Origin of the sequence: Neobacillus sp. D3-1R (assembly GCF_052180215.1) — a bacterium.
Taxonomy (GTDB): Bacteria; Bacillota; Bacilli; order Bacillales; family Cytobacillaceae; genus Pseudoneobacillus.
Genome location: NZ_CP197471.1, coordinates 2,478,195 through 2,593,537, shown reverse-complemented (window position 1 = coordinate 2,593,537; position 115,343 = coordinate 2,478,195). Strand labels below are relative to the sequence as shown.

111 protein-coding genes (2 of these 111 cut by a window edge) are annotated in these 115,343 nt (G+C 34.1%); 86 read left to right on the top strand and 25 right to left on the bottom strand.

Going from position 1 to position 115,343, the window contains the following annotated elements:
• The 4 genes from ACSBPO_RS13285 to ACSBPO_RS13270 all read left to right on the top strand — a co-directional run.
• On the top strand, positions 1-340 hold the final stretch of the coding sequence (locus tag ACSBPO_RS13285; RefSeq protein ID WP_442594009.1) for an agmatinase family protein. The gene continues 653 nt to the left of window position 1, outside the view; the window shows 340 of its 993 coding nt (coding positions 654-993); the start codon falls outside the window, past its left edge; the stop codon is at positions 338-340.
• A gap of 108 nt (positions 341-448) precedes the next feature.
• The gene (locus ACSBPO_RS13280) at positions 449-583 is read left to right on the top strand and encodes a hypothetical protein (RefSeq protein ID WP_442594007.1); all 135 of its coding nucleotides are present in this window, start codon (positions 449-451) and stop codon (positions 581-583) included.
• Between the two features lie 250 nt (positions 584-833).
• Positions 834-2,027 (top strand): DHH family phosphoesterase, encoded by a 1,194-nt coding sequence (locus ACSBPO_RS13275; protein ID WP_442594005.1) that lies wholly within the window; start codon positions 834-836, stop codon positions 2,025-2,027.
• A gap of 75 nt (positions 2,028-2,102) precedes the next feature.
• A complete protein-coding gene (locus tag ACSBPO_RS13270; protein WP_442594003.1) occupies positions 2,103-3,275 on the top strand; it encodes a D-alanyl-D-alanine carboxypeptidase family protein in 1,173 nt (390 codons plus the stop codon).
• A gap of 9 nt (positions 3,276-3,284) precedes the next feature.
• On the opposite strand, the gene modB is transcribed toward ACSBPO_RS13270, so the two are convergent.
• Both modB and ACSBPO_RS13260 read right to left on the bottom strand, forming a co-directional pair.
• On the bottom strand, positions 3,285-3,947 hold the full coding sequence (gene modB / locus ACSBPO_RS13265) for a molybdate ABC transporter permease subunit (RefSeq protein WP_442594001.1): 663 nt from the start codon (positions 3,945-3,947) through the stop codon (positions 3,285-3,287).
• Positions 3,948-4,100: 153 nt separating this feature from the next.
• Positions 4,101-4,343 carry a YkuS family protein gene (locus ACSBPO_RS13260; RefSeq protein ID WP_442593999.1) on the bottom strand — a complete coding sequence of 81 codons (243 nt, stop codon included), beginning with the start codon at positions 4,341-4,343 and terminating at the stop codon, positions 4,101-4,103.
• Between the two features lie 115 nt (positions 4,344-4,458).
• On the opposite strand from ACSBPO_RS13260, the gene ACSBPO_RS13255 reads away from it, so the two are divergent.
• Positions 4,459-4,599, top strand: coding sequence for a YuzL family protein (locus ACSBPO_RS13255; protein WP_442593997.1), 141 nt, complete (start codon positions 4,459-4,461; stop codon positions 4,597-4,599).
• A gap of 41 nt (positions 4,600-4,640) precedes the next feature.
• Here the strand turns inward: ACSBPO_RS13255 and ACSBPO_RS13250 are convergent, their stop codons facing one another.
• Complete coding sequence (locus ACSBPO_RS13250; RefSeq protein ID WP_442593995.1) at positions 4,641-6,260, bottom strand: ABC-F family ATP-binding cassette domain-containing protein; 1,620 nt, start codon at positions 6,258-6,260, stop codon at positions 4,641-4,643.
• Positions 6,261-6,438: 178 nt separating this feature from the next.
• Here ACSBPO_RS13250 and ACSBPO_RS13245 point away from each other — a divergent pair, with 178 nt between their 5' ends.
• Positions 6,439-8,793 (top strand): penicillin acylase family protein, encoded by a 2,355-nt coding sequence (locus ACSBPO_RS13245; RefSeq protein ID WP_442593993.1) that lies wholly within the window; start codon positions 6,439-6,441, stop codon positions 8,791-8,793.
• A gap of 541 nt (positions 8,794-9,334) precedes the next feature.
• Here ACSBPO_RS13245 and ACSBPO_RS13240 read toward each other — a convergent pair.
• A complete protein-coding gene (locus ACSBPO_RS13240; protein WP_442593991.1) occupies positions 9,335-9,934 on the bottom strand; it encodes an SCO family protein in 600 nt (199 codons plus the stop codon).
• A 627-nt stretch (positions 9,935-10,561) separates the two neighbouring features.
• Between ACSBPO_RS13240 and ACSBPO_RS13235 the strand changes: the two genes are divergently transcribed.
• From ACSBPO_RS13235 to ACSBPO_RS13225, 3 genes are all read left to right on the top strand, one after another.
• The gene (locus tag ACSBPO_RS13235) at positions 10,562-12,493 is read left to right on the top strand and encodes an endonuclease MutS2 (protein WP_442593989.1); all 1,932 of its coding nucleotides are present in this window, start codon (positions 10,562-10,564) and stop codon (positions 12,491-12,493) included.
• Between the two features lie 190 nt (positions 12,494-12,683).
• A complete protein-coding gene (locus ACSBPO_RS13230) occupies positions 12,684-13,511 on the top strand; it encodes a formate/nitrite transporter family protein (protein ID WP_442593987.1) in 828 nt (275 codons plus the stop codon).
• A 478-nt stretch (positions 13,512-13,989) separates the two neighbouring features.
• Positions 13,990-15,177, top strand: a complete 1,188-nt coding sequence (locus tag ACSBPO_RS13225) for an MFS transporter (RefSeq protein WP_442593985.1) — start codon at positions 13,990-13,992, stop codon at positions 15,175-15,177.
• A 10-nt stretch (positions 15,178-15,187) separates the two neighbouring features.
• On the opposite strand, the gene ACSBPO_RS13220 is transcribed toward ACSBPO_RS13225, so the two are convergent.
• Positions 15,188-15,313 (bottom strand): hypothetical protein, encoded by a 126-nt coding sequence (locus ACSBPO_RS13220; RefSeq protein ID WP_442593983.1) that lies wholly within the window; start codon positions 15,311-15,313, stop codon positions 15,188-15,190.
• A 113-nt stretch (positions 15,314-15,426) separates the two neighbouring features.
• Here ACSBPO_RS13220 and ACSBPO_RS13215 point away from each other — a divergent pair, with 113 nt between their 5' ends.
• Positions 15,427-15,573, top strand: a complete 147-nt coding sequence (locus ACSBPO_RS13215) for a cold-inducible protein YdjO-related protein (protein ID WP_442593981.1) — start codon at positions 15,427-15,429, stop codon at positions 15,571-15,573.
• Between the two features lie 25 nt (positions 15,574-15,598).
• Here ACSBPO_RS13215 and ACSBPO_RS13210 read toward each other — a convergent pair whose 3' ends face one another.
• Together ACSBPO_RS13210 and yhfH are read right to left on the bottom strand one after the other, a co-directional pair.
• Positions 15,599-15,784: a hypothetical protein gene (locus tag ACSBPO_RS13210; protein WP_442593979.1), complete on the bottom strand. Its 186-nt coding sequence runs from the start codon at positions 15,782-15,784 to the stop codon at positions 15,599-15,601.
• Positions 15,785-16,488: 704 nt separating this feature from the next.
• A complete protein-coding gene (gene yhfH / locus ACSBPO_RS13205; RefSeq protein WP_442593977.1) occupies positions 16,489-16,623 on the bottom strand; it encodes a protein YhfH in 135 nt (44 codons plus the stop codon).
• Positions 16,624-16,886: 263 nt separating this feature from the next.
• Between yhfH and ACSBPO_RS13200 the strand changes: the two genes are divergently transcribed.
• The 4 genes from ACSBPO_RS13200 to ACSBPO_RS13185 all read left to right on the top strand — a co-directional run bounded on the left by ACSBPO_RS13200 (position 16,887) and on the right by ACSBPO_RS13185 (position 23,701).
• Entirely contained in the window at positions 16,887-19,430 is a 2,544-nt protein-coding gene (locus ACSBPO_RS13200) for a PAS domain S-box protein (RefSeq protein ID WP_442593975.1), read from the top strand.
• 121 nt (positions 19,431-19,551) lie between these two features.
• Positions 19,552-21,645 (top strand): formate dehydrogenase subunit alpha, encoded by a 2,094-nt coding sequence (fdhF, locus tag ACSBPO_RS13195; protein WP_442593973.1) that lies wholly within the window; start codon positions 19,552-19,554, stop codon positions 21,643-21,645.
• A 421-nt stretch (positions 21,646-22,066) separates the two neighbouring features.
• Positions 22,067-22,606 carry a sigma-70 family RNA polymerase sigma factor gene (locus ACSBPO_RS13190; protein ID WP_442593971.1) on the top strand — a complete coding sequence of 180 codons (540 nt, stop codon included), beginning with the start codon at positions 22,067-22,069 and terminating at the stop codon, positions 22,604-22,606.
• 3 nt (positions 22,607-22,609) lie between these two features.
• A complete protein-coding gene (locus ACSBPO_RS13185) occupies positions 22,610-23,701 on the top strand; it encodes a hypothetical protein (protein ID WP_442593969.1) in 1,092 nt (363 codons plus the stop codon).
• A gap of 102 nt (positions 23,702-23,803) precedes the next feature.
• Here the strand turns inward: ACSBPO_RS13185 and ACSBPO_RS13180 are convergent, their stop codons facing one another.
• The 3 genes from ACSBPO_RS13180 to ACSBPO_RS13170 form a co-directional block, all read right to left on the bottom strand.
• Entirely contained in the window at positions 23,804-23,986 is a 183-nt protein-coding gene (locus ACSBPO_RS13180) for a hypothetical protein (RefSeq protein WP_442593967.1), read from the bottom strand.
• 154 nt (positions 23,987-24,140) lie between these two features.
• Entirely contained in the window at positions 24,141-25,427 is a 1,287-nt protein-coding gene (locus ACSBPO_RS13175; RefSeq protein WP_442593965.1) for an MFS transporter, read from the bottom strand.
• Positions 25,428-25,656: 229 nt separating this feature from the next.
• Complete coding sequence (locus ACSBPO_RS13170) at positions 25,657-26,433, bottom strand: hypothetical protein (RefSeq protein WP_442593963.1); 777 nt, start codon at positions 26,431-26,433, stop codon at positions 25,657-25,659.
• A gap of 357 nt (positions 26,434-26,790) precedes the next feature.
• Here ACSBPO_RS13170 and ACSBPO_RS13165 point away from each other — a divergent pair, with 357 nt between their 5' ends.
• From ACSBPO_RS13165 to ACSBPO_RS13150, 4 genes are all read left to right on the top strand, one after another.
• Complete coding sequence (locus ACSBPO_RS13165; RefSeq protein ID WP_442593961.1) at positions 26,791-27,276, top strand: hypothetical protein; 486 nt, start codon at positions 26,791-26,793, stop codon at positions 27,274-27,276.
• A gap of 98 nt (positions 27,277-27,374) precedes the next feature.
• On the top strand, positions 27,375-28,391 hold the full coding sequence (gene ltaE / locus ACSBPO_RS13160) for a low-specificity L-threonine aldolase (RefSeq protein ID WP_442593959.1): 1,017 nt from the start codon (positions 27,375-27,377) through the stop codon (positions 28,389-28,391).
• Between the two features lie 82 nt (positions 28,392-28,473).
• Positions 28,474-28,626 carry a hypothetical protein gene (locus tag ACSBPO_RS13155; RefSeq protein WP_442593957.1) on the top strand — a complete coding sequence of 51 codons (153 nt, stop codon included), beginning with the start codon at positions 28,474-28,476 and terminating at the stop codon, positions 28,624-28,626.
• Between the two features lie 189 nt (positions 28,627-28,815).
• Positions 28,816-30,393 carry a DUF342 domain-containing protein gene (locus ACSBPO_RS13150; RefSeq protein WP_442593955.1) on the top strand — a complete coding sequence of 526 codons (1,578 nt, stop codon included), beginning with the start codon at positions 28,816-28,818 and terminating at the stop codon, positions 30,391-30,393.
• A gap of 57 nt (positions 30,394-30,450) precedes the next feature.
• Here the strand turns inward: ACSBPO_RS13150 and ACSBPO_RS13145 are convergent, their stop codons facing one another.
• Entirely contained in the window at positions 30,451-31,230 is a 780-nt protein-coding gene (locus ACSBPO_RS13145) for a GNAT family N-acetyltransferase (protein WP_442593953.1), read from the bottom strand.
• A 179-nt stretch (positions 31,231-31,409) separates the two neighbouring features.
• Between ACSBPO_RS13145 and ACSBPO_RS13140 the strand changes: the two genes are divergently transcribed.
• Positions 31,410-32,303 carry a hypothetical protein gene (locus ACSBPO_RS13140; protein WP_442593951.1) on the top strand — a complete coding sequence of 298 codons (894 nt, stop codon included), beginning with the start codon at positions 31,410-31,412 and terminating at the stop codon, positions 32,301-32,303.
• Between the two features lie 3 nt (positions 32,304-32,306).
• Here ACSBPO_RS13140 and ACSBPO_RS13135 read toward each other — a convergent pair whose 3' ends face one another.
• Together ACSBPO_RS13135 and ACSBPO_RS13130 are read right to left on the bottom strand one after the other, a co-directional pair.
• Positions 32,307-32,993: an LrgB family protein gene (locus ACSBPO_RS13135; RefSeq protein WP_442593949.1), complete on the bottom strand. Its 687-nt coding sequence runs from the start codon at positions 32,991-32,993 to the stop codon at positions 32,307-32,309.
• Positions 32,965-33,369, bottom strand: a complete 405-nt coding sequence (locus ACSBPO_RS13130; RefSeq protein WP_442593947.1) for a CidA/LrgA family protein — start codon at positions 33,367-33,369, stop codon at positions 32,965-32,967. Before ACSBPO_RS13130 ends, ACSBPO_RS13135 begins: the two co-directional genes overlap by 29 nt.
• Positions 33,370-33,724: 355 nt before the next feature.
• Between ACSBPO_RS13130 and ACSBPO_RS13125 the strand changes: the two genes are divergently transcribed.
• From ACSBPO_RS13125 to ACSBPO_RS13110, 4 genes are all read left to right on the top strand, one after another.
• The gene (locus tag ACSBPO_RS13125) at positions 33,725-34,840 is read left to right on the top strand and encodes a Na+/H+ antiporter NhaC family protein (protein WP_442593945.1); all 1,116 of its coding nucleotides are present in this window, start codon (positions 33,725-33,727) and stop codon (positions 34,838-34,840) included.
• Positions 34,841-34,931: 91 nt separating this feature from the next.
• Positions 34,932-35,336 carry a GNAT family N-acetyltransferase gene (locus tag ACSBPO_RS13120; protein ID WP_442593943.1) on the top strand — a complete coding sequence of 135 codons (405 nt, stop codon included), beginning with the start codon at positions 34,932-34,934 and terminating at the stop codon, positions 35,334-35,336.
• Between the two features lie 29 nt (positions 35,337-35,365).
• Positions 35,366-36,190: an aminoglycoside phosphotransferase family protein gene (locus ACSBPO_RS13115; protein WP_442593941.1), complete on the top strand. Its 825-nt coding sequence runs from the start codon at positions 35,366-35,368 to the stop codon at positions 36,188-36,190.
• 154 nt (positions 36,191-36,344) lie between these two features.
• Positions 36,345-36,581 (top strand): hypothetical protein, encoded by a 237-nt coding sequence (locus ACSBPO_RS13110; protein WP_442593939.1) that lies wholly within the window; start codon positions 36,345-36,347, stop codon positions 36,579-36,581.
• Between the two features lie 210 nt (positions 36,582-36,791).
• On the opposite strand, the gene ACSBPO_RS13105 is transcribed toward ACSBPO_RS13110, so the two are convergent.
• Positions 36,792-36,968: a hypothetical protein gene (locus ACSBPO_RS13105; RefSeq protein WP_442593937.1), complete on the bottom strand. Its 177-nt coding sequence runs from the start codon at positions 36,966-36,968 to the stop codon at positions 36,792-36,794.
• A 222-nt stretch (positions 36,969-37,190) separates the two neighbouring features.
• On the opposite strand from ACSBPO_RS13105, the gene ACSBPO_RS13100 reads away from it, so the two are divergent.
• The 12 genes from ACSBPO_RS13100 to ACSBPO_RS13045 all read left to right on the top strand — a co-directional run bounded on the left by ACSBPO_RS13100 (position 37,191) and on the right by ACSBPO_RS13045 (position 50,086).
• A complete protein-coding gene (locus ACSBPO_RS13100; RefSeq protein WP_442593935.1) occupies positions 37,191-37,604 on the top strand; it encodes a hypothetical protein in 414 nt (137 codons plus the stop codon).
• A 166-nt stretch (positions 37,605-37,770) separates the two neighbouring features.
• Positions 37,771-39,792: a prolyl oligopeptidase family serine peptidase gene (locus tag ACSBPO_RS13095; protein ID WP_442593933.1), complete on the top strand. Its 2,022-nt coding sequence runs from the start codon at positions 37,771-37,773 to the stop codon at positions 39,790-39,792.
• 110 nt (positions 39,793-39,902) lie between these two features.
• Entirely contained in the window at positions 39,903-40,271 is a 369-nt protein-coding gene (locus ACSBPO_RS13090; RefSeq protein WP_442593931.1) for a VOC family protein, read from the top strand.
• Positions 40,272-40,411: 140 nt separating this feature from the next.
• The gene (locus ACSBPO_RS13085) at positions 40,412-40,822 is read left to right on the top strand and encodes a hypothetical protein (RefSeq protein WP_442593929.1); all 411 of its coding nucleotides are present in this window, start codon (positions 40,412-40,414) and stop codon (positions 40,820-40,822) included.
• A 126-nt stretch (positions 40,823-40,948) separates the two neighbouring features.
• Positions 40,949-41,143, top strand: a complete 195-nt coding sequence (locus ACSBPO_RS13080; protein WP_442593927.1) for a hypothetical protein — start codon at positions 40,949-40,951, stop codon at positions 41,141-41,143.
• Between the two features lie 26 nt (positions 41,144-41,169).
• Positions 41,170-42,387, top strand: coding sequence for an alanyl-tRNA editing protein (locus ACSBPO_RS13075; protein WP_442593925.1), 1,218 nt, complete (start codon positions 41,170-41,172; stop codon positions 42,385-42,387).
• A gap of 166 nt (positions 42,388-42,553) precedes the next feature.
• A complete protein-coding gene (locus ACSBPO_RS13070) occupies positions 42,554-43,378 on the top strand; it encodes an alpha/beta fold hydrolase (protein ID WP_442593923.1) in 825 nt (274 codons plus the stop codon).
• 29 nt (positions 43,379-43,407) lie between these two features.
• Positions 43,408-44,922, top strand: a complete 1,515-nt coding sequence (locus tag ACSBPO_RS13065; RefSeq protein WP_442593921.1) for a carboxypeptidase M32 — start codon at positions 43,408-43,410, stop codon at positions 44,920-44,922.
• Positions 44,923-45,102: 180 nt separating this feature from the next.
• Positions 45,103-45,729 carry a TetR/AcrR family transcriptional regulator gene (locus ACSBPO_RS13060; protein ID WP_442593919.1) on the top strand — a complete coding sequence of 209 codons (627 nt, stop codon included), beginning with the start codon at positions 45,103-45,105 and terminating at the stop codon, positions 45,727-45,729.
• A 175-nt stretch (positions 45,730-45,904) separates the two neighbouring features.
• Positions 45,905-47,041: a diguanylate cyclase domain-containing protein gene (locus tag ACSBPO_RS13055; RefSeq protein WP_442593917.1), complete on the top strand. Its 1,137-nt coding sequence runs from the start codon at positions 45,905-45,907 to the stop codon at positions 47,039-47,041.
• A gap of 255 nt (positions 47,042-47,296) precedes the next feature.
• The gene (locus ACSBPO_RS13050; protein ID WP_442593915.1) at positions 47,297-49,552 is read left to right on the top strand and encodes a DEAD/DEAH box helicase; all 2,256 of its coding nucleotides are present in this window, start codon (positions 47,297-47,299) and stop codon (positions 49,550-49,552) included.
• A gap of 30 nt (positions 49,553-49,582) precedes the next feature.
• Positions 49,583-50,086, top strand: coding sequence for a mismatch-specific DNA-glycosylase (locus tag ACSBPO_RS13045; protein ID WP_442593913.1), 504 nt, complete (start codon positions 49,583-49,585; stop codon positions 50,084-50,086).
• Positions 50,087-50,115: 29 nt separating this feature from the next.
• On the opposite strand, the gene ACSBPO_RS13040 is transcribed toward ACSBPO_RS13045, so the two are convergent.
• Entirely contained in the window at positions 50,116-50,268 is a 153-nt protein-coding gene (locus ACSBPO_RS13040; protein WP_442593911.1) for a hypothetical protein, read from the bottom strand.
• A gap of 145 nt (positions 50,269-50,413) precedes the next feature.
• On the opposite strand from ACSBPO_RS13040, the gene ACSBPO_RS13035 reads away from it, so the two are divergent.
• The 10 genes from ACSBPO_RS13035 to ACSBPO_RS12990 all read left to right on the top strand — a co-directional run bounded on the left by ACSBPO_RS13035 (position 50,414) and on the right by ACSBPO_RS12990 (position 60,248).
• Positions 50,414-50,605: a YbxH family protein gene (locus tag ACSBPO_RS13035; protein ID WP_442593909.1), complete on the top strand. Its 192-nt coding sequence runs from the start codon at positions 50,414-50,416 to the stop codon at positions 50,603-50,605.
• Between the two features lie 146 nt (positions 50,606-50,751).
• On the top strand, positions 50,752-51,564 hold the full coding sequence (locus ACSBPO_RS13030) for an Fpg/Nei family DNA glycosylase (protein ID WP_442593907.1): 813 nt from the start codon (positions 50,752-50,754) through the stop codon (positions 51,562-51,564).
• Between the two features lie 207 nt (positions 51,565-51,771).
• Positions 51,772-51,906 (top strand): BA3454 family stress response protein, encoded by a 135-nt coding sequence (locus ACSBPO_RS13025; protein WP_442593906.1) that lies wholly within the window; start codon positions 51,772-51,774, stop codon positions 51,904-51,906.
• Positions 51,907-52,120: 214 nt separating this feature from the next.
• Positions 52,121-52,756: a helix-turn-helix transcriptional regulator gene (locus tag ACSBPO_RS13020; RefSeq protein ID WP_442600365.1), complete on the top strand. Its 636-nt coding sequence runs from the start codon at positions 52,121-52,123 to the stop codon at positions 52,754-52,756.
• Between the two features lie 23 nt (positions 52,757-52,779).
• Positions 52,780-53,592, top strand: a complete 813-nt coding sequence (locus ACSBPO_RS13015; RefSeq protein WP_442593904.1) for a pyruvate, water dikinase regulatory protein — start codon at positions 52,780-52,782, stop codon at positions 53,590-53,592.
• A 3-nt stretch (positions 53,593-53,595) separates the two neighbouring features.
• Positions 53,596-56,268 carry a pyruvate, phosphate dikinase gene (ppdK, locus tag ACSBPO_RS13010; RefSeq protein WP_442593902.1) on the top strand — a complete coding sequence of 891 codons (2,673 nt, stop codon included), beginning with the start codon at positions 53,596-53,598 and terminating at the stop codon, positions 56,266-56,268.
• 197 nt (positions 56,269-56,465) lie between these two features.
• Positions 56,466-57,299, top strand: coding sequence for a D-amino-acid transaminase (gene dat / locus ACSBPO_RS13005; protein WP_442593900.1), 834 nt, complete (start codon positions 56,466-56,468; stop codon positions 57,297-57,299).
• Between the two features lie 34 nt (positions 57,300-57,333).
• Positions 57,334-58,278: a dipeptidase gene (locus ACSBPO_RS13000; RefSeq protein ID WP_442593898.1), complete on the top strand. Its 945-nt coding sequence runs from the start codon at positions 57,334-57,336 to the stop codon at positions 58,276-58,278.
• Between the two features lies 1 nt (position 58,279).
• Positions 58,280-59,326, top strand: coding sequence for a DmpA family aminopeptidase (locus ACSBPO_RS12995; RefSeq protein WP_442593896.1), 1,047 nt, complete (start codon positions 58,280-58,282; stop codon positions 59,324-59,326).
• Positions 59,327-59,486: 160 nt separating this feature from the next.
• Positions 59,487-60,248 carry an exodeoxyribonuclease III gene (locus ACSBPO_RS12990; RefSeq protein WP_442593894.1) on the top strand — a complete coding sequence of 254 codons (762 nt, stop codon included), beginning with the start codon at positions 59,487-59,489 and terminating at the stop codon, positions 60,246-60,248.
• A 192-nt stretch (positions 60,249-60,440) separates the two neighbouring features.
• On the opposite strand, the gene ACSBPO_RS12985 is transcribed toward ACSBPO_RS12990, so the two are convergent.
• Positions 60,441-60,686 (bottom strand): transcriptional regulator SplA domain-containing protein, encoded by a 246-nt coding sequence (locus ACSBPO_RS12985; RefSeq protein ID WP_442593892.1) that lies wholly within the window; start codon positions 60,684-60,686, stop codon positions 60,441-60,443.
• A gap of 154 nt (positions 60,687-60,840) precedes the next feature.
• Between ACSBPO_RS12985 and ACSBPO_RS12980 the strand changes: the two genes are divergently transcribed.
• From ACSBPO_RS12980 to ACSBPO_RS12955, 6 genes are all read left to right on the top strand, one after another.
• On the top strand, positions 60,841-63,423 hold the full coding sequence (locus tag ACSBPO_RS12980; protein ID WP_442593890.1) for a DEAD/DEAH box helicase: 2,583 nt from the start codon (positions 60,841-60,843) through the stop codon (positions 63,421-63,423).
• Between the two features lies 1 nt (position 63,424).
• Entirely contained in the window at positions 63,425-64,258 is an 834-nt protein-coding gene (locus ACSBPO_RS12975; protein ID WP_442593888.1) for a deoxyribonuclease IV, read from the top strand.
• Positions 64,259-64,281: 23 nt separating this feature from the next.
• Positions 64,282-65,064 (top strand): GDSL-type esterase/lipase family protein, encoded by a 783-nt coding sequence (locus ACSBPO_RS12970; RefSeq protein WP_442593886.1) that lies wholly within the window; start codon positions 64,282-64,284, stop codon positions 65,062-65,064.
• Positions 65,065-65,075: 11 nt separating this feature from the next.
• On the top strand, positions 65,076-65,987 hold the full coding sequence (locus ACSBPO_RS12965; RefSeq protein WP_442593884.1) for an ABC transporter ATP-binding protein: 912 nt from the start codon (positions 65,076-65,078) through the stop codon (positions 65,985-65,987).
• Positions 65,980-66,960, top strand: a complete 981-nt coding sequence (locus tag ACSBPO_RS12960) for an ABC transporter permease subunit (RefSeq protein ID WP_442593882.1) — start codon at positions 65,980-65,982, stop codon at positions 66,958-66,960. Before ACSBPO_RS12965 ends, ACSBPO_RS12960 begins: the two co-directional genes overlap by 8 nt.
• A 221-nt stretch (positions 66,961-67,181) precedes the next feature.
• On the top strand, positions 67,182-67,526 hold the full coding sequence (locus ACSBPO_RS12955) for a hypothetical protein (protein ID WP_442600364.1): 345 nt from the start codon (positions 67,182-67,184) through the stop codon (positions 67,524-67,526).
• Positions 67,527-67,584: 58 nt separating this feature from the next.
• Here ACSBPO_RS12955 and ACSBPO_RS12950 read toward each other — a convergent pair whose 3' ends face one another.
• From ACSBPO_RS12950 to ACSBPO_RS12940, 3 genes are all read right to left on the bottom strand, one after another.
• A complete protein-coding gene (locus tag ACSBPO_RS12950) occupies positions 67,585-68,511 on the bottom strand; it encodes a VanW family protein (RefSeq protein ID WP_442593880.1) in 927 nt (308 codons plus the stop codon).
• 135 nt (positions 68,512-68,646) lie between these two features.
• On the bottom strand, positions 68,647-69,270 hold the full coding sequence (locus ACSBPO_RS12945; RefSeq protein ID WP_442593878.1) for a ribonuclease H1 domain-containing protein: 624 nt from the start codon (positions 69,268-69,270) through the stop codon (positions 68,647-68,649).
• A gap of 78 nt (positions 69,271-69,348) precedes the next feature.
• A complete protein-coding gene (locus ACSBPO_RS12940) occupies positions 69,349-70,425 on the bottom strand; it encodes a Gfo/Idh/MocA family protein (protein WP_442593876.1) in 1,077 nt (358 codons plus the stop codon).
• Positions 70,426-70,606: 181 nt separating this feature from the next.
• Between ACSBPO_RS12940 and ACSBPO_RS12935 the strand changes: the two genes are divergently transcribed.
• The 5 genes from ACSBPO_RS12935 to ACSBPO_RS12915 all read left to right on the top strand — a co-directional run bounded on the left by ACSBPO_RS12935 (position 70,607) and on the right by ACSBPO_RS12915 (position 75,878).
• The gene (locus tag ACSBPO_RS12935) at positions 70,607-71,557 is read left to right on the top strand and encodes an AAA family ATPase (protein WP_442593874.1); all 951 of its coding nucleotides are present in this window, start codon (positions 70,607-70,609) and stop codon (positions 71,555-71,557) included.
• The gene (locus ACSBPO_RS12930) at positions 71,558-72,757 is read left to right on the top strand and encodes a DUF58 domain-containing protein (protein ID WP_442593872.1); all 1,200 of its coding nucleotides are present in this window, start codon (positions 71,558-71,560) and stop codon (positions 72,755-72,757) included. It begins immediately after the preceding gene.
• Positions 72,758-72,999: 242 nt separating this feature from the next.
• Entirely contained in the window at positions 73,000-73,980 is a 981-nt protein-coding gene (locus ACSBPO_RS12925) for a hypothetical protein (RefSeq protein ID WP_442593870.1), read from the top strand.
• A 505-nt stretch (positions 73,981-74,485) separates the two neighbouring features.
• On the top strand, positions 74,486-75,019 hold the full coding sequence (locus ACSBPO_RS12920) for an RNA polymerase sigma factor (protein ID WP_442593868.1): 534 nt from the start codon (positions 74,486-74,488) through the stop codon (positions 75,017-75,019).
• Positions 75,003-75,878 (top strand): PepSY domain-containing protein, encoded by an 876-nt coding sequence (locus ACSBPO_RS12915; RefSeq protein WP_442593866.1) that lies wholly within the window; start codon positions 75,003-75,005, stop codon positions 75,876-75,878. The genes ACSBPO_RS12920 and ACSBPO_RS12915 overlap by 17 nt, the downstream gene beginning before the upstream one ends.
• 53 nt (positions 75,879-75,931) lie before the next feature.
• Here ACSBPO_RS12915 and ACSBPO_RS12910 read toward each other — a convergent pair whose 3' ends face one another.
• The 3 genes from ACSBPO_RS12910 to ACSBPO_RS12900 are packed head-to-tail and all read right to left on the bottom strand — an operon-like array spanning position 75,932 to position 78,924.
• Positions 75,932-76,819 (bottom strand): glycine betaine ABC transporter substrate-binding protein, encoded by an 888-nt coding sequence (locus ACSBPO_RS12910; RefSeq protein WP_442593864.1) that lies wholly within the window; start codon positions 76,817-76,819, stop codon positions 75,932-75,934.
• A 15-nt stretch (positions 76,820-76,834) separates the two neighbouring features.
• A complete protein-coding gene (locus tag ACSBPO_RS12905) occupies positions 76,835-77,668 on the bottom strand; it encodes an ABC transporter permease (protein WP_442593862.1) in 834 nt (277 codons plus the stop codon).
• A complete protein-coding gene (locus ACSBPO_RS12900; RefSeq protein WP_442593860.1) occupies positions 77,665-78,924 on the bottom strand; it encodes a quaternary amine ABC transporter ATP-binding protein in 1,260 nt (419 codons plus the stop codon). Before ACSBPO_RS12900 ends, ACSBPO_RS12905 begins: the two co-directional genes overlap by 4 nt.
• 248 nt (positions 78,925-79,172) lie before the next feature.
• On the opposite strand from ACSBPO_RS12900, the gene ACSBPO_RS12895 reads away from it, so the two are divergent.
• Positions 79,173-79,715: a GbsR/MarR family transcriptional regulator gene (locus ACSBPO_RS12895; RefSeq protein WP_442593857.1), complete on the top strand. Its 543-nt coding sequence runs from the start codon at positions 79,173-79,175 to the stop codon at positions 79,713-79,715.
• Between the two features lie 136 nt (positions 79,716-79,851).
• On the opposite strand, the gene ACSBPO_RS12890 is transcribed toward ACSBPO_RS12895, so the two are convergent.
• Positions 79,852-80,022 (bottom strand): hypothetical protein, encoded by a 171-nt coding sequence (locus tag ACSBPO_RS12890; RefSeq protein WP_442593855.1) that lies wholly within the window; start codon positions 80,020-80,022, stop codon positions 79,852-79,854.
• Positions 80,023-80,091: 69 nt separating this feature from the next.
• Positions 80,092-81,078 carry a DMT family transporter gene (locus ACSBPO_RS12885; protein ID WP_442593854.1) on the bottom strand — a complete coding sequence of 329 codons (987 nt, stop codon included), beginning with the start codon at positions 81,076-81,078 and terminating at the stop codon, positions 80,092-80,094.
• Positions 81,079-81,212: 134 nt separating this feature from the next.
• On the opposite strand from ACSBPO_RS12885, the gene ACSBPO_RS12880 reads away from it, so the two are divergent.
• The 23 genes from ACSBPO_RS12880 to ACSBPO_RS12770 all read left to right on the top strand — a co-directional run bounded on the left by ACSBPO_RS12880 (position 81,213) and on the right by ACSBPO_RS12770 (position 108,210).
• Positions 81,213-82,583: an aldehyde dehydrogenase gene (locus ACSBPO_RS12880; protein ID WP_442593852.1), complete on the top strand. Its 1,371-nt coding sequence runs from the start codon at positions 81,213-81,215 to the stop codon at positions 82,581-82,583.
• Positions 82,584-82,602: 19 nt separating this feature from the next.
• On the top strand, positions 82,603-83,211 hold the full coding sequence (locus ACSBPO_RS12875; RefSeq protein ID WP_442593850.1) for a branched-chain amino acid aminotransferase: 609 nt from the start codon (positions 82,603-82,605) through the stop codon (positions 83,209-83,211).
• 139 nt (positions 83,212-83,350) lie between these two features.
• Positions 83,351-83,539, top strand: coding sequence for a DUF6954 family protein (locus ACSBPO_RS12870; protein WP_442593848.1), 189 nt, complete (start codon positions 83,351-83,353; stop codon positions 83,537-83,539).
• Positions 83,540-83,656: 117 nt separating this feature from the next.
• Entirely contained in the window at positions 83,657-85,081 is a 1,425-nt protein-coding gene (locus ACSBPO_RS12865; protein WP_442600363.1) for an FAD-binding oxidoreductase, read from the top strand.
• Entirely contained in the window at positions 85,081-85,638 is a 558-nt protein-coding gene (locus ACSBPO_RS12860; RefSeq protein ID WP_442593846.1) for an MFS transporter, read from the top strand. The genes ACSBPO_RS12865 and ACSBPO_RS12860 overlap by 1 nt, the downstream gene beginning before the upstream one ends.
• Before the next feature lie 154 nt (positions 85,639-85,792).
• On the top strand, positions 85,793-87,214 hold the full coding sequence (gene dacB / locus ACSBPO_RS12855) for a D-alanyl-D-alanine carboxypeptidase/D-alanyl-D-alanine endopeptidase (protein WP_442600362.1): 1,422 nt from the start codon (positions 85,793-85,795) through the stop codon (positions 87,212-87,214).
• 47 nt (positions 87,215-87,261) lie between these two features.
• The gene (locus ACSBPO_RS12850) at positions 87,262-88,173 is read left to right on the top strand and encodes a CBASS cGAMP-activated phospholipase (protein WP_442593844.1); all 912 of its coding nucleotides are present in this window, start codon (positions 87,262-87,264) and stop codon (positions 88,171-88,173) included.
• 77 nt (positions 88,174-88,250) lie between these two features.
• Positions 88,251-89,165 carry a LacI family DNA-binding transcriptional regulator gene (locus tag ACSBPO_RS12845; RefSeq protein WP_442593842.1) on the top strand — a complete coding sequence of 305 codons (915 nt, stop codon included), beginning with the start codon at positions 88,251-88,253 and terminating at the stop codon, positions 89,163-89,165.
• A 293-nt stretch (positions 89,166-89,458) separates the two neighbouring features.
• Positions 89,459-90,223, top strand: a complete 765-nt coding sequence (locus ACSBPO_RS12840; protein ID WP_442593840.1) for an alpha/beta hydrolase — start codon at positions 89,459-89,461, stop codon at positions 90,221-90,223.
• 509 nt (positions 90,224-90,732) lie between these two features.
• A complete protein-coding gene (locus ACSBPO_RS12835) occupies positions 90,733-92,493 on the top strand; it encodes a glycoside hydrolase family 13 protein (RefSeq protein ID WP_442593838.1) in 1,761 nt (586 codons plus the stop codon).
• 342 nt (positions 92,494-92,835) lie between these two features.
• Positions 92,836-93,531, top strand: a complete 696-nt coding sequence (locus tag ACSBPO_RS12830; RefSeq protein ID WP_442593836.1) for an N-acetylmannosamine-6-phosphate 2-epimerase — start codon at positions 92,836-92,838, stop codon at positions 93,529-93,531.
• A 12-nt stretch (positions 93,532-93,543) separates the two neighbouring features.
• A complete protein-coding gene (locus tag ACSBPO_RS12825) occupies positions 93,544-94,488 on the top strand; it encodes an ROK family protein (RefSeq protein WP_442593834.1) in 945 nt (314 codons plus the stop codon).
• Between the two features lie 27 nt (positions 94,489-94,515).
• Positions 94,516-95,580, top strand: a complete 1,065-nt coding sequence (locus ACSBPO_RS12820) for a Gfo/Idh/MocA family protein (protein ID WP_442593832.1) — start codon at positions 94,516-94,518, stop codon at positions 95,578-95,580.
• Between the two features lie 67 nt (positions 95,581-95,647).
• Positions 95,648-96,508 carry a MurR/RpiR family transcriptional regulator gene (locus ACSBPO_RS12815; RefSeq protein WP_442593830.1) on the top strand — a complete coding sequence of 287 codons (861 nt, stop codon included), beginning with the start codon at positions 95,648-95,650 and terminating at the stop codon, positions 96,506-96,508.
• 33 nt (positions 96,509-96,541) lie between these two features.
• Positions 96,542-98,362, top strand: a complete 1,821-nt coding sequence (locus tag ACSBPO_RS12810; RefSeq protein WP_442593828.1) for a sensor histidine kinase — start codon at positions 96,542-96,544, stop codon at positions 98,360-98,362.
• Position 98,363: 1 nt separating this feature from the next.
• On the top strand, positions 98,364-99,107 hold the full coding sequence (locus tag ACSBPO_RS12805) for a response regulator transcription factor (RefSeq protein ID WP_442593826.1): 744 nt from the start codon (positions 98,364-98,366) through the stop codon (positions 99,105-99,107).
• A gap of 209 nt (positions 99,108-99,316) precedes the next feature.
• The gene (locus tag ACSBPO_RS12800; protein ID WP_442593824.1) at positions 99,317-101,767 is read left to right on the top strand and encodes a DUF4855 domain-containing protein; all 2,451 of its coding nucleotides are present in this window, start codon (positions 99,317-99,319) and stop codon (positions 101,765-101,767) included.
• Positions 101,768-101,858: 91 nt separating this feature from the next.
• Complete coding sequence (locus ACSBPO_RS12795) at positions 101,859-102,668, top strand: MBL fold metallo-hydrolase (RefSeq protein WP_442593822.1); 810 nt, start codon at positions 101,859-101,861, stop codon at positions 102,666-102,668.
• 21 nt (positions 102,669-102,689) lie between these two features.
• The gene (locus ACSBPO_RS12790; RefSeq protein WP_442593820.1) at positions 102,690-103,769 is read left to right on the top strand and encodes a Gfo/Idh/MocA family protein; all 1,080 of its coding nucleotides are present in this window, start codon (positions 102,690-102,692) and stop codon (positions 103,767-103,769) included.
• 100 nt (positions 103,770-103,869) lie between these two features.
• On the top strand, positions 103,870-104,832 hold the full coding sequence (locus ACSBPO_RS12785) for an ABC transporter permease (protein WP_442593818.1): 963 nt from the start codon (positions 103,870-103,872) through the stop codon (positions 104,830-104,832).
• Between the two features lie 16 nt (positions 104,833-104,848).
• Entirely contained in the window at positions 104,849-105,757 is a 909-nt protein-coding gene (locus tag ACSBPO_RS12780; RefSeq protein ID WP_442593816.1) for a carbohydrate ABC transporter permease, read from the top strand.
• A gap of 89 nt (positions 105,758-105,846) precedes the next feature.
• Positions 105,847-107,517 carry a hypothetical protein gene (locus ACSBPO_RS12775; RefSeq protein WP_442593814.1) on the top strand — a complete coding sequence of 557 codons (1,671 nt, stop codon included), beginning with the start codon at positions 105,847-105,849 and terminating at the stop codon, positions 107,515-107,517.
• Between the two features lie 81 nt (positions 107,518-107,598).
• Entirely contained in the window at positions 107,599-108,210 is a 612-nt protein-coding gene (locus tag ACSBPO_RS12770; protein WP_442593812.1) for a YesL family protein, read from the top strand.
• Between the two features lie 43 nt (positions 108,211-108,253).
• On the opposite strand, the gene ACSBPO_RS12765 is transcribed toward ACSBPO_RS12770, so the two are convergent.
• Complete coding sequence (locus ACSBPO_RS12765; protein ID WP_442593810.1) at positions 108,254-109,105, bottom strand: sugar phosphate isomerase/epimerase family protein; 852 nt, start codon at positions 109,103-109,105, stop codon at positions 108,254-108,256.
• A 139-nt stretch (positions 109,106-109,244) separates the two neighbouring features.
• Between ACSBPO_RS12765 and ACSBPO_RS12760 the strand changes: the two genes are divergently transcribed.
• The 6 genes from ACSBPO_RS12760 to ACSBPO_RS12735 form a co-directional block, all read left to right on the top strand.
• Positions 109,245-110,069: a sugar phosphate isomerase/epimerase family protein gene (locus tag ACSBPO_RS12760; protein WP_442593808.1), complete on the top strand. Its 825-nt coding sequence runs from the start codon at positions 109,245-109,247 to the stop codon at positions 110,067-110,069.
• Complete coding sequence (locus ACSBPO_RS12755; protein WP_442593806.1) at positions 110,066-111,052, top strand: Gfo/Idh/MocA family protein; 987 nt, start codon at positions 110,066-110,068, stop codon at positions 111,050-111,052. The genes ACSBPO_RS12760 and ACSBPO_RS12755 overlap by 4 nt, the downstream gene beginning before the upstream one ends.
• A 14-nt stretch (positions 111,053-111,066) precedes the next feature.
• The gene (locus ACSBPO_RS12750; RefSeq protein WP_442593804.1) at positions 111,067-112,044 is read left to right on the top strand and encodes a Gfo/Idh/MocA family protein; all 978 of its coding nucleotides are present in this window, start codon (positions 111,067-111,069) and stop codon (positions 112,042-112,044) included.
• A 14-nt stretch (positions 112,045-112,058) separates the two neighbouring features.
• Positions 112,059-113,021 (top strand): metallophosphoesterase family protein, encoded by a 963-nt coding sequence (locus tag ACSBPO_RS12745; protein ID WP_442593802.1) that lies wholly within the window; start codon positions 112,059-112,061, stop codon positions 113,019-113,021.
• Positions 113,022-113,081: 60 nt separating this feature from the next.
• The gene (locus tag ACSBPO_RS12740) at positions 113,082-114,050 is read left to right on the top strand and encodes an acetylxylan esterase (protein ID WP_442593800.1); all 969 of its coding nucleotides are present in this window, start codon (positions 113,082-113,084) and stop codon (positions 114,048-114,050) included.
• Positions 114,051-114,276: 226 nt separating this feature from the next.
• On the top strand, positions 114,277-115,343 hold the 5' portion of the coding sequence (locus tag ACSBPO_RS12735; RefSeq protein ID WP_442593798.1) for an NAD(P)/FAD-dependent oxidoreductase. It continues 331 nt past the right edge of the window; only the first 1,067 of its 1,398 coding nucleotides appear in the window; it begins with the start codon at positions 114,277-114,279; the stop codon falls past the right edge of the window.

Here is a 115,343-nt window from a genome sequence, read left to right as displayed (position 1 = left end):
CTATATAACATTAAAGCAAGCAAGGAAAAAGGGGATAATGGAAACTGTTCAAGATGCCTTGTTAGAATTGGAAGCAAAGGTCGATTTTATATACGTAACCATCGATATGGATGTATTAGACATTTCTTATGCTCCAGGAGTACCCGCTTCTACACCGGGTGGCATGAGTACCACCGAACTATTTGAAGCTGTTTACACAGCAGGGACATCTTCTAAAATACGTGCTGTTGATATAGTATGTCTGGATCCAAACCGTGATTTAGCAGTTCAGCCCACTGTAAAAGCAGGTGTTCATACGTTTTTATCATTTGTCTCGGGTTTAATGAACAAACAAGTATAATGAAAAAATATTGAATACTGTAAGTGAATCCAATTTGGATTTACTTACAGTATTTTTTTGCATAAAGTCCTAAAAATAATTCAATCTTAAATGAGAGGAGGTTTTATTATGCCGAATAAGAGAAAAGGTCCATCATTTAAAGAAAGCTATGAATCAGACGGGAAGATGGGTGAAAAATCTAAGAAGAATCAGGAAAAAGGTAAGGAGATTGAATTTTTTAATACGACCCAAAGTAGCGAATAATTTCTATTCAAAACGGGCACTAAGGATAGTGTCTGTTTTTCTTTTTAGATTAAGGCTGTTTTCGTACAAATTGTGGTTTTGGTAAAAATCCCAGAAGCCTGATTTTTACATTTTTTCTTAAAAAGTGAGCAGCTCTTTTCTTGATTTTTACACGAGTTTTATCATTCTACACTAAGAAATCTCTTTTTTTAAATTAGATAAGCAACAAAGTTTTAGAAAAGAGCCTAGATTAATGAACAGGGGTGGAAATATGTATCATTTATTTACACATAACGACCTAGATGGTGTAGGTTGTGGAATCTTAGCAAAATTGGCTTTTGGAGAACAAGTGAATGTCCGTTATAACTCAATATCTAGTCTTGACCACCAAGTAGGACAGTACATAGAAAAATATAATGAGCAACAGAATTCTGATTACTTAATCATCACAGATTTATCAACTAATGAAGAAATTGCTCAAAAATTAAATGAAATGGTTAGTAAAGGCGCCAAGGTACTTTTAATCGATCACCATAAAACGGCCCTTCATTTCAATGACTATTCGTGGGGAATGGTAAAGGTAGAGTATGAACATGGAAAATTAGCATCAGCTACCTCGTTACTATACGATTATTTAAAGCAGCATCAGTTTATAGAGGAAACGAAGTCTGTAAGTGAATTTGTAGAATTAGTTAGGCAGTATGATACTTGGGAATGGGATGTTAACAATAATCAAAAAGCTAAAAGATTAAATGATTTATTTTATATGGTTTCAATTGATGAGTTTGAAGAGAAAATGGTTATGAGGTTACAGGAGCAGGAACATTTTGGCTTTGATGAATTTGAACAGAAACTGCTTGATATGGAAGAAGAAAAGATTGAGAGATATATTCGTAAAAAAAAGAGGGAGTTAATTCAAACATTTATAAATGATCAATGTGTCGGAATTGTTCATGCAGAATCCTATCATTCTGAACTAGGAAATGAACTGGGGAAAGAGAATTCCCATATTGATTATATTGCTATTTTAAACATGGGAGCCAAAAAAATCAGTTATCGAACGGTACATGACCATATAGATGTGTCGAGAGTTGCAGAACAGTATGGCGGTGGTGGTCATGCGAAGGCTTCTGGTTCTACAATGAATAAAGAAGCGTATTCTCTGTTTGTTGAAAAGGTATTCCCACTTGAATCAGTAAGAATGGATGCCTTTAAAAACAAATTTAACATAAAAGGTTCTCCAAAAGGTGTTTTATACGATAATCGTGGTGGAGAAAGGTTTTTTATATCACAGTTAGAAAACGGATCTTGGCAGGTTGAAACAGATCGACATGGAACGGTCAATACTTTTAAATCTTTTGCAGAGGCAGAATACGACATAAAGAGAAATCACACAGCATCATTAGTAAGAGATGAGCTATTTATTGATTACCTACTTGAGGTAAAACAAAGAAGTAAATGTTAAATGTCACCAGTTTAATTTTCCAAAAAAAAATTATGTTAAAATAAGATAATAGAAATCAGTTGATTGGAGAATGACATGAAATATATCAAATTTATTCTTACAATAACACTTGCTTTCTTTTTATCCACAGAACACTTTATGGCCGCTTCAACAGATAACAAGTTAACCATAAATAGTGAAGCTGCAATTTTAATGGATTCTCAATCTGGTGCCGTTTTATATGAAAAAAATGCAAATGAACGATTATATCCTGCAAGCTTAACGAAAATTGCAACAGCCATTTATGCCATTGAAAAAGGGAAGTTATATGAGATTGTAACAGTCGGTGCAAATGCTGTGAATGTAGAAGGAACAAAGGTTTTTTTAAATGAAGGAGAACAAGTTCCACTAAAACACCTTATCCAAGGGATGTTAATCAATTCTGGAAATGATGCCGCTATCGCTATTGCTGAATATCTTGATGGAGATATAGAGCATTTCTCAAATCATATCAATCAATTTCTAAGAGATGAAATTGGTGTAACTAATACAAATTTTACAAATCCAAATGGTCTTTTTGATGAAAATCATTATACCACAGCCTATGACCTGGGAATCATAACCAATTATGCTTTAAAAAATCCAACTTTTAAGGAGATTTTTGGGACAAAGGAATTAAAGTGGCATGGTGAATCTTGGGATACGACATTGCGCACACATAATCGTTTATTAAAAGGAGAGATTCCATTTGAAACAACGATTACTGGCGGAAAAACAGGATATGTGGATCAATCCAAACAAACCCTTGCTACAACAGCTACTAATGGGAAATTAAGCCTAACAGCGATTGTTTTAAAAAATGAAAGTAAAACCGAAATATATTCAGAAACAGTCGAATTACTTCGATATGGGTTTAAGCATTACCAAACTCTCCAGTTAGATTCATCAACCATTTATCAAGAAAATAAAAAACAGTATAGATTGAATCACCCAATCTATATCACTGAATCAGTAACCGGATCGGAGCCCTTTATTGATAAAAATGGACAACTAGTAATTTTAGATGAGTGGGGAAAGACAATACAGACTGTTCCTTTGAAAGAAATAAAAAAAGAGAGCAAACCAACAAAAGTAGCTTCCACAAAACATGATAGTGGGTTTTTATTGTATGCCGGTGGAGGAGGAAGTCTTTTACTTCTCCTAATCGGAATCTTATTTCTAAGAAAAAAGCATTTCCATCAATCAGATAAAATAAAAAGCTATGACTAACATAGCTTTTTATTTTCGACTTAAACTTGTACTTAAAAAAAGCATCAGGAAAGACAAGAGGATCATACATAAAACTAGAAACCAGGCCGTTTTTATATCGCCTGATTCTAGAGCTACGTAAATCGCAGTAGGGGCTGTTTGAGTTTTGCCTGGAATATTTCCCGCAAACATAAGGGTAGCACCAAATTCGCCTAGACTTCTTGCGAAACTTAATATCATTCCAGTAATGATAGATTTATAGGCTAATGGTAAGGAGATCTTTAAAAACACAACCCATTCACTTGCCCCGTCTACGCGGGCGGCTTCTTCAATGTCCTTATCAACGGCTTGAAATCCGGTTTTGACTGATTGATACATCAGGGGAAGAGAAACGATGGAAGCTGTCATAACTGCAGCCCACCATGAAAACATTAAGCTGGTACGAAAAAAGGAGTCAAATAGTTTTCCAATTGTACTATTACCACCAAAAATAATAATTAGAATAAAGCCAGTCACGGTAGGAGGAAGTACTAAAGGAAGCATCAGTACGGTTTCAACCAATACTTTACCTCTAAATGTGCCTTTGCCAATGAAAGTTGCTAAGGATATTCCTATAACTGCAACAAAAATCAAAGAAATAATGGATATTTGTAATGATAATTTAACAGGTGATAATAATTCGAAATATTCCATAATACCATCCATATAAAAATGTTGAGAGTTTATTAAATCTGATAAATAAAATTATATCGAAAAAAGAGCAAAACAAGAAGTAAAAATAATCACATTAAGGAATATGGATGTAAAAGAGAAGGGTCTGTACGCTTTGAACAGACCCTTTTCTTTTTATTGAAGTTTACTTTCAACTTGTTGACATACTTCATCAGCGGATAAACCATTTGCCTCAATAACAGACCCTTTTGTAAAAGTATCATGCATACCCATAACATTAGAGTCTAATCCTGTAACAACACAGCAAGAGCATCCATTTGCATCTGACTCCTGCTTTAGTTCCACTACGTCATATCCTTTTTCACGTAATGCTTGTTGGATGTTTGTAAGGGATTGTTCAACACCTATTTTAGCCATTAAAAACACCTCCTCCAACTTTAAGCTTTCCTATCCTCTAGGTGTTTATTCTTACTTTATCATCGTATAAGAGAGAAAACTTTATGGGACTATAAAAGATATGGAGGTGGCTAAAATGAGCAGTAATAGACGTAAAAAGGATCCTTCTACAATCGGATTAAACTCACCACAGGTTGAAGGCCAAGGAACCACGAACCAAGAAACAGGTAGAACAAAAATGCCTTCATCACGAAAAAAACAAGATAAAAATTTATAGCCATATACACAAAAGGAGCCGACTGTGTCGGCTCCTAAATATTATGCATACATTTCAGCAATTTGCTTTTGTAAGTCAGTGTTTTCTAGATACTCATCATATGACATGACTTTATCTACAATTCCGCTAGGTGTTAATTCGATAATTCTGTTAGCAATTGTTTGAACAAATTGATGGTCATGTGAAGCGAAAATCATAGAACCTTTATAGTTGATTAACCCGTCATTTAAAGCGGTTATGGATTCTAAATCAAGATGGTTAGTAGGCTCATCTAGAAGTAGAACATTTGAACCGCTTAACATCATTTTTGATAACATACAACGGACTTTTTCTCCCCCAGAAAGGACGCTAGCTTTTTTCAACACTTCTTCACCTGAGAATAGCATACGACCTAAGAATCCTCTTAAGAAGCTTTCACTGTCATCTTTAGGTGAGAATTGACGTAACCAATCAACCAGGTTAAGCTCACAGCCTTCAAAGAACTCTGAATTGTCTTTAGGGAAATAAGCTTGAGAAGTTGTAATTCCCCATTTAAAAGTACCGCTATCTGCTTCCATTTCACCCATTAATATTTTAAATAACGTTGTTTTAGCCATTTCATTCTTTCCAACTAAGGCGATTTTGTCATCCTTATTCATAATAAAACTAATGTTATCTAAAACCTTTACACCATCAATCGTTTTTGTTAAGCCGTCAACTCTTAATAAATCATTACCGATTTCACGTTCTAGAGTGAATCCAACATATGGATAACGACGAGAAGATGGTTTAATATCATCTAATGAAATCTTATCCAATAATTTTTTCCTTGATGTTGCTTGTTTTGACTTGGATGCATTTGCACTAAAGCGCGCAATAAAAGCTTGGAGCTCTTTTATTTTTTCTTCTTTTTTCTTATTTGTATCTGAAGCCATTCTTTGAGCAAGTTGACTTGATTCATACCAGAAGTCATAGTTACCTACGTAGATTTGAATTTTGCTGAAATCCAAATCTGCAATATGAGTACAAACTTTATTTAAGAAGTGACGGTCATGGGACACTACAATGACTGTATTTTCAAAGTTAATTAAAAATTCCTCTAACCATTGAATCGCTTTAATATCTAAGTGGTTCGTTGGCTCGTCTAATAAAAGAACGTCAGGTTTACCAAATAGGGCTTGAGCAAGTAATACTTTCACTTTCTCTCCACCTGTAAGGTCAGCCATTAATTTTGTGTGTAAATCTTCAGTGATTCCTAAACCTTTTAATAAAATGGCTGCTTCTGATTCTGCTTCCCAACCATTTAATTCAGCAAATTCACCTTCAAGTTCAGCTGCTTTCATGCCGTCTTCATCAGTGAAATTTTCTTTCATGTAAATAGCATCTTTTTCTTGCATGACCTCATACAATCTCGTATGACCCATAATAACAACTTTTAAAACTTCTAAATCCTCATATTCAAAGTGATTCTGTTTTAGGACGGCCATACGCTCATTTGGTCCTAAAGATACTGTTCCTGTCTGGGCTTCAAGCTCACCAGAAAGGATTTTTAAAAAAGTGGATTTTCCTGCACCATTTGCACCAATTAATCCGTAGCAGTTTCCAGGAGTAAATTTTATATTAACATCCTCAAAAAGCTTGCGATCACCATATCGTAAACCTACGTTTTGTACTGTTATCATTTTTACTTTTTCCTCCATCACAAAATATCCTTAAAATTATAGCATATATAAGCTTGAATTCCTATTTTATCTAACAATGAGTACCATTTTTATAGAAAATAATTTCCGGAAGATTCGAAAAATTAAAAGAGGAAATGGAAAATAAAGGGCGAAATAGTATGATCAAAGGGGTGAAGGAATGGAAGCTGTAATAAGAAATAAAAAGAAAACTAAAAAAGTAATGATTCGTTCTGTTGTAACACTACTGGTATTATTTTATTTAATTGTACTAACTTTTAACATTTATTTAGGTAGATCTTTACCTAAGACAAATGGACAATTAATACTTCCCATTCTCTCAGAGTCAGTAGTGGTAACCCGAGACTCGTATGGTGTTCCTCATATTCAGGCACAAAATGAAAAGGATTTATTCGTGGCACAGGGCTATGTCGAAGCTCAGGACCGCCTATTTCAAATGGATTTAAGCAGAAGGCAAGCTTCAGGCAGACTAAGCGAGGTTATCGGAAAAGCAACAATCGATAGAGATAAATATTTTCGTACCTTAGGGTTAAGAAGGGCTGCAGAAGACTCTTATAATCAATATTCGACAGATGGCAAAAATGTTTTAAATTGGTTTGCTGATGGGGTCAATCTCTATATGGAGGAAATGAAAAAATCTAATAAGTTACCAGTTGAGTTTACATTATTAGGGTATACACCTGAGCCTTGGAGTGCAGTGGATTCTTTAACTATCGGTAAATACATGGCATTCGATTTAGGAGGGCACTGGGAAGATCAAGCATTTAGGCAATATTTATTGCAAAATTTTTCAAAAGAAAAAGCATATGACTTATTTCCAACTTATCCTAAAGATGCACCATATATCATAGGTAAGGATGAGATTGATTTTGGTAAAGCATTTGCCGGAGCAGTGATTCCAGCAGAATTTAATGGCAGTAATAACTGGGTTGTTGCTGGAAGCAAAACTAAATCTGGCAAGCCTCTTCTTGCTGATGATCCGCATTTATCTTTGGGGACGCCCTCTATTTGGTATCAGATGCATTTAGAAGCACCAACAGTAAATGTAAGCGGTGTTATTTTTGCAGGAATTCCTGGTATCATTTTAGGCCACAATGAGTCAATTGCATGGGGAGTTACTAACACTGGGCCTGATGTTCAAGACTTATATATAGAAAAAAGAAACCCTGCTAATCCTAATGAATTTTTATTTAAAGACAACTGGGAAAAAGCCAAAATAATTAAGGAACCAATTAAAGTAAAAGGGGAGTCAGCCATTGACTACCAAGTAATGATTACTAGACACGGCCCAGTAATCTCTGATTTTGCTGGTGAAGTAGGAAAGGACAAGGTGTTATCGTTAAAATGGACAGCTCTAGAGCCGTCTCCAGAATTAGAGGCAGTTTTAAATATGAATAAAGCGAAGGATTGGGAGGGATTTGAAACAGCTTTGCAAAAGTTTCATACACCAACTCAAAATTTTGTATTTGCTTCGATAGATGGAACAATTGCTTATAAAGCAAATGGAAAAATTCCAATTCGAAAAAATGGAGATGGTTTACTTCCTGTACCGGGTTGGACCGGAGAGTATGAGTGGGAAGGATATATTCCTTTTAACGAACTTCCTAAGGTCGTAAATCCTCCTTCTGGCTTTATTTCGACAGCAAATAATAAGGTAATTAATGATCAATATCCATATCATATAAGCCACAATTGGGCACAACCATACAGACAAATGCGTATTCAAGAATTTTTAAATAGTAAAAATGATTTAACCATTGAAGATATGCAGGCATTGCAAATGGATCAATTAAATTTACAAGCAAGAGAATTTGTACCAATTTTACTTCAACATTTACCTGATATAAGGACGGAACAACAAAAAGAAGTAGTAAGAGTATTAAATAATTGGGATTATCAGGACCATGTGGATCAGGCAGCTCCATTAATATTTCATTTTTGGATGAAGAATATAAAGTCTAATCTTTTCAACGATGCGATTCCTGAAGAAATGATGAAATTGTTTGGCGGGCAAAAACAAGCCGTTGATGAATTAATCAGAAGGGCTGCTGCAAATCATGAAGGTCCATGGATAAAGGAAAAAGGCGGATTAAATCAAGTTGTTCAAACTACATTTGATAAAAGTATAAAAGATATTGAAACATTATTTGGTGAAAAAGTGGAGGATTGGAGCTGGGGGGATTATCACCAAGTTCAATTTTTTCATCCGTTATCGTCTGTTAGACCATTAAATTATCTTTTTAATTTTGAAAAAAATATACCTGTTGGGGGAAGTTCAGTAACAGTGCAGGCTGCATCCTATAGGGATGATGGAGTGGTAAATCACGGTGGATCATGGCGATTTGTTATTGACATGTCAAACCCAACAAAGGGATACCATCTAGTTGGTCCTGGTCAATCGGGTCATGTGCTAAGTGAATGGTATCATAACCAAATGGATGATTGGGCAAATGGAAATTATCATCAAACTAATATAAATGAAATAAGTGGCGAAAAGTTAATTTTAAAACCTTAGAATTTGTCAATAGTATTAAATGAAAAATATTCTGTTAAAAATTAATAAACTTCTCAAAATTTTCATATAAATCGGTTATAATATAGCTAGCCGGTTTTATGAGAAGGAGAAGTTAAACATGTCTAAAAAGAAAATGGTTGATTTAGTTAATCGTTTAAAACAATCCGGAATTAAAATAAGTCTTACAAAACCTAAATCGAATTATCATTTGCCGCTATTAGCTAACTCAAAATGTACAGTAAAACATTCATAAAATATAATATATTATACGCCAATAGCAATAAAACGAAAATCGGTCTATTTAATAATAGACCGATTTTTTATTATGGTTTAGGAATTTATAAAATATAAACTTGTGGATAACTTTAGAAGAAGTTTTTCGTAATCCAGCTCCAGCGCCTAGCCCCTCGATGGAGGAAAAAAGAGCATTTCCTCCTTGGTCAAATAACCTCTAGTGTAAGAAGTCGGAGTTCAGACTTCTAACACTAGAGAACATTTGCTTGTCGGGGCTGTTCAAGGCGCTTGCGCTTTTTGTTCTTGATTACAGGTTTTTCATTATTTCATCAAAAACTTCTTTTTTATTAAAATCCTCACCCATAGGGAATTTTTTGATGTATTTATTGTCTTTATCAACTAAAAAAGTAAAGGAGCTATGAACGAAATATCCGTCACCTGGATCGCGATATTGAAATTGAAAAGTATCTGCAATTTGACGAATTCTTTTATGACTCTCTGTCATGTCATTCAAATCACCAGTTAAGAATATCCAGCTGCCATTATTTTTAATTTCAAAGGTTTCCATGTATTTGTTTAATACTTCTTTTGTATCACGATAAGGATCTATGGTCACAGTAATAAATTCAACGTCCTTACCAAAGACGCCTTCTTTTTCAAGGTCATTTTTTAACATACTCATCTTTTGAGTAGTTGTTGGACATATATCTGGGCAATGTGTATAAATGAATTCTACTAATTTCACTTTTGTATGATCATCACCAAAGCGGTAATTTTCTCCGTTTTGATTAATTAGAGTAACATCTTCTGGAATTTGTGCATTAGCATCACGGATAAGGAAGAACGAAATTCCAGCTGCTATTCCAATAAACACCAATAAAAAACTAATAATAACTACTTTCTTCATATTGAAAACCTCCCTATCATTAAGATAAAGAAACTTTTTTAAAAAAGACATGGATAAAATGTGAACAAAATCATTATTCTGTATTTTTGTCCTTTATTCCATATTGCAGAACGATACAGGAAGGTGTGGTTTCTGTGATATCTTTAACGTTTAATAATAAAGCAAAGTCAATCAGAGGCCCATTGACATAATTTTTCATATTATGTATTATTAGGTTAATTCTTTTTATAAAGGAGTATGTTGTATGTTAGGTGTCGTTCTTAACTAAACCGTGAAATTAAATACGGACATTCCGAGCTAAAAAAAGCTTCCGTTGATGGAGGTTTATTTCTTATTGCATTGGAGTGAGGTTAAGAACAGTGTCATAGCAGACAAAATTACTAATTCAATTTTAGCTATGCTTCGTTTAGCATAGCTTTTTATTTTATTTGAATGGGTATAATTGTTAATCATACTAAACAGGGGAAAATCTGTTTATGTGAAGGCCGTAATGACGTTTGTTCATTATGGCCTTTTATTTTTTGTCGTAAAAGGGAAATAGACTGGTCAAAGTTCTTATCTCAACTCGGGTGTCCTATTTAATTGGAGAACGTAAAAATCGTTTTGAAATTAAAAGGAGAATAAACAATGAATAATCAAACGTTTGAAGTACTAGAGTTTAATCGAATTAAAGAAATGATTGCAAGTTACGCATTGACTCAAGAAGGTAAGAACCAAGTTCTACAATTATTTCCTTCCGTAAATAAAAGACAAATTGAGGGATGGCTAGCAGAATTAACAGAAGCAGTCTCTATTTTACAGATTAGTAGTAGCGTTCCTGTTCATGGGTTAGAAGGTATGGAGCAAATCCTAAAGGGCATTAATAAAGGGGTTGCTTTAAAAGCTGATCAGTTAATGAAGCTCCATCATTTTTTAGATTGCTGTAGTAAAATGAGAAGATTTATGAAAGATAAGGAACATGTTGCTCCTATCGTTACTTCCTATGTTTACTCTATCTCGGATTTACCTAATCTTGAAGCTGAGATTCAAAGGTGTATTAGAAATGGAGCCGTTGATGATTATGCGAGTAAAGAACTTTTAAAGGTGAGAAAGCAAAAAGCTATTTTAGAAGAGCGCCTGAAGGAAAAGGTATTGCAAATCTTAAAGTCTTCCAAATATAAAACGTATTTACAGGAAGCGGTTGTCAGTCAACGTGACGGCCGGTTTGTTATACCAATAAAAAAAGAATACCGAAATAAGATAAAAGGGAATGTGATTGATACCTCTGCTTCAGGTTCTACTATTTTTATTGAACCTGAAGAAATAGCTTCAGGTCAGGAACAGCTTGACTGGGTTATAATGGAAGAAGAACAGGAAATAGAAAAGGTCTTAATATACCTAACAGGACTTGTCGAAAGTCATGAATCAGAAATTCGCTTAGCGATGGAAACAATGATTCATTATGACTTTCTGTTTGCAAAAGCGAAATATAGCCGATTTATTGATGGTGTGCCAATTGGGATAAATGAAGAACATCACATATATTTGAAAAATGCAAAGCACCCACTTTTGGGAGATCTTGCTGTACCACTAAATCTCGAACTCGGCAATGGCTGCCACTCATTAGTGATTACAGGTCCAAATACAGGAGGAAAAACGGTAACGATTAAGACTGTTGGATTGTTAACAATCATGTTTCAATCAGGGCTTCATCTTCCTGTGGAAAGTGGATCTCAAATGAGTATTTTCCATAAAGTATTAGTAGATATTGGTGATGGGCAAAGTATTGAGCAAAACTTAAGTACCTTTAGTTCTAGAATTGTTAATATTGTTGAGATATTAAAGGAAGCCAACGATCGCTCGCTTGTATTGCTAGATGAACTAGGATCTGGAACTGACCCAGGTGAAGGGATGGGATTAGCAACAGCGATATTAGAACAATTGTATCTAAAAGGGTGTACGTTATTTGCAACAACGCATTATAGTGAAATAAAAGAATTTGCTTATCAGCATGAAGGATTTATTAATGGTTCAATGGAATTTGACTTAGAAACTTTAAGGCCAACTTATCGCCTTATTATAGGCAGAGGTGGGGATAGCCAAGCATTTGCCATTGCCTTAAAACTAGGATTACATCCGAAAATAATAGAAAAAGCTCATTTCATTACCTATAAAGAAACAAAAGAGTATAAAATACCTGAACAAGATTTTTCATTAAAAGCAGAGTTGGATAAACAGGTAATTATAAATCGACATCAACGTCGTGAAAAGAAAATAAAGGAAACAACAAGTCATATACAACTGTTTGAGATGGGTGATAATGTTAAAATCAGCTCAACTGATGAAATAGGAATTGTCTATAAAGGTCCGGATGCTAAAGGAAATTATATTGTTCAAATCAAAGGAGTAAAACAGGAAATCAATCATAAGCGATTGCATTTATATATTTCAAGTGCTGAGTTGTATCCAGCAGACTATGACTTTAATATTGTGTTTGACTCAGTAGAAAACCGTAAGAAAAAGAAACTGATGGAAAAAAGGCATATAGAAGGATTAAGTATAGAACACAACGAGGAATAAATACTTTATCAAATTAACGCGTCGGGGGTCAGACCCCCGACGCGTTAATTCGGTAAAGGACCATTTTTTGAGTTTTGTAAACGCTTAATAAATTGACATATTTCGTTCATTAACAAAAGGTAGAAATGGGTTTATGATGAATTTATCAAGATTGTGATGAAATTCACAAACAAAGAAAGGGTCTTGTGTGATGAATACATCTGCAATAGATTTAGTCATTGAGTTAGCGAAAAAGAAAAAGGGTTATTTAGAAACCTCACTGCTTCAATATTTAGTTAGAGCGGCTTTGTCAGGTGTTTACATTGGTTTTGGAATCATGATGTCCTATAGACTTGGAGAGTCATTTTTTGATGCACGCTCACCAGCTACCTCTTTAGTAAGTTCGATCTTTTTTGGTCTTGCTTTAGTTCTGATCATATATGGCGGGTCTGAATTGTTTACTGGCAATACGATGACATTTGTTATTAGTACCCTAAAAAAAGAGACCACTTGGAAGGACACCATTGAAAATTGGATTACCTGTTATTTAGGAAATTTAATGGGAGCTATTGGATTTGCTTTCATGGTGATGTTATCCGGATTATTTTCTTCACTAGACAATAGTCAATATCTTATGAATGTAGCAAGTCATAAGATGGAATTATCTACAATGGAATTATTTTTTAGAGCAATTCTTTGTAATTGGCTCGTATGCCTAGCAGTTTGGATTCCATTAAATATAAAAGGAGATGGAGCGAAGATTAGTGCGATGCTTTTATTGGTGTTTGCCTTTGTAGCTTCGGGATTTGAACATAGTGTAGCTAATATGGTTACCTTTTCCATTTCCTTAGCAGTTCCTCATCTTGAAGCTATTACTTTAACAGGTGCCATTCATAATTTAATTCCAGTAACCATTGGAAATATCATTGGTGGTGGTTTCTTTGTAGGTTTCCTCTATGTTTACTTGTCTTCCAAGCCTAAAGCAACAAATTTAATGCCAGTTATAAAAGAGGATACTCTGCAAACAAAAATTTCATAACAACAATCTAGACGGACCAAGCTTCGCAAAATCAAAATGGCTAAAATGGGTCCGTCTTTTATTTATATGGCTCTGTTAAACTTGGTTGTTGATTTCCGCTCCAGGCGCTTCGCTTTCCGTGGGCGTTTCGGTGAGCCTCCTCGGCGCTTGCGCCTCCGGGGTCTCCCCTGAACCGTACTCCCACAGGAGTCTTCGCGCCTTCCGCTCCAATCAACAGGTTATAAAAAATCAACAATGTACTTTAACACAGCCATTTATATAAAAAATAACACTTTATTCTTACAGAGTGTTATTAAAGAAATGGATATTTTAACTAATCGTTGACTGGAGCATCCTGTAGTGGAAGTCAACTTCTACATAATAGCAACAATGCTTACCAAGACAGTCAAAAAGTTACCCTTCCCATCAAATCATTCACTATAAAATACCAATTAATGTTACAATGGTTAAGTTAATTTTTTGTATTTGGAGAGTGAAGATGAATACTTTAGAACGATCACAATTAAAAACATTAAAGAGCTTCTACCTTCTAACATTTTTTGGAATAGGAAGTATGTATCCATTATTAAGTGTATATTTGAGGGATGTTCAGAAGATGAATGGTTATGAAATTGGACTTATTCTGTCCATTGGTCCTATCATTATGATCTTCTTTCAGCCTTTATGGGGAATGTTATCAGATAATGTAAAAAAGCCGACAAAGTTATTAATGATAACCACCATCTTAGCTGGGCTATTGTCTTTAGGATTCACCATGTTTGAAGATTTTTATGGTTTATTTTTGATTGCTTTAATGGTTTCAGTTTTCCAAAGTGCAATCATACCTATATCTGATAGTATCTCCTTAAAATTTTCAACGAGAATAAAGGAGAATTACGGAAATATCCGTTTATTTGGTTCCTTAGGATTCGGCTTAGCTGTTTTTATAATGGGTAAATTATCAGAGCATTTTGCGATAAGTATCTTTATTTCTTTTTGCGTATCATTAGTCCTAGCTTCATTACTGACTACTAAAATTCCTAACGAAAAAATTGATGCTAAAATGAAAATTTTTACTGGTATAAAGGAATTATTCGCTATTAAAAAATTTACGATTTTTTTGGTTGTAACGTTTATGATTTTTGGTCCAAACTTAGCTAATAATTTTTACTTTAGTTTATTTATTCAAGACCGTGGTGGAACATATACAGGAATAGGGATTGCCTTTTTAGTTGCTGTTCTCTCCGAAATTCCATTTATGCGAGTAGCAGGAAATTGGATAAATAAAATTGGGATTCTTCAAGTGGCTACACTTGCGGGGGTAATTAGCTGTTTAAGATGGCTTTTATATTTTTCTGAACCAAACTTAAACATTATATACATTACTTCTGTCATTCAAGGCTTTTCAATTGGCCTGTTTATTCCGGCAGCACTTCAATATATTCGGGAAATAACACCCGTTCAAATTACTGCTACAGCTGTAACAATTTATTCAGCAATAGGAAATGGTTTAGGGAACTGGTTTAGTACCTTTATTAGTGGAATTATTTATGAAGAATTAAATATCTATTTTGTTTACTTATTTTTCTTTGTAATGGGGTTAATTGGAGTGTTATTAACCATGTGGTTAGTTCGTAAAGAAAAAGGACACTCCTATAAAAGGGCAAATTTAGCAGAAGGCAGGTAATATACCTGCCTTATCTTTTTAAATATTTTTCTGCTAATAATTTTTTAACCTGGTTATAGGAAAGCCCAGATTCAGAATTCAATTTTTTAACTTCTTCAATATCAGTGCCTACAATTGTTTTTTTTCGATTAGTCATCCTGTTACTCCTTTTAAAAAATTTGTTAAAAAAAGCTTTTTTAGTTAATACTATGAAAAAAGGAGGCGATTATTATATTTTTTGGTAAAAAATCACTCGAAGAAAAAGAAGAGATGGTATACATAAGTACAGACGTATATTCCTGTGCTGATGAAAATTGCAAAGGTTGGATGAGAAAAGAATACGCAACCGATGATTTACTGTGCCCAATTTGTGGAAATGAAACAATTCATGAATTGAGAGAACTACCAAAAATCTGACCCATTTCTTAATGGGTCAGAACCATTACAAATTTTCATTTTGCTGTTTTATCTCTTCACCAGTTATAAATGCATTAGCTTCTTCTAATTCTTTATGTCCATCAACAGAGTCACCAGGGATATTTTTTGCATTTGGAAAGTTGTCATCATTTTGAATCGTAACTTGTTGTCTAGATGGGCTATTAGTTAAATAATTATCTTTTTCAGTCAATGTGATCACTCCTTGATTAAAGATTTTGCAGATTAGTTTAGGATTATACATCTTCTGAATGTTAGCTTAAAAAAGCTTCACAATAATGTAACAACTTATGCGTTTAAAGGTATTTTTTAGATGTATACTAAAGGTGTAAGAAGTTAACATCTTTGGAGGCTCAACCATTCAGTGTTCGTTCCGAGATAATGTGAACGATTGACAATTGAATAGTTGAATCATACGCTCAAGTAAGAAGCATTTTCAGGTTGTTCTTTACTTTTAAAGAAATAAACCCATGAATATTGGATAGTTTAATGAAACTAGCTTGGATGCTAAACTGTTTAGAGCCTATAGGAAGTAGATATACGTTCTAAAGCGTTTTAAAGCCAGCTGCTCTTAAAGTTACCAGAGTAAGGTTTCAATGACTTAACGAATCCAGTTTAATGGATAAGAAGATAACCTATAATGTTTACTTTAAATTGGGCGGGAAAAATCGGGTCTTTAGGTAAGACTCAAAGAAAGTATTGTTTCGATTTGAATAACCATTAATGTTATATCCATCGGAACAAACACACATTGGGTAAACTACCAATGTACATGGTTGGGTCCCCAAAGATGTTAAAAAAGCTCGCTGACTAATGTTCAGTGAGCTTTTTTCATGTTTTAGGAAAAATAATATTATGTTGTTAAACGGGTGGCATACTTTTGTTCTTTTGTATCATCTATTCCTGTTTTTTCGATAAACAACGATCACACTCTAATAAATAAGATTCTGCCTGTTCTTGAATATGTTGGCCACATTCCGCACAAACCTTTTTTGGTAAATTCTTAAAAAATTCTACAGGACTTTGTAACATGATAATTCCTCCTTTTTATAAAACAGTTTTAATATATTTAGAGTTGTTATAGTACAGTATAATCCTGATTGATCAAAAAGTGTATACTTTTTTATGAAATATAAAAAAATGGGCAAAATATATCATGATAACATTAAAGTCAAGGTCTTTATGGCATTATTTGTGAACTTTTTTTGAAAATATTCCACTTCCATAGATTATTAGTTTAGATTACAATCATCTTATAACTTATTTATTATCTAAGGGGGTAGATTCAAAAGGATATGACAACTTCACTAATTGCTTCAAACCCAGTTATGATACTTGTGGCAATCGTTTTAACGATTATGTCTTCATATACAGCATTCGACTTGTTTACCCTTATTACTTCATCAGAACGAAATAAACGATTCCTATTTTTAGGTGGTACTTTCGCTTTTGGTATTGGAATATGGGTAATGAATTTTTTAGGGATGCTATCAGCAGACCTAAATCGTTATGCGAACTACGATATAGGTTTAACCTTGTTATCGTTAATTACCGGTATTTTATTTACAGGAATTGCTTTTTCAACACTTTTGAAAAATAAGGCTAAAAAGTTTCAACTTATTTTTGGTAGTTTATTTCTAACCTTTGCAGTGTTTTCAGTCCATATTATTGGAATGTATGGAATGAATATGAATATTAACTTTCACTTTTTTCTTTTTGCCCTATCTTTTGCTTTAATATTTGGATCTTTTCTTTTTTCGCTTTGGATCCTATTTCTTTCTAAAGAATCTTCAAACCAAACTCAATTATGGTTAAAACCAATAAGTTCCCTAATTATTTCAGGTGCAGTGGTAGAAGGTCACTATTTATTAATGCGTTCAGCAGTCTTCACTTCAAAAGAAAACATTATCCAAACTAATACAACACAAGAAATGTTTATATTGGTACTAGTACTAGTTGTTGCTGTTTTTATCCTTACTGGATTAATTGGAACAAATGCACTAATTAGTAAGCGTTTAGTTAAAAGTGATACAAATTTGAAGGATATTACAGCTGCTTTGGATGCATCATCTATTGTTGCTATTACAGACGAGAAAGGGAATATTACTTTTGTAAACCAGAAGTTCGTAGAGATATCCGGTTATGAAGAAAATGATCTTTTAGGACAAAATCATAATATCCTTAATTCGGGTTACCACTCTCCAGCTTTCTTTAAAAATCTTTGGGGAACGATCGGTAAAGGGGAAATATGGAAAGGGGAAATCCGTAATAGAGCAAAGAATGGATCCTATTATTGGGTTGATACAACCATTGTTCCTTTTCTGAATAATAAAGGAAAACCATACCAATATGTATCCATTCGAAGTGATATTACTACCCGAAAAGAAGCAGAAGAAAAAGTAATAAATACATTAAAAGATATTAAAGACATAACATTCGCTCTAGATCAATCTTCCATTGTGGCTATTACAGATGCAAAAGGAAAAATTACGTATGTAAATGATAAATTTTGTGAGATTTCTAAATATACGGAGGATGAATTATTAGGTCAAGACCATCGAATCTTAAATTCGGGATATCATTCGCCGTACTTCTTTAAAAGCCTGTGGGGAACCATTGGAAATGGGGAAGTTTGGAAAGGTGAAATATGTAATCGTGCAAAAGATGGGTCTACCTATTGGGTTGATACAACCATTGTTCCATTTTTAAATACTAATGGTAAACCTTACCAGTATATTGCGATTCGAACAGATATTACCAATCGTAAAACAACTGAAGTACATCTTAAAGAAACATTAAAAGAAATAAGTGATTTCAAATTTGCTCTTGATCAATCGTCCATTGTCGCGATTACAGATGCAAAAGGTATTATCACCTATGTAAACGAAAACTTTTGTAAGATTTCTAAATATAGCACAAAAGAACTTATTGGACAGGATCACAAAATCTTAAACTCAGGAAATCATCCAAAATCTTTCTTTAAAGAGCTGTGGAAAACAATTGGTAATGGTCATGTTTGGAAAGGTGATATCCAAAATAAAGCGAAAGATGGGACGCTTTATTGGGTAGATACTACGATTGTTCCTTTCATCAATGAGTATGGAAAGCCATATCAATATTTGGCGATTCGAAATGATATTACGGAGAAAAAGCGTACGGAGGAAATTGTTCATCGTCAAGATAAACTGGCTGCTGTGGGACAATTAGCGGCAGGAGTGGCCCATGAAATTCGAAATCCATTAACATCGATGAAAGGATATACGGAGTTCCTTAGCTTAGATGAAACAGATCCACAGCGAAAAGAATTTTTAGATATTATCCTTGATGAAATCGATCGAGTTAACAATATAGTGGAAGAATTTATGGTCTTAGCAAAACCAAAGATGATTGAACTAGAAGAAAAGAATATTATTCCAATTATTAAAAATGTTGTTTCCCTACTCGAATTTGAAGCAAGAAAGAAAAATGTACGTCTTCAATTAGAATGTCAGGAAGAAATTATTCAAGTTGAATGTGATGAGAATCGGTTAAAACAGGTTTTCCTAAATTTTATCAAGAATGGAATTGAGGCAATGCCAAATGGTGGCGATTTAATCGTTAAGACATTTGTAAATGAACAAAGTGTTCAAATATCCATTCAAGATACCGGTATAGGAATATCTGAAGAAAAACTTCAAAAATTGGGCGAACCATTTTTTACTACTAAGAAAAATGGCAATGGACTCGGTTTGATGGTAAGTTTTAAAATTATTGAAAACCATAATGGTCGTGTTTATGTTGAAAGTGAGCTAAATAAAGGAACAACATTTAATATCTTACTACCTGCTAAAACTGCATAAACAAAATGAAAACGGAAAGGTAACTTTCCGTTTTTTTATTTGGTTATTTAATTTGTCAGAAAATGTTCAACATTCTTGATAGAAAAATATACTAATATGATAGTAGGGAATATATTTTTAAATGCTTGTCTATTGTGAAGGAGGGGATTTGATGGAGGATACAAAGCATGTTAAAACGGTATGTGGCTATTGTGGAACAGGATGTGGACTAGTTCTTGAAGTAAATAATAATCGTATTACTAAGATTCGTGGAGATAAGGATGCTCCAGTTAATAATGGTCAAACCTGTGTAAAAGGTGCTTTTGCTTATGAATATGTTCATGCTGATGAAAGGTTAAAGCATCCTCTTATTAGAAAGGCAGGGAAACTTGTTCAAGCTACGTGGGATGAGGCTTATGAATTCATTGCCCAAAAGCTAAATCAAATAAAAGCTGATTGGGGAACAGATGCTATCTCCATGTTTGCTTGTGCGAGAAGTACCAATGAATCAAACTATGTTACTCAGAAATTTATGCGAACTGTCATTGGAAATAACCATATAGATGGTTGTAACCGAACGTGACACGCACCAAGCGTTGCCGGTCTGGCAACTATTTTTGGAAGCGGTTTCCCTACGAATACTTTAGATGATTTTTATGAAGCAAAGGTATTGCTTTTAATGGGTTCAAATACAACTGAAGCCCATCCGATTATTGCAAATCGAATTAAAAAGGCAGCAAAAGCAGGCTTAAAAGTAATTGTGATCGATCCAAGAAAGATTGATATGGTAAAGATCGCTCATCGCCATCTACAGCTGCAAGTTGGTTCAGACATTGCCTTAATCAATGCGATGATTCGCGTTATTATGAAGGAAAAACTATACAACCCTAATTTTATTGAACAATTTACCGTGGATTTTGGGGAATTGGAAAAACAAGTTGAAAGATACACACCTGAATATGCCTCAATGGTTACTGGTTTGTCACCAGATGAAATTATAGAGACTGCAAGAGAATACGCTACTTCAGGAAATTCGATGATTGCTTATACTCTTGGCATAACTGAACATCATTGTGGAGTAAATAATGTTTTAGATATTGCTAATCTTGCTTTATTAACTGGGAATATAGGGAAAAAGGGTACAGGAATCATGCCACTTCGTGGTCAAAATAATGTTCAGGGTGCCGGTGATATGGGGTGTTTACCAAACCAATTACCAGGAGCAATCAGTATCTTAAACGATGAATATCGCAATCGTTTTGAAAAAGATTGGGGTATTAAAATACCTACGAAGGTAGGAGATACTCAAACAAGAACCTTTGAAAAAATGGAAAACGGTCAAGTAAAGGCACTTTATTGTATCGGTGAAAATCCAATACTAGCAGATGTTAATATGAACCATACCCGAAAAATATTTGAGAAGCTAGAGCTACTTATTGTTCAGGATATCTTTATGACGGATACAGCAGAAATAGCGGATGTTGTTTTACCAGCTGCATCATGGGGTGAAGTAGATGGTACCTATACCAATACGGACCGCAGAATACAGAGGGTAAGAAAAGCCGTGGAGCCGTATCCAGATGTGAAAGAGGATTGGGCGATCCTTTGTGAACTGGCTGCCAAGATGGGTTATCCAATGGAGTATGAAAACAGTGAAGAAATCTGGAATGAATTAAGAAGACTTTCACCAGAAATGTATGGTGGTATTTCTTATTCTAGATTAGACAAGGAATACAGTATCCATTACCCTTGTCCTAATGAAAGTCATCCTGGAACGTATATTCTTCATGAGAAATTCCATGAAAATAATAACCCTTCTGGTTGGAAATCAAAATTTGTACCTGTAACGTATACTGAGCCAATAGAATTGCCAGATGAGGAATATCCTTTCACCTTAACAACGGGTAGACGTTATGAGTCATACAACACTCACATGCAAACTAGATATTATGCTCCAGGTGTTAAAGTGAAGCAAACAGAGGAAACAGTGGATATCCATCCTGTAGATGCAGCGAAATTAGGCATTGAAAATGAAAGTGTAGTCGAAGTTTCCTCAAGAAGGGGCAGTTTAAAAGTAAAAGCAAAAGTGACAGACCAAGTTGTACCAGGTCTCGTATTTATGAGCTTTCATTGGAGAGAAGTTCCAACCAATGTGTTAACGATTAATGAATTTGATCCCATTTCAGGTACAGCTGAATTTAAGGCATGTGCAGTTAATATTAAATTAGCAGAATAGTAAGTAACGGACTTGTCTAATTCAATGGATAAGTCCGTTTTCTTTTAATTTGGCTCTGTTAAAGAGCAGTGTTGCTTTTTAACAAAGTTGATTGGAGAGGAAGGTACGAGACTCCTGCGGGAGCAGCGGGACAGGTGAGACCTAGTAAAATGGTCCACAAGAGGGACCATTTGTACCCCACAGGAGCGATAGCGACGAGGAGGCTCACCGCACGCCCCAAGGAAGAATTTGATTTTTGAAAAAGCCGGCAGTAGGGCTTTTTCATAATTCTTCCCGCGGAAAGCGAGTGCCTGCAGCGGAAATCAACATTCTTGTTTAACAGAGCTTTTTATTTAAATTAATTTTTAAAAAATACATCTTTTTCCACCTCGACTTCGTCTAAACTAATAGAAGAAAGTTTAAATAGAGTGAAGGTGAGATAATGAGCATTCCAGATAGAAAACCTCCAGAAATAAATAAAGATGAATTGTTGGAAAAAATGATGATAGATTACGGGAATGATATTTTATATTTGGCTTATTCGTATGTTAAGAATCGGTCTATTGCAGAGGAATTGGCACAAGAAGTATTTATAAGTGCTTATACTCATCTTGATCGATTTCAATGGGAATCTTCCATTAAAACCTGGCTTTACCGAATTACTGTAAATCGATGTAAGGATTATTTAAAAAGTTGGTCTTATCGAAGCACTGTTTTAAGTACTGTTTTTGACTTGAAAATGGGTTCAAGAGATAAGGAAACAGATGAGATCATTATTCAAAAGGATGAAAAGTCTAAACTGTCAAATCTAATTTTTTTATTACCCTTAAAATATAGGGAAGTCATTTATTTATTTTATTTTGAAGAAATGAACTTAAATGAAATGAGTCAATTATTGAATCTAAATATTAATACATTAAAGTCTAGGTTAAAAAGAGCGAAGGAATTATTAAAGAGAGAAATTACGAAAGGAGGCTTATAATACATGGAAGATCAATTAAAGAATATCAAACAAGAAATAACAGAAACTACCTTTAAAGATTTTCAGTTTGGTTCCAAACAGCGTCAAGCAGTCTTTCGTAAATTAAAGAATAGTGAATATAACGATAAACAAAACCGAATCATACAGAGATTTCGTCATCCATTTCGTGGTGTGTTAACCATTCTTGCTTATTGTGGAATGTTAGCAATCATTACGACGATCGTAGTAGACTACATTCACGAAACAAAAAATTCGCAGCAAGGACACAGTGGTGTAGTAAGGCAACCTGATCAGATTGATGAGGATTTACCAGGTAAGATAAACGAGCAAGGACCTATTTTGACAAGTAGTCAATATGTAGATGAGACTTTTTCTTTTAAACTAGATTTCCCAAATGATTGGATAAACAAGGTGAATGTCGAGGAGTTAGAAAATAGTAGGAGCTTTTATATGATGGGCAAAGATGGAAGTCGCCAAAATATTTTCACTATAAGTATTGATAAAGTGGAAGATAGATTAAAGTTTTATTATGATGGTGGACCCGACCCTTCTACTGATTTCGCTATATTAGATAATGATATTTACCGCTACAATCTGCCTTTAGATTTGGCATTAACAGATGAAGAGGATGTGTCTCAATTTGGAAAACTTTCGGCAGAGGTTCCTTCTATTATAAAAAGTTTTAGCTTTCTAAATGGAAGAAATGGTTTGATTGAAGAGACACCATATCTGTATGGATTCAGCTCACAATATAATCCAACATACGGATTTGAAATTAATACTCCAAATAAATGGCAGAATTTATTTAGAGTCGAGCAATCAGAAAAAGAAATGAATTTTTTGTTTGAAAAAGAAGCAACCAAACCTACAGAATTTTTATCGATTAAATTTCTTACAGAAGAAGAGTGGCAGGAATTAAAGTCATCGAGTAATGAAGAAATTGAATTAACGGAGCTTGCAAAAAAGGATGATATTGTTTTTGTTGCTGCTATTACAAAAGGAAACCCATTTGAGGATAGTAGCCTCTTTTATCCATTTGATATGTTAAAAACAGAAGCTAAATATGCGATCGAAACATTTCAATTCCTTGATTAAACTTACAACACAAACTTATAACCTTTGCTATGTTAACAGCTCGGTTAATAAGCCAACTTATAAAAAAGGAGAAAGGGATACCCTTTCTCCTTTTTCATCTATTTATGACTTTTTTATAAGTGCTTTAACACCCATATATAATATTGCTAAAGAAAAGACAATCATTGATAAGGCACTAATAGCATTAAAGATATTTCCAAGTCCACTTAGAAAATCTACACTTGGAAGTTTTGATAATGCATAGCCAGCAACAATACTAGCTAAATAAAGTACAACAAGATACATATGATTCCCTCCCTTCCTTCTATTAGTAATATATGTAAAGTGATAAAATATGGCACGGACTAATTAACTAAATTTTCAATTAATTTTTAATAGGTTATTAGTACTATTTTTATGATGAAAAAAAAGACCGGCTGGGCCGGTCCGTTTAAGGAGGTTAACATTTCACTTCAGCATTTTTTCTTTGATAGTAGAACCAATTTAAGATCATTGAAATGACATACGTAGCAATAAAGAAGTAAAAAGCTGTAACAGGTGTGCCCGTTGTTTTTACAGACCAACCAAATAGCTTTGGAATCAAGAATGAACCATAAGCGGCAAATGCTGCAGTGAATCCTAGTACAGGTGCAGCTTCCTTAGGGATGAAAATATTGGGAATCATCTGGAAAGTTGAACCTGAACCAACACCAGCCGCTAAGAATAACACTAAAAATGAAAGTAGGAATCCGGAAAAATCTTTTTGATTGATAAAGTGAATGACAGAAAAAGCACCTAATGTCATAACGATAAGTACAATGAAGGTAACACGTGAACCACCAAGTTTATCGGAAATCCAGCCACCGATTGGTCTAGCTGCTGCAGCGACTAAAGCACCTAAAAAGGCAAGTGATATATAATCAGGGAATAAAGATTTTAGTAACAACGGAAATGCAGCTGAATAGCCAATAAAAGATCCAAAAGTTGCAACATATAATACAGACATTATCCAAGTATGTTTACGTTTTACAATAACAAATTGATCTTTTACAGATTGTGTTGCATTTGGTAGGTTATCCATTCCAAATGCAGCAATAATCGTTAATAGAATAATAGGTATAACCCAAATAAACGCAGCATTTTGCAACCAAACTTGTGATCCATTAGGTAAAACTTGACCTTCTCCGCCGATAAAAGCAAAAGTACCAGTCGTAATAATTAGTGGTGTAACAAATTGTACAACAGAAACACCCATATTTCCTAAACCACCATTAATTCCAAGTGCTGTACCTTTTTCTTTTTTAGGAAAGAAGAAGCTGATATTTGCTACTGAGGAAGAGAAATTTCCTCCACCAAGACCACAAAGTGCAGCCAGAAGTAACATAATTCCGTATGGTGTATCCGGATTTTGTACTGCGATACCGATACCAGTTGCGGGGATGGCTAAAATGGCTGTAGAAAAAACAGTCCAGTTTCTACCACCAAATTTTCCTACTCCGAATGTATAGATGAATCTCATTGTTGCCCCAACTAAACCTGGAATGGCGGCAAGGGAGAATAACTGTTCTTCAGTAAACTGGAATCCAATATCATTTAACCGTACAGCCACAACTGACCATATTTGCCAAACGATAAATGCCATCATTAAAGATGGTACAGAGATCCATAGATTTCTTTTTGCGTGTTTTTTTCCTTCCGTGTTCCAAAACTTTTCATCCTCGGGGTTCCAATAGTTAATTCGTGCCATGACGTGTTCCTCCATTTATTAAACTTAATAATTTATAAGTTAGTAATATAAATAACTTTTACATTGCTAATATATAAATTTATAAGTTTAAAAAGTGTGAGGTTTTTCACAAAAGTAGTGAAGGAAATGTGAACAACGCTAGAAAGACATAATTTTGTAAAAATCATAAACGAAACAATAAAATGAACAGTTAAAACCTCCTACCATAGAAAGTAGGAGGTTCTAATTGTTAGTTAGGTTTTGTTTCTTTTTCTTTTTCACTTTTCTCTTTTGGCCTGGTTGATAAAAGGAAAGGTTTCATAAATCCAGACTGATTAATGATGCCATTAAAATAATCGGTAGTAGAATGGTAAGAACTTTCTATTTTTTCAATAATGTTACTTACGCGTTCGTACAGAATTGATTTTAAATGATCGATTTGTCTTATCACTTTTTCGTTAAATGCATCTTGTTTATCCAATCTATCCATGACTGTACTATGATAAATATCATGGACTTGAATTTTTTGGTCCATTTCTTTTAAGATTTTCTCCTGTTGAACTAATTGTAAAGAAAGATTCTGAGCAAGATTCACATAATTCTCCAGCTGAAGATTTGTATTTCGTAATTGCTGATCTTGAAAACTTAATTGATCTAAAATAGCTTCATTCATCCATTTTTCATTCATCATACTATCTGATAGTTGACTCTGTTGCTCCCTTAGATTGTTAAGAGAAGATAATACTTCTTCTGTTAATTTTTCTTGATTGATTACTTTTTCAAGAAAGACATCAGATTGGTTTTTTTGATTTTCATTTTCACAAATGATAAAGTCCATTTTTTGATGGCTTTGTTCTACAGAATGAATAATCTCATTCATCGATTGATTAAGATTATGATTTTGACTTATTTGTTTTGAAACAAATTCAGAAAGGAAATTTAGTCGAAAGCTTTCTTGATTACTTTGAGGTTTGGGTTGTGCTGGCTTAAATACTTTTGAAGGGTGCTGCCAGTTATTTAGGGACAATGGATACACCTCCTTTATATAAAAAGATAAAAGGATAAAGCTTTCCTAAAATCAAAACTGATAGTAGAACAATACAGTTTACTACTATGTTATGTAAATAAAGTGCAATTTGGGAATTTTCTTAATGTTGTAAAAAACGTACATTTTTGTGAAAATTCACAATATTATTATTTTAATATAGAAAAAAATTCGAAAATCTAACATTTTTCACTTGCAAAATATTGTAAAAATAGTTTAAATTATAAATTGTCAGCAAAGTAAAAAAAGTCTTTAGATGATAGTCAGACTGTAAAAAATAAATAGAATGTGCCAGTCTATTTTATCACTAAAGATAAAACACAAGGGGAGGAAAAAAACATGAAAAAAACATTGTCTTTATTATTATCTTCAGTATTACTTTTAGGTTTAGCTGCTTGCTCTAGTACTGAAAAAGAAGCAAGTACTGATGAGAAAACTGAGGTAGCAGAAACTGCTAAGGTTGACCAAAATAAAGAAGTACGTTCAGCTCTTTTATCTTATCAAGGTGCAGTAACAAAGGTTATTCGTACAGCTGAAGGTGGATTTGGTGACGGTGAATCAGATCCAGTTGAAGTAGCAAAAACTTTTTCAACTGATATTGCTGCTGTAGCTGTTCCGGAAGAATTAAAAGATTATGCAAGTGAATTAGAAAAAGGTACTCAAGATTTAACACAATATTATACTAAAAAAGCAGAGCTAGTTAAGGCGGGTTCTGAAGATTTTGCTGAAGCTGACACTTTCAAACAATCTTATATTGATGCTGTAACTGGTGTATTCGAAAAAGTAGAATTATCAGCACCTGCATTTAAAGGATTATTCCAATAATCACAAACAACCCGGGATTCTGGTAACAGGATCTTGGGTTTTTACATTTTTTAAAATAAATCTATAATAAAGAAAACAAGCTCTAGGAGGGAATTTAGATGATCGACCTTAGAAGTGATACAGTAACAAAGCCTACGGAAGAAATGAGAAAAGCGGCTTACTCTGCAGAAGTAGGAGATGATGTTTACGGAGAGGACCCGACTATAAATAAGTTAGAGGAAACCGCTGCTCAGTTATTGGGTAAAGAAGCGGCACTGTATGTAACTAGTGGTACACAAGGAAATCAAATTGCTGTTTTGACTCATTGTAGACCTGGAAATGAAATCATATTAGAAAGTGAATCCCATATTTTCTATTATGAATCAGGTGCTGTTGCAGCTTTAGCGGGAGTTCAGACACGAACAATAAAAGGCGAAAGAGGGGAAATGTGTCCCAAACTTATAGGTGAGGCTATTCGTGAAGCAGACCAACACTTTCCTGAAACAGGGTTAATTTGTTTAGAAAACACACATAATCGTGCTGGAGGTGCGATTATTTCAATTGATAATATGAAAGATATATATAAAGTTGGTAGGGAGAAGAACATCCCTATCCATATGGATGGAGCACGTTTATTTAATGCTGTGGCAGCATCCCAGAAACCGGTAACTGAGTTCACTCAATATTGTGATACGGTTCAAATTTGTTTATCTAAAGGACTAGGTGCACCAGTTGGATCTATTTTGGCAGGAAGTAAGGAATTTATTAAAGCTGCACATAAGTGGAGAAAAAGGCTTGGAGGAGGTTTAAGACAAGCTGGTATTATTGCTGCTCCAGGATTGGTAGCCTTAACTACAATGAGAGAAAGATTAATTGAAGACCATGAAAATGCAAAAGTATTGGCAGATGGTTTAGCGAATATAACGGGAATCCAACTGGTTAATAAAGTGGACACCAATATCGTTGTTGTTGACGTAAGTGGTTTAAAAATGAATTCAACCGAATTTGTTGAAAAGCTAAAGCAAAAGGACATCCTTTGCGGAACTTTTGGTCCTAATTTAGTACGATTCGTTACCCATTTTAACGTTTCAACAGAAGATATAAATCAAACTTTAAAGATCGTTCATCAATTATAAAAAACCTTTGAGTATTATTCCATTCCTATTACATAAAATAAACCTTGTTAAATGTAGAAAGTAAGTGAGAAGGGTGGTATTTATGCAAAGAGATAATAAGGAGTTATCTCCTACCGTTGCTCCAGGAATGAATGATCAAGAGGAATTAGAGGAATCAGCAACAAAACAAGAAATTGAAAAGGGTGAATATACAAGTGTGACCACATTATCCTATGATGAAGTGGACCCATCCTAAACTAACGTTTGCCCTTTTTGTCCTAAGCTCCCGAATTATCGGGAGTTTTTTAATACCTTTTTGTCAGATTCTGCGCTTCCCTAGGAAATTTTTTTATAAAGAAAAATAGCAATTTTCATTTAATTATTTACAAAAACATAGTTGTTTTCAGTATAATGATAGTAACTTAGGTAGTCTGGAATGGTGAATATGGAAATATACAAAGACGATAATATTCTATTGGAAGAGGAAAAAGGTGTCGTTTTCTTAAGTGTGTTTCAAATAGGTTGTGGTTTGAAAGAATTTCAACAGATTCTTTTAAATATCCCAAGAATAACTATTACTAAATTTACTATTTTAAAAGAGGCACTGGAATGTGGTGAAAATAAAAAGGTTCAAATAGGAGGATGGAGACCGTTAATCAACCTCTTTATCTCACCTGATAAAATGTCTGCCAAAATTCGATTAAATATTACAATTAAAGATTTTGTAGAAAGCAAAGATTCATATATAAATAAAATCTTAGATGTCTTATACGAAAATGGTATAACGGAAGGGATATTATCCTCAGTTATTCAAGGGGATTTGGAAGTACAAAAGGATATTCTTATTGCAGAAGGTATTTACCCTGTTAATGGCGAAAATGCAAAAGTGCAATATTATAAATTTGCTGACCGAAAGCCAACCATAAAAAGTGACGGTAAAGCTGATTTTTTTGACATGAACTTTATTGATGAAGTAAAAAAAGGAGATTGGCTTGGGGAAAAAACCCCCCCGACAAAGGGTAGTCAAGGAAGAACCATAACTGGGGAGGTCGTTGAACCAAAACCAGGCAAAAACATAAATCTTCTCTACGATCGTAGAACAGTTGGAGAATATGAAGAAGATGAAAAAATGGTATTACGTGCCCTTATAGATGGAGTAGTTGAATTTCAAGGATGTAAAATTACTGTAGGTGAACATCTTATTATAAATGGGGATGTAGGGGTAGAAACAGGAAATATTGAATTCGAGGGCAGCATAACGGTTAGAGGAACTGTCCAAGACGGTTATTCTGTAGTGGCAACAAAAGATATTGCCATACAAGGAGAGCTGGGAATCAGTGGTGTCGAAAAAATTATTTCCCATCAAGGTGATGTTTACATAAAAGGTGGAGTCTTCGGTAAAAAAGTAAGTATCATAAAGGCTGCCAAAAATGTCTATGTGAAGCATGCAAATGAGTCTTTAATTGAAGCAGGAGAGAGTATTCATATAGGTATCTATTCGATTGGAAGTGAATTAAAAGGGAAAAACATTTTTACAGACCCTATTAAAGGTAAATTAATAGGTGGAGTGATTGAGGCGAAAGGTAGAGTAGTTGCAGGTACAATTGGGAACCATTTTGAACGGAAAACGATTATTCATATCGAAGGGATTAACAGAGATATGATTAGAACAGAAATAAATGAAATAAGTGAGTGTTACCAAGAACAATTTCAATTAATTGATAAAATTAGAAATCCAATTAAGGAACTCGAGAACAATTTAAGTCAATTGAATAATCAACAATTAGATCAATTGGTTGAGTTGAAAAGTCAATTTGATCAACATTTACTGAATATTGAACGTTTAGATGAAAGAAAAAAATCCCTAGAATTTCTATTAGAAACAAAAGGCGATGGTCAAGTTTCGGTAATACAAGTTGCTTTTCCGGAAACAACTTTACAAATAAAACACTTAAAAAGGCGTTTGGATTCTTCTGTGAATGGAACTTTTTATTGTATGCAAAATCATCTACTATTTGAATAATAAATAAAACAAGAAGCCGACTTCGTCAAAAACAAACACGAACGGCTTCTTTTTTTGTTATCTATACATTGTCCATTGACCTATATCAATAAATCCTAGTCTTTTGTAAATTTTCCCTGCTTCTGGGTTATCGTAGAATAAACAGAGCACTTTTCCTTCCTCTAATATTTCTTTAAATAACTTCTGCATAATACCTGTTGCCAATCCTTTACGTCTATACTCTTTTCTTGTACATACTCCTACGATCATGGCTGATAATGAGTTTTCTGCAGTAGTGGAAACACAAGCGGTAATTTTTCCGTTTTCCTCTGTATAGTATGTTCGCGCTGTATTGGATTGCATAGAAGATAATAACATTTCCTTTGCATTCGGATTAACCATAAACTCTTCAATTGTACTTCTAAGCTCGATAATACGATCAATATCATTAATTGTTGCTTTCTTTATTTCTAAATGGGACTGACCCAAATATTTATCGCTTTTACACTCAGCAAAATAAGTTACTTGTTTCTTTCCTAGAGAAAGTCCTCTATTTTCAAACTTTTCAACAATATCTGCTTTACCAGAAAGCATTAATTTTTCATGTCTACTATGCATAATAGTTAGGAAACCATCAATATCAAAATCGGCTTTTGCATAAGGGATAAAGGAATTATAAAAACGAAGAAGCACCGCTTTAATTTCGTTTTTTTCATCAAGTTCTCCCCATAACTCTTGGAAATCTGTTTCATAACCGAATGCTTCAATATCTCCAATGATAAATAGATTGATTGATGGTTCTGTACTTAAAAACTTCATAACTTCATCGTGATGTTGTTTGGTTAATTTTTGAATCATTCTTTCGCCTCATTTGTAAAGGATATAAAAAATATCATAAACAATTAAACTAAGGCTTTCAAGGGTTATTGCAAAAATTAGTATAATTGTAGTTTTTATCCAGAAAAAGGTATAATTTGAGAGGAAAGTTCTAAATAGGGCCTAAAAATTGTATTTATAAGAAAAATATGGGAGGTACTATGAAAAAAATGGTTCCCAAACGCAATCTTATTATAGGTTTATCCTTACTCATACTTATGTTTCTAGCAGCTTTCATTATTGAAGGGGAATCGAAGAGTAAAGAAAAAAGTGAAAAAGAAAAAGAGGATATTTTTTATTATGTAAATCATAAAGAAACGATTAAATATAGTTTTCCGAATCGTCCGTTTGATACAATTGTAACTTTAGAAGGTATTGGGTGGCAAAACGGAAAATTTATTGCTGTCTTTGAGACGAAGTTTTTAAACGATACTTACTATTCCTATATGCCAAGATTTTTTTCTCCTACATTAGAATATAAAAATAAGAAGTATATTTTAGTAGATAAACTTTGGACGGAAGGTGCACTAGATGGATATAAAGGGAGTATTTCAAGGTATGCTGTTACATCGAAACGGAGTGTGTTTCCTAAAGACTTTTGGCCAGAAAAAATAACAGTGATGGGAACTGAATTTACCATTCCTGACCCTACTTCCAAAAATACAGAAGTTCCAACATTTAAAGGTGAGAAGGAACATCTATACACTATAAATAAGTCTATTGCGGAGGATAAGCTTACATATAAAATACAATCATTAACAACCAATCAAGGTGGAGGGCAACTAAGTTTGATCATAGACAGTAAAGATGAAAATTTGAAAGAGCAAAATATATTTCTCCTTCGTGATGATCAATCACGAATTTATACCTTTAAGAAAAGTAGTTTACCCTCAGTTTATCAAAAAGGGGAAAATACCTATATCTTTGAATTAAACCAACCAGTTCCTAAAGACATAAAAACATTAGAATTTTTAAAATTTGAAGATGAATTTTTACAATCTCATTTATTTACTAGCAGCAATGAGAGAAGTGTAGTAATAATAGAAAACTATTAAAATTTAGTAAAGATAATGTATAAAAGGAGCAATAAGTGAGGTGAAAATGGCTGATAATGCCATTGCAGCTCCAGAAATAGCTCCCTGCAATTCACCTTCCGTTACTGCTTCTGCCGTTCCAATCCCATGTGAGATGGTTCCTAGAGCTAATCCACGAGAAAGAGGATTTGAAATCCTAAATAGATTCATGATCCAAGGTCCTATCATAGAACCAATAATACCTGTTACAATGACGAAGACAGCTGTTAAGGATGGATCAGCACCAATAATTTTTGCCACCTCTACTGCAACTGGAACAGTTACGGATTTAATACTTATGGATGTGATAATCGCATTAGGCAAATGTAACATCTTACTAATTAAGACAGCACTATAGATGGTAGAAAGTGAGCCAAGAATAAGCCCAGTGCTAGCTGGAAAAATATATTTAAATATAATTTTCCGATTTTTGTATAGTGGTACAGCAAGAGCTACTGTTGCTGGTCCAAGCATGAAAGATAATATCTTTTTGGCCGGTCCATACTCTTCATAATCTATTCCGATGGTAAGAAACACGATAATAATTAACAATGTGCTGAAAAATACTGGGGTTGTAAAGGGAGAAGGATATTTTTTGTTTGCAAATCTAGATAACGTAAACGCACCTATTGTGATTAAAATATTAAGCACCGTAATGAATATGAGTTTCATGATCATCATCCTTCTTCCTTGAAGCCAAAAATCCAGATGTACTACCAGTTATAAGTATACCGGTAATTGCACTTCCTATTAACACAATGGCGATAACAAAGCCACTTTTTAAAAATAAAGGTCCAAAATTTATTAAACCAACCGAAATCGGTATAAAAAAGAAAGCTAAATATTTTATTAAAAGATTTGAACCTTCTTCAATCCATTTTAACTTAATAACACCTGATGCTAATAATACTAAAAGGATTATCATTCCAAGTACATTACCCGGAATTGGAAGGTTTAATACATGTACAAAAAAATAGCCTATTTCATTGATTATACATAGTGTGGCTATTTGGAGTATGAGTTTTCCCCATTTATAAACTTTTGACACTGAGGACATTCCCTTCAAGTATAATAAAATTTAGATATAATCGTATTTTAATATAAAATTGGTAATACAACCGAAAAAGATGACTAAAACATGAAAAAAATAATTTTGAACTAATTATTATTTTTGCTTTGTACTTGTATTAGGAGGGTTTAATCTGAAGTTTTCGAATCTACAAATACTTTTGTTATTATCTGTTACCTTAGTAGGTGTTTTAATTTCCGTTTCTTTCCATGAACCGCTAGTTCTAGGTTTTTTACCTGGCTTTATACTGTTGGTGTTTTTGGCCAAAAGTAAGGGAGTGAAAAATAAGGAAATTTTCAGTATCTGTAAAAGAGGAGTACAAAGGACTAGTGGTGTGATTTGGATTCTATTTCTTGTAGGCTTTTTATTGCCATCATGGTTTCATGCTGGCACTATTAACCAGATGGTTACCATAGCCTTAAATATTATTACCCCTGATTATTTTTTTACATTATCTTTTATTATCGCTTTATTTTTTTCTATGATATTAGGCACTTCTGTTGGAACCTTAAGTTCAATCGGGATCCCGATAATGGGAACAGCCATAGCTTTACATCTTCCAAGTGATATCGTAGCAGGTGCATTAGTTTCAGGAGCTTTTGTTGGAGATCGAACATCCCCATTTTCTAGCGCACATCAACTATTAGCACATACTGTTGAAATTACAGTAAAAAAACAATGGAAAGCCATGTCTTTAACAACAGTTCTTGCCATTGTACTTGGAATTATTTTTTATCGCTTTTTAGATATCCATTTTTTACATAATTTTTCAATAACCATCTATAGCAGTGAAAAGATGGAATTGTCATTTATTAAGTTTTTACCACCTATAGTTCTTATTGTAATGGTTCTATTTAGATATAAAATTTTATATGCATTTATTTTTAGTATCACAATAGCCTGTTTTCTTTCCTTTTTAGATGGCATAAAAATAGGGGAATTGCTTACATCACTTTGGGAAGGTATTGATGGACTTGGTGGTGGTTTAGCAAATATGTACTTATTGCTTTTATTTTTAGCTTTAGCTGGTGCTTATAATGGGCTTTTAGAAGAATTAAAGGTTATTCAAACCCTTTTAGATCGGTGGTTACAAGCATCTCATTCTTTATTGAATGATACGATTAAAACAATGATCGCCACCTTAGGAATTACTCTAGTTGCTGCAAATCAAACATTACCGATTATTTTAACTGGCAGATCATTTTTAGCACATTGGTCTGCTAAATATAGTAATGAGGAACTAGCGAGAGTAATGGGGGATTCTACCATGCTATTTCCTGGCATAGTTCCTTGGAGTGTATTAACAATTATGTGTAGTACCATTATGGGTGTGTCCATATTTGAATATTTTTCATATGCTGTATTTCTTTGGATTCTTCCTATATTAACAATTGGTGTTTCTATCGTAAAAACAGGTAAACGAAAGAGAAATCTTTTAGAATCTCATTAAAATTGGAGGCAATACGATGGGGTTATTATTTTATTAATATCCATTTTATATTTTTATTGAAAATGAAAATATAAAATTGGAGTGAAAATTCATGCGATACACGAAAAATATGGATGAAGTTTCTGAGGGAATGATCGAAGGATTTTTTGTAGGATGGCCAAAATCGCCTTCTCCACAAAAACAATTAGAGTTAATGAAAAATAGTTATCGATGCTATGTAGCGATTGATGAAAAAACAGATAAAGTAATTGGATTTATTACCGCTATAAGTGACGGAGTATTATCTGCTTATATACCTTTATTGGAAGTCCTTCCGGAATATCAGGATAAAGGAATCGGTAGTGAGTTGGTAAAATTAATGCTTAGTGAACTGGATCGTATATATATGATTGATTTACTGTGTGACCAACAGCTTCAAAATTATTACGATCGATTTCAAATGATGAAAGCTCATGGAATGATGGTAAGAAATTATTCTTTTCAAGGCGGAAAATAGAAAATTAATTTGAATAGGGGAATTTATTAATGAGTAGTATGGAATCATTAATATTAGAAATCTCAAAAGATGTACAATCAATTGAAGTGGTCTATGGGGGAGAAGATAGTTCGGTATATAAAATAGTGACAAAAGAAGGTACCTTTGCCGTACGTATTCTTCCCCTTTTTGGTTATCAGCAATTTCGTAATGAAAAAGTATTTATGGAATATGTCCGTGAACATGGAATACTTGTACCTACTATTAAATCTGTCCAAACTCACAAAAATTATTCCGTTATGATTATGGAGTGGTCGAATGGACAACCTCTATTAAAGGTCTTATTAGAACAGCCTGAAAATGCTTTAAACTTAGGAATTGAATTTGGAAAAACCCAAGCCAACATTCATTTAATTCCAGTAAAAGAAATCATAAATCAACAAAAATCTTGGTTAATTCCTCTGAAAGGGAGTGAAGAATCCCTTTTTCAGGATTGTTTAAGAATAGAGAATCATCCATCCGTACTTCACTTAGATTTTCATCCCCTTAATGTATTAACAGATAATGGTAAAATAATATCAGTAATTGACTGGGCAAATGCGTCTGTTGGTGATAAAAGGTTTGATATTGCAAGAACAAAATCAATTTTACAATTAGAAGGAAAAAGGGTGGGGTCACCGTTTAAAAGGAACTTGGAATTATTATTGGAGTTTGAAAAAGGCTGGATAATGGGGTATCAAGAAATAGCTGGTAAACAGACTGAATTAGACCAATTTTTTGCCTGGGCAGGTTATCGGATGCTAAGAGATTTAAAAGGAAAAAGAACTGAAGAAGAACTAAAACAGGTGAAGGACTGGGCAAATAAATGGTTATAAAAATTGTTTGCGGCTAAAAGAGCATCTTTAAATTCTCTTTAAAAAAACAAATTCTCAAACGAGGAAGTAATCTTTCCCTTTACATCTATTGCATACTGGTAAACCTTTTGTGGAATTGTAAAAGTAAGGTCCATATTAAAAGGGGTGAAATTTCTTGTTTCATTGGGAATTTGTTCTAAGTATTATTGCTGTTATTGTATTGTCAATTGGTTTAATATATACCACAAAGGTTTCAAGAAGGCAGAAATACCAAGGGGAATACGATGCGCAAGTTAGTGAAAAAATCCAAGATCATCCAATCTTACGTAATCCTGTTTTTTTAGCCTATATAATAGGAATTGGTTTAGCATTAGCTTATATGGTATATATTGCAATAAATTCCAATTCGTAAATCAACAAAAGCTAACCTCGTATTATTTAGGGTTAGCTTATTTAATAAACAAGAAAAAAGCCCCCATTAAGGGGGCTTTGCGTATTGAGGCGAGAACGCACGCCACATCGTGCTTTGTCATTTAAGACTTGTTCTCGGCTTACACAATTCAGCTCATCGCTTCATTAATATAACATTTGCCTGAACATTATACAATAGTAAATAATGCTATTAATCCGTTAATTTACTTATTTCTTCTTCAAAATAAAATGTTGAAGGTTTTTCTAAGATAGTATAAGTAAATTTTTTCATATGCTGTACATAACTAATTTTGTTGATGGTTACCGTCTCTCCAGTAATAGGTAAGGTAACTTTTTCCCCTTTAATGAACTTATTATTTTGTTTCATCTACTTCCTCCCCATTGTATGGACTTAAAATTAAGGAAGGAGAATAATGATTTCTTCCCTTTTTTTTATTATCTCATATTTTTTCTCGTTTGTATCTTATCTTCTATCATTTCCATTTTTCTGCAATATAGAAGTGGTTTTACCAAGTATGATAGGACAAGTAAAGGTAAACCTAATAATGTTAGGGTTATTCTTTACACCAATATAAAGGAAGTGCTATTTATGAATGCTCAACAGTGGATATATCCACTTTTAAAAATGATGAAAAATCAGATGAACTTCAAAATCGTTAGAAAGAAGAAGAGTGGTCGTGGAATGATTTGGGCCTCCCTTCTTAGTGTTGTATTTAGTGCAATTGCATTGAATTTACTTAACAGAGGTAAAAAGAGTAATACCTTACCAAATATTGGGCAAATGTTCGAATCAATGGGAGAAGAACAAAAACCTGTTGGAAATCGAAATGAAATAAAAAAGAAATATGATAAGAAATACGATATAAATAATTTTTTAAATATGAATGACAAAGCTGTCTTAGCAGAGTTTTCCAGTGAACTTGCTCCAAAAAACAATTCAAATGAGCATCAGAATCAAAGTCTGCATCAAGATCAACAAAATAACAATCCTAAGCAATTTTGATGAATAAATACGTTTAAAACTTATTATTAAAAATCCCCTTTAGAGGGGATTTTTCCTTTTATGAAGGCGTAAAGAAAAAAAAGAGTAAAAAACCTTTATCCTTAAGCAGGAGTTTTTATTTCGCATAGCGAAATAGATTTGAAAGGATAAAAGGAGAGAAGAACATATGTCCATTACATTTAAAAGTAATCTAGTTGAAGACTTTCATGGAACTGCAGTTGCTGATCCATATCGTTGGTTAGAGGACCCAAATTCCAAGGAAACCATTCAGTGGGGAAAGGAAATGCAAAGTCGTTGTGAAGCCTATTTTTCACGAACAACAAATAGCAAAGAGGATAAAGAAAGATTAACAGAGCTATGGAATTATCCTAAACACTTTGTTCCTAAAAAAGTAGAAAGTCGTCTGTTTTACCAAAAAAATGATGGTCTACAAAATCAGGCGATTCTTTATGTTGAAGACAACAACTCAGAATCTGTTGTTATTGACCCAAATCAGTTGAGTACTGATGGAACAGTTGCTTTAACCAATTTTGCGATTAGTCCTAGCTCAGAATTAGTAGCTTATGCTACCTCAGAAAGTGGAAGTGATTGGCAAACTATTCGAATTCGTAAAGTTGAAACAGGTGAAGATCTTGGGGATTATTTACAATGGGTGAAATTTACAACTATCGCCTGGAATCCAGATAACAGCGGTTTTTACTATAATCGTTTTCCTCAACCTGGAACCATTGATCCTGCAGATGAAGGTTGCCATAATAAAGTCTATTTTCATCAAATTGGTACTGATCAATCAGCAGATATATTAATACATGAACAACCAGAAAATAAAGAGTTAATGTTTTCACCATTTATTTCAGCTGATAAAAATTACTTAGGTTTACATGTTAGCTTTGGAACCGCTGCAGAAAATCGGATCTATATAAAGTCACTAGATTCTAATGAATCTTTTATTCGTTTGTTAGATAAACAAGATGCTGAATATTCCTACATTACAAATATTGGTACTACATTTTATTTTAAAACTACTCTTGCTGCGCCAAAAGGAAGAATTATCTCCATTGATTTACAACAATCTAGTCAAGATAACTGGAAAGAAATAGTCCCAGAACAAAATGATGTCATGGATTCAGTCAAGTTTATTAATGGACATTTTGTTATTGTTTTTTTACATGATGCCCATCATCAAATTCATATGTATAACCAAAATGGAACTAAAATGAAAAACTTAGATTTACCTATTTTAGGTTCTTTGACTGATATTTCCGGTAGTGCGGAAGAAACTGAATTTTATTTTGGTCTAACATCCTTTTTATTCCCAACCATTGTCTATAAATATGACTTTATTACAAGTCAATTGGAAGTGTTTGGTCAATCTGACATTTCGTTTGAAGTAGAGCAATATGAAACAAATCAAGTATTCTATACTTCTAAAGATGGAACAAAAGTACCGATGTTTTTAACCCATAAAAAGGGATTAGCCTTAAATAGTGAGAATCCTGTTATTTTATATGCTTATGGTGGTTTTAATATCAGCTTAACACCGAGTTTTAACCCTGCTCTTCTAAGATGGCTTGAAAATGGCGGCGTTTATGCAGTTGCTAACCTAAGAGGGGGTTCTGAATACGGTGAAGACTGGCATAGAGCTGGTATGCTGGAAAAGAAACAAAATGTATTTGATGATTTTATTTCTGCTGCAGAATGGTTAATTCAAGAGAACTATACAAATAAACATAAACTCTCGATTATGGGTGGCTCCAATGGTGGTTTATTAGTAGCTGCATGTATGGTTCAACGTCCTGATCTTTATGGAGCGGTTATTTGTCGGGTACCTGTAATTGATATGCTGCGCTATCACAAATTCACCATTGGTCGTTATTGGATTCCAGAGTATGGTACTGCCGAAAATCCAGAACATTTCCCATTTTTATATGCATATTCTCCGTTGCATAATATTAAACAGGGGGAACTGTATCCGCCAGTTCTAATTGCAACGGCTGAAAGTGATGATCGGGTTGTTCCAGCACATGCTAAGAAATTCGCTGCTACTTTAGTAGAAAAAGCAAATCCAGATTCTACTGTTGTTTTACGTCTTGAAGCAAAAGCAGGGCATGGGTTAGGAAAACCAACCTCTAAACTAATAGATGAATGGGTAGATTTTTACGCATTTCTTGATAAAGAACTTAATTAATCATAAAGAAATGAGCTCAGATTTTTTTGGGCTCTTTTTCTTGTTAATAAAGGATTTCTTTCTTATTAAGAGAATAATTATAAATTGATATATTGTTAGGGGGAAAAATAGTGAAATTTGAGTATATGGGAATTGACCACATTCAGTTAGCTGCTCCAAAAGGTTGTGAAGAGGAGGCAAGAAAATTCTGGGGAGAGATTGTAGGTCTCACGGAAGTACAAAAGCCTGAAAGTTTACAAGGGCGAGGAGGATGCTGGTTTCAATATGGTAATCAACAAATTCATATTGGAGTTGAAGAGGATTTTCTTCCGGCTAAGAAGGCTCATCCGGCATTTGTAATAGGAAACATAGAGGATTTTAGATTGCATTTAGAAGGGAACGGTATTAAAACGAAAGAAGATGCACCTATTGATGGAAGAGCTCGTTTTTTTGTTAATGACCCTTTTGGAAATAGAGTAGAATTTTTAGAATATAAATAGTCAAAAAGGCCTTTCCTACACTAGTAGAAAAGGCTTTTTTATGTTTTTTAAGAAATGAAATTCAACTATATATAAATAGGTTTATTTAATCACAAATAAATAATTCTTTATTGGTAGAGAATTGTAATGGGGTGAGTTAAATGAACCGAGTAGGTAAATATGCAATAAGTAAAGATATGGATGAAATTCAATTAATGAATATGGTATTTGAGTTGCCTGAAAAAGATAGAATGCTGATGTGGTTACAAGGATACATGGATCAAGTAATCGAAAAGCTTCCTGAGTATGCAAAAAGTATTTTAGAAGAACAGAAAGCAAAATGGGAAGATACCATGGAATATGTTCGCAATCAACTAGACCAAATTGTTAATCAGACTGACTTCATCAAAGCCACGAAGGCAGAAAGAAAGGAATTCGCTCTTTTTGTAATGAAGAAATATCCTCAATATCAATCCCTGTTATTTCGTTATTATGATAAAAATTTAAAAGATATAGACCTAAAGAGATTTGTTTATAATAGGCGTTTTGGCCCTAAAAAGTTTTTATCCTAATCATGCGAACTTGTTTAGGTAAAAGAAATGTACTATATTTGCTGAATATTGTATCTATTTGCTATAATATGTCTATCAATGTGCTAGCAGGTAGATATAATATACAAGGGATTGGAGAATGGTAAATTGAGTAAAGAAGAAAGAATTCAATTAAACATAAGAATAATGAAAGAAACGTCTCAAAAACTTGATGAAATTGTGGAATATTATCAAAACAATACGAAGCTTGGAAGAATTTATAAAGCGGATGTCTTAACGGATATCATTGATAAATCATATGAATTAATGAAAAAACAAATAAGCATGAGTAAGAAATTTTAGCTTGAAATAAAGATAAGGGGACATTTATGGAACACAAATTGTATTATATGGATTCATACATACAAACCTTTACAAGCAAACTGAAAAAACAGGATAAAGATGAAACGGGTCTTTGGTATGCTGTATTAGAAGAAACAGCTTTTTACCCTACTGGCGGGGGACAACCATATGACACAGGATTTCTCAACGATACATATGTTGAAAAAGTGGAAGAAATAGAAGGAGAAATACGCCACTATATAGCAGAACCACTTCCTGAGACAATTAAGATGATTAATGGGCAAATTAATTGGGACAGACGGTTTGATCATATGCAACAACATTGTGGTCAACATATATTATCTGCGGCATTTGAACAATTATTTGATTTTGAAACAGTTGGCTTTCATTTAGGACAAGATATTGTAACGATAGATTTGGATGTAGAGGATTTAACGGAACGGCAAGCATCAGAGGTTGAAAAAAAAGCAAATCAAATAATATTAGAAAATAAACCTATTATTACTAAATGGGTCACTAAAGAAGAATTGCCACAGTATCCACTTCGTAAACAACCAAGTGTAACTGAGAACATTAGATTAGTGATTATTCCAGAATTTGATTATAACGGCTGTGGAGGCACCCATCCCAATTCTACTGGCGAAGTAGGTTCCATAAAAATATTATCCTGGGAGAGACAAAGAAAAAGAGTTCGACTCCAATTTGTATGTGGAAATAGAGTCTTAAAGCAGCTGCATGAAAAACAGCAAATTATTATGCAATTTACAAAGATGTTAAATGCACCTGAAACTGGTATGGTGGATTCATTAACTCGTTTATTACAATCTGTAAAAGATTCAGATAAGGAATTAGGCGAGCTTAGGCAAAGAATTTTGAACTATGAAGCAAAAGAGTTGGTAGAGGAGTGTATGGCTAATAATCACACTATACTCGGTAAAGTCCTTCAAAATCGATCAATGAAGGATCTTCAAACTTTGGCTAGATACATTACAAACGAATTGGAAAATGTTGTGGTTATGCTTGTGTCTGAAAATAACCAACAGCTTCAAGTGGTTGTTGCACGGGGTACTTCTATTAGGGAAAATATGAAAATCGTTTTGACTGAGTTACTGCCCCTTATAAACGGTAGAGGAGGCGGAAATGATGCATTTGCACAAGGTGGTGGAGATGCGATTATTTCTGGAACTGAATTGTTGGATAATGGAATAATGCGATTAAACCGATTAATAAAGATTAATAATTAAGATATCAATTCCTCCAATTATTATTGGAGGTTTTTTTTAAAAGTGTTTGAAATGTGCAAATTATTAGAAAATATTGTTGCTAGGTTGATTAGTATATGGTTTAATAAAATAAACTGTATAGTCGTTTTATTAAAAACCAAGATATATAGCGAGGTGAAATGGATACATGGAGGAGAATTTCCTGGAAATAAGAGGCCTAAGAATTTTTGTTAAATTAATCGGTGAAGGCAATCCCTTAGTATTCCTGCATGGGGGTCCAGGCGGTGAGCATCGTTACTTTCTTCCACATCTTCAGAGTCTATCTGAACATTTTCAATTGATATTTTACGATCAACGGGGATGCGGTCAATCACAAACAGCATTAAATGATGATTATACTTTGATTGAAGAGGTTGAAACATTAGAAGAACTCCGAATTCGTTTAGGAATCGATAAGTTAAATCTAATTGGTGAGTCTTGGGGATCAATGCTTGCATTGCTTTACGCTTCAAAATATCCAAAACAGGTTAATAAAATCTTCTTAACAGCCGCTGTTGGAGCAAAGGGTAATCATTTAATTGAATTTGGGAGTGAATTAGAGAATAAACTGTCCATAAAAGATAAGGAATTATTAGAGGATACATCTAATAGACTTAAAAATGGCGAAGCTGATGTCCAAGAAATTTTTAATATTATTAACCCTTATTATGTGTATTCACTTGATACATTGACTAGAAAAACAAAAACCTCCAGTAACCCACTAGTGAATCGTGAACTTGGTAAAGAAATAATAAATTATTATGATTTAACTAATAAACTAGAGGAAATATCAGAAATTCCTATTTTAATAGCACAGGGTGAGTATGATATTATTTCTCCTCTGAAATTAAAGGAAACACTATTGACTTATGTCCCACACGCACAGATGGAAATCATTAAAGATTGTGGTCATTGGAGTATTGTCGAACAGCCTGAGGCAATGAAAAAATTAATAAAAGAATTTTTCAGCTAAATTAAAACGATAAATGGAGGTAATACATAATGATAACAACTAAAAATTCGTTGCAATTGTTTAAAGAGTTAGATGAAAAGATTACCCATCTTTCAACTGTTTCTGCCCTAGTAGGATGGGACCAAAAAGTGATGGCTCCCAAAAAAGGAAGAATGTTATTTTCAAAAGCTGCATCTGCTTTAGAAACTGAAATTTTCAAACTGATGGTTTCAGAAGATATGGGAAATTTGTTAAATGAACTATCATCCCCTGAAATGATGAATAGCTTGGATGAGGTAACACGCGCAAGAGTCCGTGAACGTAAACAATTCTATGATAGATCAAAGGCAATCCCGACAGAACTCTATCAGGAATATTCAACTCTAACAAATGAGGCTAACCATATTTGGGAAGAAGCAAGAGCAAATAATGACTTTGGACATTATCTACCTTATTTAGAAAGAATAGTAGAAATGAAAAGAAAATTTGCAGAGATAGTTGGTTATAAAGGTCATCCTTATAATGCTTTATTAGATGAATTTGAGCAAGGTCTTACTGTTGAAGCGCTTGATCCTTTATTTGCTGAACTCCGTAAAGTAAGTGTTGAATTATTAAAGAGAATACAAGATTCTCCTTACAAAACACCTGAGGAAATTTTTGACCAAAAGTTCAGTACAGAAAAGCAAAAAGAATTTAATCGATATGTTCTACCAATTATAGGATTTGATATGGAAGCTGGCCGTTTAGATGAAACGGTACATCCATTTGCTCAATCTATGAATACGGGTGACGTACGGATTACAACAAGGTATTTAGAAAACAATGTTCGTTCTGCGTTATTTGGTACGATTCATGAAGCAGGGCATGGTATGTATGAACAAAATATAGATCCAGAATATGAAGGAACAGTGCTAAGAAACGGTACATCTTTTGGGATTCATGAGTCCCAATCAAGATTTTTTGAAAATATGGTTGGAAGAAGTAAAGAGTTTTGGAATTTCTTCTTCCCAACCTTACAATCTTATTTCCCAGAGCAATTAAAAGATATTACAGTGGATGAATTTTATCGAGCTATTAATACAGTCAAACCATCGTTAATTAGAGTAGAGGCAGACGAATTAACATATAACCTTCATATCATGATTCGATATGAAATCGAAAAAGGTTTAATTTCAGGGGAATTACAAGTAAAAGACTTACCATCCATTTGGAATAAAAAGATGGAAGAATATATTGGAACTGTTCCAAACAACGATTCAGAAGGGGTACTGCAAGATGTCCATTGGTCTTTCGGAGGTTTAGGTTACTTTCCATCCTACACCTTAGGGAATCTTTATGCAGCACAGATTTTAAATACCATACAGCAGGAAATCCCTCATTTTTATCAGACAATTGAAAATGGACAGTTTGAAATCGTGAATGAATGGCTTCGTACAAAGATTCATCAATACGGTAGCTTCCTGTCTCCAAATGAGTTAATTGTAAAAGTCACCGGGGAAGAACTTAATGCCAAGTATCTTGCCGAGTATTTAACTGCTAAATACTCTCAAATTTATGGGCTTTAAAAAATAATTAAAGCAGGAGGAATAAGGATATTATTCCTCCTTCATTTAATTAATAGAATATCTAAGGTAATGAAAAGAGAATATATGCAATTCTCTCCTAAATTGGGTTGGATTGAATTGTAAGGTAGGGTATTATTAGTAATATAGAATAAAAAGTTAATAAAATAATCGGAGGGTATTATGCCACCAATTGTTTCAGATGAATATAAAGAAAAAAAGAAAAAAGAAATATTGGCCAGTGCTTTCGCCTGTTTTGCAAAAAAAGGGTTTGAAGCTGCCACCATCGATGATATTGTTCATCATTCAGGGATGAGTAAGGGAGCAATATATAATTACTTTTCAAGTAAAGATGATATCTATTTAGAACTCATGCGAAGTGAAACACTTGAAACGAACGGTGAATTAATAAAAAAAATATCTGAATTTCATACTGCTGTAGAGAAAATAAATTACTTATTCGATGTATATCTAACAATAGACCCATTTGAGGAAAAGCACGTTGAAGATGTAATTGTTCACTATGAATTTAAAATTTATTCTTCAAGACATAAAGAAGTAAATCGAATCTTAAACGAGCGGAGACATGAATTCTTTATTAAATTCATTTCTGATATTCTAAAAGATGGACAGGCAGCAGGGGAAATTAAGGAAGATTTAGACACAAAATTGTATGGAGATATCTTTTGGTCTATTCTAGATGGAGCTACCATTCAAACATTATATAAAGATTATCCTTATCATGGTGTGATCAAAGAAATGAAGGATATGTATATTAGTAGAATCACAAATCCAAAAAGTAAGCATTAAAGTGCTTGCTTTTATTTTTGTTTAAAAAAAGGTTTTTATAGGGTGAATATAGAAAATAAGAGGATTACCCTTTAATATAAGAAGGAATTTACAAAATGATATGAAAAGAATCTGTTTCTCGTTTCTAATATCATTTATCAAACAACGATTGTTTACATGAAGGTAGGACAGTGTCTTGATTAGAATAACAAAAGAAACTCAACATTCAACATATCAAATTCTAAATTATTTAAACTATATTGGGATTGGATTAATTGGTTTCAATATTATGTTTGGATTTTTCTATCTAATGCCCATTTTTCATATGAGTTTTGGAATGCCTAGTAATCTTCTCTTAGGTAATGTATTTGGTATATTTATTAATACTCTTATTTATTTGGCATTGATTTTCCTAATTCGTAAATTAAAAAAGGACCAAGAAATGATTAAAGAAAACGAATTAAAGTACAGAACTTTATTTGATTTTTCTGGGGACATGGTTTATTTATTTGAACTAAAAGAAGATTTAATGCCAGGTGTCGTATTAGAAATAAATGATTCAGCTTGCCGAAAACTTGGATATACAAAAGACGAATTATTGAAAATGAATCCGCTTGAATTTACTTCTCATGATCGTCTATCTAAAATTAAGGAATTACAGTTAGAATTGGTCCGAACTGGTACTCTTTCATTTGAGGGAAGATACGTTTCCAAGGATGGTCAATATATACCAAGTGATATTACGGCTAATGTTTTTCAATTAGATAATAAAAAGGTTGTTTTGGCCATCGCAAGAGATATTACTGAAAGGAAACTACTTGAAGAGAAATTACATTACCTTGCATATCATGACTCATTAACAGGATTACCAAATAGGGACTTCTTAAAAAAACATTTATGTTCATTATCAATGGGGACGCAGGTTGCCGTTCTTTTTATAGACTTAGATGGTTTTAAAGAAATTAATGATACTTTAGGTCATGATTGCGGAGATCAGCTCATTAAACTTGCTGCAGTTAAATTTACTAGCAGTATCCAAAATAATGGAATGGTATCCCGATTTGGTGGAGATGAATTCCTAATCCTTTTAGAAAATGCTCATGTAAATGATGCTATACAAACTGCAGAATCCATTATCCATGCATTTTCTTTTCCATTTTTGCTGGAAGATCATGAAGCGAAGGTAACAGTCAGTATTGGAATTTCCTTATCAAAACTCGGTGAGAAAGATATAGATCAGGTAATTAAAGAAGCAGATACTGCGATGTACCTGGCAAAAGAAAATGGAAAAAATAATTATTTTATAAATGAAACACATATTCAAAATATATAAAATTAAATGAAGCACCGAGAACTCGGTGTTTTTTTTATATACAAAAAAGCGTCTGAAAATCAGACGCCTGTCCCCTCTGGTCCGAACTGGTTAAGTGTCCCGCAACAAGCGAATAGTTCCAGAGGAGACATTATTATTATATTACCAAGATACGTGATCTATTCAATACATTATTAGGTTTTCAATTATTTAAATGGTATCCTATTAAAAGTGAAAATTCATACCTTGATAATGGTGATGTAAAGGAAGAACAAAATGATTTCAAAAGTGGGATTTCTAATTACTGAAATGCAGAAAGCTTTACAGGCTGAAATTCAATATTTAAAAAAATATGGAAGTAGTAAGTTCATATTAATAAATGGAAGGTTAATACGTGCGGAGGATAATACCATTACCTATTTTTTTGAATCTACCATGTCCATTCGAGTACCAGTTGGTGCAAAAGTAAAGATTGTATGGGGAAAACAACAAGTTAGTGGGCGAATTCTATCATCAGAAGGAAATAACGTTATAGTTGAAGTGGAAGCCAATTTTGGTGAAAGGTTATCGGAGGTATTCCTTTTTCATGACCCTTGGGAATTATTAGAGCAACTCACCGAAAGGCTGGATGAAATAAAAAAAAGCAAGAAAAAACGGATGAGGGTAAAAAGAGTTCTTCAACCCAACGAGGAATCAAAACATCCTTTAGATAATATTAAATCCAATGTTCATGAATTAATTTTACGTTCTCAGTTTAACCCTGTTACTTTTGTTTGGGGGCCTCCTGGTACGGGTAAAACCTATACTCTTGCGAGGGTGGCTTCTAATAAATATATTCATGGAAAAAGAATTTTAATTTTGGCACATAGTAATCAAGCGATAGATGTTTTAATGGCGGAAATATCTTCTTTTATACAGAAAAAGGGAAGATTCAAAGAAGGAGACATTTTTCGTTACGGCACCAATGTTGGTGGCAACCTTCTATCCCACCAAACGATCACAACCATCGATTTACTCCAAACTTTTGAACCAGGTTTAGCAAGAGAAAAAGAACGATTGACGATAGAAAGAAAACAAATTAAACAAGACTTAACTAGGTCCTTCAGCAAAAGAGATACGGAAAGTCTGCTTGATATAGAGGTGAAGTTAGGGAATATTCTTGAAAAGATTAGACAAAAAGAAATCCAATTTGTAAAAGAGGCTAAAATTATTGGTGCCACATTAGCGAAAGCGGCAAGTGATCCTGCGATTTATGAAAAGGAGTTTGATTTAGTCATCATTGATGAAGCTAGTATGGCATATGTGCCTCAAATTGCTTTTTCAGCTAGTCTAGCTAAAAGGATTATTATTTGTGGAGACTTTAAACAATTGCCTCCGATTGCTGCAGGTAAACATGCACTTATTAATGAATGGCTACGGGAGGATATTTTTCAAAAATCAGGGGTTAACCAATCGGTAAATCAATTAAAACTTCATCCTCATTTGGTATTATTAAGGGAACAACGGCGAATGCACCCGGATATATCTGCTTTTACCAATAAACATATTTATCATTCACTTGTTAGTGATCATGCCTCGGTAGAAAAGTCACGTAATGAACTGGCTCAGTTAGCACCGTTCCCAAATTTTTCATCTATTCTAGTGGACGTAAGTTTTAATGGAAATCATTGCATGACCGAAAAGACATCTAATTCAAGATTTAATCTTTGGCAGTTATTCATCTCTTTTCAAGCTATTTATGAATCTTATTTATCAGGAATAAATTCGATAGGTTATGTGACACCATACCGATCACAATCGATTTTGATGGAAACCTTATTAGAAGACCTACTTCGAAAAGAAAGAAGCGAAACAGATATCATATCAGCTACAGTACATCGTTTCCAAGGCAGTGAGCGTGATGTTATGATATTTGATACCGTTGATAGTTACCCTTTAGACCGACCGGGTGTGTTATTGGTTGGCCAAGATAGTGAGAGATTGATTAATGTTGCGATTACAAGAACAAAAGGAAAGTTTATTCATGTAAGCGACTCCTCTTTTATAAAAGAAAAAATAAGTAAATTGAAAACATTAAGGAAGCTTGTAGAACATCAACTTGAAAATAGACAGGCAATCTTTCAAAAAGATATTGGATCGTGGATTAAAAATCAACATCCAAGGTTAAATTGGATTCATGCAAAGAGGCTAGAAACAGTAACGGATGATATTCTACATTCTCAAAACTCTATCCTTCTTTCGATACATAATGATAATTTATTGTCTAGTGAGTGGATAACCATTTTAAACAAGAGGAATGTCGGAGTTACACTAACATTGTTATCTCCCCATACAAACCAGCATTTGAAATCAGATAGTTCCTTTACTAGTGATATTCCATTTCCTTTTGTTTTAATAGATGAAAGAATATTATGGCTTGGTTTACCGTTGGAAGGGGCTAATCGAGTTAGACCTCCATATGTAGCGGCAAGGTTAGATTCCGAAGCGATTGGTCAATTCCTTAAATCCCAACTATCTGCTACATTAGAATAACGCTTATTGTATGAATAAGGACGTGTTTAAATGAAGCCAATTTCTGATCATATTAAATTTAATTTAAAAATCTTGTTTGTTGGTTTTAATCCGAGTATTCGTTCTAGTGAGACAGGACATCATTTTGCCAACCCTAATAACAGATTTTGGACTATTTTACACAAGGCAGGTCTTACTCCGAGAAAATATACAACAAATGAAGATTACTTATTACTTGATTTAGGCTATGGTTTAACGAATATTGTTACAAGGCCAACAAAAACCGCACAAGAAATAACGAAAGAAGAGTATAAAAAAGGACAAGAGGAATTACGACATAAAATTGAGGTTTTTAAACCAAAAATTATATGTTTTGTTGGGAAAGGTGTTTACCAAGAATACAGTGGAAGAAAAGAAGTTCCTTGGGGTGTTCAGTCGCATGCGTTAGTGGATGGAACGACTGAGTTTGTTGCCCCATCTTCAAGCGGATTAGTAAGAATGAGAATAGAGGAGATTGTCGATATTTATAGTCAGCTACCTAGACTAATCATGTAGGCTTGTAGGAAAACTACAAGCCATAATTTTTAATATTCAATTTCATCATATTCTTTAGGTTGTGGGGTAGGTTGGCGATTCTTTAGAGTGTCATTCTCGAAAATTTCATCGTTTTTTTCTTGATAGGATTTTACATTTTCAATAGATTGTTGAGAATGATTTTTGTTTGATGATTGTTTCATATTCTCACTACCTTCCTTTTAATAATTTCTGCTATTTAGGTTTACCCATTAATAACATAATATGTAGATTAAAAATTAGTAAAAAGTAAAAGAATAATCTTTAGAGAAAATTAGTGAAATAATATGGACATAAGGAGTAGTGACTATGGGAGCTGTTGAGCGTAATGGGTATATTTTTGAACCCGAATTTAGTGTAATCAATCAAAAAGGAGCCATTCATGTTTATCATAATGGTTCATTTGTTGAAGAACTCCAATTTAATTTTGCCGGAAAATTTCCTGAGATGGATTTTATTGAAGGACTAATTGATGGTTATTGTCAAAAACACCAAATCTAAAAAAACTTGTCATTATATACTTAAATAGGTGTTCTATACAAAAGAAAATTCACTTTTTAAAACTCAAGTATCAATTTATAATAGTTTTCATTTTCACAGAAGACACTACTATAAAGTGTCTTTTTTTATGGAACGGAGGATATAATATGCCCGAATTACCTGAAATGGAAAATTACAAATTTATACTTAGTCAAAAAATAATTGGAAAAACAATTACATCTGTTCAAGTGAATCGTGAAAAATCTATAAATGTATCACCTGAAATATTTCTTAATCAAGTACAGGGTCAAAAAATAATAAATGTTGAAAGACGAGCAAAACATCTAATATTCTACCTTGAAAATGGGAATATCTTGCTTTTACATTTGATGTTAGGCGGTTGGATGTTTTACGGAACACAGGAAGATAAACCAAAAAGAACTGTTCAAATTCAGTTTACATTTGGTCAAGAGCATTTATATTTTATTGGACTCCGACTTGGTTACTTACATTTGTATAATTCAAGAGATCTAGTGGAAAAAGAATTATCAGACTTGGGACCAGAACCTTTGGATTTAGCATTTACACTTAAATCTTTCGAAGCATTAGTGGTAAACCGAAGAGGTCGTCTGAAAACAAAATTAGTGGACCAGCAATGGATTGCAGGAATAGGTAATTGTTATTCAGACGAAATTTGTTTTCATGCAGGAGTATTACCTACTAGAGGAATAGAAAATCTCAATTCAAATGAGGTAAACACATTATACCATTCTATTCAATATGTGCTTCGTGATGCAACCAAACATGGAGGATATATGGAGAATCCACTCTATAAAGGGGATACTTTAACAGGAGGGTATAACAACCTTTGCAAAGTTTATGATTGCGAAGGTCAAGATTGCCCAAGATGTGGTCACAAGATTTTGAAAGGTTCCATTTCTTCAAGAAAAACATTCTACTGCTCGAATTGTCAAAAATAATGTCTAGAAAAGGAATTTCCGCATTAGGATATTCCTTTTTTAATGGATGTATTATTTTATTTTTCCTAATTTTGGTTCACATAAAAATTTAAGAAATAAATATATTAATCTATATCCTCTAGTGATTTTATTTAAAATATCTAATTTTTCTTTTTTCAAAAGAAAAAGCTTTTTTTATACGAAAAAAGAATGAAGGGAGCTTTGAATGTGATACAGTATACTATTAATGTTGTTTATCAAGGAAAGTGTTATCAAACCAATGTAATTGTGGATAAATATACAAGTGAGGAAGAGATTTTACGAGTAGCTAAAGAACAAGTCCAAAAGCAATGGATGAATTAAAGATATTTTACAAGACCCTATCCTAGTAAATAATTGGGATAGGGTCTTTATTTGTTTGAATTTAGTAAATTCAAAGTTTTATATAACAAAAAATTTAAAACTCATTGTTTCGTATTTTGAATAAATGGTATATACTAAATATAAAATAAGTATAACACAATTAATCACAACGGAAATCAGTATAACACATTATGTTTATTTACCGAAGGTGGTGATTCTTATTAAACTAACAAAGCGCCAAGAAGAAATTCTGGAAATTGTTAAAACTGCAGGTCCTATTACTGGTAAGGATATTGCAAAGAAACTATCCTTAACCCGTGCAACTTTACGTCCTGATTTAACCATCCTTACGATGTCTGGAAGCTTAGAAGCAAGACCTCGTGTTGGTTACTATTTAAATGAAGAAACTGAGATTAATTTACAAGTAGCTAAGTTTACCGAACAGCTAGTTAAGGATTATAAAGCTCACCCAATTGTCATCCAAAAATCTACTTCTGTTTATGATGGTATTGTTCAAATCTTTTTAGAGGATGTAGGAACGTTGTACGCTGTGGATGAGAATGGCTATTTAGTGGGTGTTATTTCAAGAAAAGATTTACTTAGAGCGGCTATTGGAAATAAAAATTTAAATGATTTACCCATCAGTGTTATTATGACTCGTATGCCCAATATTGTTACCACTAGATCTGAAGAAACTTTATTAGAAGCAGCTAAAAAACTTATACAAAATCGGATAGATTCTTTACCAGTTGTAAGAGAAGTAGATAAAGGATCTTCTACATATGAAGTGATTGGTCGAATTACGAAAACGACGATAACTAGAGCATTCCTTGAAATGATTGAAAGATAATCAATAAGAAAGTGGGAACGATCTTGAACCAAAAAGAGGTAGTTTATGTTGTCTCAGACTCAGTGGGTGAAACGGCCGAATTTGTTGTAAAAGCAGTAGCAACCCAATTTAATGGTGGGAATGTTGAAATTCGGCGGAATTCATATGTAGAAGACAATGAGGATATTGAAGATGTTATTCTACTTGCTAACCAAAGTCATTCCATTATAGCTTATACCATTGTCATACCAAGTTTAAAAGATTACATGGATCGAAGAGCAAAAGAAGAAGGAATCATTGCAGTAGATTTAATGAATCCTTTAATGGATGCATTTATTCAGAAATTTAATAAGAAACCAAGTAATCAACCGGGAATGATGCGTAAGCTTGATGAAGATTATTTTCGAAAAATTGAAGCTATAGAATTTGCAGTGAAGTATGATGATGGGCGAGATTCTCGTGGCATTTTACGTGCTGACATTGTTTTAATAGGTGTCTCTCGCACTTCTAAAACACCACTTTCGATGTATTTAGCTCATAAGCGATTAAAGGTTGCGAATGTACCATTGGTACCAGAAGTACCACCACCAGATGAATTGTTTGAAGTACCAAGAAATAAATGTGTGGGACTTATTATTTCACCTGATAAATTGAATGACATCCGTAAAGAAAGATTAAAAGCACTCGGATTAACTTCTCAGGCAAATTACGCTAGCTTTGAACGTATCCTTGAAGAATTAGATTATGCTGAAAAAATTATGAAACGAGTAGGATGTCCTATCATTAATGTATCCAATAAGGCAATAGAGGAAACAGCAAACCTAATTTTAGATTACTTAAAAAGTGAGAGGAGCTAACTAATGAGTAAATTTGTTTATTTGTTTAACGAAGGTCATAGTGGAATGAAGGAAATTTTAGGGGGGAAAGGCGCCAATTTGGCAGAAATGACGAAAATTGGATTACCTGTTCCTTTCGGTTTTACTATTTCAACAGAAGCTTGTAATTCTTATTATGAAGCAGAAAAGACAATCCCCAGTGAAGTAACTGCTCAAGTATTAGACGCACTGTATGCCCTTGAAGAAAAAACAGGTAAACAATTTGGTAATCCTGAAAACCCATTATTAGTCTCCGTTCGCTCAGGATCTGTATTTTCAATGCCAGGAATGATGGATACGATTTTGAATCTTGGGATGAATGACGAAACCGTAGAAGGCATGGCGAAATTAACAAATAACCCACGGTTTGCTTATGATTCTTATCGTCGTTTTATTCAAATGTTTTCTAATGTGGTGTTAGATATAAATGTATTCTTTTTTGAGCAATATTTAGAAGAAACTCGACAACACAAAGGATATTCTTCAGACCCTGAAATGACTGCTGAAGATTGGAAGGAAGTCATTAAAGGCTATAAAGATATAGTTAAAAAACATAATCGTAAATCATTTCCACAGGATCCAAAAGAACAATTATTTCTCGCAATTAATGCAGTTTTCGATTCTTGGAATAATCAGCGTGCTATCGTATATCGTCGCTTAAATAAAATTCCAGATCATTTAGGAACAGCTGTTAATATTCAAAGTATGGTTTTTGGTAACATGGGTAACGACTCGGGAACTGGTGTTGCATTCACTAGAAACCCATCAACTGGGGAACATATTTTATATGGGGAATATTTAATTAATGCCCAAGGTGAAGACGTAGTGGCAGGAATCCGTACACCACAGCCTATACTAACACTTAAAGATGAAATGCCTAATGTGTTCCAGCAATTTGCTGAGACTAGTAAACGTCTTGAACAGCATTATCAGGATATGCAAGATATTGAATTTACAGTTGAACGTGGAGAACTATTCATCCTACAGACACGAACAGGTAAAAGAACAGCGCAGGCAGCCATTCGCATTGCAGTTGAGATGGTTGAAGAAGGAATAATCAATAAAAAAGCAGCTCTTCTTCGTGTTGATCCAGATCAATTAAACCAACTTCTTCACAGACGTATTGACGATGGATTTGAACGGAAAATTCTCGCAAAAGGTTTACCTGCATCTCCAGGAGCAGCAACTGGCCAAGTTGTTTTCGATGCGGATGAAGCAGAAAGCTTAACAAACGAAGGTAAGAAGGTTATACTAGTTCGTCCTGAAACAACTCCGGATGATATTCATGGGATTGTAGCTGCACAGGCAGTCGTAACAAGCCGTGGAGGTATGACAAGTCATGCGGCAGTAGTAGCTAGAGGAATGGGGAAAGCCTGTATTTGTGGATGTGAAGCTTTAAAAATTGACCTAAAAGCAAAACAATTCTCTATTGGAGATACGCTTGTAAACTATGGAGATACGATAACAATTGATGGAGCAACAGGAGAAATCATGTTAGGGGAAATCCCTATGATTGAACCAGAACTTTCAGATGAGTTTCAATTACTGTTAGCATGGGCAGACCAAGAGCGTAAGTTAGGAGTTCGTGCTAATGCTGATAATCCACAGGATGCTAAAAAGGCATTCGATTTTGGCGCAGGTGGAATCGGGTTATGTAGAACAGAGCATATGTTTATGGATCTGAATAGAATACCTATTGTTCAAGATATGATTCTATCAGAATCATATGAAGAGAGAAAGGAAGCATTAAATAAACTATTACCAATGCAGCAAGGAGATTTTGAAGGTATATTTGAAGCAATGCAAGGTTATCCAGTAACCATTCGTTTGTTAGATCCGCCTCTTCATGAATTTTTACCTGATAAAGAAGAATTGTTGATTGAAGTGACAAAGCTTCAGATTCTTCAACCTGATTCTTCTGAATTAAGGAAAAAGGAACTACTTCTAAAAAAAGTAAGACAATTAGATGAATTTAATCCAATGCTTGGCCACCGTGGATGTCGTTTAGGTATGATTCACCCAGAGATCTATGAAATGCAAGCAAAAGCTATTTTTTATGCTGTGGCTAATTTAGCAGATAAAGGTTTAGATGTTAAACCAGAAATTATGATTCCGCTAGTTGGTCATGTTAACGAATTAAAAGAAATGAGACAATTGGTCATTGATGCTGCATTTAAAGTTAAAGAAGAAACAGGTAAAGATTTTGAGTATTTAATTGGAACAATGATTGAAATACCACGAGCGGCATTAACTGCAGATAAAATTGCTGAAGAAGCGGATTTCTTTTCATTCGGTACAAATGATTTAACACAAACCACCTTTGGCTTTAGCCGTGATGATGCAGAAGGAAAGTTCTTACAAACCTATATAGAAAATAAGGTACTTCCAGATAATCCGTTTGCAGTGCTTGATCAAGATGGGGTTGGAAAGCTTGTCGAAATGGGCGTTCATCTTGGTCGTCAAACTAAGTCGCACTTAAAAACAGGTATCTGTGGTGAACATGGTGGAGAAAAAAGCTCTATTGAATTCTGTTATAAAACTGGTTTGGACTATGTAAGCTGTTCCCCTTACCGTGTTCCGCTAGCAAGATTAGCAGCTGCTCAAGCCACTATTCTTCATAATAAAAGCGAAACAAGAAATCTCACAGAAGTAAAATAATGGATTGCTTAAAATAAAGTAAGTAGATTACCAGAGGAGTAGATTCCTCTGGTTATTTTTTTAGAAGGAAATCAAAAGGAAACCCCCCATTTTTTTTTACCAAATATTTTTAAAATTTAATTGGATTCTTTTATAAAAATCATCTATTTTTAATATATAAAAGGATTTTGTGTTTGAAGAAGAAGAGGGGGATTAGAATGAGCATTGGTTATATAAATGGGAAATTTATTTCCTTAGATGAACTTGTTTTACCACTGGATGAAAGGGGACACCAGTTTGGTGATGGGGTGTACGAAGTAATCCGTGTTTATAATGGAGTCCCTTTTATGCTTAATGAACATTTAGATCGACTTATTACTAGTTCAAAGGCTATAAAATTACCAATTACTGAAACAATTGAGGATTTTACACGTTTAATAAATGAAGCAATCGAAAGATCCCAATTAAAGGATTGTAATGTTTATTTACAGATAACAAGAGGTATAGCTACTAGACAGCATCTTTTTCCAGAAGTACCAGTTTCAATTTCTATGACTGTTAGACCGACAAAAGCACTTTCGGAGGAAGTTCGAACATTAGGTGAATCAGCTATATTTCATGAAGATGAAAGATGGGCGAATTGTTATATAAAATCACTAAATTTACTACCCAATATACTAGCAAAGCAAACAGCTCATGAAGCAGGTTGCTTTGAAGCGATTTTATTAAGAGAGGACTATGTGACAGAGGGAACAAGTTCGAATGTATTTATGGTTAAAGATGGTAAAGTTTATACCACTCCTTTATCGAAACATATATTACACGGAATAACTCGACTAGCTGTTACTAAGATCTCACAAAAATTAAATATAGACTTAATTGAAAAGCACTTTACTAAACAAGAACTTTTAGATGCTGATGAAGTATTTATAACCAGTACAACTTCTGAAGTTTTACCGATTGTAAAAGTGGATAATCAGGTCATAGGAACTGGCAAACCTGGCGAAATGACAAAAAAAATCTATGAGCAATTTATCGAAGAAACTATATAAGTAAAAAATGACAAAACGGGCGGGATGACAAAAAATGAAAATAATTGATTTACATTGTGATGCCCTCATGAAGCTAGCGGATGCTAAAGGGAAAATTAGATTTTTTGATGCCGATGAGTTGAATACAAATAAGACTAGACTACAAAAGGGAAATATCATGGTTCAATGCTTTGCTATTTTTATTGAACCAGATATAAAGTCTGACCAGAAATTTCAGAGTGCTTTAGATCAAATTGATTATTTTTATAAAGACGTACTTGGTCATAATTCAGAGATGAAGCATATTAAAAAATGGTCAGATTTTGACCAATTAAAAGACGGTGAAATCGGAGCAATGCTTACGCTTGAAGGCGTTGATGCGATTGGAAATGACATAACAAAACTAAATATCCTCTATCAACTGGGTGTTCGTTCTATTGGATTAACTTGGAATAATGCAAATTTAGCTGCAGATGGGGCTTGGGAACCTCGTGGGGGAGGGTTATCTCTATTTGGAAAAGAATTAGTTAAGTGGAATAATCAACACAAAGTTCTAACCGATGTTTCACATTTAAGTGAAAAGTCGTTTTGGGATGTCATGGAATTGGCTGATTATCCAATAGCTAGTCACTCCAACTCTAGAACTCTTTGTGATCATCCTCGTAATTTATCTGACGCGCAGGCTACAGCAATGATTCGTAAAGGCGGCATGATTCATGTTGTCTATTGTCCGCCATTTGTAAAAAAAGATGGTAATGCAACTGTGGCTGATGTAGTAAAACACATTGACCATTTTTGTTCATTAGGCGGTGAAAAACATATTGGCTTAGGTTCTGATTTTGATGGGATTACTTCTTATGTAAAGGGATTAGAAGATGCATCCATGAGTCAAAATTTAATTAATGAGCTTTTAAAACATTTTACAGAAAGTCAAGTAGAAGGATTCGCAAATCAAAACTTCTTACGATATCGCCAAAACCTAGCTTCTATGGAGGAATAAGATGAAAATTAGAGAAGCTGGAGTGAAAATTGGAGCTTTGCCGACAGGTAGAAAAAACTGTATAACAGATGTTCCGAATGTAAAGGTTGGTCATGTAACACTTGACTTTCCGATAGATGATGAAGGCAAAGACTATGCTTGTACAGGTGTTACCTCTATTTTACCGCATGGAGGAAACCTTTTTAAAGACAAAGTAACGGCAGCTAGTTATGTCATCAATGGTTTTGGAAAAACAACCGGACTAGTTCAATTAAATGAGCTTGGTTTGATTGAGTCTCCCATCATGCTAACAAATACTTTTGCAATACCAGCTGTTACACAAGGAACTTTAGAATTTATGTTAGAACATAATCCTGAAATTGGAGATAGCACGGGGACTATTAATATTGTTGCAGGAGAATGCAACGATAGTTACTTAAATTCAATACGATTATTTCCAGTCAAACCTGACCATGCCATTGAAGCTATTAAAAAAGCATCAAATGATACTGCTGAAGAAGGAGCCATTGGTGCGGGTAAGGGAATGGTGTGTTTTGGATATAAAGGTGGTATCGGATCATCCTCGAGGATTGTTCGTGCGGATGAACAACAAATATATACGATTGGTTGTTTAGTCCTAAGTAACTTTGGGAAAAAAGAGGAATTCCAATTAAATACTTACAAAATAGCTAATAATGGGCTTAAAGATGCCTTATCAGAAACCGCAGATGGTTCTATCATCATTGTATTAGCTACAAATGCACCATTAAGTGATCGACAGCTGCAAAGAGTAGCAAAGCGTTGCGGTATTGGATTAGGAAGAACGGGCAGTCATTTTAGTCATGGCAGTGGAGATATTGTGATTGCCTTTTCAACTGTAAATCGTTATTCGCATTTTACTGAACATAATATTGAGAGCCGCACTTTTTTAAGAGAGGATCACCCTCTAATGAATCAAATTTTTACTGGAGCGGCTGAAGCCACAGAGGAAGCAATTCTTAATTCGTTAATTCAATCTGTCACAACAAAAGGTCGAAATGGAAGAATAGTAAATGGATTTCAAATATAGCATTTATAAAATGAAAAGCAATATATTTATATCTCTCAGATAGCAAAGAGTGATATATTTATATCGCTTTTTTTTATGGGAACTATTAGATTAGGAATATCCCATAAAAAAATATATGATAGGGATATGGTGTATTTTTATCAGCAAGGAGAAGAAATTTATGAAATTAGTATCTTGGAATGTGAACGGGTTAAGAGCATGCACGAACAAAGGCTTTTTAGATTATTTTAAAGAAGTAAATGCAGATATTTTCTGTGTTCAAGAAACGAAATTACAGGAAGGGCAAATTTGCCTTGAATTAGAAGGATATAAACAACATTGGAATTATGCTGTTAAGAAGGGATATTCAGGTACAGCAGTTTATTCAAAAAAAGAACCAATTTCTGTTCAGTACGGTATACAATCTGAAGAGCATGATACAGAAGGTCGAGCAATAACCCTTGAATTTGAACAATTTTATTTAGTCAATGTCTATACGCCTAATTCTCAGCGAGATTTAGCAAGGCTAGACTTCCGTATAAGATGGGAAGATCAATTGCGAAAATATCTGTTGAATTTGGAGACTAACAAACCAGTAATACTGTGTGGTGACCTTAACGTTGCCCATGCTGAAATAGACTTAAGAAATCCTAAATCTAATAAAGGTAATTCTGGATTTACAGATGAAGAGCGCGGAAAAATGGATGAACTGCTACAAAGTGGTTTTATCGATTCTTACCGATATTTATACCCTGAGCAAGAAGGAGCATATACTTGGTGGTCCTATATGAATAAGGTTAGAGAACGGAATATTGGTTGGCGTATTGATTATTTTATTTTGTCCCAAAAATTAGCAGACATAGTTACAGATTCTCAAATCCATTCGGATATACTTGGAAGTGACCATTGTCCTATTGTTCTTGATATAAATTTAAAATTTTAAGACCATTTCCTAATCATGCTATAAAAAAGGACAAAATCATTTCGATTTTGTCCTTTCTTATTAGCTAATAAACTCTAGCGTAAGAAGTCAAAGTTCAGACTTCTTACAGGGAAAAAATGAACTTCTTTTTTCCTTGCTAGAGAACATTTGCTTGTCGGGGCCAACCAAGGCGCTTACGCTTTTCTTAATCATTTAAAGTAAATCTTCATACATATCGTTAAATGCTTTTTCCGCAGATGCTTCAGAAGAAAAGAGAGCATCATCCTCTTCAATTAGATGAAAGGATTCATTTAAAAACAATGCCAATTTATTCGGATCCTTAGGGTGCTGGACAATTTCAGCTGGTTTAATATTTGCAACAGTTGGTGTATGTGGATTATGGTAAATAATATAAACCTCATCGCCTGCCTTAACATCTTTTGGATCAATTGTTTCCATTTCATATCCACCCTTCATTTCTGATTACCTTTAGTTTGTTCCGTTTTATGTAAGACTATAATATTAACAATTCTTCTGGTCTAAAGATCACTATTTTGCCTAATTTGTAGCACAATAACGATATAATTTTTTAAAAAAAGAAAAGGTGGATCCCATGAGTCATGTAGAAACGATATACCCTTTAGCAATTGAACATACGAAACAAAAAGTTTACGACGATGTTGACCGATATTTAGAAGAAAAAGAATTTATTCCATCCTTCGAACAGTACTTATCTGAACGAAGTCATTATATAGAACAAATATGGGTCAATGTTTGGTTAAATCATGTAACAAATAAGGTGCCGAAAAATGAAAAAAAGACATTTTTACATAATAAAGGATTCGAAGTTGAGGGAATTGACAAAAAGATAATAAATAATTTATTTCGAAACGAAATGAGAGATTATAAGCCGTTTAATGTTATCAGCTGGCTAAAGGAAACATTTTTTAATAACGAAGACAAGTGGCACGAGCGGTATGAAATGGCCAGACATTATTTTATAAATCGTGATATGGAAGAGCAATTATTTGCTGAGAGAGATGAACTTTTGGATAAAATAGAGATTTCATCCTTACAAATACTTGAACAGCAAAAAGAATTTTTATATTTACGTGTGAGAAGCTTTACAGCGCAAAAGCTTAAATCAGATTTTCAACAAAAAACAAGATTCCAAAAGGTAGATACTTTTGCATTAGAAATTAAACTTGTGGAACAAGGTATCTTTAGTCCAGAGTCTTATAAAACTTTAGCAGATTTTTTTGAGGAATTAACAGGTGATATTCATAAAACAAAACATGGGGGAAGGAGTTATTTTGAATACGAAATCTATTACTTTGTATATGAAAGGTTTATTGGTGATTTTTTATTTGAGATTGCTGCACAAAAGATTATCGAGGGACTCCCTCATGCTTTAAAAAATCAATATGAGGAGTTATTTAGTGATCCAATAACTGAGTTGATTGTTCAGGAACTTATGGAAGAAGACATTCTTAATGTCATGGATGATATTCTAAAAGATATTCAAGAAGAGTATGTAGCTGATCTACTTAAATTAGCCGAAATACCTTTTGATGAGGAGAAACATAAGGAAATCTACCTGGAAGACCGTGCTTCATGGGCCAAAAGAAAACTGGAAGAACTTGCAGAAATAAAAAGAAAGAAACAGGAAGAGGCCCGAATGCTCGAGGATATATTTGGGCGTGAGTACAGCACGTCCTACGGAAAAAATATTCGCTATGTCCTGCATATTGGGGAAACAAACACAGGTAAAACACATCACGCACTCGAAAAAATGAAGGAAGCAGAAAGTGGATTATATTTGGCTCCTTTACGTTTATTAGCCCTGGAGGTATATGACAAGTTAAACGCAGAAGGGACTCCTTGTTCACTCAAAACTGGTGAGGAAGAAAAGGTAGTTAATGATGCTCAACATATCTCCTGTACAGTAGAAATGTTTCATGAAAAGGATTTTTATGAGGTAGTTGTCATTGATGAAGCACAAATGATTACAGATAAAGACCGTGGATTTTCATGGTATAAAGCCATTACAAAAGCAAATGCAAATGAAGTACATATCATAGGTAGTAAAAATGCAAAATCAATAATCTTAAAATTATTAGGTGATTCAGATATTGAAATTCATGAGTATAGCCGTGAAATTCCTCTGGAGGTTGAATCCCAAATATTTAAAATGAACCATGTGAAAAAGGGAGATGCCTTGATTTGCTTTTCGAGGAAACGGGTATTGGAGTATGCTGCCAGGCTACAAAGAGCAGGTCATACAGTTAGTATGATTTATGGAAGTATGCCACCAGAAACAAGACAAAAACAAGTACAACGATTTATTAAAGGAGAAACAAAAGTAATTGTTTCGACAGATGCAATTGGTATGGGATTAAATTTGCCTATTCGGAGAATTGTTTTTTTAGAAAATGATAAATTTGACGGTACAAAAAGAAGAAGATTAACCTCTCAAGAAGTGAAGCAAATAGCTGGTCGTGCTGGACGTAAAGGGATTTATAATGTAGGAAAGGTAGCTTTTTTAACAGATATAAAAATCATGAAGGAGTTACTTGAAAAGGAAGATGTTCCTGTCAATCAATTTGCAATTGCGCCTACGAATACTGTCTTTGAACGGTTTCAGAAATATTACCGTGATTTGGGAACATTTTTCGAACTATGGGAAAAGTTTGAAAGCCCAAAAGGCACAAAAAAAGCTTCTCTTTCTGAAGAACGTGAGCTTTATGAACTAATCCGTGGTACAGAAATAGATGCACGTCTATCCCTGGTTGACCTGTATGGATTTTTACATATGCCGTTTTCAACAAAAGAGCCTGAACTAATTAATCAGTGGAAACAAAATATGTTTGCTATTGTGGAAGGACAAGAACTTCCGGAGCCTAGAATTAAAAAGAGAAGTTTAGAGGATCTTGAATTGACCTATAAAGCCATTGGTTTGCATCTTTTATTTTTATATCGTTTAGGTCAAAGAACAGAAGCAATTTATTGGGAAAGACTTCGGGCAGGAATTAGTGATGATGTTCATGAAAGTTTAAAAAAGGAAGTTAAAACCCTAACGAAAAAATGTAAGAGTTGTGGGAAAAAACTGTCTCTTGAGCATTCATTTCCAATTTGTGATGCATGTTATGCGGCTCGACATCGAAATAAATATGATGATGAACAGAGGTGGTATTAACTTGATATTTGGCTGCCACGTTAGTATTAAAGAAGGGTATCTAGGTGCAGCGAAACGAACAGCCGCCATGAATGGGGCTGCTTATCAATATTTCCCTAAAAATCCAAGGAGCTTAACTATAAAAGATTTTAATCAAGAAGATACAGATAACTGTAAGCGATATTGTCAAGAACTAGGAATAGTAAGTATAGCCCATACTCCCTACCCAACTAGTCTCACACCATCTTCTGAAAAAAAAAAATTAACCATTCAATCTTTACTTAATGATTTACAAATTGCCAATGCTTGCGGTTCTATAGGGGTGGTCGTACACTTTGGTAGCCATATTAGTTCAACGAACAGACTAGCTGGCTATCAGTTAATGATTGAGATGTTAGATTTAGTTTTGGAACAATGGGAAGGTGAAACACTATTATTAATTGAGAATGTGGCAGGAATACCAGGCACAATGGGGACAACCCTTGAAGAACTAGTTCAGGTACGTAGTTTAACTGCTTATCCTGAAAAAATTGGCTTTTGTTTTGATACATGCCATGCTTATACCAGTAGCGTGTGGACGGGTGAAAATTTGGATGAGTTTCTACAAACGGGCCATGAGTTGGGCTATTTTAATCATTTAAAAGCTATTCATTTAAACAATTCAAAATATCCTGTTGGCTCCGGTAAAGATCGCCATGCAAATATCTTTAAAAACGGGCAAATACCTGCAAATCATTTTGATGCCTTTATAAATTCACCTTATTTTAGGAATATACCATTCATCTTAGAGACACCTTCCGACTTGGGTATTACACATGAGGAAGAAATTTCTCAATTATATGAAACATGGGGATAAAGACAATAAAGGAGTAGGAGAAGATGGTGAAAAAATATTCAGTAAAAATAACGATTATTCTTTCCAGTTTGTCATTACTATTGTTTTCAGTTGGATTAATTTGGACTATCCAAACCCACTTTTTTAATCATCAAGAGTCCAATATTGAACAGTTGAATCCAGTAAATGAAGTATCAAAGAAGACTCAAAATAGAACAATTATTGCTTTAGGAGATTCATTAACGAGAGGTACAGGGGATGAAGGTGGAAAAGGCTATATTGGTTACCTAGTAGAACAATTACAAGAAAAAACAAAACAAAAAATTACCCTCCAAAACTTAGGTGTAAAAGGCTTTCGTTCAAAGCAACTATTAAACCAGGTAGGTCAAGAGGGAATTAAAAGACAAGTTCAAGAAGCAGATATCATTATCATTACAATTGGGGGCAATGATTTATTTCAAGGTGGACAAACTCTTCTAAAACTAAATCAACAAAATGTTGATAAGTTAAGAGAACAATACCTTGTAAATCTGAAAGAAATGATCTTTGTTTTAAGAACTGCCAACAAAGATGCAACTATTTTCTTTGTAGGGTTGTATAATCCGTTTATCGATTTAAGTCAAGCGGAGGTCACAACAAAAGCTGTTCGCCAATGGAATTTTGAAACAAGTGAATTGTTGGATCAATTCCCGCAAACGGTTTTTGTCCCAACCTTTGATCTTTTTCAATTGAAGGTTAATGATTATTTATATTCAGATAAATTCCATCCAAATGCAGAAGGCTACAAATTAATTGCAGAGCGTGTAGCCTCCTTAATAACATGGTAAGGAGAGTGAACATGGAGGAAATAACATTATCAGTAAAAGGGCTGAAAAAACGGATTGGAAGAAGAGATATTATTAAGAGTGTAGATTTTGATTTGAAAAGAGGAGAAGTTTTTGGATTTTTGGGGCCAAATGGAGCTGGGAAGACTACCACTATCAGAATGCTTGTTGGATTGATAAAACCAACCTCAGGAATAATTGAAATATGTGGTTATAACGTAGAAAGTCAATTTACAAAAGCAATGAGTTACATAGGATGTATTGTTGAAAACCCTGAATTATATCCATATTTAACAGGATGGGAAAACCTAGAACATTTTGGTAGAATGCTGCCACACTTTGATCCAACATACATAAATGAAGTGGTGAAATTAGTACGCTTGAACGAACGTATCCATGACCCAGTTAAAACCTATTCTCTTGGTATGAGACAAAGACTTGGGATTGCACAAGCATTACTTGGAAAACCAAAAGTATTAATCTTAGATGAACCAACTAATGGGCTTGATCCAATGGGTATTAGAGAAATGCGGGGGTTTATTCGCTATTTAGCCGAAAAAGAGGGGTTAACTGTTCTAGTTTCTAGTCATTTATTAAGTGAAATTCAATTAATGTGTGATAGAGTTGCGATTATAACGCGAGGAGAAATCATAAAAGTAGATTCCGTTGAAAATTTGTTAACACTACAAGAAAAAATCAGTTGGAGAGTTTCACCCTATGAGAAAGGGAAGCAAATTTTAGCAAATTTTGGTTCGATTGTTGAAACAGGAGAAGGTACGATCATGACTCCTTTTATTGAAAACCAATCTCCCTTATGGAATAAAGTTTTAATTGAAAATGGCGTAGAAGTGTTAGAAATGACTAGAAAACTTCCGGCATTGGAAGATTTGTTTCTTGAAATGACTGGAGGAGAATCCATTGATTAACCTCATTCAGAATGAAATGTTAAAAATTGTTCGCAGAAAGAAAATGGTATATGTAGGGCTGATTATTGCCATTCTTGTAGCATTATTCACCTATGCTCAATTTAAAGAGCTAGAGAGAACCAAAGAAAAATTTGGGAATGTAGATTGGCGTACAACTCTACAACAACAAATAATTGACACCCAAAACCGTTTGACTAGTAGTGGTATTTCGGATGAGTGGAAAAATCAGCTGCAATTACGTGTACAACAGCAGCAATATTATTTAGATCATAACATTAATCCAATGGAGCCTGGTGCACCTACATTTATGCGTAATTTTGCTCAACATTCAATTACTTTATTTTTGCCTTTAATGGTAATGATTGTAGCTGCTGACCTTGTTTCCTCTGAAATTGGTACTGGAACGGTCAAGCTATTACTTACGAGACCGGTTAAACGCTGGAAAATATTAATGAGTAAATATTTAGCTCTTATCCTTTCTGTTTCTATCATTATTTTAATGTTTGGAATCCTTTCTTATCTTATTTCTGGATTTGTGTTTGGCTATAATGGATGGAGTGCACCTATACTAACGGGTTTCAATATAGAAGCGGGGGAATTGAATACAAATACTGTACAATTAATTCCTCAATGGGAGTATCTTTTGATGGAGTTTAGTTTGGTTTGGTTTGTTGCCGTTTTAGTTGGAACAATTACGTTTTTAATTTCTGTGTTAGTGAAAAGTACTCCGGTCGGGATGGGCATTATGTTGGCTGCCTTAATATCTGGTGCCATTCTTAGCAATATGGTTTCTTCATGGGAATCTGCTAAATACTTATTTATGATTAATCTAGATTTAACAGGATATTTAGCGGGTACAGCTCCTCCTATTGAAGGAATGTCCTTAGGTTTCTCTATGGTTGTCCTAACTGTTTGGGGGATTGCTGCATTAATCATTTCCTTTTTGGTTTTTATTAATCAAGATATCTATTAGATAGACTAAACACTTATGGAGAATTTCATAGGTGTTTTTTTTATGGGATATATGTCTAAAAATTTTTATTTAAAAGGCGTTTACCCAAGATTTTCATAGGTCAAACGCATACAAATATGGTGAAAAAGTGAGGAGGGATTCTTTTGAATACAGAAATACAGTTTTCACCAAGTGAACTTTATTATTTTAACCAATCTCCAATTGAACAAACTGATGAGAGAATAAGACCTTTTGGTGGCTTTGGCCGTTTTGGATTTGGAAGACCATTTGGCTTCGGTTTTGGACGGCCATTCTTTGGATTTGGGAAACCATTTGGCTTCGGCTTTGGACGGCCATTCTTTGGATTTGGAGGACCATTTGGCTTCGGTTTTGGACGCCCATTTTTCGGCTTTGGCAGACCTTTCTTCGGATGGGGACCATTTTGGGGAGGCCCATTCTTCGGCGGTGTTTTAGGCGGTTTATTGGGTAGTGCATTATTCCCACCATATTATGGATTTGGATACCCATATCCATTTTACGGATATCCATATCCTTACTCTTATTTCGGATACCCTTATTTTTGGTAAAAGACCTTATAAAATAAAATGTCCACTCATTTTCGGGTGGACATTTTTTTCTATACATCTATTCATCATCAACGCCAATATCAACATTAATTTCTTTTGGTAGGATCGAAGAAGCACTAGGAATTTTTTTTGGTGTATTATTTATTAAATCGGAAGAATATATCGACACAACCAATTTTCCTTCATATACTTTTGTTTTAATAAAAATGGGTTGATTAAATTTATTTTTAAAGGAAAAATCAGGTCCATACCAGCTTACAGTGGCATCTCGCCCCTGAGGAACATAGGGAACCCGTTTACTATGAGAATACCGTTCCATAATTTTCAAACCCGCATTATCAACTGCATTAAAAAGAGTGGAAGAAACCTGGCAAATCCCTCCGCCGATTCCTTCTGATAATTCTCCTCTAACAATAATAGGTGCTTGAAGATAACCTTTATCTTTTGTTCTTTTCCCAACGACACGGTTAAATGAAAAGGTCTCTCCAGGGAAAACAACTTTGTTATTAATTGCTTCTGCTGCAAGAATTATATTATGAGATCGTTTCTCATTATGAGCATTGAAATAAGTAATATATGTACCGATTTTCTTTTCTAAAATGGTTGAAAGTAATTCGCTATCGACTCTTGGGTAAATTGGAATGGTAGGGACACCAATTATATTAGCCCCGGGATTTAAAAAATGGTTATATAGCTTAGAAGTTAATAAATCTCGATCTAAACGATAGCCTAATTGTTCTGAAACAATATTACCATTCTCTCCTACAGTGGCATTGATTGGTGGTTTATAAATCTGTTGATCCATTGCTTCAAGGAAATGAATATATTGATCGACATTGATAAAAATACCACCAGGGATAGGTAAAAGATATTCATCTCGTTGGATGGTTTCAATTGTCTTTCCCTCGGGACCCACCAATATTATGTTGTCAGTATTTAATTGTTGTGAAAATAGGGATATTCCCAAAATCCAAGAAATAATCATATTTAGACATCCTCCCATTTCTAGTATTAGTGGAAGTTTCCCATTTCATGTGAGAAATGTCATAAGATTTTAAGATGAAAAAATAAAAAGTGCCAGTAAGATTCAAATTGAAAAGAACTGGCACTTGTCTTCATTCTATTTTCGACCAAAGTCTGCTTTGATTTCACCTAATAGGCTGGTTTCCCATTTCAATATTTTATTCGAATACGTATTCTCCTTCAACCATTTCTCAGCACGTTCAATCATTTCCCAAACCATTTCAGTATTCTTATTCCTTTCAAGTGAGGTATTTGCTTTCTTATTGCGAACCCAAGAAAGAGCTGTACGAGAATCTGAATAAATGGTTGTATCTTTCCCATCTTTTTTTAATAATGCAAGGGCATGAACAATACCTAAAAATTCACCAATATTATTCGTACCCAGAACAGGTCCAAAATGAAAGAGTTGTTCGCCAGTTTTTGTATAAACACCTTGGTATTCCATCATTCCTGGATTCCCACTGCATGCAGCATCAACTGAAATACTGTCCATTTCAACGGATGGAGTAATAGATACTCCTTTATTAGCTGTATTTTGTTTTTTTTGTGAGGATGTATTTGTATAGCCTGCATGAAAAGCATTTGTAGCTTCCTCTAATGAAAGAAAGGACTTAAAACGAGCACCTTGGTATCCTTTTGTTTGTTGTTCACATTCGGCCCAAGACTCATAAATCCCTGTTTTTCTACCATTCCATACAACATAGTATTTTTTTGTTGCCATTCTTGTAGGTGCCTCCAAAATAGTTTTTTCTTTAAAGAATAACCTAGACATTTTATATAGTCATTCTATAAAAATGCCCTATTTTACCGTCACTTTCTTACCATCACTTGCTGAAAGTCTGATAGCATCAAGTACTCTCTGTGTCGATAAGCCGTTTTCAAAAGTAGCAAGGTAAGGATGCTGTAGGCCTGATTCAAATGTTGTGTAAAGGGCATCAAGCATTCTGTTAAATCCATTATAATAGCGGGCAGCAGCAGCGGGTAAATCTTTCGGTGGTTCTAAATCTGTTTCAAGTTGAATTTCTTGAAGAGACTCATCACCTCTTGATAGATAAACTTTAATGTCATCGAACATGACTAAAGTACCTTTTTTACCAAAAACCTCTAATTGCCAATTATTTGCCGTTTGGCGCGCGGAAGAAATAAGTTCCATTGTAACGGTTGCTCCATTTTCAAGAGTACCGATAACTTGGAATCCGTCATCTGCAGTTCTAGTTTCAACATTTCCTTCATGATCAGTAGAAACAGGAACATGGATAGGTAGATTAGCCATCACTTCTTTAAATGTACTGTTTGTCCACCAATGCAAGGAATCCGTCATATGAGATCCAATTGCACCTAACATACCGCCACCAGTTTGTGCATGCCCTAGCCATCCTCTAGATTTTGATACAAGTGTGTTGAAGTTAGCGTATGTACAAATATATCGAATATGAGTAATGTCACCAATATCGCCGCTATCTATTATCTCCTTAACCTTTGTTCTAGCGGGAAGAAAACGAAATTCATGATTAATAAGTCCAAGTTTTCCAACTTCATTTCTTTTTGTAATCATTTCTACGGTCTGATTTTCATTTAGGGCCATTGGTTTTTCACATAGTATGTCAATTCCTCTTTCATATGCAGCTAACACCATTTCATGATGTAGATGGACTGCAGACGCAATCACAACTAAATCAAGCTGTTCGTTTTCAAGCATCAGCTTCCAATCCGTATAAATATTTTCAATTCCGCTTGTTTGTTTCGCTTCTTCCACATTTCCACGTGCCACACTTGCAAGCGCAACTACTTCAAATCCACTATGAAATTTCATCATTGGGGCATGAACTTTTGCTCCAAAGCCAGTTCCGATAATCCCGACTCTCATTTTTTTCATATGTCCCATCTCCTTAACAATGATTGCTATTTTAATATTAAAACGAATTTAGTTTTTTTGCGAATATTAAGATGATAAAAAAATGGACAAAAAAAGGTTAGGATTGCATAATATAGGAAAATGGTCTGAATGTTTAGACTTTCAGTACTATCATTTCTTTATATATAAAAGGGGTCATGGAATGAACTTATCAGATAGACTTTTACAATTAAAGAAAGAAATCGGTAAGGCTATTATTGGAAAAGAAGATATTGTTGAAATGGTTTTTATTTCACTTCTTAATGATGGGCATGTTCTATTAGAAAGTGTTCCTGGTACTGGTAAAACTCAATTAGCCAAAAGTTTCGCAAAGACATTAAATGGATCTTTTAAACGAATCCAATTTACACCTGATTTATTACCAAGTGACGTTACGGGTATACAGTTTTTTCACCCAAAAGAACAGGATTTTCAACTCCGGATTGGTCCAGTGATGACTAATATATTGTTAGCAGATGAAATCAATCGTGCTACTCCAAGAACACAGGCAAGTTTGCTAGAAGTAATGGAAGAAAAACAAGTTACCATTGATGGTGAAACCATCTCACTTCCTAATCCATTTATCGTAATGGCGACACAAAATCCTATTGAATCTCAACAGGGAACATTCGCCTTACCTGAAGCACAAATGGATCGCTTTTTTATGCAAATTCCATTAGGCTACCCAACAATGGAAGAAGAAAAGCAGATTATGCAAACGTATAGGCTAGGCAGTCCTTTTAATGAAATTGAAACGATTTTTACTTTAGACGAGATAACAAGAATGAAAGAGGAAGTTAAAAAAGTTACCGTTTCTGAAGATGTCGAAGAATATATATTGAATATTATCCACCTTACAAGAAATTACGATGAAATTGAAATGGGAGTTAGTCCACGAGGTACTCTGGCACTTATGAGAGGAGCACAAGGAAGAGCATTTCTACAAAATCGCTATTATGTCACTCCACAGGATGTTAAGGATGTTGCCGTATACATATTAGCACACCGACTTGTCTTAACAATGGATGCTTCTTTAAAAAAGACGAATAGTCAGGTGCTACAATCAGTCCTAAATCAAGTACAAGTCCCTGCTGAAACAGGAGCGTTGAAGTAAATGGGATGGAGAAAAACCATTCATGGCAGCAATACAATTGAAGGAATCACACTAATATCTGGGATATTATTGTTATTTAGTTTTTATAATCAATCCTATTTGCTAGCTTTTTTGGGGGCGTTATTACTTGTTATTAGTAGGATGAGTTACTACTATTTGAAAAATGTGGCTAATAGATTGGTGTTTGAAAATGAAAAGGAATCTATTCGCCTTACCGTGGGTGAAGAGACAACCCTAATTTTAAAATTATCACAGTTAAGTAGACTCCCAATCTTTCATGCATTAATGACATTGAAATTGGAGGCAATTGTGGAAGGTAATGGGGTAACAGGTACCATTCATCAGGATAATATTGAGTTTACTATTCCTCTTTATTTAAAGGGGAAAGGAACCATTCAAATTCCTTTACCTTTAAAAGCGTCAGCTCGTGGGGTTACTAGAATAAAATCACTATATTTAAAGATCCCCAATTTTTTTGGATTTGGAGCTGTGGAATTAACCTTTAATCCATTTATACAGAAAGAATTGATTATACATCCTGTACCTATTTCAGTTTCACAATCTGAAAAACTAGTTGCTACTAAATCCCAAGGTGACTATCCAACTCCTTCGAGTATATATGAACAAATTTTAGCACCAATTGGGACGAGAGATTATGTTTTCACTGATTCGTTTCAACGCATTCATTGGAAAGCAAGTGCTAAAACTCAGAAGCTTCAAACCAAGGTGTTTGAACGGACTTCGCATTATTCATGGACATTTATCATTAATCTTAGGGAACCGAATACACCTTTCTATCATATGGGAGTAGTTGAGAACCTGGAGGCAATAGCTAGCAATGTGGCCTATATGGCTCAATTAGCTACTAAAAAGGGTATAGAATATGAAGTATTTCTCAATTTACGTATGGCAAGTGAAATATCAGTTTATCATTTACCCCTAGGGGGAGGAACACATCAGCTTGGTAAATTGTTTGATGTATTAGCACGTATCCATCCAAAAGGAAATACACTTCCAATCAAGAAATTGTTGCACTTTGTGGAGAAACAGCATCAGAATTCACCAGTTGTAATTGCTTGTGGTCCATTTGAAGAAGAAGGATCACAATATTTTACTCAAATGCAAAGAAGAGGACAAAAGGTATATTTTTTAAAGGATGATGTTGAAAATCCTGCTATTGTCCCTTTTAATCGTGTCTGAGTGGTGAGAAAATGGGTGATAATTTAATGATACAACGCATAATACCAGCTTACTATTTTGCATTGGAATGTTTATTTTTATATTTCCTATTATTTTTTTTCTATATTCGGATACCCGACATTCCCTCTATGCTTTCATTTATAGCCGTTATTCTTGTGTCCTTTGTAGTATTACTTTATGGTTTGAAAAAACAAACAGTTTCGGGAACATTTCCTTTTATAGGCGCCATTTTGTCAGGAGTAATGGCATACATTTTAGAATTTACGCTAATGTCGGTGTTTTTGTGTTCTATCTTTTTGTTTTTTCGTTTAAGTGCTTTTTTTAAGGATTCAGGCTTATGGAAAGAAGAGCGAGCAAAATTAGCTATCTTATTCTATTGCAGTGGTTTTATTCTTTTTTTAGAGGGCTGGATTTTTAAATACCCGTTTATGAATTGGCTTTTTGCCATTGTGATCGGATTTACGATCTTGTTAAGTATAGGCAGCTATTTACAGCATTTTGAGGGAAATAAAGTAAATCGGAATATTTCAGGGATGGCAAGTGCTCTTGGGATTGCTATTTTATTAACGGGAATCGTAACTATTTTGCTTCCAATTGTTAAGTGGTTATTTAAAAATATATTTGAGGGTGTAGCCTTATTATTAGGTATATTGTTGACACCTTTATTTAAATTGATTGAGTCCATTGGGGTGCTGCAATTAAATCTGATATCACAACCAATGGACGAGTTTGAAAAAGTAGAGATTTCAAAACATAAAAGAAGTCTAGGGGAAGAATTAGTTGTTAATATGCCTATTTGGGTATGGATTGTATTACTAATCCTTCTTCTTTTGACTACTTGGTATTTTATAAGAAAAATGAGAATGGTCCATGAGAAATCTGATGTGGAAATGGTCTCATTAGAGATCGAACATTCACCTTCCTTGTTAAGAGAGCAAAGAAAAAGACGTTTCTTCCGAGAGCCAGCACCACAAGAATATTTACGTAAGTTATTTTATCAACTCCAGGTTTATGCTGAAAAACAGGGAATGGGTAGATACCATCATGAGACGATCAGAGAATGGTTTGAACGAGTGGGTTTCCCTATGGATGAAGAATTATTTCTAGCTTATGAGAATGTTCGATATGGTGGCATGATCATTCCAAAAGATGATGCAAAGAAATATGAGCTGATTATTCAAGACATCAAGAATGATTTGAAGGAACGGACTAGAAAAAAATAAGGCAGGGGAATTTCAATTTCCCTACCTTATTTTTTTAATTTGGTTGTTCCATTAAATCATGTAACCAATCCTTTTAGTCATCGTCTAATCTATAAAAGGCATCATGAAAAGGCCGAAAGGAATGATGTGCGTGTATTTTTTTATCCTGTTTTTTATTACCTTACTTCTAACATTATTTTTTATTAAGTTTAATACCAGGTGGGCAAAATGGATACCTGCCATAATGTCTTTCCTTGCTACAATCATTATGGGTTTAAAAATATTATTTTTTCCAGCCCCCGAAATGGCAGTTTTGGGCGAAGTTGTATATGCCATGATTTTTGCAACTATAACACTAGCTAGTACAATTGGTGGAGTGATTATCTTTTTTTGGAAAAGAAAAAAAGCTAAGTGATGCAGCAGTCATTGAAAGACTGCTGTTTTTTTATGAAAAAAAATGAAAAATTTGAAACTTATTTTCATTTTAACCGACTATTTAGTAGCCATGAGAAAGGGGGCACCTAAATTGGATGAAGAAAGCAACCTACCTGTTGAACTTTATGAAGAATATTTTGATGATGTCTACCAATATTTATTATATTTTACTAATAATCAATATGAGGCTGAAGATTTAACACAAGAAACCTTCATAAGAGTATTCAAAAACTATCATTATTTTAAAAAGCAATCTTCCATTAAAACGTGGATTTTTTCGATTGCCAAACATGTAGCGATTGATCAATATAGAAAACATAAGCTCATATCTATTTTTCCGGAATTTTTACTCCAAACACGAAAAAGCCAATTAGGAAATCCTGAAAGAGAAATGGAAAATAAAGCGGATTGGAAAGTCTTACAGGAGGCTCTTTCTAAGTTAAAACCCCATTACCGGAATGTAGTCATCTTAAGAGGATTAAAAGAATGTTCTGTCAAAGAGACAGCAGAAATTTTAAATTGGAAAGAGTCAAAAGTTAAGGTGAATTATCATCGGGCACTAAAGTTATTAAAAAACCATTTAAAATCGGATGAAGGAGGGGTTATGTATGAAGAGAATGCCTGACGATAATTTTCTAAAACCCCTAAAAAACCGTCCTGGATTAATACCACGTCAGGAATTCAAGCGAGAAGTAGAAGCTAAGCTGCGGGGGTTAGAAATCAAAAAACATAAATTTCAATTGATAAAGGGACCATTATTGCTTGGGATGGCATTTCTTTTAATATTTGCCATTTTTTCGGATGAGATAGTAGACCAGTTTAACTTTGGAACAGGGGAAAGGAATACTGCCATACTAGATAGGAACGAAGACAACAATCCTGCTGGTAAGTATATAAGTAAAAATGAAGCGATAGCAATAGCCAAAAAGAATGCTCAGTCAGACATCATTTCTTGGGATGCAGATTTCATAAAAGACCCTTTATTGCTCGGTATTACAGAGCTTGAAAACAATCCAAATCCAATATGGAAAGTAGCAGGAACCTATCCGATGGGGAATAAAGATATTTTCTATATTGATTCGGTTACAGGTGATCAGCTTGCAATGGGTGAAGAGGAAAGGGAAGGATTTGCGGAAGCTGCGGATGATTTTATTGAGATAAAAGAAGTTAAGGATCATTTAGATCATGATACTTATGTTTACAATGGTGAAATCATCTTATCATTAAGCGAAAAAGCAAAGATTGAGTTGGAAAATGGGACACTTATAATTGTTTCTATTTCTGGAGAAGAGTCTTCCTTTTCATTAAAACCGGTTCAAATAGTAAATCCTAAAAATGAAGAGTCAGTTCCTTTTGAAATTGATTTAGACTCTATTGGTCGTAACCATAAATTATTAGGAAGTTTGAAACTGTTTATCGAACTAAAAGACGAGTTAGGTGTGACAATTTATAAAAAAGAGGTAAAAGCACTAGAGGTCGAATAGTTTAATTGAAAAAATCCAGAGAACCAATGATAGTTCTCTGGATTGATTTATTATTATTTCTTTAAATCCTCAATTGAATCTATATCCATATAAGCTGGCACCACTAAACCAAGTTTTGTACCATGGAGATTGGATCCTAAGTCTTCGAATTTTCCTTCAAATTCTTTATAGTAATCTGCGTGTGTTGTTGGAAGCCATGCTCCTACAATCGCATCTCCTTTTCCGCTTGAAACACCAGCCCACATTGGGCCAGCATCGACTTGTACAAGCTTCACATCATATCCAACACTTTCAAGAGCTTTTGCAACTGTATTTGTACTTGCAATGACGTCATCCCATGCCACATATAATAGTTTCAATTCTTCACCATCTACAGAATTAACACCTTTTGTCCATGCACCTACAAGCTCCTGGTTCTCACCAACCCATTTCTCGGCTGCTTCCTCAGGGCTCATACCTTCCTGAATAAGATTCATAACGTTTTCGATATCAGAAGGTTCCCATTGGAATTGATCCAATAATTTATAAGCATCTGGATGATCCTCTTTTAAACCAAGGCGTACAATGGTATTAACGTCTTCAGCTCCACCGTATATTCCTTTTGGATCTTCTAAATATTTTAGATCGAATTTAGCAAATTTCCAGTGTGGACTCCAGCCAGTTACTATGATAGGTTCTTTCTTTTTATATGCTTTTGCTAAGGCTGCAGTCATCGCTGCACCAGAGCCCTCAACAACTTCCCAGTCATCAAGACCATATTCTGGTAAGACTTTATCAATGGTAAGTTTCATTAAGCCAGCACCAGGGTCAATCCCAACAATTTTATAATCAAGTTGTTCACCGATTGATTTTGAAGAAGAATCGACTTTTTCACCTGAACAAGCAACCAATCCAAAAGTTAAAATAGATGCAGATGTTAGAGCTATTAATTTCTTAAACATATAAATAAATCCCCCTTATTTTTTTCTTCCTATATTCTGTGTGATTCGATCTAAAACAATGGCAATAATGACTATAGATAGACCAGCTTCAAAACCTATTCCAGTTTTAATTTGTGTAACAGCACGATAGACTTCTGTTCCAAGTCCCGGGGCTCCTACCATCGATGCAATGACTACCATTGATAGGGCCAACATAATACTTTGATTAATACCAGCCATGATTGTAGGCATTGCCAATGGCAATTGTACTTTTAACAAACGTTGGCCAGTTGTGGAACCGAATGCTTCAGATGCTTCAATAATATCAGCAGGCACTTGTTGAATCCCTAGGATAGTTAATCGAATGGTTGGAGGCATAGAAAATATAACTGATGCAACAACACCAGGTACTACTCCGATATTAAAAAAGAATATAGCGGGTATTAAATAAACGAATGCTGGCATCGTTTGCATAAAATCTAAGATTGGAGTAGTGATTTGTCTAACCAGTTTCTTTTGGGAAGCCCAAATACCGACTGGAATACCAACTAAAATAGAAATGAGTACTGCAGTAAGGACAAGTGCTAAGGTCTCAAGCATTTGTTCCCAATATCCGAGATTATAAATTATTAAAAGACCTATTACAGTAAAAATCGTTAAACGCCATCTACTAACCTTCCAAGCTATTAATCCTATACCAATGATAAGAAGTAGAGCTGGGATAAACGTTAAAAAAGTTACTAGTCCTTCTACGAAACCTTCAAGAACAGCGGTAATTGATTCGAAAAACCAATCAAAGTTTATGGTTAACCATTCAACCAAACGATCTATATAGCTTGCTAAAGGTAGCTTCGGAATTAGCTCATTCATTTAATCACCACCTTTGGATTATTGGTAATCTGCGGCTGTTCTGTTTCAGTCTCGACATTTATATGTTTTTCATTTCCAGCAAGAGCTCCAATAACAGCTCCTTTTATTAAAATTCCTTTTAATCGTTTTTGATTATCAATAACAGCTACTGGAACTGTTGCTTCTGATACCTTATCAAATAAATCCGTTAATAATGTATCTGGATTTACTGTAGTAATTTCTGTATTAATAATTTGTTGAAGGGAGTAATTTTTTTCCATTGCCTTAGATGCATTAGCTGCAGATACGACTCCTAATAGTTTTTGTTGCTTATCCACAACATAAATAGAGGATATCCCTAATTCTCTCATTAATTGGAGGGCTACACGGGGGCCTTTTTCTATTTGTACAGTACCTGCACGTTTCATAACATGATTGGCAGTTAAAACTTTTGATAAGTCTACATCTTCAACAAATCTTTCGACATATTGATTAGAAGGATTCATTAATATTTCTTCTGGTGTACCAATTTGAACAATATTTCCATCCTTCATTAAGGCAATTCGATCCCCAATTCGAAGCGCTTCATCCAAATCATGTGTAATAAATACAATTGTTTTTTCAACTGAAGACTGTAATTCCAATAATTCATCCTGCATATCTTTACGAATTAGAGGATCAAGGGCGCTGAATGCTTCATCCATAAGTAATATGTCTGGTTCGTTTGCAAGTGCTCTAGCAAGTCCAACACGTTGTTGCATTCCCCCACTTAACTGGTTAGGATATTGGTTTTCATATCCTTTTAATCCAACAAGATGTAATGCCTCGACTGCTTTTTTCTGTCTCTCTTCTTTCGTCACTCCTTGAATTTCTAATCCGTATTCGGTATTTTCAAGAACTGTATAGTGAGGAAATAAGGCAAACTTTTGAAAGACCATACTAATTTTTTGGCGCCTAATTTGACGAAGTTCTTCTTTTTTCATCGTAACAACATCTTTACCATCGATAAGTACTTTTCCAGAAGTTGGTTCAATTAACCGATTCAGCATACGGACTAAGGTTGATTTACCACTTCCGGAAAGCCCCATAATGACAAAGATTTCGCCAGAATGGACCTCAAAATCAGCTTGATTAACACCAACAGTACAGCCAGTATTTGAGAGAATTTCAGTTTTTGTTAAGCCATTTTTTAGCTGTTGCAAGGCTTGTTTGATGTTTTTACCAAAGATTTTAGTAATACCATCAACTTTGATTTTTACTGTCTTACCGTTTTCCATCTTTTCACCCCTTTTTTGTTTTTCTACTGCGACCTTTTAATTATAGAAAAGATTTCCGTTTTTACACAAAGAGTAAATACAGTCATTTCTGACTATATTGTACGTACAGAATTAACTGTACGAAGTTAATGATAAAGATGCTTACAATTCCTCCATAATCCTCCAGATTTCTTTCCAACTGGTGATTTTTTTATTTAATTTATGTATGATAGGCTTATATTTAGATGATGAAACAGGGAAGTGAAGGTATGGAAGATCGAGAAAAGTTGGAAAATGCAAGATTGCGTGTTATAGATTCCATTGCTCAAAATATGAACCTTTATGGTATTACGCCATCTGTTGGAAGATTATATGGGCTTTTATACTTTAATGAAGAACCACTGAGTTTAGATACGATGAAAGATGAGTTAGGAATGAGTAAGACAAGTATGAGTACTTCTGTACGACAGTTACAGGAACTTAATATGGTTGAAAAAATTTGGAAAAAGGGAACTAGAAAAGATCTGTATCATTCGGTTGATGATTGGTATCAAAGCTTTACAGATTACTTTTCAATTACTTGGCGTAAAGGTGTTGCATTAAATATTTCTTCTATTAATAAATCCTTGGAAGAAGTGACAGAGTTGATTGAAAACCAGGAGACACCAGGGGATTTAAAATGTGTTGCCGAAAATGATCGGAAAAGATACATATATGCCCTTGAATATTACGATTGGTTAAATCGATTAATTGATACCTTTGAAACGAAGGAAATATTTAACTATGTCCCCAAACAGAAAGACACTCTTTAAAACGAGTGTCTTTTCTTAAATCATTATTTTCTATTTTGCAGGTTCTAGCTTCAACAATATCTTTTTAATTTTCCAATATCATTACTTGTTTTAATAATATCAATTTCAAACAATTAAAAAGCCAGGTATTTGATGGTTACAAATACTCTGGCATAGTAAATGATGACTCGTTCTTTTTTTCTTCATCATCAGAATTCTTTTTTTCGTTTACAATTTCTTTTAATTCACCAACATCCCCTTTTGCATTAATAATTTCAAAAATTTGATTCAATCCATCGCTTATTTCAATATCCTTATCATTCATCATAAATCCTCCAATCCGTTCATTTATATAGATAATATTCTCTATGATGAAATGGATTATGTGCCAAAAGGGTTATATCGCTTTTTCACTTTTATTAGGAAGGACATTCACTTTTGAATGGGACTTTCTTTTCGAAAAGAAGCTGTGAAGGACCATACCAAAAATGATGATACTTAGTCCAAGTAGTGTTATTCCACCAGGTAATGGATTCGAGAAAAAGAGAACTTCCCCAATCATAACAAATAGTACTTGAGTCGATTGAGTTGCTTCAACCGATGCTAGTTTATCTTGATGCTGTCTAACACGGTCTGTTGCGATAAAAAATAACGTTGTGGCAATAACTCCTGAACTAATGGCCACTATGAATGTTTGAAAAATTTGAGTGGATGGTGGAGGTCCAGCTTTTATGAAACCAATGATACTTATAATTAGCCAGAAAGGAAGAGAGGATAATGTCATACCAAACACTCTCTGAAAAGTATCCAATCTCCCGCCACAAATTTCCATCATCTTCCTATTACCTAACGGGTATGCGAAAGCTGCAATAACAACAGGCAGTACCCCAATTATTACCTCATAGAAAGTAAGGCTATTCGCTTTTTCAATTTGAATAACAGCTACCCCAAAAAGAATGAGTAAGGAAATAGAAAGGGATTTCAATGGTATTTTACTTCTAACTTTCATCATTCCGTTTTTAGTCGGAATATTTTCGTAAAAAAGAGGGCTTAATAATGTCCCGGCCACAATGGTTAATTGCCATGTTCCAGCTATAAGCCACCCCGGTCCGTAGGCTGCTGCATATGTAATAGGTGCATAGAATAAAACAAAGCCCATAAAACTCCAAATTAACCATTGGGCAGGTTGTTTAAGTATCTCCTTCATTACTTGGGTTAAATTTTTCCTTATTAGTACAATGAGGAATAAGATAGGAAGCATAAAAATAAACCTTAAGGATGAACTCCACAACCAACTTCCTCCAGAAAGTTCCATTGAACGGTTTAAAATAAAAGTTACACCAAAAAAAATGGAAGCTAAAATTCCAATTAGGATTTCCTTCATAAGCTCTCCTTTCCATTTCTGATTTTCAAAGTATAATATAGGTAATTATAGTATACTTTGGTTTTCTCTATAAAAATAGAATGAACGAATTTTTCAAAAAAATAGATCTACAATTAATTATTTGGAGGAGTTTAATGAATAATTATAATGAACTAATTCAAAAACAAAGGTCTTTCTTTTTAGAAGGAAACACAAAGAATGTCTCGTTTCGATTAGAAGCATTACACTTATTAAGAAAATTAATAAAAGATAATGAACAAATATTAATGAATGCGCTAAAACAAGATTTAAACAAAAGCGAATTTGATTCATATTTAACTGAAATCGGGATTGTTTTAGAAGAAATTCGTTTTACTATTAAAAATTTAAGCAAATGGGTAAAACCTAGAAGAGTGAAAACAACCTTAACTGGAATAGGCTCTAAGAGTTATATCTATCCAGAACCATATGGAGTAGCACTTATCATAGCTCCTTGGAATTATCCTTTCCAGCTAGCAATAGCACCCTTGATTGGTGCCATTGCTGCAGGAAATTGTGCTATTTTAAAACCGTCTGAATTGACACCCAATACATCAGCTTTTTTGGCTGAAATGATTAAAAAGAACTTCCCTGAAGAATATATTGCGGTAGTGGAGGGTGGAGCAGAAACAAGTACAGCCCTATTAAAGGAAAAAACGGATTATATATTCTTTACTGGCAGTGTTCAGGTTGGGAAGATTATTATGGAAGCTGCTTCTAAAAATTTAACCCCTGTTACGCTTGAACTTGGTGGGAAAAGTCCTTGTATTGTTCATGAAGACGCAAACCTAAAATTAGCAGCTAAAAGGATTGCTTGGGGTAAATTTATGAATGCTGGTCAAACCTGTGTAGCGCCAGATTATATGTATATACATAAACGAGTAAAAAAAGAATTTTTACAATTAATGAGAGAATCTATCTATGAATTATATGGTCAAAATGTTATAGAAACTGGAAATTTTACAAAGATAGTAAGTGAAAAGCATTTTAATCGCTTAATCACTTTTTTAAATAATGGAGAAATTGTTATGGGGGGTAAGTATAACTCAAGTAAGCTCCTAATTGAGCCAACTGTTCTTCAAAACGTATCTTGGACAGATAAAGTGATGGAAGATGAAATTTTTGGACCTATTCTTCCAGTTATAGAATATGATGATTTGTCCCAAATGATTAAGGTAATAAACGATAGATCTAAACCATTGGCCTTATATATTTTTAGTGAGAATAGCAGTGTGCAAGAAAAAATTATAGATAATGTTTCATTTGGTGGTGGGTGTATCAATGATACTGTGTTCCATTTAAGTTCACCACATTTACCATTTGGTGGAGTGGGAGAAAGTGGAATAGGAGCCTATCATGGCAAAGGGAGCTTTGATGTATTTTCCCATGAAAAAAGTATCTTAAAGCAAACGACTGCATTTGATCTCCCATTCCGCTATCCAAATACAAAAAATGCATTAAAGAAAATTAAATGGTTTGTAAAATAAATACTTCGGAGGAACTTCAATGATGAAAAAACAAATGTCCCAATATTTATCTAATTTAATTCAGCAAAAAGATAATCCTTCTATCATAGAATTATTTAAAGAAGAAAAAGATTATGTGGAAAGAAATGACTTATTATCTGAACTATCGGGGGAGCCAATTACAATTGTTGAAAAGGACTCTGCATTGAGATTTGCAGACGCCTATATAGAACGTAGTAACAAAGAAACAGAGGAACTGATTTCTGAAGAAGGTCAACCTTTTTTAAGTCAACCAATCCGTTTTTTAAAAGAAAATATGAATGAGTTTATTTATATTGAATCCAATTGGTTTGAACTCATTAGGGTAGAGTCTGTTTCCTTTGAAGTAGATGATGTTTTTGGAACCTATGATGTCATGCTTGGATTAAAACAACCCAAGAAATTAGAATCAAACATTAAACAGATTCTAGAAAATGAATTAGATGGTGACCAGGCGAAGTTTGATTTAATGTTTGAGGATGGAATGTGGAATCTTAATTTTGATTTAAATTCTGTAAAAGGATTTCATGAAGAAATGAACATGGGGGAAGCTTTTCAAACTATTTATGTATTTTTGTTTAAATTAGTTGAAACATTGGAGAATAAGTAACGTTTAATATTAAAATGTTACCCCAGAGATATATCTCTGGGTTTTTTACTTTTAAAATGAAAATGGGTGAAATCCCTGTGACTAAATCTTCAATTTTCTCGTCTGTAAATATATAAAGTTTTTTGAAAGGTTGATAAAAATGAAATGGGTAATCTATTTTGTTTTTGTTCTCTTATATATTTCTGTAACCATTTTTGGTTTAGGTCCAGTCCTTTTAGCAGATGGTACTCTACAAGAAAGAATTATGACTTTAGGAGTCGTATTAGGAATCTATTTCTTTTTAACGCTTCTTCTTTACATGTGGAGAAGGAATAAAGAGAATAGGTGAAAAATACAAGGTAGAAAGACCGTCAAGATTGGCGGTCTTTCTTTTACTCATTGTGAAAATAAATCATAAAATGTAAAATTACACTAAATCGTTTGTTGGAAGAGAGGGCTAATTATGATGAAAAAATTAAGATTACTAGTCGTAATAGTTTATTCTCTTTGTTTAGTAGTTTCGATGATTTTCTATTATAAAAAACCCACTTATGCTGAAGATGCAGGTAAGTTACTTCCAACAGCAATAAAAGAAATTCGTTCTGCTACTAACGAGGAAGTACTTGCAAAATGGGTGAAAACGGAAAATATTCAAAAAGGAAAAATTAGCATAGCTGGGATGCAACATACCCAAGGTGGCCATACCTTGTTTCCTGGTGCAACCTTAATCGACATGAAAAGCTATAATAAAATCCTTAACTATCAACCAGAAATGCAGCAGATTACGGTTCAAAGCGGAATTACGTGGGACCAAATTCAGAAAAGGATTAATCCTGATGGATTAGCATTACGTGTAACCCAATCACAATCCATTTTTACAGTAGGAGGTTCATTAAGTGCTAACATCCATGGTCGAGATATTCGATTCGGTTCTTTATATGATACTGTTCAATCTTTTAGACTATTAACTCCTCAAGGTGAAATTATTGAGGTATCCAGAACGAAAAACAAAGCTTGGTTTCCTTATGTGATAGGTGGTTATGGTTTATTTGGAATTATTTTGGATGTCACTTTAAACCTGACGAAAGATGAACTTTACCAAATTGAATCACAATCCATGACGGTGCAGGAGTATCCTTCCTATTTTATAGAACAAGTTAAAGGAAATACTAAAACGAAAATGCATATGGCTAGAATTTCAGTAGCACCGGAAACATTTTTAGAGGATATGTATGTGATCAATTACAACTTGGCAACTAATCAATCAAAAATAAAAGATTTTAATCAATTAAATGAAAGAGAAGTAGTTGCTTTACCTAAAGCTTTACTTGGGTTTTCACGTTATAGTGATGTTGGAAAAAATGTACTTTGGGAAGCTCAAAAAAAGTATCTATTAAACAAGAGTGATTCCTTTATTACGAGGAATAATGTCATGCGCTCTGAAAGTCAGTTTATGGAATATGAACAGCCTGGAAGAACAGAAATCCTTTCAGAATTGTTTATTCCAGTAAAGGAATATCCAGCATTGATTAATGATTTAAAAAAGATATTAAAAAATAAGAATGTAAACCTATTAAATATAACCATTCGATATGTTGAAAAAGACGAGCAGGCAGTACTATCTTATGCAAAAGAAGATATGTTTGGGCTAGTGATGCTGATTAATCAAGGAACTCGCAAGCAGGATATAGTAGACACTCAGAGTACCGTTCGTCATTTAATTGATGCAACACTTTCACATGGAGGAACCTACTATTTACCATATTATCCTTATGCCTCTACTGAACAAATAAGAAAATCTTACCCTAATCTAGATAAATTTTTTCAAAAGAAAATGGAAATGGATCCGAATGAGGTGTTTGTAAATCTGTTTTATAAGGAGTACAAGTGATGAACTATCAACGTTTCCTAAAGTCTCAAAGTTTGATTGTGTCAGCCAGTAGTGTGGTATTTCCTTTTTATTTATTATTTATACGAAATGTTGGTGAAAGCTTTTCGCAATTTGGTTGGGCTTATGGATTATTTACTTTAATTTCGGCATTCTCTTATCCATTAATCGGCAAATTGACCGATCGATTTGGTGAAAGAGATTTACTCCTTATATATACATGGGGAATGGCAATCATTATGTTACTAATTCCAGTTACAACTGAGATTTGGATGATTTATATCATTCAAATAATAATGGGGGTTCTTGGAGCTGTACAAAAGACGGCTGAAAAGACGGCTCTTTCCAGACATGTTCAAACAGGACCAGATCATTCGGTTGGAAAATCAATTGGACATTATCATTTTTGGACAGCGATTTGGTCGGCAGTTGCAATCATTTTAACAGGTTATTTAATTGACTTTTTAACAATTGGTTCGCTATTTTATATAGCTTCATTCATGTTCTTTTACGCAGGGATCATTATAAGTAAGCCAATTAAAAAGAAAAATACTGATTAATTAAGACTTAACCTAATTTGGTTAGGTTTTTTTTATGAAAAAATTTACATATTATTCTTTTAATGCGTAACGATAAAAAATAGGCGTATGTTATTTATTCAAAAAGAGAGGCAATGATGTGTTGAGAAATTTAACCGTGATTTTTTTACTTTCCATGATAATTTTTGGTCAATCCTTTGAACCAATTGTAGTAAAAGCAGAAGGAGATTTCGAACAAGAACTAAATCAATTGATAAATAACGACCCAAATTTAAACGGAGCAATAATAGGAATAAGCATCCGTTCCGCAAAAACTGGAAAAATAATATACGAACATTTAGGTGATGTTAGATTAAAGCCTGCATCTACTTTGAAAATTTTTACTGCTGCAGCCGCTCTTGAAACTCTTGGACCAAATTATCAATTTTCTACAGATATACTTACGGATGGAGAAATAAAGGGGAAAAAGCTAAAGGGAAATTTATATTTAAAAGGAAAGGGAGACCCGACTCTTTTAATATCAGATTTTGAAAAGATGGCTGAGCGGTTGAAGCAAAAAGGAGTTAAAGTGATTAAGGGAGATTTACTTGCCGATGCTTCTTGGTACGATGATATCCCGTATTCGATTGATTTGCCTTGGAGTGATGAGCATACTTACTATGGAGCACAAGTCTCAGCTTTGACGGTTTCACCAAGTAAGGATTTAGATAATGGTACGGTGTTACTAGAAATAAAACCTGCTAAAAAAGCTGGTAAAAGGGCAAATGTAACCATTATACCTAAAACAGATACTGTTACTATTACGAATCATATAAAAACAGTCCAAAAAGATAATGGTAATAGTATTGTTATTAAACGGGAACATGGAAATAATAATATTGTTCTTAATGGTTCGATCGCTATGGGGACAAAAAAGATGAAAGAATGGATAGCGGTATGGAACCCAACCCTTTATGCTCTTGAATTATTCAAACAATCTATGAAAAATAAAGGAATAAAGGTAGAAGGAAAGTTAAAGGAAGATCTTGTTCCTAAAAATGCCAAGCTTCTCATTACTCACCAATCCATTCCTTTATCAGGAATACTGATCCCCTTTATGAAATTGAGTAATAATGGACATGCAGAAATATTAGTAAAAGAAATGGGAAAATTTGTATACGGTGAAGGCAGTTGGGACAAAGGTTTAAAGGTGGTCGAAAATCAGATTAAGAAGCTAGGGGTCAATACACATACTCTAGTTTTAAGAGACGGTTCAGGTGTTTCTCATATTAATATGATCCCAGCAAATGAATTATCAAGTATATTATTTACTGTACAAAATAGAAACTGGTTTCCTGTTTTTCTAACCGCCTTACCCTCTAATGGTGAAACTGATAAGCTAGTAGGTGGAACTTTACGTAACCGTCTTAAATCCAAACCATTTCGCGGAAGAATAAAAGCTAAAACCGGAACATTAACGACGGTTAGTTCGTTAGCCGGCTACATCGAAACAAACAATGGAGAGAAATTAGTTTTTGCTATCCTATTAAATAATTTAATCGATGAATCAAAAGGAAAAATGATAGAGGATAGGATAATGTCAATTTTATTGGAATAATAATAACGCTTTTAGCTCTGGAAAAATGTTTTAAAATAGGTGATCTTATGAAAATTTTATGCATCGATGGTGGAGGAATTCGAGGTGTTCTTCCCATTGCTATTTTACATGCCATGGAGCAGGAACTGAAAAGACCTATTGGTGACATGTTTGAAGTAATTGCGGGAACTAGTACTGGTGCAATCATTGCTGCTGGAGTTTCAATCAATATAAATATGAAAGAATTACTTGAAAATTACCTAAAGTTTGGGGAGAAAATATTTATTCGCCAGGCCAAGGTGGGTCTTTTTAAAAGTGTCTATAGTGACCGTTATTTAAGGTGCCTATTAAAAAAAGCCTTTGGAGAGCTTTCGCTTGCTGAAATTGATAAACCATTAATCATACCTGCAGTTGATGTTACACATGGGAAGCCATTTGTTCATCGATCTAACTACGGTCACCCAGACAGTGAGAACCTTTCGATTAAATTATGGGATGCTGTTCTTTCCTCGTGTTCAGCCCCTGTATATTTTCCTCCTAATAATGTAGAGAACCGGTATTTATCGATAGATGGTGGATTATGGGCCAATAATCCCTCTTTAGTTTGTATTACTGAATCTCTTCAATTCTTTCAAAAGAATTTAAATGAACTAAAAATAGTTTCCCTTGGTACAGGAATGCAGAAGATAGATTTTAGGATAGAATCTGATAAATACTGGGGGGTAAGGCATTGGCTACCTTTTCATTTTCCTTCTATGAAAGTGACTCCAAAGTTGCTTGATTTGGCGTTAAACTTATCTTCTGAGTCTATTACTTATCACAGTCAACTTCTCCTACAAGACCAATACTTACGTATCAATAAAGAGCTTGGGGAAGAAGTTCCATTTGATGATGTTACTTATATGGATAGATTAATTGAACTTGGCTACGAACTATACAATCATGAACGTAATAGGATATTTAAGTTTTTAGAACTCTAACGTTTAAACCGATCCATATAGACAGTTATAAAGTAATATGATAAATTGCATTTAAACGTTTAAGTGGAGATAATAAAATGAAAAAAGTGACGATGAAAAATATAGCTGAAATGGCAAATGTGTCAGTTGCGACTGTAAGTTATATTTTAAACAATGTTAAGAACCAATCGATCCCTACAGAAACTAGGGAACGAGTACTAGAAATAGCTAAAAATTTAAACTATATTCCAAACCTTGCCGCCAGATCACTCGTGAAACAAAAAACAGGTCTGGTAGGAATTCTAGTTAATAAAGATGTTCATCAAGGCTTTTGGAGGAATCTACAATACGCCCAATTTATTACCGAACTTGAAAGTTTGTTAACAAGAAGCGGATATCATGTTGTGCTTTCGAGTCTTGATGCCTCTAATCCAAATCCACAAATCATCTTGGAAAGAAAATTGGATGGGGTATTTTTAATTGATGCGAACGAAGATACTTTTTATCATATTTCCAGACAATTTATAGCTGTTCCACTTGTTGTGATTGATAGTGTGATTGATGATCCTTTGTTTTTTAAAGTGATGCCTGATTTTGAAAGTGCATTAGAAAAGGCGAAGGTGCTGGTTCACCCACATCCTTACTTTCTGGTCATGGAACAATTTAATAATAAGCAGCTTGCTAAAAAAATAAAGAAGCATTCAAATCTTAATGAAGATGACATTTATATGGTAAAGAATGAACGGGAATTAGCATTATTTTTGGAAAAGAATAAGGGTAAAAAAGGTATCGTCGTAAATGAATTTTTAGGGAGCATAGCTGCGAAATATTTCTCTCCAGACGATCTCATTGTTATATGCAATTCAGAATGTCCTGATATTCTTACACCATCTATTCAAAAAATTGCATTTAAGTCTCCTAAATCAACTTCAGCCTTTGAAGTGATGCAAAAGTTAATTCAAAATAACGATTTAGATAAGCTAGAAAAGTACATTTTAATTGGTGTGAACTAAAGCTTTTATGTCATGTGATACATAAAAGCTTTTTTGTTTTAGGCTTTTTTCTGAAACTTTGTTGCTTTTTGAGACTAATAAATAGATCATTTCACGATATAGGGTGTTAAACTCATATGGAAATCAAGAGAAGAGAGCCTGTAAAAATCCGGCTTTAGGGATTTTTACGAAAACCACAATCTATACGAAAACAGCTTTGTTTTAAGAACATATAGACATGATTTAAAGCGTGTGATAGAGTTTACTTAAACGCTTAAGTGAACTCTTAAAATCCATAATAAAGGGGCAAAAAGATGTTAGAGGAATTTCAAATCACCATTACACCTTTTCAAAGGGAACGAAAAGTCAGAGTGTATCTTCCTAAAGGCTATGATGAGTCAGAAACACATTATCCTGTTTTATACATGCATGATGGTCAAAACCTTTATAGGGATGAGGACGCAAGCTATGGTATGAGCTGGAGAATTGCGGATTTTCTAAATCAAAGTGACCTGAAGTTAATTGTAGTTGGGATTGATTGTGCCCCTGGTGATACAAGATTAGATGAGTATGGTCCATGGGTAAATGAGACAGTTGGAAAAGAGTTATTAAACAAAGATATGCCTTTTGGTGGTGAAGGGAAGCAATATATAGACTTTATTGTAGAAGAATTTAAGCCATTTATTGATAGAAAATATCGTACGATTCCTAATGAAACAGCAATGGCAGGAAGTTCAATGGGAGGATTAATTTCCACTTATGCAGCTTGTAAATATCCGCATATTTTTAATAGAGTAGCCTCTTTTTCTTCAGCCTATTGGTTTAATCAAAAGGAATTAGAACAATTTATTCAAGATAGTGATTTATCAGCAGTAGAAAAGTTCTATCTAGACGTGGGAACAAAAGAAGTATCCGGTGATGTTTCAAATCAGAAGTACGTTGAGTCTAGTCAGGCCGTATATGATCTATTGAAAAAGAAAGTGGCCGATTGTCGATTTGAAATTATTGAAGATGCTGTTCATAACGAAACCGCTTGGAGCCAGAGAGTTCCGAATGTCTTTAACTATCTTTTTAAATAGGCTCTTTTCTAAAACTTTGTTGTTTTTGTAACTAAAAAAGAGAGATTTCACAATATCGGGTGATAAAATTCCCTTAAAAATAGGCTATGTTATCAATTAATGTTGATTTCAATGTGTTTGAAAAATAAACGGAAAAATTCCGTTAATTTTGGAAAATACCCATATTTCCTTTAAAATAAGGGGAGTTTTTCCTGTTATCTTATCCAAACCCTTTAGTTCTGTCGTATTTAGAGCCGTTAACCGGAATTTCTCCGCTTATACCTGCTATTTTAGCTTCCTCTATATACATTAGTCGGAATTTCTCCGACTATTAATTCTCATACCTACAAGAAAATCAACAATGAAATAATAACAGAGCTTAAAAATAAAGAAAAGAGCTGATCTCATATAAAGAGAAGCTGTAAAAATTCGGCTTTTGGGATTGTTATCATAACCTAAATCTATAAGAAACAGCCTAAGATAGTTTCTTAATAACTTAAACGATTAAGTAATTGAATGAGGTGGAATATATGTTAAAAGAAGCTGTTTATCATCGACCAAAGGGAAATTTTGCTTATGCTTATGATGAAAATACACTACAAATCCGTTTACGTACTAAAAAGGATGATGTCAATAAGGTAGTTTTGTTATGGGGTGATCCATTTACATGGGAACAAATAGAGGATGGGACCTGGCAATGGAAAATTGAAGAAAATGTAGTCATGACAAAATTAAACAGTACATCGTTGTTTGATTATTGGGTTGGTGAGATTAAACCTGAATATAAACGTGTTAAGTATGGATTTGAACTACACGATAATCAGGAAAAAATCATCTATACTGAAAAAGGATTTTTTGAAGAAAAGAAAGAGGTCTCTGAATTTAACTCAAGCTTCTTTACCTTTCCTTTCTTAAATGAAGAAGATGTTTTTCATGCACCAGAATGGGTAGCTAACACAGTGTGGTATCAAATATTCCCAGAGCGTTTTGCGAACGGAAACAAAGCCAATGACCCAGAAGGAACCTTAGAGTGGGGCATTACTGAACCAACCCCAACGAGTTTTTTTGGCGGTGACCTGGAAGGGATAATTCAAAAAATCGACCATCTTGTTAAGTTGGGTATTAATGGGATCTATTTAACTCCAATATTTAAGGCTTATTCGAATCATAAATATGACACGATTGATTACATGGAGATTGACCCTCAATTTGGGGATAAAGAAACGTTTAAACGATTGGTTGAAGTTTGTCATAAAAATGGAATAAAAGTCATGTTAGATGCAGTCTTTAATCATAGCGGATATTATTTTCCACAATTCCAGGATGTATTGGAAAAGGGTGAAAAATCCGATTATAAGGATTGGTTCTATATCAAAGATTTTCCTATCAGGAAAGAACCAAAGCCAAATTATCATACTTTTGCATTTGAGCCCTTTATGCCTAAATTAAACACAGCACATCCTGAAGTAAGAGAATATCTATTAGAAGTTGGCCGATATTGGGTAAGAGAATTTGATATCGACGGCTGGCGTCTCGATGTAGCAAATGAAGTTTCTCATGAATTCTGGAGAGAGTTTCGTAAAGAGGTAAAAGCTATAAAGCCAGATTGCTATATACTTGGGGAAATTTGGCATGACGCGATGCCTTGGTTACAGGGTGACCAGTTTGATGCTGTAATGAACTACCCGTATACAAATGCCGCCATTCAATTATTTGCTGAAAATAAAATAGGTATGAATGAATTTTTGGATCAAACAGCAGAAGCATTAATCAGATATCCTCAAAATGTGACAGAAGTGGCATTTAATCTACTCGGAAGTCATGATACGCCAAGAATTGCAACCATTTGTGGAGAAAATTATTCCAAGGTGAAACAACTTTTTGCATTTCTGCTTTCTTCGCCAGGAACTCCATGTATCTATTATGGAGATGAAATAGGGATAACAGGGGGAATGGATCCTGGTTGTCGTAAATGTATGGCCTGGAATGAAGAAGAACAAGATTTCGATTTACTGCAATTTATAACAAAATTAATTCAACTTAGACATACTAATCCAGCGTTTGGCAATAACGGTGAAATTCAATTCATTGACTCCAAATTAGATTGTGTTATGTATACAAAATCATATAAGAATGAAAAGTTACTGTTTATATTCAACCCTACAGATAAAATGGTTACTTTACCGGTTCCTAGTGAATATAAATTTAGCAGCCTAAATCAACAAGTTATTAATGATACAAATATTAATCTTGCGGCACATGGAGTTGAAATTTTATCTATTAATCAATAAGTATCAATTAAGAAAGCCTTATTAAAATGAGGCTTTCTTATTTTTTTGCTCTTTTCGCATAAATTGTTGTTTTTAACTTATTTAGCCCGTTGATTTCCGCTCCAGGCACTTACTTTTCGCGGGGATGAATTATGAAAAAGCCCTAATTTTTTTATAAGGGAGATTAATTTAGTAATTGAAATAAATTTTAATCTTACTTTTGAGAAGATGAAAAAACTAATAATCTTTGTTTAAAAAAAGAAAAATTTATCCTCCTGTGTATAAAAAAATGGAGGATTTTTTCATTTTTCCGTGAATACATATAAACTAAGTTATCTTTCTATTAGAGGAAGTGGAATTTTTATGGATATTATAAAGGAAATAAAGGGTGGGCTCATTGTTTCTTGTCAGGCTTTGGAAGATGAACCTTTATTCGGTTCCGCTAACATGGCTTTAATGGCAAGAGCTGCTAAGGAAGGTCATGCAGTTGCCATAAGAGCGAATGGGAAAGATGATATTCAATCCATCATAAATGAAACAAGATTACCAGTAATAGGTATTGTCAAACGAAACTACCAAAATAGTGATATGTATATAACTCCAACCATAGTAGAGGTAGATGAAGTATTCGCTGCTGGAGCTGATGCTGTAGCAGTTGATCTAACCAATCGATTGAGGCCCGATCGAATATCGAATAGTGAATTTATTAAAAGTATTAGATGTAATTTCCCAAAATTAATGATTATGGCTGATATTTCTACATATGAGGAAGGGATTGAGGCTGATTCTCTAGGTGTTGACTTAATTGCTACTACCTTAGCAGGTTACACTAGCTACAGTAAACAAGATGATTATCCAAATTATGATCTAATTTATAGACTTTCAGAAAAGTTGCAAACACCAATCGTTGCAGAAGGAAGGATAAATAATCCTGCTGAAGCAGTTAGATGTCTACAAAACGGGGCATGGTCAGTGGTAGTTGGTTCAGCAATTACACGTCCTCAATTAATTACAAAAAGATTTACAGAAAAAATAAAAGAATTTTATAAAAGTAATTAAAGGAGTGAAAACATGTCGGTAAGTATTGGGATTGATATCGGAGGAACCAAAATGGCTGTCGGTTTATTAGACAGAACAGGGGATATTTTATATAAAAAAGTGATTCAAACACCAGAGACTGGGAAAAATGAGATTATACATTTACTAAAAGGAGAGATTAATAACTTAAAGGATTGGGCTAATCAGAATCGTATACCCGATATTGTTGGAATTGGGATTGGAACAGCTGGTCAGATAGACTTCCCAAATGGCAGGGTTCTCTCAGGAACTACTAATATTCGAGACTGGAACAATGTGGAGTTGCGTAAAGAAATGGAATCCACTTTTCAAATTCCTGTTTGGGTAGATAATGATGTAAATGTCCTTTTGCTAGCAGAAAAATACTTGGGTGTAGCACGTGGTCAAGATGAAGTTATTTGTTTTTCCTTAGGAACTGGTGTTGGAGGAGCTGTCATAACAAAAGGAGAGATTATGAGGGGACTTTTCGGTGCAGCGGCTGAACTAGGTCATATTTCAATAGATATGCATGGACCAGACTGTAATTGTGGCTTTAAGGGTTGTCTAGAATTATATGCTTCGGGAACAGGAATAGCAAGAATGATGAAGGATAAATTGATGACTTCAAATATGACAATAAATAAGAATGAAATAAACAGTAGGCTAGTATTTGAACTTTATCACAAAGGTAATGAATTAGCAAAGGAGGTCATAGAAACTTCAATTACTGCTCTTGCTTTCGGTGTAGTTAGTTGTATACATACCTTTAACCCTGGGATGATTATTTTAGGAGGTGGAGTTGTTGAAAATGGAGAATGGTTTGTCGATCTTCTAAAAGAAAAGCTAAAATCATTGGGACTACAATCCATGATTAAACCAGTGAAAATTGTATTGGCAAAATTAGGACCAGATTCGGGGTTAATCGGTGCAGGCTACCAATCTTTTATTTATACAAAATAAAATTTATTTATTAATGGAGGGAAAAACATGAAGAAGTTAAAAATCGGTGTTATTGGTGCAGGTTCTATATCAACGTTACATCTTAATTCATATTTGAGTAACAAAAACGTGGAATTACTTGCTATTTGTGATCTTAATGAGAAACGCGCTGAAGAAAAAGCAAAGCAATATAACATCCCGGAAGTATATACAAAATATCAGGATTTGCTTAATAATCCTGAAATTGAAGCGGTTAGTATTTGTACATGGAACAACACACATGCTGAAATTTCAATCAAAGCCCTTCGAGCAGGTAAACATGTATTAGTGGAAAAGCCTTTATGTAAAACAGTAGAGGAAGCTTTAAGTGTAGAAGAAGCAGTTAAGACTAGTAATAAAGTACTTCAAGTTGGATTTGTAAGAAGGTATGCTACCAATACAAGATTACTAGAAAATTTCATTAAAGCTGGTGAACTTGGTGAAATCTATTATGCAAAAGCATCTTGTTTAAGAAGACTAGGAAATCCCGGAGGATGGTTCTCTGATATTGAACGTTCGGGTGGTGGCCCGTTGATTGATTTAGGAGTTCATATTATTGATATATGCTGGTACCTGATGGGAAAACCGAAAGTAAAGTCGATAAGCGGAAACACCTATCGAAAATTAGGAAATCGTTCAAATGTAAAAAACCTCTCCTTTTATCAAGCAGCTGATTATGATGCAACAAAAAATACCGTTGAGGATATGGCTAATGCTTTAATAAGATTTGAGAATGGCGCTTCATTATATGTGGATGTAAGTTTTACTTTGCATACAAAAGAAAGTGAAAAAATATCTGTTCATCTTTTTGGTGAAAAAGGTGGAGCTGAAATTGAACCACAGTTATCAATTGTTTCTGAAAAGCATGATACAATTTTAAATATTACTCCCCAAGTTGACAATTTATCATTTGACTTCGTTAAAGGGTTTCAAAATGAGATTGATTATTTCGTAGAGTGCTGTCAAAATGGCAAGGAAGTGCTTAGTCCAGTGGAAGATGGAGTTGAAATCATGAAAATCTTATGTGGTATTTATGAATCTGCATCAAAAGGAAAAGAAATCTATTTTGATTAATGTGTACCAAAATGAATAGGTTGATAACTACATGTACAGACCCCTTTGAATTCTAGGAGATGAAGATATGAGAAAAACCGAGCAAAATATTAGTATATTAATCATGATAAAAAGTGTTTATCAATCCTTATCAAAAGCGGAGCAAAAAGTAGCAGATTTTGTTCTTAAAAACGCTGATGAGACGATTTATTCTTCAGTTACCCTTTTAGCAGAGAAGGCTGGTGTAGGTGAAACTAGCGTTATTCGTTTTTGTCGGAAGCTTGGATGTAGAGGTTTTCAAGATTTTAAACTGTCGATTGCTCAGGATTTAGTTAATCCTACAGAGCAAGTTAATGGTGAAATAAAAGAAGATGATTCAATTGAAACTATTTGCAATAAAATTACGTCACATAATATAAGTGCTTTAAATAATACCACAAGTCTTTTATCTAAACATGAATTAATGAAGGCGACTAATACATTTGAAATGGCCAAAAAAATCTATTTCTTTGGAATAGGTTCTTCAGGGATTACGGCAAATGATGCCAAATATCGGTTTATGAGACTGGGATTTAATGCTGATTCTGCCACAGATTCGCATATTATCGCAATGAATGCTTCATTAGTATCTAAAGAGGATGTTGTGGTAGGGATATCATCATCTGGAAGCACAAAAGATTTAGTAGAAGGTATTAAGATTGGTAAAAAGAATGGTGCCCATATTATCGCACTAACGAATCATGCAAAATCCCCCATTACGTTATACGCTGATACGATTTTACTATCAGCTTCAAAAGAAACACCTTTTCAAGGTGGAGCTTTTGCATCCAAAATTGCTCAAATTCATGTTCTTGATTTACTCTCAACACTCATCGCATTAAATCAAAAGGATCGTACTTACTCGGCAATTGAAAAGACAGCAAAAGCCGTGGTAGATAAACTTTATTAATAAGTAGTATTTAAAAGGAGGATGATGTTTTTTGTGAAAAAAGGAAAACCTTTCATATTAAAACTCCCTCCTTTTAATGTGAAAATGAGATTAATAACCTATACGATGCTTGTATTAATACCAGTCATTATATTTTGTCTTGTCTATCAATATGAAGCAAAACGAATATTGAAAGAAAAAGCTGGAACGTTAATCGTTGAATCATTAGAGTTGTCTACTTCCTGGCTAGATGAAGTATTAAGTGGCGCTGTCAGAATTTCTGCTGCTGTAGGTTCTGATCGGTTAATCACTCAATATATACTAGACCAACAAGGGACACTACCTGAATATGAAAATGTTATCAATACAGTAGAAGCCTCCAAAAGATTAATGGAAATATTAAACACTGAGACAAGAGTCACCTCTGTTTGGATTTACATACCGGAAAAAAGAAAGGTTTTATCTACAGAATACGGCTATTACTCCGTAACTAATGACGTTCCTTTAGAATGGTTAAAAAACTATGCTTTGAAAGATCAAATGCAAGCATGGTTGTATCCGAATAATAACTTCTTAAATGCTAAAAGCTTAATTGATTTAACAGGTCTAAAAAATTCGCCAACTAATATAACCTTTGTCCGTATTTTGCCAGGTGTAGGAACGGAAGAGAATCCGATTATTATTGGGACCACTTACCATAAATATACGGTGGAAGCACTGTTAAACGAAGTTTCACTTAAAACCAAATCTTCCGTCTTTTTATATAATCAAACGGATGTGCTAGTTAATCGCATTGGGGAAAAGAAAGACTTAAACCTATCTTCTTTGGAAAAAAAGGGAGAGTCCTATACTTTTCATAATCAAGATTTAATTACCTATTCAACTTCTCCTATTACCGGTTGGAAGATGGTTGCTAGTGCTCCAATACATAATTATATGAGCGGACTATCTTTACTTAACAGTCTTATTTTTTCATTTATGTTTATCGTTATTCTCTTATCTATTTATAGTGCTAGGGCATTAACAAAAGGTTTCCATGATCCCCTAACGGAGTTGTTGAGAAATTTCAAGAAAATGGAACAAGGAAATTTATCAACTCGGATGAAATATACAAAAAGAGATGAGTTTGGAGAAGTCGCAGATGGATTTAATCAAATGGCTAACATTCAGGAACATTTAATACGAAGTGTATATGAAGAGAGAATTGCTAAGCAAGAGGCTGAACTGAACTTTTTAACTTCCCAAATTAATCCTCATTTTTTATATAATACGCTAGCAGCATTGTATTCAATGGCAAAAAAAGTGGATGCTACATTAGCTAATGCATTAATTGCAATGTCTCGATTGTTTAGATTTAGCTTATCTGATGGCAAAGATATGGTATCCATTAATGAATCTATTCAACTTATAACCTACTATATTGATTTACTCAATATAAGAAATCCAGGGAAATATAAACTTGAAGTTTTTGTTGAACCAGAAGCACAGTATTGTAAAATTCCCAAGTTAATTATTCAGCCTATCGTTGAGAATGCTGTAAAGCATGGTATTGAAAAGGCAAATCGCCAAGGAGTCCTTTCCATTAGTGTTACATTATTATCTAATGATTTATTAATCATGATATCGGATAATGGGATTGGTATGGACAAAGAAAAATTATTTACATTGAGAGAAAAATTAAAAGGAAGTGTTCCAGAGTCCTTTCAGCAAACAATAATGGACTATTCAAATGAACAAGAAAAGGGAACTAATTACGCCCTTTTAAACATTTTTAAAAGATTACAATTAAAGTATAATCAAGATTTTCAATTATCGATTGATAGTGAATTAGGAAAAGGAACCACCATTACATATCGATTAAAGAAGGAGGAATAATGTGAAGCTTCTAATCATTGATGATGAGCAATACATAAGAGAATCACTTACTAATGATATTGACTGGGACAAAGTAGGTTTTCAACTAATTGGCGTTGCTTCTTCAGGAAAGGAAGCTTTACAATTGATTGCTCAACATAAACCTGACATTCTTTTAAGCGATATTTTAATGCCTGATATGACCGGTTTAGAATTACTAAAAATCTTACGGATGGAAGACATTCAAACACCGATTGTTTTTTTATCAGGGTGGAGTAATTTTGAATATGCGAGGGAAGCCATTATTCTGGGGGCATCAAATTATTTATTAAAGCCATGTCCAGATGAGGAAATCGTTGAAGCACTAATCGATATAAGAACCCAAGTCGAGAAAACAGAAATTGTAACGAGACCAATTATTGAACAACCGGATATTCAATCAAATAAGCATGTTATTAAACTAGCGTGTGAATACATTTTTGAAGATCTAGTAAATGGCAGTAGCTTGACCTATGTTGCTGAAAAGGTAAATATGAATTCATCTGCATTCAGTAGGCTCTTTCATCAAGAAATGGGTTGCTCCTTCAAAAAATATGTAACTGCTGCAAAAATAAATAAAGCAAAAAAACTATTATTAGAAAGTAATTTAAAAATACAACATATTGCTGAACAACTTGGATATGTAAGCACAAGTCACTTTGTTCAAGTTTTTAGTAAATATTCAGGGAAAACGCCAGGTAACTTTAGAGAAAATTATAAATTGTAAGAACCACTTATTCTTTGAAAAGTGGTTTATTTTTTTATTAGTGCTTATACCGCATATCCATTGCCTGCAAAAAACTCGATATAAATGTCAAACACCCGATATAGGTTTTGGGTATGTGCCCTCGTTATAATAAATATGAAAGCGTTATCAATTAAGGGAAGGGGACTGTTTTGGACGAAAATCTGAATATTAAGAAAAGGGGATAGTTGATGAATAATCTTAACATTTCTAAATACTTAAAATCAGGAATCATTTCAACATTACTCGTAGGATTAATTTCTTCCAATGCACTAGCCTCAGATTTAAAAAAGCCTTCTGATGAGATCTACACTAATCTTGCTCTTTCAAAACCATACACAGTTGTTCAAGAAATGCATGATAAGCAATTAATGGCTTATGAAACTAGAACGGATGGCGATAATGGAAATCCATATGAACTGACAGATGGAAAAATTGCTGAATCTAAAGTGAATAACGCATACTTTTTTAACCCTAATTGGGTTGGGTATTCTAGGCAAGTAGCCCGTTCTGTCATTATTGATTTAGGTTCAGAAAAATTTATTAATAGTATTAAAGGTGGATTCTTACAAGAGAGAAGTGCAGCTGTGGATATTCCTCGTTATGTCAATTTTTATCTTTCGAATGATGGAGAGAAGTGGTTAATAGCAGATGAATTGAAACCAAAAACATCAAAAAGTCATGAAGCGGTAAGAGAGGAAATCGGGGTAAAGGATATCAACGTAACAGCTAGATATGTAAAGGTTCAATTTGAAGTGGGAATGTTCTCTTTTATCGATGAAATCACCGTTATGGGAAGAGATGCAGATAAAAAAGATAAAGATGTCATCACTTTAAAAAAGGTAAAGAAAATAAAGGATGAACCACTACCAAGTGAAAAGGATACAAATGGAGTAAAAGATATGTATCTAGCATTCTTATATCCTGACCACACAGGAAATGGACCACTTGGAACATGGAAAAAAGAAGATTTTAAACATGTTATTACTCATGTGGATGAAAACGGTGCATCAACGGATTGGATGTTTGACTCTATACTCTTCCAAAACGGTGGAGATCCATATAGAGACTATAAAGATAAAAATCTTTGGAATCAAGCGATCAACAAATTATTTACAAGCGATGTAAATCTTGATGCATTAGAACAATCAACAGCAGAAGTAAAACAAACATTAGGCGATTCTCAACACAAAACAAAGGTTGTCTTTTCCATTCCTTACCCTGCATTACAATCTGACAATTGGGGTGAATTAGATGGGGAACAACTGAATTTTAGAATTGATCAACCGGGTGGAGAAAAAGCATCCTTTAATGCAAGAAAAGCAGCAGTAAAGTGGTATATTGATGAAATTGTAAAGAAATTCAAAGAGAAAAATTATCAACATATTGAAATCGCAGGTTTTTACTGGACACATGAAGAGGTAGGATATGGAACACTTTACGAAGAGGATTTAGTAAAGGAAGTTTCTAAAATGATTCATGACCAAAATGCAAAATTTTATTGGATTCCATTTTTTCAAGCAAATGGTTCAACCATTTGGAAAGAGCTTGGATTCGATGCGATTATGATGCAACCCAATTACTATTTCCAAACATTCTTTGGACCTAATGCGGATAAAGGCGGAGAAATCGACTTAAGCCGGATGGAATCAGCCATTAAAACAGCTAAACGATTTGGTATGGGCTTGGAAGTAGAAGGGGACTATCATATGTTATGGAATGGCTGGGGAACCGATTATGATGGCCAGGTATACCATAGTGATTATGCCATGAGAAAATATTATGCCTATTTAAATGAAATCAAAAAGGCTGGATTGGATCAAACAATTGTCGGTTATTACTTAGGTGCAAGAACTGTTATAAAACAATTTATTGACGATCCAATTGTAAAGAACACATACGATTTAACAAATGATTTTATACATGATGATTATGAAATCCAAGAATTATCAAATGAAACGATTCCACCTCCTACTGGTGATACATGGAAAAAGCCTACCGAATTGGAAGCAAAGGTAGGAGATGTATTTACTACTCCTAAGGCATTCTCAACAGATAAGTGGTATAAGTTTCCAATTAAAGCAGGGGAGGATTGGGTTGTAACGTTGACTCCGATTGATGGAGCATTCGGTATGGAGACGAGATTATGGGGAGAAAATCAAACTGCACATAGTGGATTCTCCTACAACAAAGAAACACAAACTCAATCATTAGTGGTAAGTAACCCTACTTCATCAGACACATATGTCATGTTAAGGGTGTATATAAAAGGCACCACACCAGGAAATTACAGGATATCCCTTTCAAAACCAATTGAAGACGGTACTACGATGATGAATAGTATCGAACTTCAAAATGGAAATACTGTAGTGGCTGTATCAAATTTTGTTGGCCAAGAGACTTGGTACAGAGTTTCAGGAAAAAAGGCATTTAGTATTTTGGCTGCACCGGATGCTAACACGGATATAGATTTGGAACTGTATTGGGATACAAACAGTGGAAGTCCAATAAAAACTTCATCAATTAATCCGGCAGGTGTCGAGGAAAAAATTGAATACTCTAATCCTTTTGCAGAGAGTTTTGTTTTTTATGTAAAAGTAAAATCTATAACCACAGGTGAATATTCCATTACATTTAATTAGGAATTTCATAAGACCAATCTGTCTCTATAGATGGATTGGTCTTCCATTATTTTCATTATTTTTTTGAAAAAGCTGATAGGAGGAACTAAAATTGAAAATTCATTTGCTTGGAACTTCAGCAGCCGAAGGTTTTCCAGGAATTTTTTGTCAATGTGAACACTGTAGGAATGCAAGGGAGTTAGGTGGGAAAAATATTCGAACGAGGACTTCAGCTATTATTGATGATACATTAAAAATTGATTTTCCACCCGATACCAATCTTCATGTTTTAAGAGACAACATTGATCTATCAAAAGTAACTGACCTCATAATTACTCACACACATACCGATCATTTATATGCTGAAGACATTAGTATGAAGCTTCCTATTTACGCCAATAAGCAGAATTATCCTTTAAACATACATGGACATGACCTACCACTATATTTTTGTCGTACAAGAATAGAAGAGACAGATGAGTATTTTACATTTAATTTGTTAAAGCCCTTTAAATCGTATCAAGTGGGTTCCTTTAAAGTAACGGGTCTACTAGCAGACCATGCCCGTCTAGAAACATGCATGCTTTATGCGATTGAGAAGAATGGTAAGAGCTTTTTATATGGACATGATACTGGTTGGTTTCCAGATGAAACATGGGAGTGGTTAAACGGTAGACAATTTGATGCCGCCCTTTTGGATTGTACGAATGGAAATATTCCAGTAAAAAGGAATCATTTAAATATTGAGGCAGTGATTGAAATCCAAAGTAGATTCGTAAAAGAATCGATTTTAAAACCTAATGGCAAGATCGTTGTAACCCATTTCTCGCATAACATCGGTCTTTTACATGAAGATTTAGAGGAAATATTTAACCCTTATGGTATTGATGTTGCTTATGATGGTATGAAATTTACCATATAGGCTTAAAATGGAGGAATTAAATTGAAAAAAATAAATGTTGGGGTTATTGGTGCTGGGGCTATTGCCCAAATGGCACACTTACCTTTTTATCAAAATCATCCGAATGTCGATTTAGTTGCTCTCGTTGACTTGAATGTAGACAGAGCAAGAGAAATGGCATCAAAATATAACGTGAAAAATATCTATTCTTCTGCTGAAGAAATGTTTGAATATGAAGTGCTTGATGCTGTAAGTATTTGTACAACAAATAATACTCATGTTCCTTTAGCAAAATTGGCTTTAAAACATGGTGTTAATGTTTTAGTAGAAAAACCACTTGCTACCTGTTTAAAACAGGCATTGGAACTAGAGGAATTAGCGAGCAAAACAAATAAAGTATGTATGATCGGAATGACTCATCGGTTTCGAAATGATACAAATGCGATGAAGAAAATTATTGATAATGGTAACTTAGGTGAAATATATTATGGCAAAGCAAGGCTATTACAAAGAAGAAATACACCAATGGGCTGGTTTACGGAAAAATCAAAATCAGGTGGTGGCCCGCTTATGGACATTGGTGTTCATGTGCTTGATTTAGCCTGGTGGCTTTCAGGTCAACCAGAAGTGAAGTCTGTTTCTGGCCATCTAGTAAAGGGAATCGGTAACTATGAAACCATTATGCAAGAGAGGTGGGAGTCAGCTGAAACAAAGTCAGCCTACACACCTTTTGACGTAGAGGATTTTGCCAGTGCTTTTATTCGGTTTAAAAACGGGTTCGTTTTACAGTTAGAAGTTTCATGGGCAATGAACGGGCATCCAGATGAAGGGATTAAAGTTGATCTTTTCGGAACAAAAGGTGGTATTTCATTGCATCCATTATGTTTGTATTCAGAACAAAATCAAATATTATCTGATACGAAATTAAATGTGATACCAAACAATCCATATGAAGCAGAAATCAATCACTTTGTTCAAGTAGTTCAATCCGAGCAGAAACCTTTAATCGATATTCATCAAGGTATAAAGGTAATGGAAATGTTGGAGGGTATTTCACTTTCATCCATTCATCAGAAGGAAATATTAATGGAAGATTTACAGAGAGCAAAAAAAACGATATAAATGTTAAATACTCGTTATATAAAAATATTCAGAAAATAATTACAATTAACTTATGAAAGCGTTATCAAAAAGGAGTGGGTTTCCTAATAGAGGTGAAATGATGAAACTTGAAGTAGTAAAAGAAAAAACGAACATAGTTGAAAAACGTACTGTTCCAACATATAAAAAAAACCTTCAGGTTATTTGGAAATACAGATGGCAATTTGGCATGATCTTGCCAGGTTTCATTCTAGTTTTTCTATTTAATTACATGCCGATGGCTGGAATTCAAGTTGCTTTTAAAGATTACAATATTTTTGAAAGTATGTGGACTAGTTCATGGATTGGTTTTGATCATTTTTATTTTTTAACAGATTCAGAGTTTTGGAGAGTTTTTTCTAATACGATTTGGATTACTGTATTGAAGTTTGTAGTGGGGTTTCCAGCCCCTATTATACTTGCTCTCTTGTTAAACGAGATTAAAAATAATACGTTTAAAAAATGGGTTCAAACTCTTACTTACATGCCCCATTTCGTGTCTTGGATTGTAGTTGCATACATTATTGAAGCCTTTCTTTCTCAATCTTCCGGATTAGTAAATGAGTTGCTTGTCTATCTGGGGATGGAGAAATATTATTTTATGGGGTCGGAAGAATGGTTTCGTCCTATCATTATTTTTTCCTCCGTTTGGAAGGAAGTAGGGTTTAGTGCCATCATTTATCTTGCTGCCATTGCCGGACTAAATCCACAATTGTATGAAGCAGCGATCGTAGATGGTGCAAATAAGTGGAAACAAACATTACATGTTACAATTCCAGGTATTTTACCTACTATCTGCATTATGTTAATTCTTACCATCCCTAGTTTATTAAACGCAGGATTTGATCAAATTTATCCATTGCAAAACCCTATAAATTTACCAGTATCAGAAGTAATCGATACTTATGTGGTAAAAACAGGGTTAAATCAAGGCTATTACGGCCCTGCAACAGCGATAGGTTTAACAACATCTGTCTTTCAATTATTACTTGTTGTAGGAGCTAATCAGTTATCCAAAAAATATGGAAATACGAGACTTTTCTAGAAAGTAGGGAGAAAAAATGAAGATTTCTAAAGGAGAAAAAGCCTTTGGAGTAATGAATACAATCCTACTTTCTTTATTGGCCATTTCGACAGTATACCCTTTTATTTATATGACTGCATTAGCCCTTAATGAAGGATTGGATTCTGTTAAAGGAGGCATTTATCTCTGGCCAAGGGAATTTACTTGGATTAATATCAAAACCGTGGTAACAAATCCGTTAGTTCAAGATGCTTTTCTCATATCGATAGCTCGAACCATTATTGGAACAATTGGAACGGTAGTCATTACAGGATTATGCGCATACGCTCTTTCCTTCAGAGGCTTGCCATTTAGAAAGTCATTAATGATATATTTTCTGATTCCAATGTTATTTAGTGGAGGGCTGATCCCTTATTATATTCAACTAAGAGAGCTTGGATTAATTGATAGCTTCCTAGTTTATATTATTCCTGGGCTTTTAAATATTTGGAATTTGATTGTGATGAGATCCTTCTTTGAAAATATACCGGATTCACTGATTGAAGCGGCAGAAATGGATGGTGCGAATCCTTTCACTATTTTTTGGAAAATAGTCGTACCTATTTCTATGCCAATGCTAGCTGCAATATCGCTATTTACAGCCGTTGCTCATTGGAATAGCTGGTTTGATGGTGCTTATTTTGTGAATGAAATGAGTTTAAAACCTCTCCAAACCTATTTGCAAAACATTCTAATGAATGCAGATGCTGCCCAAAACTTAAGACAAGGTAGTGCAGCCGCAGCTGCTAGTACAGATGCAGCAGTTGCAGCAGCAAGTAGATCGATAACACCAATGGCTTTAAAAATGGCAGTAGTTATATTAGGGACCTTGCCAGTCTTAATCGTTTATCCATTACTACAAAAATACTTTGTTAAGGGTGTTATGATTGGCGGAGTAAAAGAGTAGTGAGAGGGGTAATACTCAAGCTCGTATATTTAGAAATCAAGAGCTTGATATTATAGATTTTAGGATTTTTACAATGAGGGGGAAAGAGAATGAAAAATAAGTTTTTTACGGCCTTAATGAGTTCACTATTGATTTTCTCTCTAGCAGCATGTACCAAAACAACAGAAGAAACAACCAAAAAGCAAGAAGATCCTAAAGGGGAAGAAGTTCAGGAAACAGCAAAGATTGATGTAAATGTCAATATTAACTGGATTCCAGCAGTGAAAAATGATGGTATATTCGATGAACTAAGAGCAGAAGCCTCAGGAGTATATACCACCTGGAGTTATACGCAAGGTGATGAAGCTACTGCTAGACGTTTATTGTTAACGAGTGGGAAATTACCTGATGTATTTGTAGGAATTGGACCAAAAGGCGATGTAGAAGCAGATTTATTAAATGCAAAAGCTGCAGAACCAATTGAAGAATATTTAAATATGCCGGATAAATACCCTAACTTAGCGAAAATTCCAGATATTGTTAAGAAATATGTTCAAAATGAAGATGGTCATACTTATTTCATTCCAACCTTCATTGAACTAGATGGTCAGGATAATAATATGGAGAAGTTTGGTGACTGGGGACAAATGGGATTCTGGGTACGTACAGACGTACTAGAACAAGTGGGTATGACTAAAGATGACTTGGCTACTATGGAAGGCTACGAGAAATTTTTAAGAGAAGCTGCTAAATTAAAGGATCCTCAAGGAAATCCACTTATTCCGCTAACCATTGGTCAAAATTTCCAAGGGTGGAGAGCAGTTGGATCTTCATTCGGTTTAGATACTTTTAATGAAGCAAATGGTTTTTCACCATATGACGGTGGAGATTTCGTAGCTGCAAGAGATCATGAAAACTATAAAGCAGCTTGGAAATGGTTAAACAAAATGTATCAAGAAGGTCTACTAGATAAGGAAGCACCAACTGCCAAAAAAGAAATCACTTTACAAAAAATTAGCACTGGTAGTGCAGCCGCTTATATTGGTCAAATGACAGATTTAGCAACAGGTCCTTGGGCAGCTGCTAAAGATATGAATGACGTGTCTACAAAATTTGAAGCGATTCCATTCCCTAAGGTTGCCGGTGTAGATAAAATTGGAGCTGCAGAGGGTTCAAGTCCATTCCCTTGGGTTGGAGTATATATTATGAAGGGCGCTGACATGGAAGCATCTTTAAAATATATTGATTGGGCACTTGGTAGCGATTTAATGACTGTGAAGTTCGGTCCAGCAGGTGATGGACCAAAGTATGCGTGGAACTGGTCAGATGATAAGCAAACATGGTCATTTAATGACGAAGTTGTTGCCGATTTAACATCAGGAGATGTTAACCGCGAACAAGAATATGGTGCACAGCCTTGGTTCTTAGCAAATACATCCGTAGATGATGTCACCACAAATAAGAGTACTTGGGAAAAGGTAAGCTTTAAATTAAACCAGAAAAATGGACGTTTCTTACGCGATCTAGGTGTATCACGTGAAAATCATAATTATGACAGCGTTCCTGTTTTAAAAGGCGGAGTTGTTGAAAAATATACTCCAGCCATTAACGATATTGAAACAGAATACCGTGCTAAATTCTTAGTCGCTAAAAATGAGAAAGAATTTGAAAGTACTTGGGAAAAATACCGTAAAGATTTAAATGATAAAGGGAAATGGGAAGAGTACAAAAAAGAATGGAAGCAAGAATATGAAAAATGGAGTCAAAAAATGGATTACTAATCCTTTGACTTAATTTCTTTGGTGACTGTCATTTCTTCATAGGAAGAAATGGCAGTTCCTTTTTATAAACGAGGTGTGTTTATGGATGAAAGTATTCTTAATAAAAAGTGGATGCTTTTTTTAAATAGTTTTTTTCAATTCATTTTTTTAAACCTATTATGGTTATTATTCTCGCTTCCACTTATTACATTTTGGCCAGCAACAGCTGCTTTATTTGGTGTAGTTAGAAAATGGATTCGTAAAGAAGAAATAGATACATTTCATACATTCAAAAGACTATTTAAAGAAAATTTTGCATCAAGTCTTCTGACTGGGGTAATTTGGAGTTTTTTAACCTTAGTGTTATTCCTAGATTTCTATTTTATCAATAGAATAACTAGTTCTTTTTCCTGGCTAGGTTTAGTATTGTTTGGTGTTGCAGGATCCCTTTTTATATTTACTTCAGTTTATCTTTTACCAGTTATGGTTCATTTTAGAACTAGTACACAAGGGGTTTGGAAAAATTCTTTGGTTATCGCCATGATGCATCCATTTATGACCATCATAATTATATTAATAGGATGTATTTCTACTTATTTTCTCGTTAAATTCCCAATTCTCATCTTTGGTGTAGGGAGTTTAATAGCCTATTATCAATACAATGTTATTAATAGGATTTTCGAGAAACTAGAATTGGAAAATGGTAAGAAATGATGTAAAAAACCCAAGACAATATGCCTTGGGACTAAACTTCCTTTTATATCGTTTCAATCTTACAACTATTTAACAGTTCGATCGTATTATCTATAGCACGAATGGATCCGTCCATTTGTTCTTCAATACCTTCAAATTCTACTGTGTACCAACCATCGTAGCCAGCATCTTTGAGGGTTTTAAATAGGAAAGGTAGATTAACTTCTCCTTCACCTGCAACCCTACCTAAATAATAATCACCATTTAAGGATTTTAAGGATTGGTTCACAGGTCCTTCCACTTTTAAGAAGTCTTTAATATGAACGTGCTTTACAACATCCTTTAATTCTAATATCGCTTCGTTTGGATTTTGATCTACTAATAAAAAGTTACCAGCATCAAATGTACTTTTTAATGCAGGGGAATCAATCGTTTGTATGATTTGTAGTACTTGTTGGCTTTTTCCAGCAAATTGTCCATGGTTCTCAAGACATAGAGTAATATTTCTACTCTCAGCATAGCGGGTTGCTTTTTCAAGACCTTCCATTATATATTTCATTCCATCTTCAAAGGTAACATTTTCATTTACATTTCCCGAGAAAATACGAACGACAGGGGAACCAAAATGAACGGCCATATCAATAGCATTCTTTAAATCTTGCAATTGTTGTTCTCGGTACTGGGAATCGTGTGACACAAAATTATTACTTGCAGCATAACAAGGAACTTTTAAATCATATTGCTTTAATGCTGCTTCGACAAGAGGAAGTTCTTCTTCTTGATTTTTCCAGAAAATATCAAGTAATTCAACACCTGTTGCATTTGATTTACCAGCAAAATCAATAAAATCAACTACAGACCAATCTCCATCGTACCAATATTTGTGAACACTCCACATGCTTAAGCTTACGTTCATATGTATCAGCTCCTTTACATTATATAAAAATATATTATCATTTTAAGGAAAAAATCACCATATATATAAAATAAAAAGGAAAAATTCTTCATTAGTCAGAAAATTAATTGGTTAAGAAGTTAAGAGAGGAGGAAATAGGTTGAAAAAGGGAATCAATTTTTGGTGCTTTCCAGAACAATGGTCTTTAGAAAAGAAACTTACGCTTGCAAATACCGCTGGCTTTCATGGAGTGGAATTAAATGTAGAGGAAAGTGGAATGTTTAGTCTTGAATCAACCGTTGAAGAGATTAAAGAGATAGGTAAATTGGTGAGTTCCTATCATTTGGAAATAATCAGTCTTTCAACAGGTCTATTTTGGAAATATCCATTAACATCAAAAGATGTGGAGGTAAGGGAAAAGGCACAAAACGTTATTAAAAGAATGATAGATACGGCAAAAATGCTCGATATTGATACGATACTGGTCGTCCCAGGAATGGTTAATGAAGATATTTACTATGACGAGGCATACAAGGTAGCAAAGGAATCATTAATCGATCTTGCTAAATATGCAGAAAACAACAAGGTTACCATCGCCATTGAAAATGTATGGAATAAATTTTTATTAAGCCCCTTGGAAATGAAGCGATTTATAGAGGAAATAAATTCAACTCATGTAAAGGCTTACTTTGATGTTGGTAATATTTTAAACTTCGGTTTTCCAGAACAATGGATTTCCATACTAGGTTCTTCCATACAGAGAATCCATTTGAAGGATTTCAGAAAAGATGTGGGAAATATACACGGTTTTACCACTTTATTGCATGGAGATGTAAATTGGGTTCAAGTAATGAAAGCATTAAATGACATCCAATACGATGGTTATGTAACAGCAGAGGTCATGCCATATCAGTATTTCACTGAGAGGTTCATTTACGAGTTATCAGAATCAATGGAAGTCATTATTCAAGGAGGAAAAAGATGATTAAAGTAGCCGTTTTAGGTGCAGGGACAATGGGTTCTGTGCATGCAGATGCTTATAACAAAATGAAATCTGTACAGTTAGTAGGAATTGTAGATATTAGAAGGAATGTTGCAGAGCCACTAGCAGAAAGAAACGGAACGATTGCTTTTTCTAGTTTCGATGAAATGCTTGAAAAAGCAAAACCTGACGTCATTGATATATGTTTACCAACTTATTTACATAAGGATTATGTAGAAAAAGCAGCAAAAGCTAAGAAACATATTATTTGTGAAAAACCAATTGCGAGAACGTTAGAACAAGCTAGAGAAATGATTGAGATTACGAAGCGAGAAGGTGTAAAACTTTTCATCGCTCAAGTATTACGGTTTTTTCCAGAGTTTTCAAAAGCTAGGGAGCTAGTGGTCAATGGTTCAGTAGGAGAAGTAGGAATGGTAAGAACAATGAGGGGTGGTATTTTCCCTGAAGCATGGGAAGATTGGTATGCAAATTATGAGAAGTGTGGAACATTAATTGTCGATATGATTATCCATGATTTTGATTTTATGAGGTGGTGCTTTGGGGAGGTAGAACGTGTCTATGCCAAGAGTCAATGGGGAAGAGATTTGAATCGTATGGATCATGCTCTTGTAAGCTTACGTTTTAAAAATGGAATTATCGCCCATACAGAAGGAACTTGGGCTTATCCAGAAGGATTTAGGGTAGAACTTGAAATCGTGGGTAAAGATGGAATTATTCATTTTAATAGTGATGAAGTTGCACCTATCAAATCATCTCTTAGAAGCTCAACAGTTGGAACTGGAGGGGTAGCTGTTCCTGAAAGTCCTTTAGAAAAAAATCCTTATCAAATCGAACTAGAGCATTTTATGGATTGTATTCTCTATGATAAACAACCTATCGTAACGCCTGAAGATGCTTACAAAGCACTAGAGATAAGTCTTGCTGCACTTGAATCTGTTAAAACTGGCCAGCCAGTATTTCTATAAAGAGGTGAAGAAACATGAAAATAGGAATTGTTAGCTTCGCACACATGCATGCGCATAGCTATGCACAATGTCTAGTTGAACTCGATGGAGTCGAATTGTATGGAATAGCAGATGAAAATGAAGAAAGAGGACGTGCTGCAGCTAAGCAATACAGTACAAAATATTTTAGGCATTATTCCCAATTATTATCTGAAGAAATTGATGCTGTGATCATTTGTACAGAAAACGCCAAGCATATGGAAGTAGCTATTGCAGCAGCAGAAGCGAAAAAACATATTCTCTGTGAAAAACCACTAGCAACAACAGTGGAAGATGCTTGGAGAATAATTGATGCCTGTAAACAACACAATGTTAAACTTCAGACTGCATTTCCTGTTCGTTTTAATGCCCCTGTACAAAGGGTTAAGAAAATGATTGAAAATGGGGACCTTGGTAGGATTGTTGCATTAAGAGGCACGAATAGAGGGCAAAATCCTGGTGGTTGGTTTGTTGATCAAGAGCAATCAGGAGGTGGCGCTGTATTAGACCACACCGTACATGTCATCGACTTGATGAGATGGTTTATGAATAGTGAGGTAAAAGAGGTTTACGCTGAAGTAGATACAAAGTTTAGTGATATCGATATCGATGATTGTGGTCTGTTAATGTTGGAGTTTGAAAATGGAGTTTTTGCCTCTCATGATCCTAGTTGGTCTCGTTGCCATTCCTTTCCAACCTGGGGGGATGTAACACTTGAAATCATTGGAACAAAGGGAGCAACAAGAATAGATGCTTTTGCCCAACACTTAACACTTTATAGTGATAAACAAAATAAAGTTAGTAGGGAGTTTTGGGGCAATGATATGGATAAAGGTCTCATAAGTGACTTCGTATCTTGTATGAAAGAGGAGAGAGAGCCTTCTATATCTGGATTGGATGGATTAAGAGCAATGGAGGTTGCTTTGGCAGCATATGAATCAGCTAAATTAAATAAGCCTATGAAACTCCTATAAATGAGGTGTTTTTTGTGAAATTTCTAAGGCTGAATAATACTGGCTCTTTTAAAATTGTTCAGTTCACTGACCTTCATCTACAAGACGGTTCATGCCTTGACCAGTGCACGATTCTGACTATGGAAAAAATACTAGATAGGGAGAAACCTGATTTTGTGGTCCTTACTGGAGATGTCATTCGAGGGCAAAAATGTAAGGACCCACAGTTGATTTTTCCGATGTCAATCCTTCCAATGGAAAAAAGAAACATCCCATGGGCAATCATTTTTGGAAATCATGATGATGAGGGGAATATATCTAAAATTGAATTAATGAAAATACAGGAAAGCTTTCCGAATTGTTTTTCACAACGGGGAAAGGAGAATCTATCTGGAGTTGGAAATTTTGATTTAGGAATCATCGATCAAAATGGGAAGAGAATATTTACTCTCTATTTTTTTGATTCAGGTACAACAGCTCCAGCCTATATTGGTGGATATGACTGGATAAAACGAGATCAAATTGATTGGTATATAAAGCAGTCCATTCATTATCAACAATTAAATAACGGAGAACCGATACCTTCCCTATCCTTTTTTCATATTCCTTTACCTGAATTTAATGAGCTTTGGGATTACCATACATGCTATGGTTCTAAGCAAGAAGCCGTAGGATGTCCAAAAATTAACTCAGGTTTATTTTCCACAATGGTGGAAAGACAGGATATGATAGGTGTTTTTGTTGGTCATGATCATGTTAATGACTTCAATGGCGAACTTTTTGGTATTCACCTATGTTATGGCAGGGCAACCGGTTTTAACACATATGGAAAAGAAGGTTTTTCAAAAGGAGCTAGGGTTATTGAGATAAAGGAAGAAACCAAAACGTTTCAAACATGGGTACATCTTGAAGATGGAACGATCATTCAACACCAGATAAAGCATAACCCGAATTCTAGTAATCGTGACCCGGCAGTAGTTTATGTAGATGTTCAATAGAGATTATATTTTATAAGTTCAGTAGGTAAAACTGAGTGTTATTTTTCTAGGAGTGATAGAATGCTTCGTCAAGTAGGTGATTTTCCTATCGAACAATTATTAGTTTATAAACCACTTTTAACAAGTCAGGAAGATTTTGATTTGTTTTGGCAAGGTATGAAAAATCAAGTACCTAACCATCCGAAGGTTGAATTAAAGTGGATTCCTTACCCAGTTAAACAAGTAAAGGTTGCAGACGTGCATTTATTTTCATGGGACGGGACACCATTGAGAGCTTGGTTCATTACGCCAGAGCATTCATCTACCAGAACACCAGCTCTCGTTCATTTTCATGGTTATACGGATAGCCGTGGGCATGTTCATCAATATTTAAAGTGGGCATTGCAAGGAATATCGGTCATAAGTTTTGAGGTGAGAGGTCAAGGTTTTTCTCCTGATTATGCAAAATATCCAAATGGTACACAGATACAAGGGTGGATGACACTAGGATTAGAAGAAAAGGAACAATATTATTATGCCAATGTTTATAGAGATGTACTGACTTGTATGAATGGGGTCTTCCAATTAGAAAATATAGATAATGAGCGTATTGGTGTTTTTGGTGAATCACAAGGTGGTGCATTGTCCATTGTTGCAGCTGCTCTTAATCAAAATATAAAAATATTAATGAGTGACTATCCTTTTTTGGCTCATTTTGATCGAGCTTTAAAAATTTCTACAGGTCCATATCAGGAAATCCAAGCTTATTTTAAATTTAAAGATGTTGAAATGAAAAACTATGAAAAGATATTAAGGAACTTAAGCTATTTTGATGTCATGAATTTTGCTCCTTTTATAACATGTCCATCTCTTTTTTGTATCGGTTTAGAGGATAGTGTTACACCTCCATCAACTGTTTTTGCTGTTTATAATCATTTAGCTAGTAAATTGAAAAAAATAAAAATTTACCCGGAATATGGTCATGAACTTATATCTCCACAAGAGGAAGAGAGAATAGACTTTGTTACAGAATACTTATTGGAGAGTTAGGTTTAAGCAAAATACGATGGATGCACAACTCATTATAGTAATTTTAATGTTAAGGAAATATAACTTAAAATAGGGGCTTGCTCGTTGAAAGGAGTAAGCCTCTTTTTAGAGCTATTAAGTAGTCGTATAAACAATAAATTTTAATTGATTAAAATTCCAAATTTACATTTGTAACATAAGGAAATAAAAAAGGATATTGCCAACAAATACAGGAGGTGGAGATAAAATGCATCATATTGACAAGGATGTAACCGTTATTGGTGGTGGTGTGGTGGGTACATCTATTTTAAGAGAACTTTCATTTTATGATTTAGATACCATGTTAGTAGAAAAGCATCATGATGTCTGTGAAGGTGCAAGTAAAGCGAATAGTGGAATTGTCCATACAGGGTTTGATGCTCCTCTTAACTCGGTTGAAGCTTTTTGCCTTGAAAAGTCTCGAGTATTATGGCCTAAATTGGTAGAAAAATTAAAAATACCTTTTCTCTCTTGTGGGGCAGTTATGGTGGCAACTAGTGAAGAAGAGAAAGAATTGATACTAGCAAAATATATACCCAATGCTATCGCGAATGGGGTAGAGGTGGAATGGATAGAAAAAGATGAACTGTTTTCCTATAATCCTTCCTTAACCGACAGAGCTATTGGGGGTTTACTCATACCTGGAGAGGGCATTTGCGACCCTTTTTGGACTACAAGGGCCCATGCTGAGATTGCTGTATTAAATGGTGCCGAAATAAAACTAGGTTCAGGTGTTTCTAATATTGAAAGTTCTTCTGATGATGATTACTTTATCATTACTCTCGATAATGGTGAAAAATTTTCAACTAAATATATTGTGAATGCAGCGGGGCTTTGGGCAGATGAAATAGCTAACCTAATTGGCGATTATAGCTTTAATCTTAAACCCCGAAAAGGACAATTTATTTTAACGGAAGAGGTTATTGAGATATCCCAAATTATTCTTCCCGTTCCTACCGAGAAATCAAAAGGCTTATTAGTTTCTCCAGTGGTATTTGGGGGTTTTTTATTAGGACCAACTGCTGAGGATCAAGAAGATAAGTGGGATCGAGATACAACAATAAACGGGATAAGAGATATTGCCCATGAATGTAGTCGATTAATTCCGAATGTAACTGACATGGATAGTATTAGACAATTTGCTGGATTACGTGCTGTTTGTAGTACAAATGACTATGTGATAAGACCATCTGAAGTCAATCAAAGAATGATTCATGCAGCTGGAATCCGTTCAACTGGAATTTCTGCTTCACCTGGAATTGCTAAGTTAGTAGT

Excerpts from the sequence above, each read along its gene's own strand:
- yhfH (WP_442593977.1), bottom strand. The coding sequence starts at position 16,623 with ATGTTACAAAGTCCTGTAGAATTTTTTAAGAATTTACCAAAAAAGGTT.
- ACSBPO_RS12900 (WP_442593860.1), bottom strand. The coding sequence starts at position 78,924 with ATGGAAAACGGTAAGACAGTAAAAATCAAAGTTGATGGTATTACTAAA.
- ACSBPO_RS13240 (WP_442593991.1), bottom strand. The coding sequence starts at position 9,934 with ATGAAGAAAGTAGTTATTATTAGTTTTTTATTGGTGTTTATTGGAATA.
- ACSBPO_RS12890 (WP_442593855.1), bottom strand. The coding sequence starts at position 80,022 with ATGATGAATGATAAGGATATTGAAATAAGCGATGGATTGAATCAAATT.
- ACSBPO_RS12765 (WP_442593810.1), bottom strand. The coding sequence starts at position 109,105 with ATGAACGTAAGCTTAAGCATGTGGAGTGTTCACAAATATTGGTACGAT.
- ACSBPO_RS12905 (WP_442593862.1), bottom strand. The coding sequence starts at position 77,668 with ATGAATGAGCTAATTCCGAAGCTACCTTTAGCAAGCTATATAGATCGT.
- ACSBPO_RS12995 (WP_442593896.1), top strand. The coding sequence starts at position 58,280 with ATGAAAATTAGAGAAGCTGGAGTGAAAATTGGAGCTTTGCCGACAGGT.
- ACSBPO_RS12930 (WP_442593872.1), top strand. The coding sequence starts at position 71,558 with ATGGGATGGAGAAAAACCATTCATGGCAGCAATACAATTGAAGGAATC.
- ACSBPO_RS12780 (WP_442593816.1), top strand. The coding sequence starts at position 104,849 with ATGAAGATTTCTAAAGGAGAAAAAGCCTTTGGAGTAATGAATACAATC.
- ACSBPO_RS13115 (WP_442593941.1), top strand. The coding sequence starts at position 35,366 with ATGAGTAGTATGGAATCATTAATATTAGAAATCTCAAAAGATGTACAA.
- modB (WP_442594001.1), bottom strand. The coding sequence starts at position 3,947 with ATGGAATATTTCGAATTATTATCACCTGTTAAATTATCATTACAAATA.
- ACSBPO_RS13255 (WP_442593997.1), top strand. The coding sequence starts at position 4,459 with ATGAGCAGTAATAGACGTAAAAAGGATCCTTCTACAATCGGATTAAAC.
- ACSBPO_RS12850 (WP_442593844.1), top strand. The coding sequence starts at position 87,262 with ATGAAAATTTTATGCATCGATGGTGGAGGAATTCGAGGTGTTCTTCCC.
- ACSBPO_RS13215 (WP_442593981.1), top strand. The coding sequence starts at position 15,427 with ATGGTATACATAAGTACAGACGTATATTCCTGTGCTGATGAAAATTGC.
- ACSBPO_RS12825 (WP_442593834.1), top strand. The coding sequence starts at position 93,544 with ATGTCGGTAAGTATTGGGATTGATATCGGAGGAACCAAAATGGCTGTC.
- ACSBPO_RS13050 (WP_442593915.1), top strand. The coding sequence starts at position 47,297 with ATGATTTCAAAAGTGGGATTTCTAATTACTGAAATGCAGAAAGCTTTA.
- ACSBPO_RS13235 (WP_442593989.1), top strand. The coding sequence starts at position 10,562 with ATGAATAATCAAACGTTTGAAGTACTAGAGTTTAATCGAATTAAAGAA.
- ACSBPO_RS12815 (WP_442593830.1), top strand. The coding sequence starts at position 95,648 with ATGAGAAAAACCGAGCAAAATATTAGTATATTAATCATGATAAAAAGT.
- ACSBPO_RS13045 (WP_442593913.1), top strand. The coding sequence starts at position 49,583 with ATGAAGCCAATTTCTGATCATATTAAATTTAATTTAAAAATCTTGTTT.
- ACSBPO_RS13165 (WP_442593961.1), top strand. The coding sequence starts at position 26,791 with ATGAAAAAAACATTGTCTTTATTATTATCTTCAGTATTACTTTTAGGT.
- ACSBPO_RS13145 (WP_442593953.1), bottom strand. The coding sequence starts at position 31,230 with ATGATTCAAAAATTAACCAAACAACATCACGATGAAGTTATGAAGTTT.
- ACSBPO_RS12870 (WP_442593848.1), top strand. The coding sequence starts at position 83,351 with ATGAAATGGGTAATCTATTTTGTTTTTGTTCTCTTATATATTTCTGTA.
- ACSBPO_RS13190 (WP_442593971.1), top strand. The coding sequence starts at position 22,067 with ATGAGCATTCCAGATAGAAAACCTCCAGAAATAAATAAAGATGAATTG.
- ACSBPO_RS12915 (WP_442593866.1), top strand. The coding sequence starts at position 75,003 with ATGAAGAGAATGCCTGACGATAATTTTCTAAAACCCCTAAAAAACCGT.
- ACSBPO_RS12940 (WP_442593876.1), bottom strand. The coding sequence starts at position 70,425 with ATGAAAAAAATGAGAGTCGGGATTATCGGAACTGGCTTTGGAGCAAAA.
- ACSBPO_RS12910 (WP_442593864.1), bottom strand. The coding sequence starts at position 76,819 with ATGTTTAAGAAATTAATAGCTCTAACATCTGCATCTATTTTAACTTTT.
- ACSBPO_RS13275 (WP_442594005.1), top strand. The coding sequence starts at position 834 with ATGTATCATTTATTTACACATAACGACCTAGATGGTGTAGGTTGTGGA.
- ACSBPO_RS13135 (WP_442593949.1), bottom strand. The coding sequence starts at position 32,993 with ATGAAACTCATATTCATTACGGTGCTTAATATTTTAATCACAATAGGT.
- ACSBPO_RS12950 (WP_442593880.1), bottom strand. The coding sequence starts at position 68,511 with ATGATTATTTCTTGGATTTTGGGAATATCCCTATTTTCACAACAATTA.
- ACSBPO_RS12740 (WP_442593800.1), top strand. The coding sequence starts at position 113,082 with ATGCTTCGTCAAGTAGGTGATTTTCCTATCGAACAATTATTAGTTTAT.
- ACSBPO_RS13270 (WP_442594003.1), top strand. The coding sequence starts at position 2,103 with ATGAAATATATCAAATTTATTCTTACAATAACACTTGCTTTCTTTTTA.
- ACSBPO_RS12880 (WP_442593852.1), top strand. The coding sequence starts at position 81,213 with ATGAATAATTATAATGAACTAATTCAAAAACAAAGGTCTTTCTTTTTA.
- ACSBPO_RS12875 (WP_442593850.1), top strand. The coding sequence starts at position 82,603 with ATGATGAAAAAACAAATGTCCCAATATTTATCTAATTTAATTCAGCAA.
- ACSBPO_RS13060 (WP_442593919.1), top strand. The coding sequence starts at position 45,103 with ATGCCACCAATTGTTTCAGATGAATATAAAGAAAAAAAGAAAAAAGAA.
- ACSBPO_RS12840 (WP_442593840.1), top strand. The coding sequence starts at position 89,459 with ATGTTAGAGGAATTTCAAATCACCATTACACCTTTTCAAAGGGAACGA.
- ACSBPO_RS13140 (WP_442593951.1), top strand. The coding sequence starts at position 31,410 with ATGAAAAAAATGGTTCCCAAACGCAATCTTATTATAGGTTTATCCTTA.
- ACSBPO_RS13120 (WP_442593943.1), top strand. The coding sequence starts at position 34,932 with ATGCGATACACGAAAAATATGGATGAAGTTTCTGAGGGAATGATCGAA.
- ACSBPO_RS12820 (WP_442593832.1), top strand. The coding sequence starts at position 94,516 with ATGAAGAAGTTAAAAATCGGTGTTATTGGTGCAGGTTCTATATCAACG.
- ACSBPO_RS12865 (WP_442600363.1), top strand. The coding sequence starts at position 83,657 with ATGAAAAAATTAAGATTACTAGTCGTAATAGTTTATTCTCTTTGTTTA.
- ACSBPO_RS13245 (WP_442593993.1), top strand. The coding sequence starts at position 6,439 with ATGGAAGCTGTAATAAGAAATAAAAAGAAAACTAAAAAAGTAATGATT.
- ACSBPO_RS13185 (WP_442593969.1), top strand. The coding sequence starts at position 22,610 with ATGGAAGATCAATTAAAGAATATCAAACAAGAAATAACAGAAACTACC.
- ACSBPO_RS13220 (WP_442593983.1), bottom strand. The coding sequence starts at position 15,313 with ATGACTAATCGAAAAAAAACAATTGTAGGCACTGATATTGAAGAAGTT.
- ACSBPO_RS13180 (WP_442593967.1), bottom strand. The coding sequence starts at position 23,986 with ATGTATCTTGTTGTACTTTATTTAGCTAGTATTGTTGCTGGCTATGCA.
- ACSBPO_RS12990 (WP_442593894.1), top strand. The coding sequence starts at position 59,487 with ATGAAATTAGTATCTTGGAATGTGAACGGGTTAAGAGCATGCACGAAC.
- ACSBPO_RS13250 (WP_442593995.1), bottom strand. The coding sequence starts at position 6,260 with ATGATAACAGTACAAAACGTAGGTTTACGATATGGTGATCGCAAGCTT.
- dat (WP_442593900.1), top strand. The coding sequence starts at position 56,466 with ATGAGCATTGGTTATATAAATGGGAAATTTATTTCCTTAGATGAACTT.
- ACSBPO_RS13200 (WP_442593975.1), top strand. The coding sequence starts at position 16,887 with ATGACAACTTCACTAATTGCTTCAAACCCAGTTATGATACTTGTGGCA.
- ACSBPO_RS12860 (WP_442593846.1), top strand. The coding sequence starts at position 85,081 with ATGAACTATCAACGTTTCCTAAAGTCTCAAAGTTTGATTGTGTCAGCC.
- ACSBPO_RS13085 (WP_442593929.1), top strand. The coding sequence starts at position 40,412 with ATGAACCGAGTAGGTAAATATGCAATAAGTAAAGATATGGATGAAATT.
- ACSBPO_RS13155 (WP_442593957.1), top strand. The coding sequence starts at position 28,474 with ATGCAAAGAGATAATAAGGAGTTATCTCCTACCGTTGCTCCAGGAATG.
- ACSBPO_RS12845 (WP_442593842.1), top strand. The coding sequence starts at position 88,251 with ATGAAAAAAGTGACGATGAAAAATATAGCTGAAATGGCAAATGTGTCA.
- ACSBPO_RS12970 (WP_442593886.1), top strand. The coding sequence starts at position 64,282 with ATGGTGAAAAAATATTCAGTAAAAATAACGATTATTCTTTCCAGTTTG.
- ACSBPO_RS12925 (WP_442593870.1), top strand. The coding sequence starts at position 73,000 with ATGGCATACATTTTAGAATTTACGCTAATGTCGGTGTTTTTGTGTTCT.
- ltaE (WP_442593959.1), top strand. The coding sequence starts at position 27,375 with ATGATCGACCTTAGAAGTGATACAGTAACAAAGCCTACGGAAGAAATG.
- ACSBPO_RS12775 (WP_442593814.1), top strand. The coding sequence starts at position 105,847 with ATGAAAAATAAGTTTTTTACGGCCTTAATGAGTTCACTATTGATTTTC.
- ACSBPO_RS13040 (WP_442593911.1), bottom strand. The coding sequence starts at position 50,268 with ATGAAACAATCATCAAACAAAAATCATTCTCAACAATCTATTGAAAAT.
- ACSBPO_RS12945 (WP_442593878.1), bottom strand. The coding sequence starts at position 69,270 with ATGGCAACAAAAAAATACTATGTTGTATGGAATGGTAGAAAAACAGGG.
- ACSBPO_RS13230 (WP_442593987.1), top strand. The coding sequence starts at position 12,684 with ATGAATACATCTGCAATAGATTTAGTCATTGAGTTAGCGAAAAAGAAA.
- ACSBPO_RS13260 (WP_442593999.1), bottom strand. The coding sequence starts at position 4,343 with ATGGCTAAAATAGGTGTTGAACAATCCCTTACAAACATCCAACAAGCA.
- ACSBPO_RS12830 (WP_442593836.1), top strand. The coding sequence starts at position 92,836 with ATGGATATTATAAAGGAAATAAAGGGTGGGCTCATTGTTTCTTGTCAG.
- ACSBPO_RS13065 (WP_442593921.1), top strand. The coding sequence starts at position 43,408 with ATGATAACAACTAAAAATTCGTTGCAATTGTTTAAAGAGTTAGATGAA.
- ACSBPO_RS13075 (WP_442593925.1), top strand. The coding sequence starts at position 41,170 with ATGGAACACAAATTGTATTATATGGATTCATACATACAAACCTTTACA.
- dacB (WP_442600362.1), top strand. The coding sequence starts at position 85,793 with ATGATAATTTTTGGTCAATCCTTTGAACCAATTGTAGTAAAAGCAGAA.
- ACSBPO_RS12800 (WP_442593824.1), top strand. The coding sequence starts at position 99,317 with ATGAATAATCTTAACATTTCTAAATACTTAAAATCAGGAATCATTTCA.
- ACSBPO_RS13150 (WP_442593955.1), top strand. The coding sequence starts at position 28,816 with ATGGAAATATACAAAGACGATAATATTCTATTGGAAGAGGAAAAAGGT.
- ACSBPO_RS12885 (WP_442593854.1), bottom strand. The coding sequence starts at position 81,078 with ATGAAGGAAATCCTAATTGGAATTTTAGCTTCCATTTTTTTTGGTGTA.
- ACSBPO_RS13280 (WP_442594007.1), top strand. The coding sequence starts at position 449 with ATGCCGAATAAGAGAAAAGGTCCATCATTTAAAGAAAGCTATGAATCA.
- ACSBPO_RS12755 (WP_442593806.1), top strand. The coding sequence starts at position 110,066 with ATGATTAAAGTAGCCGTTTTAGGTGCAGGGACAATGGGTTCTGTGCAT.
- ACSBPO_RS13035 (WP_442593909.1), top strand. The coding sequence starts at position 50,414 with ATGGGAGCTGTTGAGCGTAATGGGTATATTTTTGAACCCGAATTTAGT.
- ACSBPO_RS12965 (WP_442593884.1), top strand. The coding sequence starts at position 65,076 with ATGGAGGAAATAACATTATCAGTAAAAGGGCTGAAAAAACGGATTGGA.
- ppdK (WP_442593902.1), top strand. The coding sequence starts at position 53,596 with ATGAGTAAATTTGTTTATTTGTTTAACGAAGGTCATAGTGGAATGAAG.
- ACSBPO_RS12935 (WP_442593874.1), top strand. The coding sequence starts at position 70,607 with ATGAACTTATCAGATAGACTTTTACAATTAAAGAAAGAAATCGGTAAG.
- ACSBPO_RS13070 (WP_442593923.1), top strand. The coding sequence starts at position 42,554 with ATGGAGGAGAATTTCCTGGAAATAAGAGGCCTAAGAATTTTTGTTAAA.
- ACSBPO_RS13105 (WP_442593937.1), bottom strand. The coding sequence starts at position 36,968 with ATGAAACAAAATAATAAGTTCATTAAAGGGGAAAAAGTTACCTTACCT.
- ACSBPO_RS13175 (WP_442593965.1), bottom strand. The coding sequence starts at position 25,427 with ATGGCACGAATTAACTATTGGAACCCCGAGGATGAAAAGTTTTGGAAC.
- ACSBPO_RS12980 (WP_442593890.1), top strand. The coding sequence starts at position 60,841 with ATGAGTCATGTAGAAACGATATACCCTTTAGCAATTGAACATACGAAA.
- ACSBPO_RS13030 (WP_442593907.1), top strand. The coding sequence starts at position 50,752 with ATGCCCGAATTACCTGAAATGGAAAATTACAAATTTATACTTAGTCAA.
- ACSBPO_RS12770 (WP_442593812.1), top strand. The coding sequence starts at position 107,599 with ATGGATGAAAGTATTCTTAATAAAAAGTGGATGCTTTTTTTAAATAGT.
- ACSBPO_RS13225 (WP_442593985.1), top strand. The coding sequence starts at position 13,990 with ATGAATACTTTAGAACGATCACAATTAAAAACATTAAAGAGCTTCTAC.
- ACSBPO_RS13100 (WP_442593935.1), top strand. The coding sequence starts at position 37,191 with ATGAATGCTCAACAGTGGATATATCCACTTTTAAAAATGATGAAAAAT.
- ACSBPO_RS12895 (WP_442593857.1), top strand. The coding sequence starts at position 79,173 with ATGGAAGATCGAGAAAAGTTGGAAAATGCAAGATTGCGTGTTATAGAT.
- ACSBPO_RS12785 (WP_442593818.1), top strand. The coding sequence starts at position 103,870 with ATGAAACTTGAAGTAGTAAAAGAAAAAACGAACATAGTTGAAAAACGT.
- ACSBPO_RS13000 (WP_442593898.1), top strand. The coding sequence starts at position 57,334 with ATGAAAATAATTGATTTACATTGTGATGCCCTCATGAAGCTAGCGGAT.
- ACSBPO_RS12835 (WP_442593838.1), top strand. The coding sequence starts at position 90,733 with ATGTTAAAAGAAGCTGTTTATCATCGACCAAAGGGAAATTTTGCTTAT.
- ACSBPO_RS12750 (WP_442593804.1), top strand. The coding sequence starts at position 111,067 with ATGAAAATAGGAATTGTTAGCTTCGCACACATGCATGCGCATAGCTAT.
- ACSBPO_RS13095 (WP_442593933.1), top strand. The coding sequence starts at position 37,771 with ATGTCCATTACATTTAAAAGTAATCTAGTTGAAGACTTTCATGGAACT.
- ACSBPO_RS12985 (WP_442593892.1), bottom strand. The coding sequence starts at position 60,686 with ATGGAAACAATTGATCCAAAAGATGTTAAGGCAGGCGATGAGGTTTAT.